The organism is Shewanella bicestrii (assembly GCF_002216875.1).
GTDB lineage: Bacteria > Pseudomonadota > Gammaproteobacteria > Enterobacterales > Shewanellaceae > Shewanella > Shewanella seohaensis.
Window position 1 is genome coordinate 4,150,174 of record NZ_CP022358.1, and the last position, 115,343, is coordinate 4,265,516.

The 115,343-nt window shown below is 49.9% G+C and carries 93 protein-coding genes (2 of these 93 only partly in view); 37 read left to right on the forward strand and 56 right to left on the reverse strand.

Annotation, left to right across the window (positions count from 1 at the left end; genetic code table 11):
- The 4 genes from CF168_RS18200 to CF168_RS18215 all read right to left on the reverse strand — a co-directional run.
- Positions 1-181: the 5' portion of a putative quinol monooxygenase gene (locus CF168_RS18200; RefSeq protein WP_011715727.1), read on the reverse strand. Its footprint begins 146 nt before the window's first position; 181 of the gene's 327 nt are visible here — the first part of the coding sequence; the start codon lies at positions 179-181; the stop codon falls past the left edge of the window.
- 42 nt (positions 182-223) lie between these two features.
- Positions 224-697: a GNAT family N-acetyltransferase gene (locus CF168_RS18205; protein ID WP_089068560.1), complete on the reverse strand. Its 474-nt coding sequence runs from the start codon at positions 695-697 to the stop codon at positions 224-226.
- A gap of 129 nt (positions 698-826) precedes the next feature.
- Positions 827-2,434 (reverse strand): DHA2 family efflux MFS transporter permease subunit, encoded by a 1,608-nt coding sequence (locus CF168_RS18210; protein WP_089068561.1) that lies wholly within the window; start codon positions 2,432-2,434, stop codon positions 827-829.
- Positions 2,435-2,447: 13 nt separating this feature from the next.
- Positions 2,448-3,503 (reverse strand): HlyD family secretion protein, encoded by a 1,056-nt coding sequence (locus CF168_RS18215; protein WP_011627308.1) that lies wholly within the window; start codon positions 3,501-3,503, stop codon positions 2,448-2,450.
- 97 nt (positions 3,504-3,600) lie between these two features.
- Here CF168_RS18215 and CF168_RS18220 point away from each other — a divergent pair, with 97 nt between their 5' ends.
- Positions 3,601-4,554: a LysR family transcriptional regulator gene (locus tag CF168_RS18220; RefSeq protein WP_089068562.1), complete on the forward strand. Its 954-nt coding sequence runs from the start codon at positions 3,601-3,603 to the stop codon at positions 4,552-4,554.
- Positions 4,555-4,738: 184 nt separating this feature from the next.
- On the forward strand, positions 4,739-5,149 hold the full coding sequence (gene mscL, locus CF168_RS18225) for a large-conductance mechanosensitive channel protein MscL (RefSeq protein ID WP_011715722.1): 411 nt from the start codon (positions 4,739-4,741) through the stop codon (positions 5,147-5,149).
- Between the two features lie 81 nt (positions 5,150-5,230).
- On the opposite strand, the gene CF168_RS18230 is transcribed toward mscL, so the two are convergent.
- The 7 genes from CF168_RS18230 to CF168_RS18260 form a co-directional block, all read right to left on the reverse strand.
- Positions 5,231-5,554, reverse strand: a complete 324-nt coding sequence (locus tag CF168_RS18230; RefSeq protein WP_089068563.1) for an antibiotic biosynthesis monooxygenase family protein — start codon at positions 5,552-5,554, stop codon at positions 5,231-5,233.
- Between the two features lie 129 nt (positions 5,555-5,683).
- Positions 5,684-8,896, reverse strand: coding sequence for an efflux RND transporter permease subunit (locus tag CF168_RS18235; protein ID WP_089068564.1), 3,213 nt, complete (start codon positions 8,894-8,896; stop codon positions 5,684-5,686).
- A gap of 77 nt (positions 8,897-8,973) precedes the next feature.
- Positions 8,974-10,257 carry an efflux RND transporter periplasmic adaptor subunit gene (locus CF168_RS18240; RefSeq protein WP_089068565.1) on the reverse strand — a complete coding sequence of 428 codons (1,284 nt, stop codon included), beginning with the start codon at positions 10,255-10,257 and terminating at the stop codon, positions 8,974-8,976.
- A gap of 15 nt (positions 10,258-10,272) precedes the next feature.
- Positions 10,273-11,643, reverse strand: coding sequence for a TolC family protein (locus tag CF168_RS18245; protein ID WP_089068566.1), 1,371 nt, complete (start codon positions 11,641-11,643; stop codon positions 10,273-10,275).
- A gap of 214 nt (positions 11,644-11,857) precedes the next feature.
- A complete protein-coding gene (locus CF168_RS18250) occupies positions 11,858-12,307 on the reverse strand; it encodes a hypothetical protein (RefSeq protein ID WP_167373719.1) in 450 nt (149 codons plus the stop codon).
- A gap of 163 nt (positions 12,308-12,470) precedes the next feature.
- Positions 12,471-12,674: a DUF3012 domain-containing protein gene (locus tag CF168_RS18255; protein ID WP_089068568.1), complete on the reverse strand. Its 204-nt coding sequence runs from the start codon at positions 12,672-12,674 to the stop codon at positions 12,471-12,473.
- Between the two features lie 36 nt (positions 12,675-12,710).
- The gene (locus CF168_RS18260; RefSeq protein WP_011621315.1) at positions 12,711-13,076 is read right to left on the reverse strand and encodes an STAS/SEC14 domain-containing protein; all 366 of its coding nucleotides are present in this window, start codon (positions 13,074-13,076) and stop codon (positions 12,711-12,713) included.
- 148 nt (positions 13,077-13,224) lie between these two features.
- Between CF168_RS18260 and arfB the strand changes: the two genes are divergently transcribed.
- From arfB to CF168_RS18280, 4 genes are all read left to right on the forward strand, one after another.
- Positions 13,225-13,638 (forward strand): alternative ribosome rescue aminoacyl-tRNA hydrolase ArfB, encoded by a 414-nt coding sequence (arfB, locus tag CF168_RS18265; RefSeq protein WP_011621314.1) that lies wholly within the window; start codon positions 13,225-13,227, stop codon positions 13,636-13,638.
- A gap of 101 nt (positions 13,639-13,739) precedes the next feature.
- Positions 13,740-14,174, forward strand: a complete 435-nt coding sequence (gene aroQ, locus CF168_RS18270) for a type II 3-dehydroquinate dehydratase (protein WP_037428701.1) — start codon at positions 13,740-13,742, stop codon at positions 14,172-14,174.
- Between the two features lie 34 nt (positions 14,175-14,208).
- Positions 14,209-14,658: an acetyl-CoA carboxylase biotin carboxyl carrier protein gene (gene accB / locus CF168_RS18275; RefSeq protein ID WP_089068569.1), complete on the forward strand. Its 450-nt coding sequence runs from the start codon at positions 14,209-14,211 to the stop codon at positions 14,656-14,658.
- A gap of 33 nt (positions 14,659-14,691) precedes the next feature.
- Positions 14,692-15,369, forward strand: coding sequence for an SDR family NAD(P)-dependent oxidoreductase (locus CF168_RS18280; protein ID WP_089068570.1), 678 nt, complete (start codon positions 14,692-14,694; stop codon positions 15,367-15,369).
- Between the two features lie 51 nt (positions 15,370-15,420).
- Here CF168_RS18280 and CF168_RS18285 read toward each other — a convergent pair whose 3' ends face one another.
- Positions 15,421-16,632 (reverse strand): MFS transporter, encoded by a 1,212-nt coding sequence (locus CF168_RS18285; RefSeq protein WP_240520042.1) that lies wholly within the window; start codon positions 16,630-16,632, stop codon positions 15,421-15,423.
- Between the two features lie 91 nt (positions 16,633-16,723).
- Entirely contained in the window at positions 16,724-17,494 is a 771-nt protein-coding gene (locus CF168_RS18290) for a hypothetical protein (RefSeq protein WP_089068571.1), read from the reverse strand.
- A 158-nt stretch (positions 17,495-17,652) separates the two neighbouring features.
- Here CF168_RS18290 and ubiD point away from each other — a divergent pair, with 158 nt between their 5' ends.
- The 3 genes from ubiD to CF168_RS18305 all read left to right on the forward strand — a co-directional run bounded on the left by ubiD (position 17,653) and on the right by CF168_RS18305 (position 22,142).
- Positions 17,653-19,134, forward strand: a complete 1,482-nt coding sequence (gene ubiD, locus CF168_RS18295; protein ID WP_011627318.1) for a 4-hydroxy-3-polyprenylbenzoate decarboxylase — start codon at positions 17,653-17,655, stop codon at positions 19,132-19,134.
- A gap of 110 nt (positions 19,135-19,244) precedes the next feature.
- Positions 19,245-19,943 (forward strand): NAD(P)H-flavin reductase, encoded by a 699-nt coding sequence (gene fre, locus CF168_RS18300; RefSeq protein ID WP_089068572.1) that lies wholly within the window; start codon positions 19,245-19,247, stop codon positions 19,941-19,943.
- 288 nt (positions 19,944-20,231) lie between these two features.
- Positions 20,232-22,142 carry a hypothetical protein gene (locus CF168_RS18305; RefSeq protein WP_089068573.1) on the forward strand — a complete coding sequence of 637 codons (1,911 nt, stop codon included), beginning with the start codon at positions 20,232-20,234 and terminating at the stop codon, positions 22,140-22,142.
- 397 nt (positions 22,143-22,539) lie between these two features.
- On the opposite strand, the gene CF168_RS18310 is transcribed toward CF168_RS18305, so the two are convergent.
- The 3 genes from CF168_RS18310 to CF168_RS18320 all read right to left on the reverse strand — a co-directional run bounded on the left by CF168_RS18310 (position 22,540) and on the right by CF168_RS18320 (position 28,883).
- Entirely contained in the window at positions 22,540-23,166 is a 627-nt protein-coding gene (locus CF168_RS18310) for a flavin reductase family protein (protein WP_011621304.1), read from the reverse strand.
- A gap of 165 nt (positions 23,167-23,331) precedes the next feature.
- Positions 23,332-23,769, reverse strand: coding sequence for an IS200/IS605-like element ISShes4 family transposase (gene tnpA, locus CF168_RS18315; RefSeq protein ID WP_089067186.1), 438 nt, complete (start codon positions 23,767-23,769; stop codon positions 23,332-23,334).
- A 167-nt stretch (positions 23,770-23,936) separates the two neighbouring features.
- A complete protein-coding gene (locus tag CF168_RS18320) occupies positions 23,937-28,883 on the reverse strand; it encodes a S8 family serine peptidase (RefSeq protein ID WP_089068574.1) in 4,947 nt (1,648 codons plus the stop codon).
- 260 nt (positions 28,884-29,143) lie between these two features.
- Between CF168_RS18320 and CF168_RS18325 the strand changes: the two genes are divergently transcribed.
- Positions 29,144-31,537, forward strand: a complete 2,394-nt coding sequence (locus tag CF168_RS18325; RefSeq protein ID WP_089068575.1) for a fatty acid cis/trans isomerase — start codon at positions 29,144-29,146, stop codon at positions 31,535-31,537.
- Positions 31,538-31,579: 42 nt separating this feature from the next.
- Here the strand turns inward: CF168_RS18325 and CF168_RS18330 are convergent, their stop codons facing one another.
- The 12 genes from CF168_RS18330 to sirA form a co-directional block, all read right to left on the reverse strand.
- The gene (locus tag CF168_RS18330) at positions 31,580-33,712 is read right to left on the reverse strand and encodes a M13 family metallopeptidase (protein ID WP_089068576.1); all 2,133 of its coding nucleotides are present in this window, start codon (positions 33,710-33,712) and stop codon (positions 31,580-31,582) included.
- A gap of 249 nt (positions 33,713-33,961) precedes the next feature.
- A complete protein-coding gene (locus CF168_RS18335; RefSeq protein ID WP_011715705.1) occupies positions 33,962-35,245 on the reverse strand; it encodes a winged helix-turn-helix domain-containing protein in 1,284 nt (427 codons plus the stop codon).
- Positions 35,246-35,458: 213 nt separating this feature from the next.
- Complete coding sequence (locus CF168_RS18340) at positions 35,459-36,346, reverse strand: ABC transporter permease (protein WP_011715704.1); 888 nt, start codon at positions 36,344-36,346, stop codon at positions 35,459-35,461.
- Positions 36,343-37,389, reverse strand: a complete 1,047-nt coding sequence (locus CF168_RS18345; protein WP_011715703.1) for an ABC transporter ATP-binding protein — start codon at positions 37,387-37,389, stop codon at positions 36,343-36,345. The genes CF168_RS18340 and CF168_RS18345 overlap by 4 nt, the downstream gene beginning before the upstream one ends.
- Positions 37,386-38,660, reverse strand: a complete 1,275-nt coding sequence (nosD, locus tag CF168_RS18350) for a nitrous oxide reductase family maturation protein NosD (protein WP_011715702.1) — start codon at positions 38,658-38,660, stop codon at positions 37,386-37,388. The genes CF168_RS18345 and nosD overlap by 4 nt, the downstream gene beginning before the upstream one ends.
- A gap of 9 nt (positions 38,661-38,669) precedes the next feature.
- Positions 38,670-39,161 carry a nitrous oxide reductase accessory protein NosL gene (locus CF168_RS18355; protein WP_089068577.1) on the reverse strand — a complete coding sequence of 164 codons (492 nt, stop codon included), beginning with the start codon at positions 39,159-39,161 and terminating at the stop codon, positions 38,670-38,672.
- Between the two features lie 119 nt (positions 39,162-39,280).
- On the reverse strand, positions 39,281-40,228 hold the full coding sequence (gene nrfD, locus CF168_RS18360) for an NrfD/PsrC family molybdoenzyme membrane anchor subunit (protein ID WP_011715701.1): 948 nt from the start codon (positions 40,226-40,228) through the stop codon (positions 39,281-39,283).
- A 2-nt stretch (positions 40,229-40,230) separates the two neighbouring features.
- Entirely contained in the window at positions 40,231-40,938 is a 708-nt protein-coding gene (locus CF168_RS18365) for a 4Fe-4S dicluster domain-containing protein (protein WP_089068578.1), read from the reverse strand.
- Positions 40,939-41,024: 86 nt separating this feature from the next.
- On the reverse strand, positions 41,025-41,699 hold the full coding sequence (locus CF168_RS18370) for a tetratricopeptide repeat protein (RefSeq protein WP_089068579.1): 675 nt from the start codon (positions 41,697-41,699) through the stop codon (positions 41,025-41,027).
- 64 nt (positions 41,700-41,763) lie between these two features.
- Complete coding sequence (locus CF168_RS18375; protein ID WP_089068580.1) at positions 41,764-42,543, reverse strand: FKBP-type peptidyl-prolyl cis-trans isomerase; 780 nt, start codon at positions 42,541-42,543, stop codon at positions 41,764-41,766.
- Positions 42,544-42,636: 93 nt separating this feature from the next.
- A complete protein-coding gene (locus tag CF168_RS18380; protein ID WP_089069003.1) occupies positions 42,637-43,077 on the reverse strand; it encodes a rhodanese-like domain-containing protein in 441 nt (146 codons plus the stop codon).
- Between the two features lie 61 nt (positions 43,078-43,138).
- A complete protein-coding gene (gene sirA / locus CF168_RS18385; protein ID WP_089068581.1) occupies positions 43,139-45,268 on the reverse strand; it encodes a dissimilatory sulfite reductase SirA in 2,130 nt (709 codons plus the stop codon).
- Positions 45,269-45,815: 547 nt separating this feature from the next.
- Here sirA and CF168_RS18390 point away from each other — a divergent pair.
- The 4 genes from CF168_RS18390 (at position 45,816) to CF168_RS18405 (ending at position 49,770) form a co-directional block, all read left to right on the forward strand.
- A complete protein-coding gene (locus CF168_RS18390; protein ID WP_089068582.1) occupies positions 45,816-47,855 on the forward strand; it encodes a heme lyase CcmF/NrfE family subunit in 2,040 nt (679 codons plus the stop codon).
- The gene (locus CF168_RS18395) at positions 47,852-48,286 is read left to right on the forward strand and encodes a cytochrome c-type biogenesis protein (protein ID WP_089068583.1); all 435 of its coding nucleotides are present in this window, start codon (positions 47,852-47,854) and stop codon (positions 48,284-48,286) included. Before CF168_RS18390 ends, CF168_RS18395 begins: the two co-directional genes overlap by 4 nt.
- A gap of 56 nt (positions 48,287-48,342) precedes the next feature.
- The gene (locus CF168_RS18400; protein WP_089068584.1) at positions 48,343-48,927 is read left to right on the forward strand and encodes a TlpA family protein disulfide reductase; all 585 of its coding nucleotides are present in this window, start codon (positions 48,343-48,345) and stop codon (positions 48,925-48,927) included.
- 264 nt (positions 48,928-49,191) lie between these two features.
- Positions 49,192-49,770 (forward strand): nucleoside triphosphate pyrophosphohydrolase family protein, encoded by a 579-nt coding sequence (locus CF168_RS18405; protein ID WP_086902998.1) that lies wholly within the window; start codon positions 49,192-49,194, stop codon positions 49,768-49,770.
- 58 nt (positions 49,771-49,828) lie between these two features.
- On the opposite strand, the gene CF168_RS18410 is transcribed toward CF168_RS18405, so the two are convergent.
- Both CF168_RS18410 and CF168_RS18415 read right to left on the reverse strand, forming a co-directional pair.
- The gene (locus CF168_RS18410) at positions 49,829-50,056 is read right to left on the reverse strand and encodes a helix-turn-helix domain-containing protein (RefSeq protein ID WP_086903013.1); all 228 of its coding nucleotides are present in this window, start codon (positions 50,054-50,056) and stop codon (positions 49,829-49,831) included.
- 2 nt (positions 50,057-50,058) lie between these two features.
- Entirely contained in the window at positions 50,059-50,577 is a 519-nt protein-coding gene (locus tag CF168_RS18415) for a DUF2975 domain-containing protein (protein ID WP_089068585.1), read from the reverse strand.
- 157 nt (positions 50,578-50,734) lie between these two features.
- Between CF168_RS18415 and CF168_RS18420 the strand changes: the two genes are divergently transcribed.
- Entirely contained in the window at positions 50,735-52,795 is a 2,061-nt protein-coding gene (locus CF168_RS18420) for a S9 family peptidase (protein WP_089068586.1), read from the forward strand.
- Between the two features lie 45 nt (positions 52,796-52,840).
- Here CF168_RS18420 and CF168_RS18425 read toward each other — a convergent pair whose 3' ends face one another.
- Together CF168_RS18425 and CF168_RS18430 are read right to left on the reverse strand one after the other, a co-directional pair.
- A complete protein-coding gene (locus CF168_RS18425; protein WP_089068587.1) occupies positions 52,841-54,412 on the reverse strand; it encodes an ATP-binding response regulator in 1,572 nt (523 codons plus the stop codon).
- Entirely contained in the window at positions 54,403-59,448 is a 5,046-nt protein-coding gene (locus CF168_RS18430) for a response regulator (RefSeq protein WP_089068588.1), read from the reverse strand. The genes CF168_RS18425 and CF168_RS18430 overlap by 10 nt, the downstream gene beginning before the upstream one ends.
- A 552-nt stretch (positions 59,449-60,000) precedes the next feature.
- Here CF168_RS18430 and CF168_RS18435 point away from each other — a divergent pair.
- Together CF168_RS18435 and CF168_RS18440 are read left to right on the forward strand one after the other, a co-directional pair.
- On the forward strand, positions 60,001-61,050 hold the full coding sequence (locus CF168_RS18435) for an HD-GYP domain-containing protein (protein WP_089068589.1): 1,050 nt from the start codon (positions 60,001-60,003) through the stop codon (positions 61,048-61,050).
- Between the two features lie 68 nt (positions 61,051-61,118).
- The gene (locus tag CF168_RS18440; RefSeq protein WP_086903004.1) at positions 61,119-61,409 is read left to right on the forward strand and encodes a helix-hairpin-helix domain-containing protein; all 291 of its coding nucleotides are present in this window, start codon (positions 61,119-61,121) and stop codon (positions 61,407-61,409) included.
- Here the strand turns inward: CF168_RS18440 and CF168_RS18445 are convergent.
- The 4 genes from CF168_RS18445 to CF168_RS18460 all read right to left on the reverse strand — a co-directional run bounded on the left by CF168_RS18445 (position 61,406) and on the right by CF168_RS18460 (position 66,267).
- A complete protein-coding gene (locus CF168_RS18445; RefSeq protein ID WP_089068590.1) occupies positions 61,406-62,524 on the reverse strand; it encodes an AI-2E family transporter in 1,119 nt (372 codons plus the stop codon). The two genes, CF168_RS18440 and CF168_RS18445, sit on opposite strands and share 4 nt — an antisense overlap.
- 217 nt (positions 62,525-62,741) lie before the next feature.
- Entirely contained in the window at positions 62,742-63,662 is a 921-nt protein-coding gene (locus CF168_RS18450; RefSeq protein WP_089068591.1) for a TlpA family protein disulfide reductase, read from the reverse strand.
- A 242-nt stretch (positions 63,663-63,904) separates the two neighbouring features.
- On the reverse strand, positions 63,905-65,059 hold the full coding sequence (locus CF168_RS18455) for a hypothetical protein (RefSeq protein WP_089068592.1): 1,155 nt from the start codon (positions 65,057-65,059) through the stop codon (positions 63,905-63,907).
- A gap of 146 nt (positions 65,060-65,205) precedes the next feature.
- The gene (locus CF168_RS18460) at positions 65,206-66,267 is read right to left on the reverse strand and encodes an NAD(P)H-dependent flavin oxidoreductase (protein ID WP_089068593.1); all 1,062 of its coding nucleotides are present in this window, start codon (positions 66,265-66,267) and stop codon (positions 65,206-65,208) included.
- A 388-nt stretch (positions 66,268-66,655) separates the two neighbouring features.
- On the opposite strand from CF168_RS18460, the gene CF168_RS18465 reads away from it, so the two are divergent.
- Together CF168_RS18465 and CF168_RS18470 are read left to right on the forward strand one after the other, a co-directional pair.
- Entirely contained in the window at positions 66,656-67,069 is a 414-nt protein-coding gene (locus CF168_RS18465; RefSeq protein WP_089068594.1) for a DUF2541 family protein, read from the forward strand.
- 65 nt (positions 67,070-67,134) lie between these two features.
- Positions 67,135-67,545 carry a DUF4156 domain-containing protein gene (locus CF168_RS18470; protein WP_089068595.1) on the forward strand — a complete coding sequence of 137 codons (411 nt, stop codon included), beginning with the start codon at positions 67,135-67,137 and terminating at the stop codon, positions 67,543-67,545.
- Positions 67,546-67,631: 86 nt separating this feature from the next.
- Here CF168_RS18470 and ubiA read toward each other — a convergent pair whose 3' ends face one another.
- Complete coding sequence (gene ubiA, locus CF168_RS18475) at positions 67,632-68,492, reverse strand: 4-hydroxybenzoate octaprenyltransferase (RefSeq protein ID WP_089068596.1); 861 nt, start codon at positions 68,490-68,492, stop codon at positions 67,632-67,634.
- Between the two features lie 125 nt (positions 68,493-68,617).
- Positions 68,618-70,786 (reverse strand): DNA helicase II, encoded by a 2,169-nt coding sequence (uvrD, locus tag CF168_RS18480; RefSeq protein WP_089068597.1) that lies wholly within the window; start codon positions 70,784-70,786, stop codon positions 68,618-68,620.
- Positions 70,787-70,957: 171 nt separating this feature from the next.
- Between uvrD and CF168_RS18485 the strand changes: the two genes are divergently transcribed.
- From CF168_RS18485 to CF168_RS18495, 3 genes are all read left to right on the forward strand, one after another.
- Positions 70,958-71,878, forward strand: a complete 921-nt coding sequence (locus tag CF168_RS18485) for a response regulator (protein ID WP_089068598.1) — start codon at positions 70,958-70,960, stop codon at positions 71,876-71,878.
- A 243-nt stretch (positions 71,879-72,121) separates the two neighbouring features.
- Complete coding sequence (locus tag CF168_RS18490; RefSeq protein WP_089068599.1) at positions 72,122-74,092, forward strand: hypothetical protein; 1,971 nt, start codon at positions 72,122-72,124, stop codon at positions 74,090-74,092.
- Between the two features lie 527 nt (positions 74,093-74,619).
- Positions 74,620-74,994, forward strand: a complete 375-nt coding sequence (locus tag CF168_RS18495) for a hypothetical protein (RefSeq protein WP_089068600.1) — start codon at positions 74,620-74,622, stop codon at positions 74,992-74,994.
- A gap of 335 nt (positions 74,995-75,329) precedes the next feature.
- On the opposite strand, the gene CF168_RS18500 is transcribed toward CF168_RS18495, so the two are convergent.
- The 4 genes from CF168_RS18500 to CF168_RS18515 are packed head-to-tail and all read right to left on the reverse strand — an operon-like array spanning position 75,330 to position 77,369.
- Positions 75,330-75,737 carry an NUDIX hydrolase gene (locus tag CF168_RS18500; RefSeq protein ID WP_089068601.1) on the reverse strand — a complete coding sequence of 136 codons (408 nt, stop codon included), beginning with the start codon at positions 75,735-75,737 and terminating at the stop codon, positions 75,330-75,332.
- Between the two features lie 34 nt (positions 75,738-75,771).
- On the reverse strand, positions 75,772-76,650 hold the full coding sequence (gene ypfJ, locus CF168_RS18505) for a KPN_02809 family neutral zinc metallopeptidase (RefSeq protein ID WP_089068602.1): 879 nt from the start codon (positions 76,648-76,650) through the stop codon (positions 75,772-75,774).
- A 47-nt stretch (positions 76,651-76,697) separates the two neighbouring features.
- Positions 76,698-77,123, reverse strand: a complete 426-nt coding sequence (locus tag CF168_RS18510; RefSeq protein WP_089068603.1) for a hypothetical protein — start codon at positions 77,121-77,123, stop codon at positions 76,698-76,700.
- Between the two features lie 12 nt (positions 77,124-77,135).
- On the reverse strand, positions 77,136-77,369 hold the full coding sequence (locus CF168_RS18515; RefSeq protein ID WP_011621266.1) for a hypothetical protein: 234 nt from the start codon (positions 77,367-77,369) through the stop codon (positions 77,136-77,138).
- A gap of 193 nt (positions 77,370-77,562) precedes the next feature.
- Here CF168_RS18515 and CF168_RS18520 point away from each other — a divergent pair, with 193 nt between their 5' ends.
- The 5 genes from CF168_RS18520 to CF168_RS18540 all read left to right on the forward strand — a co-directional run bounded on the left by CF168_RS18520 (position 77,563) and on the right by CF168_RS18540 (position 83,515).
- On the forward strand, positions 77,563-79,056 hold the full coding sequence (locus CF168_RS18520) for a helicase HerA-like domain-containing protein (protein WP_089068604.1): 1,494 nt from the start codon (positions 77,563-77,565) through the stop codon (positions 79,054-79,056).
- Between the two features lie 313 nt (positions 79,057-79,369).
- Positions 79,370-79,492: a hypothetical protein gene (locus CF168_RS22675; protein ID WP_039978852.1), complete on the forward strand. Its 123-nt coding sequence runs from the start codon at positions 79,370-79,372 to the stop codon at positions 79,490-79,492.
- A 493-nt stretch (positions 79,493-79,985) separates the two neighbouring features.
- Positions 79,986-80,942, forward strand: coding sequence for a TAXI family TRAP transporter solute-binding subunit (locus CF168_RS18530; RefSeq protein WP_011627359.1), 957 nt, complete (start codon positions 79,986-79,988; stop codon positions 80,940-80,942).
- A gap of 107 nt (positions 80,943-81,049) precedes the next feature.
- The gene (locus tag CF168_RS18535; RefSeq protein ID WP_011627360.1) at positions 81,050-83,083 is read left to right on the forward strand and encodes a TRAP transporter permease; all 2,034 of its coding nucleotides are present in this window, start codon (positions 81,050-81,052) and stop codon (positions 83,081-83,083) included.
- A 33-nt stretch (positions 83,084-83,116) separates the two neighbouring features.
- Entirely contained in the window at positions 83,117-83,515 is a 399-nt protein-coding gene (locus tag CF168_RS18540) for a DUF1850 domain-containing protein (protein WP_089068605.1), read from the forward strand.
- A 59-nt stretch (positions 83,516-83,574) separates the two neighbouring features.
- Here CF168_RS18540 and CF168_RS18545 read toward each other — a convergent pair whose 3' ends face one another.
- Positions 83,575-84,561, reverse strand: coding sequence for a sensor domain-containing diguanylate cyclase (locus tag CF168_RS18545; protein WP_089068606.1), 987 nt, complete (start codon positions 84,559-84,561; stop codon positions 83,575-83,577).
- A 146-nt stretch (positions 84,562-84,707) separates the two neighbouring features.
- Entirely contained in the window at positions 84,708-85,043 is a 336-nt protein-coding gene (locus CF168_RS18550) for an FKBP-type peptidyl-prolyl cis-trans isomerase (RefSeq protein ID WP_011621259.1), read from the reverse strand.
- 189 nt (positions 85,044-85,232) lie between these two features.
- On the opposite strand from CF168_RS18550, the gene trxC reads away from it, so the two are divergent.
- Positions 85,233-85,655: a thioredoxin TrxC gene (gene trxC, locus CF168_RS18555; protein WP_089068607.1), complete on the forward strand. Its 423-nt coding sequence runs from the start codon at positions 85,233-85,235 to the stop codon at positions 85,653-85,655.
- Between the two features lie 68 nt (positions 85,656-85,723).
- Here trxC and CF168_RS18560 read toward each other — a convergent pair whose 3' ends face one another.
- On the reverse strand, positions 85,724-87,124 hold the full coding sequence (locus CF168_RS18560; protein ID WP_089068608.1) for a DASS family sodium-coupled anion symporter: 1,401 nt from the start codon (positions 87,122-87,124) through the stop codon (positions 85,724-85,726).
- 658 nt (positions 87,125-87,782) lie between these two features.
- Between CF168_RS18560 and CF168_RS18570 the strand changes: the two genes are divergently transcribed.
- Entirely contained in the window at positions 87,783-88,826 is a 1,044-nt protein-coding gene (locus CF168_RS18570) for a sensor domain-containing diguanylate cyclase (protein WP_089068609.1), read from the forward strand.
- A gap of 221 nt (positions 88,827-89,047) precedes the next feature.
- Positions 89,048-90,220 carry an MFS transporter gene (locus tag CF168_RS18575; protein WP_089068610.1) on the forward strand — a complete coding sequence of 391 codons (1,173 nt, stop codon included), beginning with the start codon at positions 89,048-89,050 and terminating at the stop codon, positions 90,218-90,220.
- 49 nt (positions 90,221-90,269) lie between these two features.
- On the opposite strand, the gene CF168_RS18580 is transcribed toward CF168_RS18575, so the two are convergent.
- From CF168_RS18580 to CF168_RS18590, 3 genes are read right to left on the reverse strand one after another with little or no spacing between them, the layout of a single operon-like run.
- Positions 90,270-91,892: a PepSY-associated TM helix domain-containing protein gene (locus CF168_RS18580; protein WP_089068611.1), complete on the reverse strand. Its 1,623-nt coding sequence runs from the start codon at positions 91,890-91,892 to the stop codon at positions 90,270-90,272.
- Positions 91,893-91,898: 6 nt separating this feature from the next.
- Complete coding sequence (locus CF168_RS18585; protein WP_089068612.1) at positions 91,899-92,189, reverse strand: hypothetical protein; 291 nt, start codon at positions 92,187-92,189, stop codon at positions 91,899-91,901.
- 3 nt (positions 92,190-92,192) lie between these two features.
- On the reverse strand, positions 92,193-92,447 hold the full coding sequence (locus CF168_RS18590; protein WP_089068613.1) for a hypothetical protein: 255 nt from the start codon (positions 92,445-92,447) through the stop codon (positions 92,193-92,195).
- Positions 92,448-92,786: 339 nt separating this feature from the next.
- Here CF168_RS18590 and CF168_RS18595 point away from each other — a divergent pair, with 339 nt between their 5' ends.
- Positions 92,787-93,674, forward strand: a complete 888-nt coding sequence (locus CF168_RS18595) for a prohibitin family protein (protein ID WP_086903802.1) — start codon at positions 92,787-92,789, stop codon at positions 93,672-93,674.
- A gap of 107 nt (positions 93,675-93,781) precedes the next feature.
- Here the strand turns inward: CF168_RS18595 and CF168_RS18600 are convergent, their stop codons facing one another.
- Positions 93,782-95,272, reverse strand: coding sequence for a permease (locus CF168_RS18600; RefSeq protein ID WP_089068614.1), 1,491 nt, complete (start codon positions 95,270-95,272; stop codon positions 93,782-93,784).
- A 2-nt stretch (positions 95,273-95,274) separates the two neighbouring features.
- Positions 95,275-95,748, reverse strand: a complete 474-nt coding sequence (gene zntR / locus CF168_RS18605; RefSeq protein WP_011621248.1) for a Zn(2+)-responsive transcriptional regulator — start codon at positions 95,746-95,748, stop codon at positions 95,275-95,277.
- A 337-nt stretch (positions 95,749-96,085) separates the two neighbouring features.
- Here zntR and purH point away from each other — a divergent pair, with 337 nt between their 5' ends.
- The 4 genes from purH to CF168_RS18625 all read left to right on the forward strand — a co-directional run bounded on the left by purH (position 96,086) and on the right by CF168_RS18625 (position 102,865).
- Entirely contained in the window at positions 96,086-97,684 is a 1,599-nt protein-coding gene (gene purH, locus CF168_RS18610) for a bifunctional phosphoribosylaminoimidazolecarboxamide formyltransferase/IMP cyclohydrolase (RefSeq protein ID WP_023268923.1), read from the forward strand.
- 105 nt (positions 97,685-97,789) lie between these two features.
- A complete protein-coding gene (gene purD / locus CF168_RS18615) occupies positions 97,790-99,088 on the forward strand; it encodes a phosphoribosylamine--glycine ligase (protein WP_011715652.1) in 1,299 nt (432 codons plus the stop codon).
- Positions 99,089-99,269: 181 nt separating this feature from the next.
- Positions 99,270-102,491 (forward strand): ImpA family metalloprotease, encoded by a 3,222-nt coding sequence (locus tag CF168_RS18620; protein WP_089068615.1) that lies wholly within the window; start codon positions 99,270-99,272, stop codon positions 102,489-102,491.
- Positions 102,492-102,640: 149 nt separating this feature from the next.
- Entirely contained in the window at positions 102,641-102,865 is a 225-nt protein-coding gene (locus tag CF168_RS18625) for a hypothetical protein (RefSeq protein ID WP_088211897.1), read from the forward strand.
- A 3-nt stretch (positions 102,866-102,868) separates the two neighbouring features.
- On the opposite strand, the gene CF168_RS18630 is transcribed toward CF168_RS18625, so the two are convergent.
- The 3 genes from CF168_RS18630 to hemE form a co-directional block, all read right to left on the reverse strand.
- Complete coding sequence (locus CF168_RS18630; protein WP_086903796.1) at positions 102,869-103,672, reverse strand: SDR family oxidoreductase; 804 nt, start codon at positions 103,670-103,672, stop codon at positions 102,869-102,871.
- 75 nt (positions 103,673-103,747) lie between these two features.
- The gene (locus CF168_RS18635; protein ID WP_089068616.1) at positions 103,748-106,318 is read right to left on the reverse strand and encodes a putative bifunctional diguanylate cyclase/phosphodiesterase; all 2,571 of its coding nucleotides are present in this window, start codon (positions 106,316-106,318) and stop codon (positions 103,748-103,750) included.
- Between the two features lie 378 nt (positions 106,319-106,696).
- On the reverse strand, positions 106,697-107,761 hold the full coding sequence (hemE, locus tag CF168_RS18640) for a uroporphyrinogen decarboxylase (RefSeq protein WP_011621241.1): 1,065 nt from the start codon (positions 107,759-107,761) through the stop codon (positions 106,697-106,699).
- A 459-nt stretch (positions 107,762-108,220) separates the two neighbouring features.
- Here hemE and rsd point away from each other — a divergent pair, with 459 nt between their 5' ends.
- Complete coding sequence (gene rsd, locus CF168_RS18650; RefSeq protein ID WP_086017236.1) at positions 108,221-108,706, forward strand: sigma D regulator; 486 nt, start codon at positions 108,221-108,223, stop codon at positions 108,704-108,706.
- A gap of 179 nt (positions 108,707-108,885) precedes the next feature.
- On the opposite strand, the gene acnB is transcribed toward rsd, so the two are convergent.
- Positions 108,886-111,483 (reverse strand): bifunctional aconitate hydratase 2/2-methylisocitrate dehydratase, encoded by a 2,598-nt coding sequence (gene acnB / locus CF168_RS18655; RefSeq protein ID WP_089068617.1) that lies wholly within the window; start codon positions 111,481-111,483, stop codon positions 108,886-108,888.
- Between the two features lie 434 nt (positions 111,484-111,917).
- On the opposite strand from acnB, the gene hxpB reads away from it, so the two are divergent.
- On the forward strand, positions 111,918-112,574 hold the full coding sequence (hxpB, locus tag CF168_RS18660; protein ID WP_089068618.1) for a hexitol phosphatase HxpB: 657 nt from the start codon (positions 111,918-111,920) through the stop codon (positions 112,572-112,574).
- A 69-nt stretch (positions 112,575-112,643) separates the two neighbouring features.
- On the opposite strand, the gene CF168_RS18665 is transcribed toward hxpB, so the two are convergent.
- Both CF168_RS18665 and CF168_RS18670 read right to left on the reverse strand, forming a co-directional pair.
- Complete coding sequence (locus tag CF168_RS18665; RefSeq protein WP_089068619.1) at positions 112,644-114,686, reverse strand: M13 family metallopeptidase; 2,043 nt, start codon at positions 114,684-114,686, stop codon at positions 112,644-112,646.
- Positions 114,687-114,895: 209 nt separating this feature from the next.
- On the reverse strand, positions 114,896-115,343 hold the end of the coding sequence (locus CF168_RS18670; protein WP_167373669.1) for a patatin-like phospholipase family protein. 1,772 nt of this gene lie beyond the right edge of the window; only the last 448 of its 2,220 coding nucleotides appear in the window; the start codon falls outside the window, past its right edge; the stop codon is at positions 114,896-114,898.

A 115,343-nucleotide genomic window follows, 5' to 3' on the forward strand; every position in this document is an offset into this window, starting at 1 on the left:
GGCGCGGTTCATCACGGCTGACGTTGAGTTCATAGCGGATGCAGCCCGCTTCGCGGCGCGTATCGGGGATCAGCGAAGCGAGTGCCGCAATCAAGGCCTCGGTTTTACCTTCTTTCGCTAAAAAGCTCGCGACGCAAACGAGTTGTTGTTGATTGATTTTGTAGTCCGTAACTGTCGTCATTTGATTTCCTTAATAAAGTAAATTCAGCTAGTTAAAACCTGATCACTTAGGCTGGTAGCGCATATCAATATGGGGAATGCCATCTTCCAAATACATGTCGGAACAGGCGTTAAACCCAAGTTTTTGGTAGAAGCTTTTCAGATAATCCTGAGCACCAATTTGGATACCTGCAGCAGGCCAAGAGCTAAGAGCGGCATCAATCGCCCGTTGCATCAAGGGCATAGCCAGCCCTTTACCTCGTCCCGCTGGAGACACAACGACTCGGCCAATACTAGCCTCGGGATAACTCTGCCCAGGAGGTAAGATGCGGGCATAGGTGAGTAACTCACCCGCTGGCGATAGGCCGATTAAATGCTGGGTTTCAGGGTGTCTATCTTTATCGTCAAGCTCTGGATAAGCACAGGCCTGCTCGACCACAAACACATCGACTCTCAGTTTAAGAATCTCATACAAAGTGTTAGCAGTTAATTGATTAAATTTAAGATTTTGCCACTTGACTGAATCTGGTATCGACATAAAAAGGCTCTGCGTACAACCGGAAAAGAGCCCGAGTCTACCACAGCGGTCGCCGCATAAAAAAGCGCCTTAATCCTGGGGGAATTAAGGCGCAAGGGTTACGCATTGCGAAAACGAAATGAGTCAGTCTTATTCGATAGCCGCATCGTGGGCGACTGGCCCTTGAGGTTTACGGATAAGCAGCACAGCCACAACGGCAATTAACAACAGGGCACCCATAATCAAAAACACATCGTTATAGGCTTGAATATAAGCCTGCTGACTCATGGTTTGCCCTAACAGAGCCTTGGCCTGGATGGAGGCGGTATAGGGATCCGAGCCCCCCTGTTGCAACATGCTGGCACTCTGATTCAAATAGTCCTGTGCCTGTGTGCTGACCGCAGGCAAAGACTCCTTAACATGGGCCAAATGGCTGCGGGCTAAGTTATCAGTTAAGGTCGCCACCAGCGCGATACCAAAGGCACCGCCTAAATTACGCATCACGTTCAGTACGGTCGAAGCCGAAGGATTCTCATGGGGCTTTAAATGGGCCGTCGCCAGCATACCAATGGGCACTAAGATAAAGGGCTGGCCTAAGGCGCGCACCACTTGGGAGGCAATCATCTGCGGCCCAGCGTAATCGGCGGTCATTTGGCTATTCATGTAATAACTGAGGGCAAACATAAAAAAGCCGAAGGCGGCTAAGTAACGCCCGTCGAAACGTTGCATTAACCGCGGCACTAATGGCAATACCAACAACTGCGGGAAGCCCATCCACATAATGACTTCGCCGATTTCCAGCGGCGTGTAATCATGCACTTGAGACAAATAAAGTGGGATCAAATAGATAGCACCAAAGAGTGCCATCCCCAGCAAAAAGTAAGCTATGGTTGAAAGCACAAAATCGCGTTTACCGAGCAGGCGCAAATTCACTAAAGGATCTTTACGTTTAAGCTGGATCCACACAAACAGCACTAAATTCACTGCGGCAATGATGGCGAGATTGCGGATTAAATCCGAGCCAAACCAATCCTTGCGGTTACCTTCCTCAAGTACCACTTCGAGGCAGCCCATACCCAGCGCCATAGTGACAATGCCCGCTAAGTCGGCATTTTTCAGCTTGTCCCACACCACGGGGCGCTTTTCGAGACCATAGGCCAACATCGCCATCACCAGCAATCCGGGCGGCACGTTGATATAAAACAGGTAATGCCAACTAAAATGCTCAGTTAACCAACCACCTAAGGTTGGGCCAATCGAGGGAGCAAACGTCGCCGTCACCCCGAATAACGCCATCCCCACGGCACGTTTATTCTCGGGTAAAAATTCTAAGATCAACCGAAAGGCTAGCGGGATCAGCGCGCCACCAAAGAAGCCCTGCAACGCCCGAAAGGCGATCATGGCCTCGAGGTTCCACGAAATCGAACACAGAATAGAGGCAAAGATAAAGGCAGCTGTGGTCCACAGCAGATATCGCCTGACCGACAGTCCTGTGCTTAACCAACCCGAGAGCGGGATCGCAATCATCTCGGCAACAAGATAAGCCGTTGAAATCCAACTGCCTTCCTCCAGCGTCGCGCCGAGACTGCCTTGGATTTCCTTCATCGAGGCATTAGTGATTTGAATATCGAGGATCGCCATAAAGGCGCCAATCAAACCACCGAAAACAGCAATCCACGATCGGCGACTACCACGCTCATATTCGCTCGGTGTAGCCCCCGCGGCGATAGCCTCAGGTGCCGCAGCAATTGTGCTCATGTTAACGACCTACTTAGCGACCGACGTTAGCAGCGATGGCTGTCGTCGGATGCGACGCAGTATCGACCTTGACCACGGCACTTAAACCGGGGACGACACGTGCCTCTTCTTCTGAGAGATCTAAACGGATCCGCACCGGAATTCGTTGCACGATTTTAGTGAAGTTACCCGTGGCATTTTCGGCGGGCAGCAGACTAAATTTGGCTCCGGACGCCGGCGACAGACTATCGATAACACCTGTAAAGGTTTTGTCGGGAAACGCATCGAGACTGACCTGCACCGACTGCCCAGGTTGCATGTGTTGGATTTGGGTTTCTTTAAAGTTCGCCGTGATCCACACAGCCCCATCCGGAACCAAACTGTAGAGTGCCTGGCCGGGCTGTACATACTGCCCCACCATGGCGCCGCGTTTACCAATCACCCCAGAGAAAGGCGCGGTCACGCGGGTATCATTAAGCTGAATTTTAGCCAGCTCCAATGCCGCATTCGACTGCTCTACCACAGAGCCAGCTTGATTAAGCTGGGCATTGAACACGGCAAGCTCACGCTCTTTAGCCACTAACAATGCCTTGGCTTCATCCAGCCCAGCGGCGGCAGAATCAAAACCTGCCTGCAATTGGTCGACATCGTCCTGTGAGCTGTAGTTGCTGACTTTTAACTTTTTAGCACGAGTTAACTGTTGCTCGGCGCGCAGTTTGTCGGCCTGCGCTGCGACCACGCCCGCACTCGCTTGACTGATCAACGCATGTTGTAATTCCACTTTAGCGGCTAAGGTTTGCAGATCGGCCTTAGCACTGGCGAGTGACGCCTCGGCTTGGCTGACTTTGGCGCTAAACTGGTTATCCTCAAGCTGCGCCAATAACTCCCCCTTACGCACATGCTGGTTATCGGTCACATCGGATAACACCACATAACCTGGGACCTTAACGCTCACATGGGAGATATCGGCCTCAACATAGGCGTTGTCAGTGGTTTCGATAAAACGTACTTGCGTCCACCAGTAATAGCCGCCCCCCGCGACAGCGGCGAGTATCAGTGGAACGGCGATGATGAGCTTACTTTTGGACATGAATGACTCCTTGATTAGTGAGTGCTAGTGTACTACTGTCTCATCACGTTTATTAGATAGTTAAAAATCAACCCACTGTTTCACAGGTGTAACAATCATGGATCTCAATCGTGTGCAGATATTTGCCCAAGTGGTCGAGCAAGGTAGCTTTACTGGCGCCGCCAAGGCCCTGGGTTTAACTAAGGCCACCGTCAGTCGCAAGATTGCCGAACTGGAGTCAGATACTGGCACCCAATTGTTATTCCGAACGACCCGCGCCCTCAAACTCACCGAGGCGGGATCGAGTTACTACAATCGGATCAATAAGATCTTGAGCGATCTACAGAGCGCCGAAAATCAGCTCAGCGCCCACCAGCAATTGATTAAAGGCAACCTAAAAATAGTGTGCCCCATCGAGTTAGGCCAATTGTTTCTCGGGCCGATCTTCGCCCAGTTTTTAACCCTTTATCCCGATATCACCATTGAGGCTGAGCTCACTAACCGCAAGGTTGATGTGATAGAAGAAGGCATCGATTTGTTATTCCAAATCGCCGACTCGAGCGATACGCGTCTGCAGAGTTATTCCTTAGTTAACGCCTACAAATCATTGATGGCAAGCCCAAGTTATTTAGCCGAACACGGCACACCCAAAGTGCCGCAGGACTTAGCCAAGCATAAAGCGATTCGCTTACAGTCGGCACATATTGAAGGGGCGTGGAAGCTGTTTGATGGCCAGTCTTGGGTGGTGATAGAACCCGTCACACAACTAACCGTAAACAATGTCACCATTGCCCGCGAAGCCGCCATTGCTGGGCTTGGCATTACGGCCGTGCCGTCGATTATTGCGCAGGAAGCGATAGAGAAAGGCTATTTAGTGTCGCTCCTCGACGATTATCCAATGGTGCAAACCAAAGTGGTGCTCAGCTATCCCAAACGGGCGTATTTACCACGAAAATATCGCGTCTTTATCGAATTTATCTATACCGCCCTGTTCAAACGCTGGGGGTCACAGGTATTAGAAGTGCCAGAATTTATCGGTCAGCAAGAGCAGCCTTCCCCACGCCAAACTTAACAATTGTAACTTTCAGAGGGTGAAATCAGTCGACGAAGGATAAATCCCGAATGTCAGAATTGCCTTAATCCTTAAGCCCCTATAAGCTTGGCAAGGTAACAGGCAGCAAAAGACCCTTAGGTTTTCCTGATACAGATAACACAATAAAATTTAACATTTCATTTTTAATTTCGGAGGAAACCTAATGAGCTTAATAAAAGAGTTCAAGGCTTTTGCGTCCCGTGGCAATGTGATAGATATGGCGGTGGGTATTATCATCGGGGCCGCTTTTGGCAAGATAGTCTCATCCTTTGTAGCCGATATCATTATGCCGCCAATTGGGATCATCTTAGGTGGCGTGAATTTCAGCGATCTGAGCATAGTGTTGCAAGCCGCCCAGGGCGATGCGCCAGCGGTAGTGATTGCTTACGGTAAATTCATTCAAACCATCATCGACTTTACCATTATCGCCTTCGCGATTTTTATGGGTTTAAAAGCCATTAACAGCCTAAAACGCAAACAGGAAGAAGCGCCGAAAGCGCCACCTGCACCGACCAAAGATCAAGAGCTGTTATCAGAGATCCGCGATCTGCTTAAAGCGCAGCAAGAAAAATAAGCTAACGCCAATTTTAACTGATTGATTGCAATAAAAAACCCATCGACTTCGATGGGTTTTGTTTTTGTTCAAGCGCTTAGTTTACTCGGGCACGTCGTGCACTGTTTCGCTATAGTCTTGCACTACTTCGGCAACACGGATGCGATAAGAGTTAAATAAGCAAGGCACAATACCTGTCTGCTGCGCAATGCTGTGGGCCATTTGATTACGCCATTGGGTAATAGAGGCCATATCATCCCAAAACGATAAGCTCAGCACCTTGCCATCGTCGGTTAAGCTCTGAAACCGTTCAATTGAAATCAGCCCCTGACGCCCTTCTAAATATTGGCGCATCTCAGCTGCCACGTGCAGATATTCTTCCTTGCCTTCTTTCGTGGGCACGACTTCAAAAATGACTGCGATCATAATGCTCTCCAGAGATAGTAATCCTTAATACCAGAGCTAAGCCTAGCCTAGATCGCGCACTATAGCTCACTGATTTTTAACTTTAACATTGAGCCTTGCCACAAAATGAGGCCAAGGCTCAACATCCCATTAGGCGGGCGACTTATCGTGGCGATATAACCAACGATACAGGGTCGGTAACACCAATAACGTCAGTGCCGTAGAGCTAAACAGCCCGCCGATAATCACCACCGCCAGCGGCTTTTGGATTTCACTGCCCACACCCGACGACACTAAGATGGGGATCAAGCCCAAGGCAGAGGTCAAGGCCGTCATCAGCACGGGGCGTAAACGGCCAACCGTGCCTTCGTAAACCGAGTCATAGAGCGACTCGCCGCTCTGCCTGCGCTGATTAATCGAGTCCACTAACACCACGCCATTGAGTACCGCCACCCCAAACAGCGTGATAAAACCAATGGAGCTCGGCACCGACAGATAAGTGCCACTGACAAACAGCGCCACGATACCGCCGATCAATGCCAAAGGAACGTTTGCCATGATCAATAAGACCTGCTTTAGCGCACCAAAGGAGAAGTACAACAGCAAGGCAATCAAAGCGATAGAGATAGGCACCACCAACATCAGCTTTTGTTGTGCCCTCTGCTGGTTCTCGTACTGACCACCCACAATCACAGTATATCCTGCGGGCAAATCGGCCTGAGGCACCAGCGCATAGATATCTTTGACCACAGATCCCATGTCCCGCCCCGCCACGTTGGCTTGCACCACCACGCGACGCTGCACATCATCACGGCGAATATTCGGCGGCGCCATTTCCACCTCAACGCTGGCCACCTCACCTAAACGCACTGTGGCACCATTGCTGCCGCTAAGGAGTAAATCCTTAATCACATCTGGGCTGCTGCGATACTCGGCTGCGAGGCGCAAATTGATGTCGTATCTCGCGTTACCGTCGATCACCTGTCCGGCGCTGGCACCGCCTATCCCTTGGCTGACTAGCGACATCACTTGGTCGACACTGATGCCATAACGGGCAAGCTGCGAGCGGTCTGGCCGCACTACCAGCTGCGCCTCACCACTGACCTGCTCGAGGGACACATCCACGGCGCCGGGGATTTTCGCCACCAGATCGGTGAGCACTTGTCCCTTTTCTGATAAGACATCTAAATCGGGGCCAAAAAGCTTAATCGCCAACTGCGCCTTTACTCCAGAGAGCAACTCATCGACCCGCGTCGCAATCGGTTGTGAGAAGGTGAGTAGCAGTCCAGGGAAGACACTGAGCTTTTCCTCCATCAGCCGTTGCAGCTCCAAACGCGAGCTAGCCGATTGCCATTCTTCGATGGGTTTAAGACCGATATAGACTTCGATATTGCTGACAGGCTCAGGATCGCCGCCTAATTCGGGCGCACCGATACGGCTCAAGGCATATTCCACCTCGGGGAATTCCAGCAACATGGCCTCAAGTTTTGGCGCTACATCTAAAGAAGTGCCAAGGCTCGCGGTCGGTGCCAGTGTCACCCTTAGGTTAATCGTGCCTTCCTCTAGCTCGGGCACAAACTCGGTACCCAGCCTTGGCAGCAAGGCCATACTCATGGCAAACATCAGCAACGCGCTGATCATCACCAACTTTGGCCTAGCAAGGGTTGCACTCAGCAGCTTGCGATAGGCTGAGTCCAAAGGTGCTAAGACGACGCTCTCCTTGAGCACGACGCCACGCTTAAACAGATAAACCGCCAGAGCAGGCACGGCAATCAAGGCCACCAGTAAAGCGGAAATCATCGCCAAAATAATGCTGACCGCCATAGGTTGGAACAACTTGCCCTCAACCCCTTCCAGCGCAAATAGCGGCGCAAACACCACAATGATGATGGCGGTCGCGAAGAAGATCGGACTGCAAACCTCCTTCGCCGCCAGCATGATGCGCACGGCCATGCTGTTATCCGCTTCTAAAGCGTGAGCACTGCCATCCTCATCGCCATGATATGGGTCGACTTCGCCATCGGCGCGGCTTCTCGCCTGGGCTAAATGGCGACGGTCTGGCTGAGTTAAATGTTTGAAAATATTCTCAACCATCACCACAGAACCATCGACCAACATACCAATGGCCACCGCTAACCCACCAAGAGACATCAAGTTGGCAGACAGGCCATAGTAAGACATCACCATTAGCGCCAAACCAATGGATACAGGGATAGACAGCAGCACTAGCAAGGTCGCGCGGATATTCACGAGGAACAGCGCCAAGATCACCACGATAAACACAAAGGCCATCAGCAGCGCATCGCGCACTGTGGTAACGGCTTTATCCACTAAATCCGCTTGGTCGTAAAACACCTCAAAGGACACGCCTTTGGGCAGTGCCTGCTCAATCAGATTAATCCGCGCATCGATATCATCAATCGTCGCCTTAGTGTTGGCGCCCATGCGCTTTAGCACGACGCCCGCGACCACTTCACCCAAGGCTTGCGCCTGACCCGCTTCATCGCGGCGCGTCATAGTCACGGCCCCAACACGGATCTCACTGCCAAAATCGACCTTAGCAATGTCGCCCACTCGCACAGGCGTGCCACGGACTTCAGTCAGCGGAATTTGGGCGATCGCGGCAAGCCCTGCTTCACCTGCGGGTAACATGCCATAACCCCGCACCACCAATTGCTCCTGGCCTTGGTCCATAAACCAGCCACCAGCGTTGCGGTTATTGCTCTCAAGCGCCTCACTCACCTGCGCCATCGACAAACCATAGGCTCGCAGCTTGTTAGGGTCGACCTGCACTTGATACTGGCGCACCTCGCCGCCAAAGGATAAAACATCGGTCACGCCGCCAACCGGCATCATGATCAGTTTAACGAGGTAATCGTTAAGGCTACGCAGCTCGGCGGCATTAATGCCAGAGCTAGGATCGGCCCGCAGAATATACTGATAAATCTGCCCCAAGCCTGAAGTGTTAGGGCCAATTTCTGGCACGCCCACTCCGCTTGGGATCATCTCCCGCGCCGCCTGTAACTGCTCAAATACTTGCTGACGGGCAAAGTAAATATCCGTGCCCTCGGCAAATACCACGGTCACAATGGACAAGCCAGTCCGCGATAATGAGCGCACCTCGGTCACCGCCGGCAAGGCATACATGGCCGATTCGACCGGGTAGCTGATGAGCTTTTCCACCTCTTCGGCGGCCAAGCCCTCGGCCGCAGTATTGATGGTCACCTGTACGTTGGTCACATCGGGAAAGGCATCCAGATTCAATTTAGGCAACATGGCGACACTGGCGACCACTACAGCAAGCAGTGCCAGCACTACTAATAGCCGATTTTTAATCGCGGCTTCGATTGCTTTTTGCAACATATAAATTCCTCGTGCATTCGCCCTAAGCCTTTAAAAAGGCGTAAAAATAGGGCTTGATAAGGTTCGACTCATCGGCATTAGTGGGCATGAATATCAAAGCCAGCTTTGGCCTGCTCCGACGCTAAGAAAAATGCGCCTCCCACTACCACTTTTAGTTGTGCCTGTCTTGCCTTATCCAACTTGTCGCCGCGCACTAGGCTTAAGCCACGCTGACGCTGCACCAGCTCCACCTCAATGGCTTCAAACCCATCCTCGTCTTGAATAAAGATCTGCCAATCGCCATCCCCGCTGCGGGTAAGCGCCGCATCGGGCAAGACGATTCCTGAAGAAAAGCCTGATGATAAGTCGCTGCCCTTAGGCGCATCGGCAAAATACAGCTCGGCAAATTGCCCCGCGTGCAACACATGCTCAGGGTTGGGCATGCTGACTAAAATCTGCTCGGTGCGGGTCACGCTATCCAGCTCATGGGAACGGCCAATAATCTTGCCCGCCAGCGTTTTATCCCCCACTTGCACCAACGCCGGGCCGCCGACATTCACATTAGCCGCCTGTGCAGGAGTTAATTGCGCTTCCACCCACAGGTGCGACTCATCGGTTAACTGCATTAATGGTGTGCCAGCGGTGAACACTTGGCCTAGCATGGCAATATCCTGCTGCACACGGCCATCGATAGGCGCTAAAAGTTGATAGCTGCCGATAGCTTCTGGAGTCAACTCTAAGGTACGGATCTGTGCATCCGTCATCTTGATCGCCTCCAGAATCGCTCGCTTAAGTTCGGCATCGACCTGCGCCTGCATTCTGCGGCTCACGCTTACTGCGCCCTCGCTCATCCGACGCACTCGACTCCACTCGGCGGCGGCATTGATATATTCCGCCTGCGCCTTGGCGACTTCTGCGCCGCCTAAGGTCAGTAAGGGCTCACCTTTTTTCACCTCTTGGCCGGGCACCACATGGCGCGCCTGCACCCGCACATCCAGCTGTGGCGCTAAGGTCGCGGTTCTATCACGGTCAACCACTAAGGTCGCCGTCGCCCGAATATCGAGATTAAGATTGCTAAGACTTAAGCTGTCGCTGCTCAGGGGCAACAGGCGCACGCCAGCGAGTTCCAGCTGCGCAGGTGTAAAAGTAAGTGCCTGCTCACCATGGTCATCTTCTGTCGCGGAAGCGCTCTTTTCCGCCTGATTGGTGACCTTTTCAGCGTCGTGATCATGGCCTTCGCCCGCGAAGGTTGGCGCCGTCAGGGTTAAGGAGGCAAGCATCAAGGCCAAAGCTAAACGAGAAGGAGTAAATAACGACCTTAAGCCTTCAGCAGACACTGTGCCCAAAGTATGGAAAGACAATTTTTGAGTAAATGAATTCATAGTGTTACCTCACGATTACTTTGCTGGCACGGCATTTGTGGAAGAAGTGGAACTTGATTTGTCGGCGAATGTGTCAACCACGGGCAGCAGCTGACCGCTGTCCCCCATCCAAGTTAACCAACTCTGATAAATTGCCGTTTCGAGGTTTAAACCGACCAAATAACTGGCCGCGAGCTGACGTCGACTCTGCAAATACTCGCTAGTACTCACATCACCCGAACGCCACTGCTCACTTAAGGATTTAGCGGCTTTACTCCCCGAGGCTGCGACTCGCTCGCGCCAATCTTGGTAGCGCGCCAGTAAACGGGGTAACGCATTGGCAAATTGTGCCTGTTTGGCCGTAAGTACGCGCTCACGGGCTAAGTAGTTCTGCTCTGCGATAGCGATGCCTTTATCGGCAACCGACTGTAACTCGCTGTAGTTATTCCGCACCTGCAAAGGGATCGCCACGCCGACGCCAAACTTGTTGTCATCGCCTTCCTTTTCAACACCGAGGTTGATGGTGGGATCGGCCGCCGTGTCCGCCTTAACCTTCATGGCATTGGCCTTCGCCAGCAACACCTGTTGATGGGCACTGGTCAATGCGGGTAAATCCACTTTCGGGGTCATCTTAGACACCCATTGGCCGATCTCGGGGATAAACTCCCTAAATCCCAGCTTATCGACTCCAAGTAATTCGATGACTTTGCCATCGGCCACTAACGCCGCTTGTTCAGCCAGCGCATAGTCGGCGGTGTTACTCGCCAATTCGAGCTTTAGCAGTTGCAATTCAACATCGGATAAATCCCCAGCCGCAAAGCGCTGCTCGGCAATATTGAGCTGTGCCTGCGTAAACCTTAATTGCTGCTCGGCGAAGGTCAGCGCCTTATTACTCTGCGCCTGCTCAGCCAGTGCCAATAGCCGCTCGGCCAACATCTGACTGCGCTCTAGCTGTATATCCGCTAACAGAATTTGCGCCTCGAGCTGGGCAAGGCGAGTCGCCACGCCGCGCTTATCGCCCCAATCTAGGGTTTGGCTCAGCCCTAGGCTGTAGGTATCAGTGTCGGCGTTTTGATAATTGAGTCCAAGCTCAGGGTTATAGATGGCGCGATCCGCAGCCGCAATGGCAAGCTCTGCCTGTTGCTGCCGAGCAATTTGCGCCTGCACTTCGGGTAACTGATTAATTTGCTTGAGTAACTCAGGCAACCACTGATTGAGTGAGGCTTGAGTCTCAGTGGCTAATAAGTTGTCTGGTGCCAATTCAACCGATGAGGCGATTGAATCGTCCTTAAGCACTTTGGATTCGAGGGCTGAAGTTGCTGCAACGGCAGAGTTAACCTGTCCGCCGACGAGCACTAAGCTACTCATGAGGGCAAACAAGGTCTGGGCGATAATGGTTTTATTCATCGCAATTCCTAACAATATCTAATATTGATTGGCCCCACGCCATAGGCATACGGATACCAATCGAACACTCCCCAGAGGCGTTAAATATCGAATAAGCTCAAAGCGCTAGCGCGAGCCATGGGCGTTTTAGACCCATCATCGATGCTGTGGGGATAAATAAAGGGCTTATGGCAGCGCAAAAACGCTGCGATACGCGATAAGCAGATATTGAAGGTTAAGCGATGGGAGGGCGGTACTTAGGTAATTGATCTGCCGAGAAATAAGCTAAATCAGCCGGCACATAGGCCATATCAAACGCGACTGTCGTTTGGCTCTCAGTATGGGATAACAACGCCACATGACCGCCGTGACATTGGCAATCGAGGCAGAGGTCAAAATCTTGAATTTCAGTGGTTTGCACTAAGTGTGAATGGCCACTCACGCTCGCCGTTGCTATGCCCGACTTGAGTGCAGTTTCGCCAAACGCCTCGGCACTGAATCCGAGTGTCTGCTCATTGGGGCATGCACAATCCACACATTGGGCCAAGGTGGTCACGGGAGCACTAAATTGGAGATGGGGATGATTCTCGGCTTCTTCGGCACCATTACCCGCATGTAACTGATGCGCACCCAAATTCGCGCCCGCAAATTGCAGCACGATAATGGCTATCAGTAGGGTGACCATTCGGCTAAAGAATGGCTTGGCGGTCGAAATCAAATATCACCTTTGGACAATTCAGTAGGTTGTTAAGCAATAGCTTGTGCAACTTCAGACAGGGATTCTAAGCATAAGTTCACAGCTTGCAACTAAAAAGAAGCCAAGCTGTGACGCTACTAGCTTGAAAAGCTTATTTAAACACGCAATGTTTTGCGTAATCGGCGGCTTCGTTCGCCGTCCAATCGCCAGAAGGTTTATCCTTCATTTGCTTACACCAAGCTTCACTGCCCACCTCTGGCGCACAGGCACTTAAGCCTGCGGTAAAGGCCAACACTAAGGCGATAGCGCCTAATTTAGCGGTCGGTTTGGCAGTCATAGTTTTCAACAAAGGCATAGTTAATTCCTTATAAGTAATACCCACCATGGGCCGTTAAAAAGTTGAACGTTTCGCAATCCAGTCGATAGCTTTGGCTTTTTGTTCTAAGGGGAACCAAGCCACTTCGCCCTGCATAAAGGGGCCGAGTAAGCGCACAGCATTACCCACCCAATCTGGGCCACCAACAAATACTAAGGCTTCAAAATTAGGGAGTTGGACTTCGCCGCTGCCCGTTAGCGATTCAAATTCCCAGCCTTCGAGTAAAACATCCGCCTCGATATATAGGCAAACTTGTCCCCAATCCTTGCGGTAACTCTTAATGGCCGGCTGTAAACGGGTACGATAATCGGTTGATGAGAGTCGACCACTGGCGAAAAGACTGATAACACCCTTAGCAATATCGGGGATTTGGCATAACATAAAGGCACTCCGAAACGAGAACACTATTTTGCAAACGGGCAAACACGCCTGCCCAGCAAGAATGCGCCGATGATAACAAATCTATTGAAAAGCCATAAGCAGTTATTGCTCGCTTCTCAAAGCAATTGGACAAAACCCTAAGTCTGCCATGATAAAAATCTCAAACCGTGTGGAACTTCCGGAAAATGAAATCGAGTGGCAATTTATCCGCTCAAGCGGCGCTGGCGGGCAGAATGTCAATAAAGTCTCCACCGCCGCCCAATTGATTTTTGATATCAGAAACTCCTCATTACCCGAGTTTTATCAGCAGCGCCTACTGCAAAAAGCCGATCATCGGATTACCGCCAGTGGCAAAATCATTATCAAATGTCAGGCGAGTCGCAGCCAAGAGGCGAATCGGCAAACTGCGTTGGAGCAATTTATCGCTCTAGTTGCCAGCGTGGCCGAAGTGCCCAAAAAACGCATTCCAACCCGCGCGACCAAAAGCAGCCAAACCAAACGCTTAGATGCGAAAAAACAACGTGGCGCCACTAAAGCCATGCGACAGATTAAGTTTGATTAACCCTGCCGACAACGCGGTGACATTCATAATGCAAAATCCGCCCGAACAGGTTAAGTTAATGGCATTCAACCCGTTAAGGTATGTCGTAAAAGGAAAGCGTAATGAATCATAAAGTTCTGCTCATCAATGGCCCCAATTTAAACCTCCTTGGCCGCCGTGAGCCCAGTGTTTACGGTCATCAAACCTTAGCCGATATCGTTGCCATTTTGAGTGAGCAAGCTCAAGCAGCAGGTGTTGAACTTGAACATATTCAATCGAATGCCGAATTTGAGCTGATCAACGCTATCCATGCCACCGATGCGCAGATGATCATTATCAACCCCGCAGCCTTTACCCACACCAGTGTGGCCCTGCGTGACGCACTGCTCGGGGTAGATATTCCCTTCTTTGAAGTGCATTTATCCAATGTCCATGCCCGCGAGCCCTTCCGCCACCACTCCTATTTGTCCGATAAGGCCATTGGGGTGATTTGTGGTTTCGGCGCCCAAGGCTATGAGTTTGCCCTCGCGGCGGCGATTAAGAGATTGAAGGCATAAACGCGATTAGCGTGAGTACAGGGAGCCACAAGCCATGGCGGTTGACCTTCGAAAGATCAAAAAACTGATTGAATTAGTGCAGGAATCTGGGATTGCAGAACTGGCGATTACCGAAGGGGAAGAGTCCATTCGTATCACTCGCTACGGCCCGCACACCGCAAGCGCACCTGAAGGCGCGCATCATCTTGCGCCCTCTTCTGCACTGACGCCAAAGCCTACCAATGCCCGTGACGCCCTGCCTGTGATTGAAGGTTTTGTGCAGCTATCGCCCATGGTCGGCACCTTCCATGCTTCGCAAGGCCAAACCGAAGCGCCCTTGGTGTGCATAGGTCAAAGGGTGGCGCGCGGCGACACGCTTTGCATCATCGAAGCCATGCGGATGCAAAATCCCATCGAGGCCGAGCGTGACGGCATAGTCGGCGCTATTTGGGTGAAAAATGGGGACGATGTCGCCTTCGATCAGCCGCTATTTACCTTAATCTAAGCCTAAACATCCAGAGAACACCAAGAGGTAAAGATGATACTGATTACTGGCGCAAGCAGTGGCTTAGGCGCGGCGTTAGCCGCCCTGTATGCCAAGGATAACCAAGCACTTACACTGACGGGGCGCGATGCCAATCGCCTGCATACCGTGGCCAATGCCCTCAGCCCATTTTCGACCCAAAGCATCAGCGCCATCAGTGCCGATTTAGCGGACGAAGCGAGTGTCGAAGCGCTATTCGATGGCCTCACCGATACCCCCAACACGGTTATCCACTGCGCTGGCAGTGGTTACTTCGGCGCACTGGAAACCCAAGGCGCGAGTGAGATCCAAGCGCTGCTGAATAACAATGTTACTTCGACGATTCTGCTGGTACGTGAATTGGTGAAACGCTATAAACAGCAAGCAGTTCAGGTTGTGATCGTTATGTCTACCGCCGCCCTCGCCGCCAAAGCGGGTGAGTCGACCTACTGCGCCGCCAAATGGGCGGTGCGAGGCTTTATCGAATCGGTACGTTTGGAGCTCAAACAGAGTCCGATGAAGTTGATTGCGGTTTATCCCGGCGGTATGGATACCGGCTTTTGGCCTAGTAGTGGTAAGAGTCTAGATACCTCAAGCTTTATGTCCGCCGATGAGGCCGCAGGCATGCTAAAACAAGCACTGCTCGCCACTGAACATGGTTATATCGCCGATATCACCATACAAAGAGGTTAAGAAGTTTACTTAAAGGCGGCGCAGATATAGATCTGCGCCGTCATGGTCAGCTTAATCAATGCAGTTTGCAGTACAAAGATTATCAGCGCGGCGACTCTCCCTATGGGTTAACCACCACATGACTAAACCACCGAGGGATAACAGCGCTGCGGCATAGCCAGTCGCGGCGATGCCTTGGCCTGATAAGATCACTAAGCTGCCAACCCAAGGGCCAATCGCATTGGCAAGGTTAAAGGCACATTGTACTAAGGCGCCCGTCATGGCCTGCCCATCGGGGGCCACATCCATTAATCGCGCCTGTACTATGGTTGCTAGACCAATCCCCGAACCCACAAAGAATACGATCGGCATTAATGCCCAATAAGAGCCCGTCAAACTCGGATACAGCGCCAACACTAAGGTGCTTAATACTAGCGACCAAAATGCCGCCGCCAGCGCCGACTTATCCGCCGCCCAGCCACAGACTAAGGTGCCTAAGGTGGCGCCAATTCCAAAGACCGCCATCATCACCGGGATTTTAAAGGGCTCGACCTGGGTGACTTGGATCAGCGTCTCGGCCAGATAGGTATACACACAGAAAATCCCGCCAAAACCGATAGCCGCAATGCCGAGCGTGAGCCAAACTTCACGGTTCTTCAGGGTTTGCAGCTCTTTTTTCGGGCTGGCATTTTGCGGTACGGCGACATTCGGCGCGAGAAAATACAACATCACAGCAGTCACGGCGGCAATAATCGCCACTATGCCGATACCAGAGCGCCAACCGACGGTTTGCCCCATCCAAGTCGCGAAGGGCACGCCAACGATAGTGGCTAAGGTTAAGCCGATAATCACCCGAGAAACCGCTCGAGCCTTCATCTCGGGAGGCACTAAGGACGCCGCCAGTAACATAGCCACCCCAAAATATGCACCATGGGGCAAGCCGCTTAAAAAGCGGAAAAAGACTAACCAATTCAAGCTAGGTGCCAGGGCGCTTAAGCCATTGGCAACCGCCATCATGGCGGCCAAGGCGATTAACAGCGTGCGCCGCTTAATCCTCACCCCCAGCACCATGATAATGGGCGAGCCCACCACCACCCCAAGGGCATAGGCGCTGATGGCATAACTCACATGAGCGACATCAACACTTAAATCACTGGCGATATAAGGCACTAAGGTCATGGCGGCAAATTCTGTGGTGCCTAGGGCAAAGGTGCCTAATGCCAAGGCGAGTAACACCCAAAGCGCGCTGCTTTGAGCCTGAGTCTGGGGTTGAACTGCTTGCAAACGATTTCTCCGCGATTCTATAAAACGACAACTGGCTAAGAAAAAAATAGGAGCCCACTCGGGGCTCCCGTCGATAAGGCCTAAAACAAGATTACTTCACTAACTGTTCTTGATAGGTTTGGCTATTCCAATCGAAGGCGTAAAGCGTACCTTGCCACTCATATAAGGTACGGCCATCCTGTTGCACTATTCTGGCATTGCTCGGCAGGCTCGACACACTGCGCGCCGCCCGTGCCCGGGGCACATTGGCAATTTGCTCCGCCGAGGCTGTGGATGCCCTAGCCGTCGATGCACCTGTCTGTGATATCACAGTCGCGCTATTCGTTGGCATATTCGACACCATACGGCCTTCACTCGGCGAATATTGCATACTCGTTGTGACTCGCACTGGGGGCGAAACTGCCACTGGCGTATCATCATAGGCCATAGGAATAGACAAGCCTATGCCCGAATAGGGTGAATTCCAATAACGCGAGCTATTCCAGCCCCAATCGTTCCAACCGTTATTGTTCCAACCGTAGCCGAGATTCCAACCCGTGCCCCAGCCCGTCGCTAAGCCGACACCTAGGCCCAATCCCCATGGATAATAAGGACGATAATAGGGACGATAGTGGCGGTGGCTATCCCCATGTTTATGGTGATTATTGTAGTGATTGTCGTACCGATCATGACTCTCGCTATGGCGATCATTACCACGATCGCGCGCCGCCGCCAGATTCGGCACGGCTAAACTGCAAATCAGTAAGGCACCCAGTAAAGACAAGCTAAAGCCTGTTTTATGCCAAGGCTCAGCCGACTTAGGTAAGCAAACTGATTGAAGTTGAAGATATTTATCTTTAACAAGGCATGGAAAGAGTGTCATATAAACCTCGAAATACCGGGCACTGGTCAAATAAACATCGACCTAGGACAAGCATTTTACGCTTCCAAAGCTGGAAGATCACTGAATAGGTTAACCCTAAAACAGAAAAATGCTATAGTGCGCGCCACACGGATTTCCACTGCAGAGGCTATTTCCACATGAGTTTTAAGGATTTACGCAGCTTTATTGATCATCTGGAAGCCAATGGCGAACTCAAACGCATTAGCTACCCCGTTGATCCTCATTTAGAAATGACAGAGATCGCCGATCGCGTTCTACGCGCCAAAGGCCCTGCACTCCTATTCGAAAATCCAACGAATCATTCAATGCCAGTGCTGGCCAACCTCTTTGGTACCCCAAAACGCGTCGCCATGGCGCTGGGCAAAGAAGACCCGCTCGCGCTGCGCGATGTAGGTGAGCTGCTGGCGTTTTTAAAAGAACCCGAGCCACCACGCGGCTTTAAAGACGCGATTTCAAAAATCCCCATGTTCAAGCAAGCCTTGAATATGCCGCCTAAGACGGTGCGTAATCCCGCCTGTCAGCAAGTGGTAAAAACGGGCGATGAAGTCGATTTAACCCAGTTGCCGATTCAGCATTGCTGGCCGGGCGATGTCGCACCTTTGGTCACTTGGGGCTTAACTATCACAAAAGGTCCGCGTAAGAGTCGTCAAAACCTTGGGATCTACCGTCAACAGTTGCTCGGCAAGAATAAACTCATTATGCGCTGGCTGTCCCACCGTGGTGGCGCCCTCGACTTTGCCGATTTTAAAGAACAATTCCCCGGCGAGCGTTACCCTGTGGTGGTTGCCTTAGGCTCTGATCCTGTGACCATTTTAGGTGCAGTAACGCCAGTGCCCGATGCCATGAGCGAATACGCCTTCGCAGGATTGCTGCGCGGCGAGCGTACCGAAGTCTGCAAGGCATTAAGCTGTGATTTAGAAGTGCCCGCCAGCAGCGAGATCATCCTCGAAGGCTATATCGATCCCGACGAAATGGCCGAAGAAGGCCCCTACGGCGACCACACGGGTTACTACAACGAGACGGATAAATTCCCAGTCTTTACCGTGACCCATATTACCCACCGTAAGGATCCGATTTACCACAGCACCTACACAGGCCGTCCACCGGATGAACCCGCCATGTTAGGTGTGGCACTCAATGAAGTGTTTGTGCCGATTTTGCGTAAGCAATATCCTGAAATTATTGATTTTTACCTGCCGCCCGAAGGTTGCTCCTATCGGATGGCGGTGATCTCGATTCGCAAACAATACCCTGGCCATGCGAAGCGGGTAATGATGGGCGCTTGGTCCTTCCTGCGACAATTTATGTATACCAAATTTATTGTGGTGGTCGACGACGATGTGAATTGCCGCGACTGGAACGATGTGATTTGGGCCATTACCACCCGTATGGATCCTAAGCGCGATACCGTGATGATCGATAACACGCCTATCGATTACCTCGACTTTGCCTCCCCCGTGGCGGGCCTCGGCTCCAAAATGGGCCTCGATGCCACCAATAAGTGGGAAGGCGAAACCAACCGCGAATGGGGCACGCCGATTGTGATGGATCCTAAGGTTAAGCAAAAGATCGACTCAATCTGGGATGAGTTAGGCATAGACGACAGCCCAACCCTATAATTCAGCTTAAGCACGACTCTCGTACCCACTTAAGCCAAGAGAATAGGCCGCCAGCGGCCTTAATGTGACACCTAACGACAACAAATGATGAAAGGTGCAAAGGAAGTTTGATGAAAACCATACGTTGTAAGATAGAGAAAGTAACCCCCTTTAACGACGCCGTATATCAGGTGTGGTTAAAGCCCGACACCCCCTTGGAGTTTCAAGCGGGACAATACCTGTGTGTTGTGATGGGTGAAAAAGATAAACGTCCCTTCTCTATCGCGTCCGCCCCCAATGCCGAAGTGATTGAGCTTCATATTGGCGCGGCCGTCAGCGAAAGCTATCCAATGCAAGTGGTTGAAAAATTGCGTAATAGCACGCATATCGACATCGAAGCTCCCGGCGGCGAAGCCCACTTACGCCACGACAGCCAGCGCCCACGTTTATTGATCGCCGGTGGCACTGGCTTCTCTTACATTAAGAGTATTGTCGAGCAACAAATCGCCCTCGGCCAACAGGTCGAAACCACCCTCTACTGGGGTTGCCGCACCCAAGATGCAATGTACTACGAAAGCATCGCCCGCCAATGGCACGACGCTCACCCTTGGTTACACTTTGTGCCCGTTGTGGAAGAAGCTCCAGCTAACTGGCAGGGTAAAACCGCTAACCTGCTCGTGCAAATCAAGCAAGATTATATCAGCCTCAATGGCTATGACATTTATATCGCAGGTCGTTTCGATATGGTCGGCGCCGCCCGCGAAATCTTCCGTGAAATGGGTGTCGATGAAGCCCATCTCTACGGCGATGCCTTCGCGTTTATCAAATAACGCGTTGATTTGTGAGTTTGGCTGAGTAACCTTTGCCAACATAGGCTCAAACAATAAACCCCAGTTTTTACTGGGGTTTTGTTTTTAGCGCAACTTGATTAACTGTAAGGATTAAGCACTGTTATTCCATCCCTTACGAAATCTTAATTCTATTTTTTACAACCACACATCAAATGATGTTAACCATCGTTGACTAAATAAAATGTCATATTATGACGAACTCCAATGATATTATCCCCTTATAAAACATCATTATAATTCTATGCTCGTTTTAAGGATTGAAACAAAATGAAGAAGTACCTTGTCGCTTTACTCGCCTGTATTGCCGCGCTATTTTGGTTTACCCAAAAAAACTCTAACAGCTCATCGCATTCCAATGACAAGATAAAAACAGCCCAGCCCTCAACTTCGTCATCATCCGTAGCACTTGGGAAAGAAGTCGCCCACAAAAAACTGAAGGCTCCTAACAACTACTATAGTTGTCAGCAACTTATTACATCGGAAAAAGAAACACGTTGGAATTGGGCTAAAAAACAAGAATGGGATCAATGGTTAGACAAGGGGTATTCTATCGATGAGATTACATTGGCTATAGATCACTTTTTAAATTCTAATTTCGCGGCTAATTGGCGGGCAAAGCAACTCAAAAAAGACTCAAAACTTAATCAACAGAATCAAATTTTAGTCGAACAAGTAAAGGCTTTAGTACCTGATCTCCCCTCGTTTGTACGAATCGAGAGAAGCATACCTCAATCTCAAATAGAAAATATTGCCACACTCAGTCCAGCTGACGCACTAGCACTCATTAAAGAAACGAAGCTCAGCATCGATGATGTTGATTGGTTGCTTAAACAAGATTCACTTAGCCAGCAATTATTGTCACAAGCCATTGAAAAAATTGATAACACTGATGAGATTATAGGATTCGGAATCCAAGAGAATGAAACTCTACATCTTATCGATACCGCAGCCTACTATGGCAGGGATCAGATCGTAACCACTCTGCTAGAAAAGAACAGTGTTCTCAGTGATGATGCATACCTAGGCACAACCATGGATTATGCCCTTGCTCGTCTGGATTACTATTTCCAAATGAATATTCCATTAGAAGATGACTTAATTGTACGACAAGTCAAAATAATTAAAGCGCTTCACGGACTAAATAGCACTGCCAACTTTAGCATTCAGTCAGATCAAAAAGCCGTGGGTTTCTTTCCTCGCCATATTTATAGCTTCGATGCACAACAAATAACAAATTTACAGCAAATGTATGGCCTCACACTCACAGATATACTCCCTAAAAAAGTATTAACTTTTAATCCTAGCTCCCCTTTATTAAAAGAACTTAACGCCAATTTTGCACAACTAGATGCAAACAGTGCTACACCTGAAGCAGTTGCTGATTGCCAGTCATTCGTTCACAAAATAGATTCTCAATGGCAGCCACGTAGTCTTTCTTACTTTATCGATAAACTAACCAAAGAGGGCAAGGAAGTCACAGCCACCCATCTCCATCAAATTGATCCAGCATTAGCTGATTGCTTTAACTATCAACAATGGCAACCTCTTTCTAGACGGCAAAGTGGCGATCACAACTTAGACAGCGCTATATACAGGCTTGCGGCTCAGAATAACATTAATGAAGCCATTAAAATGGTTGAGGACGCGCAGTTAGAAGAGGATGTAAATCGTGAATTTTTCTATCAACTATTAGGTTATAACCCCGAGTATTTCACTGAGTTACAACTCAGCAAATTACGTCAAGAAACATTCGACTACGATGCCTTGTATCGCATGGCAAATTCCAAAACGATTTCCCTTATGACCGAAGGTTTGGATATCGACAAGCTAGATTATACGGGTAAAAGTTGGCTCGACATTGCGATAGTGAATCGCGATCTTCCACTGCTCAATTATTTGGTTAATCAGCATATTAGCTATCCATATAGGGAAAGCGGACGAGATCCACTGTATCTGTTATTGGAGACTAGCCATTACGAATTTAACCCTGAGCATCTATTGGAGTACTTATCCTTACTAATGGTACTTGAACCCAAGGTCTACCCTCATCATCAACGTTTAATGTCATTGATACGTTTGAAGTTCCCTGAGTCATACACTCAAATCATCAACCAATTCCCAACGTTAATCGCAAAAGAGGGCACCCCACTGCCACCTGCTGTGTGCCTCAATTATTAAGGTTGTACAACAGATAAAAGTAAGAATGGAGACGCCCGCAATTCTTCTGACTTTTCGGGCTAACTAACAACACCAAAAATAATGGAGTTAGCCTCCGCTGCGAAGTTGTCGAAATACACAGATAGCACTTAGTTGTTTGAGCTGAGCCGTGGCGACATCATAGATAATGGCGCAGGCTCGGGGAGACATGGATGTCCCATCTGAGCCGTTAGGCAATTTTTATTGGAGTATGAGACCACTAACCAATGCATGTAACTTCGCTAGGGACGCCGAGGGATTTCCAAAAGGGGAACAGGCGCTTTTCCCCTTTTGGTCGGCTCTTTATAAAAAATAGGGGGTGAAGCCCCACGACGTTGATTTTGCTTTAAAAACTCAAACGAAGTTTGAGTACCACCACCTACACTTGTGGTCTATGTAGATCGAAACGCAGATCTTCGGAGATCCCATAGTAGGCGGATGGGCCGCCGGCGCGCAGCACGGGTTCGGCGAGGGCGGTTTGATACACACCTTCACTATTGAGCAAATGCTTGGCGATATGCACGGCAACGACTTCACCTAAGACGAGCCAAGTATCAATCTTGTCCCCATTGGCGGCAGTTAATTGAATACATTGAGACAGCTTACATTCAAAGTTTACCGGGCTTTCGGCCACCAACTCGGCTTGGACGATAGTGCCCGCCTTGGGGGTGAGTCCGGCAAAGGCAAACTCATCCTCCCCGCGGGGTAACATGGCGGAAGTTTGATTCATTTTCTCAGCAAGGCTGCGGGTGGTGAGGTTCCAGACGAACTCGCCGGTGTCGACGATATTGGCGACACTGTCCTTCCAGCCCGTGCTGGCAAAGCCAATGATCGGTGGTTTGTAGTTGAAACAATTGAAAAAACTATAGGGCGCGAGATTGCGTTGCCCCTGGGCACTGCGCGAGGAGATCCAGCCTATAGGTCTGGGGGCGACAATCGCATTTAAGGGGTCGTGCGATAGTCCATGTCCCTTGCTCGGCTCGTAAAAATAGCGTTCTGTAGTCATCTTCTTCCCTTATCGATTTGTGCCCAATAAACCTTAGCATTCACGCATGTCATTCATCTTAACCCGTGAACAGGTCGAATAACAGGAAGATATTAACCCAGTAAAGAATCCGCCTTCTTAGAAGGCGGCTTTGATTTGCCCCTGGAAGGGGCTATTTCCTTACACCTACTTCATCTGTAGCGACAATTGAGCATCATGCTCTAGATCTTGCTTATCTTGATGGCGAACATAGCGTCTTATGATTTCCTCATTTACGCCTACCGTATCAACAAAATAACCCCTCGCCCAAAAGCTATTTCCCCATAACTTCTTGCGAACATGAGGGAATTTGTTAAAAAGCCTTATTGCGCTCCTACCCTTCAATATCCCCATTAATGTGGATACTGACAACTTTGGGGGAATTATCACGACTAGATGCACATGATCTATCTGGACATTTAATTCTAAGACCTCACAACTTTTCATATTGCATAGAATATAAATCGACCTGTAGGGCTCTTTACCAAGGTTACCTTTTAGAATTTTGAATCTGTACTTAGGCGTCCAAACGATATGATATTTACAACGCCAGTAAACATGTGATGAACTTCTGTAATCGCCCATGTTTCTCGTTTCCTCTTACTTGTGGTGAATAAGAAGGTCTCTTTTAACATGGGCGTTATTCAGGCTATAGCCTTAAGGGACAATCACCACCGCCAGAGGCGGTGGTTTTGGGATGACAATAAAAAGAGGGACATGCGTCCCTCTTTTTGACTGGAGAATGAAGCTAATTAAGCACGAGTGGCTTTTTTAGCGCGGCGAATAAATGCCATAGAAAGCAAGCTGAGTAAGCTCCATCCTAAGGCACCGCCTGAGCTAGATTCTGGCTCAGGAGTCTCAGGAGTCACTGGGGTGACTGGCGTAGGTTCAACACCATCAGACTCTACCGTCAGCATAAAGCTAGTGCTGGCGGCATCGGAGCTGATTTCGTTATCACGCACAGTCACTGTGACTAAGGTGTCACCGTGGAAGTTTGCTTCTGGGATCAGGGTAAACTGACTACCTTTGATCTCGGCACTAATGTGCTCGCCCGTGACTTCAACCGTGTTCGGAACCTTGTTCGCATCCACATAGGAGACACTCAGTCCTTCGAGACGGGTGTTTTCGGCAACGACTTGGTTAGCAATTGGCGCTAACTTGATATTGCCATTCACATTCACTGTATGCACTAACGTGGTAGGTGCTGCGCCTTCTAGGTCATAGTTCAGCTCAACATTCAGCGTCTTGCCCGTAGCTTCCGGTTGAACGGCTACTTTAAAGCTGACTTCCATACGGCTCTGCTCAGGACCCACATAGTCATAACAGACCACCAGATCGTTTTGCAGTTTTTCGTCTAAGTCATCGAAACCTAAGACTTCGTAGAGGTTGCCATTTTTTGGACCTACGGTTCGTGACCATGGAGAGTCAAACCCTTCCACAAATACCGCGCCTTTCGCCACATTTGCACCTAAGTTGCTATAGGCGTAAATGATTTCGTATTGGCCAGGACGATCGTCGATACCGCTGCGTAAAATGGTTTCAAAGTCAAACTCTTCACCTGTTTTACTGTCGGTAACATTGTCGAACTCGAGGAACAGTAGATCACCCAAATCTGGACGGTCTTCAGCATACTGAGTTGCAATGGTTAAACCCCATGGCTCAGAAGGATCGCGACGATACTTGCTGGTGAAAGTGCCACGCCAGAATGGTGCCAAGGCTTCGTTCAAGAATCCTGGACCACGGTGTTGTGACATGTACCAATAACCTGTGTTGAACTGCAACGCCCCCACGGTATGCATACGCATGTACCCCGCGTTAGGTTGGTTGTAGACTTCAAACTTGGCGTTTTGTTTGTAGAACAGCCAATTGATAGGCACATCGAATGCGTTGTTAAAGTCACCGACAAACCAGTCTGCGTTAGGCTGGATGCGGAACTCGCCCCACAGGTCGATATAGCCGCCTTTCGAATATTCATCGATCAGCGGTGTATGGCACATCTTATCGGTTAAGCTGGTGCTGACCTTGTACTCACGTCCAACGTTGCGTGTCGACAACTGTAAACCACTCAGGGTTAGGTTGTGCTCATCGGCAACGATCGCTTTGGTCACATCATCGTTATTGGTTTTGATCGTTCCCGTCGCGAGACGCATACCTTCCGGCAGCTTCATCTCGAACTTGTAGTTACGATCCTGTGTCTCTAAGTTAGGCGCAATGTTGAGCTTAACGTCGATGACATCCATGCTACGGGCCTTGTCTTGGCTCACAGACCAAGTTACCGCATCGTCGGCACGACGAATATCCAGCGCGGTAAAGCCTAATGTGCCTTCGGCACCTGGCATATTGCCAAGGTCGAAACCACCGTAGTAAACATCGCCAGCTTTGGTTTCAGGAATGTTCCAGTGAAGACCAATCTCATAGTTACCATTACCGTCGTGGGATGCCGGGCCTGACATGTTCAGGTAGCCCTTGTCATCGTTTTCCATCACTAGGGCATAGCCAGTTTCAACAGCAACATCGCCTTGACCCGCACCATAGGCCATGGCGGTGGCTACCCAGTAAGTACCTGGGGTTGGATTCTCAAAGCTACAGTAGTTATGCTCAGACTGACTGCTCGAAATACACATTAACTCATCGATATATTCCGCGCGAATCGCAGAACTCGTTGGGTTATCGCCCTCTGGTACGAAGGTATTGCTGCCGTTCTTATCTAGACCCACCATGATAAAGGGGTGCATCTCGGTATAGCGTGGGTTCAAGTTTTCCAGCGTCGAGACAAACTCTGCCTTTTGAACTTCTACCACGAAGCGTTTAGTGCCTTCAGGCACCACCACAGGGCGAATATCCCAGCCCTTGTCGATGTTCGCTTTGCTTAAGATCGCGCTCACTGCGGTTAATTTGTTTGAGCTGATCTCTGGCTTCACTGGGCCATAGAAACGTGGAGTCAGTTGGCTGTAAGAGTCAGTGTTCACCACCAAAGACTCAGTGCCTTGATCGCGAGTGATTTCAAAACGGTGCGCTACAGGTAACTGGTCCGCAACGCTAGCCACCACCACTGGCATATGCACATCCGGTGAGCTGCCATTGATTTCTTTCAGTAACACTTGGCCATTGAAGAAAGCATTCTTATTGAGCACTTCGCTCCAAGGCGCCGAAGCATCTGTTGGCTCCACCTTATGTTCGATAAGATTTGGCGTTTTCGCAGTGATAATAATGCTTTGCGATTCACCCGCCTTCAGGCTGAAGGACGCTGGCGATACAGATACCTCAAAACCTTCTTCCTTGCCGACACCTTCAACCGTCCAAGTGCCATCACGGGTCGCCTTAACGGTACGCATCCAGCTACAGGTTTTCTCGCATTCCATTTCCACCATAGAAGGCAAGTTCAACCAGTTCACTACACCGCCGTTGGTCGGATCGGCATTACGGTAGTTGTCGATGGTTTCATCCATCACTAATCCCGTATCCGCTGCGCGCGCCACGTTGATCGCCCCCGCACCCGCCATGAAGTTGTAGTAAGGTTCAACCAACTCATAACCGGTATTCAATACCACAGGACCAGCGGTCAGCATGAGTGCAGATTGGATTTCAGCTGGAGTCCAATCTGGGTGTAACTGGGTCAATAGCGTCATAGCCCCAGTAACGTGCGGCGCGGCCATTGAGGTACCGCTCATAAAGGTCCAGTCAGACGCAGATGGGTTATTGGTAAATGGCTGATCGTCGGCGTTGGCCGCATAAATATCCACACCCGGCGCCGTTAAATCTGGCACTAAGGTGTTGTTAGTTTTACTTGGACCTAGGGAGCTAAATGTCGCTAGGTTATTGCCCGCTGCCGCGTCGAAGCTGTACTCGTTAGTAAAGTCGGTAATGGTCGCGCGCGCAGTACCTGGGTTTTTCAGTACCCAGTTACGGATCTTAAGGCGATCGGCATACTTCACTTGGATACCCGGGATCACGTACATATCCGCTTCGAGGTTATCCACTGAAGAGCTCATATTTTGCAGGATCACGCCACCGGCGCCGCCTGCAGCCACGTTTTTCGCTTTTTCGATACGGGCAATATCACCACGCTCACAAACGACGATTTGATCCGATGTAAAGGTGCCCGCAGGGAAAGGCACGTTACAGCTTGCCGCTGTGTAGCTATCTTTGGTGTTAGGATCGGCATATTTCTCCGCCAACACCACTTCACCGGTAATCGCGCCAGAGAAGCTAGTCCCTTGAATCGCCGTCGTTGGTTTCCCCGTGCCTTCGAAGCCTGTGAGGCTCTTAATACCCGCCTTCAGCTTACGGTCATGGGTGGTTGCACCGACTGTGGTAACCCAAGGTGATGAGTGGTCAGCCGTCCAATAGGCACCGCTGTTACCCGCCGCAGCTGCCACTGAAATACCCGCTTCACGGGCCGATAAGAAGGCCAGCTCCATTGGGTCACCCCAAGGCATGTTCTCAGCGCCGCCGATAGAGAAGTTAATTGCATCGACACCATCGGCAATCGCATCTTCAAAAGCCGATAAGATGGCCGACTCAGGACAACCCGCATAAGGGTCGCCACTGCTGCCTGGCCAGCACACTTGGTAGGCAATAATGTGCGCGCGTGGGGCGACACCACTGGTCTGAGGGAAGGTGAAAGGTACATCCACACCATCACTGACCTTATCACCGGTAAAACCTTGCAGTGGTGTATCTTTTAAAGTGTTACCCGCAACGGTACTGGCCGTGTGAGAGCCGTGGCCAGCGTAGTCCTCTGCGTTGGCAGGGCGAATACGCTTTTTCGCGCCACTAGAGGTTTGGAACTCAGGGGCGGCATACACATCGGTGATTTCAGGGTAAGAATGCAGGCCCACTAACTTGTTGTTACATAGCTCAGGGAAGGCGCCACAATCGCCTATCGCCTGACCTTTGTATGGGTTTAAGCGTGCATATTCTTCATCATCGGCAAAGGCGACATGGTCGGTGTTAATACCCGTATCGATAATACCGACAACCATGCCTTCGCCCTTCACGGGCAAACCGCCTTGCGTCGCGGTGCCTTGCCACATTTGGTCGGCACCAATGAACTCTGGGCCGCGGTCGGTGCGCAGTTCAAAAATACGGTTAGGAGAAATACGCTTCACCCCAGCCTGATGCGACATGCGAATCGCATCTTCCTGCGTCATCTCAACGACTAAAGCGTTGCTGGCAATAGTGAATTGCTTGTTGATTTTCAGGTTAACGCCCGCTTGACGTACACTCGAAACAAACTTGTCCTGTTTGCCTAACAAGAAACTCTTATAGGACTGAGCCGCCGCCGTGTTTACGCTGACACGACCCTTAGCGATGATAGAACGGTTAACCGGCGCCTTAGTCGCGGCGAACCCAGGGATATCACCCTCGTAGGTCGCCAGAGGTTCGGCCTCTAACTGCACTATGTAGGTCTGCACGCCCTGTGAATTGGCTTCAGGCTGGAAAATCTCTTGTGGGGAACGGGCTTTTTTAACGCGGTTGAGCTGTCCGGGCGTGCCGACATAAATGTCACCACTTAACTCAGCCTTGCGCTCATTGGTCACTTTTAAGACATCTTCGGCGGTGAAAGTAGGAGTATAAAAACTGCTCCCTGCAACCTTCTCCATTCCAGGGTCGGCCAATGCAAACGTACAAGCACCACTAACATAGAGCGCAGTCAGGCTCGCGATAGCGGTACGTTTGAACTGCTGATTGTTCATAGCATTTCCTTCAGAATTATATAGTTATTTTTTTGCGCACAGAGGTGCGCTACTAGATATAACAAAACTCCGCAAAAAAATGCGTACCATTATGTAACCTGCGCAAAACACAAATTAAACATTTAGTATTTTGTTGGCGACGGCGATAATTCTAGAAAAAACATAAAAATACGCCGTAAATTCAACTTGTTCAGACTATTCTGCTAGAGTGTTGCAGATTAGGCATGGATAAAGCTCATCAGTCGGGCAAAGGAGTGGATATGAATCCAATAAATGCAGTCTGGAAACGTTGGCTATTGGCCCTAGTGTTAGCGGTCACAGGTTGTGCCAGCGTCGCCCAAGTGGATTTTGATAGTCTTTACGGTAAAAGCTCGCCGCAGATGCGGGCCGATAATCAGCCAATCCAGAGTGAACTCACAGCACAAACAAAGACTTATCATTCGGCTGTTGAACCTATCATCAACAGTCGCTGCGTGGTTTGCCATGCCTGTTACGATGCGCCATGTCAGCTTAAAATGACTTCCAGTGAGGGCATTGAACGGGGCGCGAACAAGGAAAAAGTCTATCAGGGCACCCGTTTGATGGCGGCAACGCCGAATCGGTTATTTGTCGATGCCCACACGCCTGAAGCTTGGCGCGAACGCGGTTTTTATCCCGTGCTCAATGAGCGCGCCCAGACCCCACAGGCCAATACCCAGGCCTCAGTGCTGGCGCGGATGCTAACGCTAAAACAGGCCCATCCCCTGCCTGACACTAAACTGCTCGATAAAAGTTTCGACTTTAGCCTCGATCGGGTTCAGCAATGCGCCAGCATTGAAGAAATGGACAAATACGAGCAATACCAACCGCTTGCGGGCATGCCCTACGGCTTGCCTGCGCTCAATCAGCAGGAACATAAGGTATTGATGCAATGGCTCGAACAGGGTGCAGTGTTGCCGACGCCACCCGCGCTCAGCGCCGAGTTTAATCAAGAAATTGCCCGCTGGGAGCAGTTCTTAAATGCCGACAGCCTCAAGGCGCAACTGAGCGCCCGTTATATTTACGAGCACTTATTTGCCTTTCACCTGTATTTTGAGTCATTAACCGCAGCCGATGCTCCCGCGGCTTACTTCGAGTTAGTGCGCTCACGCACGCCGCCGGGCAAACCGATTGATCTGATTGCCAGCCGTCGCCCCTTCGACGATCCGCAAGTGTCGCGGGTGTATTACCGCTTTAAGCCCTATCACGCCACGATCGTCGATAAGACCCATATTCCCTACGCCTTAAATAACACTGTGCTGCAAAACTGGCAGCAGTGGTTTATCGATGCCAAGTACCAAGTCAGCTCGCTGCCAAGCTATGCACCGAGCGTGGCGGCCAATCCCTTCGAGGCCTTTATTCAACTGCCCGCAGGCTCGCGTTATCGCTTTATGCTTACCCGCGCCCAAGACACTATTATGGGCTTTATCAAGGGGCCGGTGTGCCGTGGTCAGGTCGCCCTCAATGTGATCAACGATAGATTCTGGGTTTACTTTGTCACCCCTGAATATATGGACGATAGCGACTTTACCGACTTCTATCAGGGCCAAATCGAGAACCTACGCATGCCCGCCGAGGAAGAAAGCACCGCCCTTGCCGTGACCTGGGTGAAATACGCCGCCAAACAGGGCGAGTATATGCGGGCGCGAAATCAGTTTTTAAATCATAAATTTAAAAATGGTCGCCACCTTACTATCGACGGCCTATGGGATGGCGACGGCAATAATGATAATGCTAGCCTGACGGTATTTAGGCATTTCGATAATGCCACTGTGGTCAAAGGGTTAGTGGGAGAATCTCCCAAGACGGCTTGGGTGATCGATTATGCCCTGCTGGAGCGGATTCACTACCTCTTAGTCGCGGGTTTCGATGTGTATGGCAACTATGGCCACCAGCTACTCACCCGCCTGTATATGGATTTTTTACGGATGGAGGGCGAGTCTAACTTCTTGACCTTATTACCCCAAGAGGAGCGCCGTAAGCAGTTTAAAGATTGGTATCAGGATGCGGGCACCCAGCTGACCGCCTTTATCGCGGGGGATATTAATACCTTCAATCAACCCACGGGCGTACTCTACTACACGGACGATCTTAAGGCCGAACTCTACCAAAAATTGGCCGCTAAGGTCGGTGAGGTTCAGCCCCAACGCTATCAAATCGCACTCAGTCAGTTGCAACCTAACAGCAAGGCATTGTTGCAGGCGCTAGGCAGAGTCAAAGGCACGCAAGCGACCCTTTTGCCCGAGCTGACGATGATCATGATTGAGCCTGAAAAAACGGGCAAAGCGGAAATTTTTACCTTAGTACGTAACAGTGCCCATCGAAATATTTCGAGCCTATTCAATGAGGAAAGCAACCGCGATCCTGCCAAGGATGATGTCACGCTAGTGCGCGGACTTTTGGGCAGTTACCCCGAAGCCTTCTGGCATATTAAGGAGCAAGATTTAGCCAAAGTCGTGGCTAAGGTCGAAAGCATGCAAACCGAAAAAGACTACGAAGCGTTATTGGATTTGGCGGCGGTGCGCCGTACCGATCCGCGTTTCTGGGCCTTTAGCGATAAATTGAACCAAGCCTTTTTCGACAGTCATCCGATTGAGAGCGGTTGGCTGGACTACAATCGACTGCAAAATCGCTAACAAAAAAGGGAACCCTAGGGTTCCCTTTTTATCAACTTAACCTTACCAGATCTTCACGCGATCCTCTGGAGCTAAGTACAGCTTATCGCCGGGCTTCACATCAAAGGCTGTGTACCAAGCGTCTAAGTTACGCACGGTCAGCGCACGGTACATGCCAGGGGCATGACCATCGGTCGCCACGCGGGCACGCAAAGCTTCGTCACGCATCTTAGTCGCCCACGTTTGCGCGAAGCCGATAAAGAAGCGTTGATCGCCACTAAAGCCATCGATAACTGGCGCAGGTTTGCCGTTAAGCGAAGCATGGTAGGCATCGAGCGCGGCCGCTAAGCCCGCCACGTCGGCAATGTTTTCCCCTAAGGTCAGCTTGCCGTTTACATGCAGATCCGGGAATGGTGCATAGCTATCAAACTGTTTTGCCAATGCCTCACCCTGCTTAGCAAACTGAGCAAAGTCCGCTGGCGTCCACCAGTTACGCATAGCGCCAGTCGAGTCGAACGCCGCACCATTGTTATCAAAGCTATGGCTGATCTCATGGCCAATCACAGCGCCAATCGCGCCATAGTTATAGGCGGCATCGGCCTTAGCATCGAAGAATGGTGGCTGCAAAATCCCCGCTGGGAAATTAAGCGCATTTTGCACCGGCAGATTAACCGCGTTAACCACTTGCGGCGTCATCCACCACTCACCCTTGTCCATTGGCTTACCAATTTTGGCGAGTTGATGGGCGTATTCCACCTTTTCACCATTGATAGCATTGGCATAAGCATTAGTTGGCGATACCGCATAGGCATCGTAATTGCGCCATTTATCGGGATAACCCACGCCCACGGCGATGGTCGCAACCTTAGCTAAGGCTTCCTGCTTGGTTGAAGGGTCCATCCACTCGAGTTTTTCGACACGCTTACCAAAGGCACTGACGATGTTATCCACCATAGTGCTGACTTCGGCCTTGGCCGAGGCAGGGAAATAATGCTCGGCATAGGCGCGGCCCACGGCATCACCCAGGTATTCATCCAAGGCACTCAAGGCGCGTTTATCACGGCTGCGCTGCTCAGGGGTGCCCGATAGCTTAGTGCCGTTAAAGGCAAAAGAAGCGTTATCGATAGCCGAAGGCAATACATCGGCGTGGCTGTTGATATGGTGGAACACCAACCAGTCTTTCCACGCATCTAGCGGCTCAGAGGCCACTAACGCCGACAGCCCAGTAATAGCACTGGCGTGATAGGCGGCAAATCTGTCTTGCTTGCCAAGCTGGGCGGCATCTAAAAAGGCTGTCCAGTCGATGCCAGGGGCTTTAGCATCAAAGTCGGCGCGGCTCCACACACCCGATGCCTTAGTGAAATCCTCACTGTCTTCACGGCTGGCGTGGGCGCTAGCAATCTTGTGTTCGAGGGCAAAAATGCGCTCGGCACGGGCAGCGGCATCGCTGATGCCCGCATCGGTCAGCAGGGTCTCGATATAGGCACGGTAAGCGGTGCGGATCTCGACCATTTTAGGGTCGTCCGACAGATAATATTCGCGCTCGGGTAAGCCTAAACCGCCTTGCAGTAAGTAAGGCAGCACTTCACCCGGCGTCGCCAGACCTTGAGTCACGAAAATACCGAAGAGGTTTTCGGTGAAAAAGTCGGTGGCATTGAGAGGGTCCACATCGGCACGCAGGTTAGCACCGAGCGCCGCAGATAGGGCGTGTTTATCCGCAATGGCTTGATAGCGGGCTAAATCGGCTTCCATTGGCTTCATGCCCGCCGCATCGATTGCCGCGGTGTTAGTGTACGCCTTGTAGAAATCGGCAATGCGCGCATCATCGCTGCCAGCGGCGTGTTCGGCCTTGACTAAGTCGGCGATCAGGCTGGTTTTATGCTTTTCCGTCTCTTGGAAAGCCACTAGAAATGCACCCGTGCTTGAGCGATCGGCGGGGATCTCTGTGGTTTTCATCCACTCGCCATTGGCGTAGGTATAAAAATCATCGCCGGGTTTAACCTTAGGCGACATGGCCGCGAGGTTAATGCCGATTGGCGTGGCGGCTTGGCTAGCAGCAGGCGCTGCGCTGGTTTGTACTTTTGCTGCATTGTCGCTGGCGGCAGCGGCGGTTTCCTTGGTGTTATCACCACAGGCAGTTAACCCTGTCAGTACTGTCGTCGACAGTAATATGGCGGGGATCAGGCGGTCCGACATGAGAGACTCCTTCCGTTGTTATTCTTGTATTTTTGGTATTTTGGCTATTCGAATGCTTTCCAGCATGGCGAGGCAGTGTAACTGGCGATATGGTGGGATGTAAAAGAAACTCACGCTTTATGATAGAAAGTTAATGCAAAGTCTTTAATACACTCTATATATCTGCAAAGAGACATTTCTGGCAAACAGATGCTGCTAGCTAAAAGCCAAACAGCCGATGGCTATCGGCTGTTTGCATAACACACTAGGTTAGAGTTTGACTTGAGTGTACTGGGTCCAGGCCAGCAATTGCCCCATCTGTGGAACTATCCACACCGCAGTGCCCTTATTTTGATAAACCCGATAGTAAAACAGATCTTCATCGCGAATATCGTGCTTACGGATCGCGCGGTAAAACTGCATGGCAGAGCCACTCACCTCATCGGGTTTGGTGAGCTCCTTTTGCGACACTTTGACATGGAATACATCCACATTCAGATCATCAATTTGCGTTTGATACTGCTCAAACTCCCCACGGATAGTGTACTTAATCGGCGTGGTTAAACAGTCCTGATCGGTAATGCAGGAGGTGGAGTAAAACTTACCCCGATTCTCCCCTTCGTACACCAGCGACATGCTGAGATCCGTGCGCACCAGCAGCTCGCCCGCCACTGGAAAATAGATATCCGCGTGGTAGTTATGCTCCAGCAGCTCCCCCGCCCCCTTATCATCAATCGGCAGCACGATGCGGTTGTAGCGAATACGCTCCTCCATCGTCTTACTCAGCGGGATAAACTCGGCCATGTTAAGGCCCGCCGGCGTTGCATCAATCGAGGTGATATTGATGATGCCCTTGCCGTTACAATCCTTGGCATCGAGCGAGGGGCAAATAGCCATCGAATAGTTTTTACCATCCGTTGCGGCGAAGGCGCTGAAATAAGGCAAGCCGCTGATATGGTTACCTTCTGGCGCTAGATGCTTTTGCCACCACGAGGGATGTAAATGTTCTTCATCGTCGATATACAGCACCTGTGCCGTGCCCAAGGTGCCGCCAATATTGAGGCTGATATATTTATCGGCGTTCCATTTTGCGACCTGTTTGACCACGGCATGGTGATCGCTCCAGTACCACACAGAGATAAGGATTAACCCCAGCATGACGATGCCTGCCAGTTTCGTCCACGCCGAGACACCGACAATGGCATCGCGGATCGCATCGGCGTCGTTAATCGCCAACATCTTCACATGGGACTGTTCGGACACATGCAACTGATAACCGCGGCGCGCCACCGTTTTGAGCTGCACTTCGGTATAAGGCTCTAACTTTTTACGTAAGGTACTGATGCACTGGGTTAATGAGGTAGGCGCGACCACACGTTCTGGCCAGCCGACTTGCAGCAATTCTTCCTTGGTAAAAATGGCGTTCGGGGCAGATAACAGCAATACAAGTACGGCGGTTTCTGAAAAAGTCAGGCCGATCTGGGTTCCATGAACATGGTCAACAAGCTCTTTGGCCTGTTCATCTAACATTAGGTATGAAGTGATTTTATGCATGTTAAGCGCCCAAACTAAGCCAACACAATAGACTATGATTGCGCTAACAACGGGCAAACACAGTGAAACTCAGTCTCACCCGAGAGCAACCGTGATTCCTAGCTACTAAATCAAGAGGGTTTATTTTACTTCTTAACAACATAAAATACTGTGACCCTATACTCAGTTTACCCATTGTTTATAAAGCATAAATTTAAACTAATGCAGAAAAAACTAAACCTCTTGCCTCGCAAAAATCCAGCAGGCTAGTAATCCTAACAGCCCTATCCAAGCCGCCAGCATTGCGTACATCAGCACAGGCCCCATCCCCGTTTGGGCAATCAGGGCGAGACTACTCTTAGCCGACAGGGTATCGGCGGGATTGGCCAGCAGGTTCAAGGCACGGAAAAGATCGGTAGGATTAATTAAAATCAATAGGTTAAATAGCTGGCGATTGAACACTTCCGCCAGACTCACCAGCGCCGTGAGTAGCACTAAGTCATAGACTAAGACCAGCACAAACCACAGCAGCAGTAATATGCCTAGGGCTTTGGCCTTTTCGCGAACACACAGACTCACGCAATAACCCAAAAGCACAAACACCAGCGACAGCAAAATACCGCTGCTAATCAAGTGGATAAAACCGATAATTAAGGCGTGTCTAGATTGATTTTCAACAAAGGTAAGCAGTAACAATGCTGTCGCGCCAAACCCCATCATACAGGCTGCAATCATCACATAGGCATGGCCAAGTAACTTGCCACATACCAAGTGCCAACGGGCCAAGGGATAAGTGAGTAGCAGCAATAGCGTGCCCGACTCGCGCTCACCAACAAAGCTGTCGTAGCTGAGTAAAATCGCGCCCAAGGGCAAGATAAACACCGCGAGCGTGACTAAGCCCGAGAAGATTTGTGCGCTCTCGAGCAGCACTACAGTGCCCGACACGGCGCTGCCCATAAAGCTCACGCACAGGGACAAAATCAACAAGATACCCGCCATCAAACCTAGCCAACGGTTGCGTAAATTGTCCTTAAACTCTTTCACAGCAACGGCTTGAATCAGTGTTAGCGCCCGTGGAGGGCAATATTGGGCATTTCCTTGCTCGATACTTATCTGACTCATGCCACTAACTCCCTTTGATCTTGCTCGTCTTCAACCGCCGAGCGCACGGTTGACGCATTAGGGCGATTCAGCCCTGCCATAAAGTGATGGAAAATATCCTGCAAGCTCGGTGGCGCAATGGAAAACTCATGGATTTTAAGGAGATGTAATTGCTCGATAACCTTGGGCTTAAGCGCATCGGGCACACTAAAGCACACTCTGTTTGCGCTTGAGTGATTCCGCAGTGAGGCGAACAGTGGCAGAGCCATTAGCTGCTGATATTGCCAAGGCGAAACGCGGTGCAACTCAAGCTGACTTGGCAGCGCGCTGATTGCCCTAAGCTGCGATAAATCACCTGCGGCGAGCAGCCGACCTTGGCCTAAGATCAGCGCACTATCCATTTGATCTTGCACTAATCCTAACTCGTGGGTACTGATAATGATGGCGCAACCCTGCGCCTTCAGTTGCGCCATTTTCTGATATAAAAATGCCGATGCGAGCGGGTCTAAGCCCACAGTCGGTTCATCCAATAGCAGCACCTTAGGATCGGCCAATACCGCCTGAGCTAATCCCAAACGTTGACGCATGCCCTTGGAAAAGGTGCTTAGGCGTTTATCCTTAGCGGCCATCAGGCCAAATTCTTCCAGCAAAATGGATACGCGCTTGGGGGCTACCCCCTTAAGTTTGGCAAAATAGCTTAAGATTTCCTGCGCCGTCATATTGTCATAAAAGCTTACATTTTCAGGTAAATAGCCTAATGACAGATTGGCGTTGGCTCGCTTGGTATGCAGAGGTTGTCCCTGCACAAATAGCTCGCCCTGGCTTGGGGAGACAAGCCCTAAGATCATTTTAATCAGGGTCGATTTACCCGCGCCATTGTGGCCGAGTAGCGCTAAAGTTTGGCCGGCGTGCAGTTCAAAATGAAGATCCGTGAGCGCCTCAAACGTCGCATAACGCTTGCAAAGCCCAATGGCCTTAATCGCCACTTGTCCTTGGGATGAAGCCTCGTTTTTCATCAAGGTAAGCGCCTGTTTATGCCTTGCATCATTGCTAAAATGGCTCATTGCCCATCTCCCTCGGTTTTCCATCCCATTAAGGGAAAGCTGTCACTCACACCACTTGCAGCCGTTGGCTGAAACTGCCGCTCCACCCAACGCAGCAGTAAGACCACAGGGCTTTCCATCAGGAGTTTTGCCTCGGGATAGAGCCAAAAGAGTTTGTCTAAGCTGTCGTTGGGCCGATGGACTATATCCCCGACGCCATCGCCATTCGTGTCCCAACCCTGATATTCGGACCAGTAATTGCCCTGCCCCTGATAACTCCACTCGAGTTGCGCCTCGCCAACGTATTTGACTTGGGTTTGGTTGGCGACAATGCGGTTATGCCAGAGGCGGTTTGCTTCGCCGCCCATGGCCATGCTGATCCCTGTATCGCTATGGCTAAACTCATTCGCCTCGATGCGATTATTCTGCGCGGCGTAGATAAAAATGCCCTTGCCCTCATTGCCAAGCTCCACTGAACCTTGGGGATTGACCACCTCTGTCGCGACATTTGCCTGAACATGGGCATCGTTTGTGATATTGAGCAGAATGCCAAAGTCCCGTGCTTGGCTGACCTTGTTGTGGTGTAGAAAGATGTGCTGCGAGTTCATCAAGGCATAACCGCCATCGACGCTAATGGCTTGATTGTTTGAGGCTTCATCGCCTCGGGTGTACATGTAATGGATGCCGTATTGCAGCTTAGCGAATTGATTATGGTGGATTTGGCTGTCTGTCACCGACTCGAGATACACACCATCGCGGACAAAAATAAAATGGTTATCTTGCACTTGCGGCGCGCTCACATGCTTGAGGAAGACGCCATCGCCCCTATCCAAAACATAAATGGCGCCATTACCGCTGATACTGTTTTCCCTAATGCGGGGTGCACTCAGCTGCTCGCCATAGATACCAAAGCCATCACCCACCAGCCGATTGCCCTTAATGAGCACTTCGTCAGCCCCGGGTTGCAGCAAGATCCCCGCATTCTGGTAATAAAGATCCCGCCCCCAGTGACGGATATTCAGCCCTTCGACTATCACCTTGGGCGCAGCAATGGTTAAGGCGCTACCTTGACGCAAGGCATCTAGGGTTGCACCCGCTTCGCCCTTAAGATGAATCGTGCGGCTGACACTAAAATTACCTTCGTAAACGGCGGTGGCGAGCACAACAGTGTCGCCATCCTGCGCCCGCGCGAGGGCTTGGGTCAAAGCCGCAGTATCTGTGACCCTAAACTCCTGCGCCAACCCAACAAGGGATAAGCTACAGAGCCAACCGAGCAGCAAGCTGCGCCACATAGCAATCGCCTATTTATCGCCGGCCAGTAATTCGAGGGTGATCTCATCGAAACGAAGCACGCGGCCACCGTATTCTTGAGCAAAGGCCTCGGCGGCGGCTTTGGTGCTAAAAGGCGCTACAGCAGGCCCCATCACGGCTTTTTTACTGGTGCCGTAGACATAAAACGCGCTGGCGGCATCGATAAAGGCGCCATCGTCTGGTTGCTCCCAGTCGGTCGATGCGGCGTCATGCACCATCATGTACTCAATTTGTCTTTTGTTTTCAGGCTGTAGGGCAAAGTTAAACATATCGCGGCTGGAGCAAAACTTAGGCACCATCTTCTCTGCCTTCAAATGCACTTGTCCCTTAGGCCCAGGGTATTTAGTGATCACCATGCCGCAGAGATGGCAACGGTCATGCTCGTGGATCATCTCGGCTTTATGTTGATGATCAGTGGCTTCACTCTTATTGCAGCCCAATAACAAAGGAGCGAGTAGTAGCAAACTTAAGTACTTTTTCATCCTGTTATTCCTTAAAAAATATCAACGCCTCGCCAAGGCACCTTGCAGGGACAGACCTCTTGCGACGAGGGTTGATACAAAAATGGTTCTTAGCTCAGGCTCTTGGCCTTAGCTCTGGATTAAATCGCGTAGTTTTGCCCCGCCAACAGGATGAAGAGTCGCAGGCACATCATGCCCACTACCGCACACATGCCCGACATATAAAACGCTTTGGCCGAATGGCTAAAATGCTTACCCGTGGCGAAGTTAAGGAGCAGCGGCGCACCAAAACCGATACCGACCACACCAATCCAGAATACGCTTGCCCAGATCCCTTCTTGGAAGGCGGCAAAGGCAAACTGGCCCCCGGCATTACCGGTTAACAGCGCGGTGGCGATCATAAAAATAAACAGGGCTTCGGCGAACATAATCGGCCACTCGGCGCCGTGTAGGATCTTCATCTCACCGCTGTGTAAAGGCTCTTTAAACAACCACACCGCCAGCATTTTGGCCGAGGCGCCGCCCGCTGAAAGCCCTGAGGCAATAAACAGTGCAGGCAATACCGAGGTGTTGATCAGCGGGAAGCGGATCAAGGCGGAGATTAAGAAGCCGGTGTAAGCACAGACGGATAACGCCAGTAATAACACCAGTGCTTCCATCGGGCGTCTAAAGCCCTTCAACTTAGTGATGATGGGGCCGAGGAACTGCAATTGCGGGATGGCCATCAGCTCTTTTTCGAGGGCCAATAGCGCGACCACAGCCACTAACGGGATATACACCGACAGGGCAATCACACCAATCGACATCACAGAATTTAAGTTGTAGAACACCAAAATTCGCCAGAAGAATAAGGGGTTAGTCAGGTCGAGCACCAGACACAACATCCCTAAACTGATAGTGACAAACGACAGCAGGGTCGCCGCTTTTAAGAAGGCGGTATTTTCAACCTGACCTAAGTAAAACCGCAGCGCCAGCGCAATGGTTAACGCCCCGCCCGAGATGCCCGCGAAGAACAAATACACCGCAATCGGCCAAGGCCAAGCGACGCCTTGGGAGAGGCCTAAGGTAAATTCCATACTGGTATCCATATTTACACTCCCAGTTTGACGATTGGTATGTAACGTAAGCTCGGCTCGGTGCCAAACTGCGGCTTAATGCGCACTGAGTCTTTTACCGCTAAGAGTTTGCTTACGTAGGATTGAGGATCGTTGGCATCACCGAAGATCAGCGCATCGTATTTACAGCTCTGCACACAGGCGGGCAATTCGCCCTTAGCTAACTTGCTGTTCAAACAGAAATCGCAGTTATCGGCCACATCCGTATCGCTGTTGATGTAGCGGGCGTTGTAAGGACAAGCCCCAATGCAGTATTTACAGCCGGCGCATTTGCTCGCGTCCATAGTCACAATGCCGGTTTTCGCGTCGCGGTGCGCCGCGCCCGTCGGACAAACAGTGACACAGGGGGCGTTCTTGCACTGCTGGCAGGAAACCCGCACAAACTTACGTTCACAGTCGCAACTCATCTTGCCGCAGTGCGGACAAGGCTGACCTTCGACACGACCACTCTGCTGCTCGAGCAACACCCGTGACTTGCCTTCGGGTAACAGGTTGGCTTGATTACAGGCGGTTTTACAGTCGCCACAGCCGACACACTTGTTTTGGTCAAAGACCATGACGTAATGGGGCTTATGGGCGCCGTCGGACTCTTCTTTGACCGAACACCCGGCTAAAGGCGTTAACATCAAAGAGCACATGCCAGCGCTTTTAAGGAACCTCCGTCTCTCTATATTTTCACTCACAACATCCTCCATCTATCGGTTTTATACCGACGTTTTTATTTATATCGTTATCGTTCCAACATGCCTGAAAATGGCTAGCGACTTGATTAATATCCACTTTCATTCAATTTGCTTTGGGCCTTGCCGATGGCGTTTAACAGGGCCTCACGATTAATCTCTGCCCTTGGCTGCGCCAGTAATGTTTGCCAATGGTCTATCGACTCTTGGTAGCGCCCATGGAGATAGGCATCGTTGGCCTGTAGCATCCGCGTCTGCGGCTCAAAGGGCGCGAGCGCAAGCGTCTGTGCAATCAGTGCTTGGGTCTCTGCGGTCATTTGGCGGCCATCGCGGTAATAGAGGGCATTGGCCTTAGCGCCGAGCACCTCTGCATCCTCCCCCACTAACGCAAGCAGTTTGTCTAGGGTCTGCACCGCATCGGCATATAAGCCACCGGCGCTGTAAGCCTCGGCAAGCGCCCGTAATGCCAACGGGTTTTGCGGTTGTTCATCCACGAGGCGCAGGGCTTTGGTGATGTCGGCAGCCACTAAATAGTCAATGTTTTCATCGAGCTTGCCTGTGTTCCAATCCTGATAACGCCCCGTTTGGCTATAGATGGCGAGCGTGAGCAATAGCAGAAGCGCACTGCACAACACAGGCACACCATGGGAGACTTGAGACTCTCCCCCCAGCGTTTGCCGCTGGTTTAAACGTGCGTGCTGCCAGAAAATCCAAGCCACAAACCCGCTTAATAGGAGTGCTATGGTGAATCCTAAACTTGCCATGCCTTACCTCGACGCTCGCCTATCCAAGTTCATCACTCACTGAACTTAAGCCAATGCTTAGCCCTTAGTGGGCTGGCATCATGCCCATCATGCGGGCTTCTTTTTTCTCGCTGGGCTTTTCGATATTTTTCAGTTCGATTTCAAAAATTAAGGTGGATTGCGGCGGGATTTCACCGACAAATTCATTGCCATAGGCCAGCTCTGCCGGGATAACAAAACGGTATTTCGAGCCCATAGGCATGAGTTTTAAGCCCTCTTCCCAACCCGGAATCACTGTCATCAGGGCGAAACGTGTGGGTTCCTCACGGCCGACGGTATTTTCAAACTCGGTGCCATCGATAAGCTTGCCGACGTACTCGACAGTGACCACATCCTCTGGGTTGGGCTTATTGCCTGTACCTTGAGTTAACACTTCGTATTGCAGGCCTGACTCTGTAACGATTACGCCTGATTTCTTCTTATTTTCAGCAAGATAGGTAGCTCCCGCTGTGGCATTTTCAGCGGCGAGTTTCTCGGCGTTAGCCTTACGTACCTCGTTTAACTCTTCGGCGCGTTGGTTAAGATAGGTCAGCACTTCGTCATCGGTTAATTGCTGCTGCTTTTTCAGCGCATCGACAAAGCCCTGTACCACTAAGTCCACATTCACTTCGGCGCCCAGTTCGACTTGGTTATAAATCTGGCCAGAAATGTAGTTACCCACAGAGGCGCCGATGCTGTAAGACGCTTTATCCGCATCGGTTTTAAGCGTTGGGGCAGCAAAGCTCGCCATAGAGACAAACAATGCAGCGCAGGTCGCCACTGTGAGGGTTTTTGGGATAAAAGAAGTTGGCATAGATATTTTCATTTTATGTTCTCTACAATTTAGCCCTTGGGCTTTAGTGCTTTAGCCGAAAACGTATGGGCAACCCCATAACCGATTAAAATATTTATTTGATTACTATGGTTTTTCTGTTGTTCTGCCTGACATACGCCAGCCGAAGATGCCATCGGCCATATGGCGCACACCTGTGTAACCTAGCTTCATGGTTTCCCGTGCAGCCATGTTGCTGGCGGTGCAAAGACGGTTAGCACAATAGAACACCATCACAGCGTCTTTATTCTTTGGCAGTAGCTCTCGCCAATTCTGCACATTGAAAAACACCGCTCCGGGGATAAAACCGTCCGCCCAGATTTCCAGCGTGTTTACATCGAAAAAATACACCCCTGGTTTGCCGACTAAGGTTTCGGCTTCCCGCATGGAAATCGGATTCAACTGAATTTCGTTATAGGGCGCCTCGGAGATCTCAGAGCCACCACCAGCCACGACGGGTAAACTCATGCCACCCAAGCCCAGTGCCAGTAAGCCGCCTAATAGGCTGTGTCGAATCACTTTATTCATCATTTGGCCTCGTATAGCCCCCGACACTCGCGTGCCGGGGACAAGTTAGACTCGAGTCGAACTACATTTTCTGTGCGCTCAGGCCGTTACCATCGATAATGGCTTGGGCTTGAGTAACATAGGTCAAGGCAGCGTCGAGACGTTTCAGTGAGTAACGTGGACCATGGACACCCCATGAGCCGTCAGCCTTGATCAGGCGAACAACGTCTTGGGCTTTGTCGGTCAACATCAACACTTGAGTCTTGTCTTCTACCGACAGCTTGGTGACTTCTAACAGCTTGTCGATACGGGCAAGGGCTTGTTCTACTTGAGCAAAAGTATCCTTAACGGGTTTTTGCCACTTCTGAACTTCGCCGTAGATTTCCAGCTGATCTTCGAAGTGCAGGCCGACTTCTAGCTCAGATTGGAACTGGCTATGACAGCCTTTGTTATCCACCACATCATGGTCTGAGGCCGATGTACGGGCACAGGTCCACATCAGGTCGAGGTAGTTGTAGCCGTTCTCGTCTTTCGCCACAGTCCAGCCCTTAGTGGTCGCATCGCGAGACTTGCCTTCAGGTGGGTTGAGGGTCTTACGCAGTGGGTCGACATCAATCTTCCACATGTGTGACTTACGCACGTTGTCGAAGCCCGCCATATCAGGGAATTGGATCGCCGTGAAGTTTTCACAACTTCCCATGTTTGGCATGTGACAGCTTTGACAGGTTTGGTTGCTGTGGGTGTTAGTGTTCTTGGCGATCTCGGCTTGGGCCGTGTGACAGTCAGTACACTCTTTGATGATTTTTGGCTTAGTCATACCCGTAGTCCAATCACCGTCGGTGACTTCGTGCGGATCGTGACAGGTTGAACAACGCATGCCTTTGTCATAGTGAGCTGAGGCAAACATTTGCGAACCTTCAGTACCACAGGATGGGCAAGAAGACTTCATCTTCACGTTGAAGGCGTATTCCAGCTTCTCTTTACCCTGTGGCGTGTCGGCTAACTCTTCAACAAAGTTAAAGCGTTGGTGGCAACGTTCACAGTTAGATGGCATGCCACCACCGATACCACCGTCTAAGTGGCCGCCCGCACCGTGACACTCTTCACAGGTAATCCCTTTGGCGATAGTGTGCTTTTGCAGCTCTTTCGGGTTACCTAAAGCCGCGAAAAATTCATCTTTGGTTTGGAAGTCAAACTTAAAGGTGTGGCACATTTCGCAATAGGAGCTAGCCGGTTGGAACAGGAATTCCTTCTCGTACTTAGCGCCGTATGAACTCATGCCCCATTGGTGTGAACCGCTAGTACCGAAGTCTTCCATTTTGACGGGGAAGCTTGGGATGGCTTTGTTGATTTTGGCTGCCATTTCAGGGGTTAACCACTCAGCCCAACCACGGGAGAACTGGTTACCACCGGCGACCATAGTACCAGTGCCATCCTTCAACAGACCGTCTTTCACGTGGTAAGTACCGCGCACTAGGTAGGCGTCGATAAAGCCATATTTAGTCCGTGGCGTACCCACAGTCGCGTAGATGGCATCGGCGGTAATACCCGATGGCAGAATCGAGGTATCCTTAGTGCCATACATGGTTTTCTTCAGGTCGTTATCGACCTCAGGATGCTCGCCAGGGAAGCGAATCGTCTTAGAGTGGCGTGAACGTCTCCACTTCTCGTATTGCGGACCATGACACTCACCGCATTTTTCTGGGCCGACAAACTTGTTCGGGAAATCTAAAATCGATTTCGCCCCTAAACGGTATTGCAGTGCCTTAGGACGCTGGCCATCGTTATAGGAGCTGTAACGCACTGCGGTGCCATCAGTGGGGTTCACTTCTTTACTGTGTTTGCTGTAAGCAACACTGTCACCACCGTGTAAATATTCTTCACCACGGTCACTGACTTTATAAGTGCCCTTTAATCGACCTTCAGCGTCGTATTTAAAAACTGGGTGATTTTCAAATAGAAAATCAAACAATTCTTGCTCTTGAACAATATAATCCTGCAGTGTTTTCACACCGCGGGATTTCTCCATTAAATTTTCATTTAAATTGGGGTTAGCCAGAATATCTTGAGTATAGTGGGATTGTTGTTTATTACCCACTCCAGGTACCACCTTCCCCTCCGACTTAGCATCGGCAGCGACTGTGGTAGCACTTACGGCAGAACCTAAACAAAATAGCACGCTTAATGCTACTTTGGATTTCCATCGCTTCATCATTCACTCCTAATTTATCATTAGTTTTATATTTTCCACTGAACCTAACTGTTCACTGAACGACATAAACAATTGACCAGTGGCGGCATGATGAAGCAGCTAAACGCCTAAAAACCTGAGCTAGAGCACATTAAATTTTGATTCAAAAATCAATAGAAATAAAAATAATCAAACACAATAAAATTAATAACTTAATACCAATTCAGGAAAAATATTTTAGAAATAAATCGTGGTTTTTGAGATCTAAATAGACCTAAAAAATGGTTTTATTTTTCAAAAATCACCAAAGGGAAAAGTGACGATTTTAATGCCGAGACAGATCACATTCCTGCCCGAAAAACTCCGCTACCCTGCCTGTCAATCCTAAACGGTGAAATGCTCGAGATATTTAAAAGCACTCAAAAATTAAAAATAAGATGCATCAAAAATAATCCAGCGAGAATTGACATAAAGCTTAAATTAAAATGCTCGAACATTATCAACGTTAAATTTCACCATTAATGAATAGCCAATAAATCAGATTAACCATGCAACACAGGAAATCACTATGATAAGTATGATCCCAGAAATAGGTCACCTATTGCTCATCATAAGTACTGTGTTGGCATTATTCTCCACAATCATTCACTTTATTGGCATTCATCAACCACAGTTTTATTTAATCGAGTTCGGCAATAAATTATTTAATGCCATGTTTATAAGCTTATTGAGCGCACTCTTATGCCTTATTTATGGCTTTATTAGCGATGACTTTTCGGTTGCCTATGTGGCGAATCATTCCAATAGCCAACTCGCCCTCGGTTATAAAATTGCCGCAGTGTGGGGCAGCCATGAAGGTTCTATGCTGTTTTGGGTGTTCGCCATCGCGTTATGGGGTGCCATCATCAGTTGCCGCCAAGCGGGTAAATTCGTCGACTTAGATAACGCCGATGTGCAGACGGATAAAGCCTACTTTGCCCGGCTACTGGCGATTCTCGCGCTCGTTATCCTCGGTTTTAATCTGTTTTTACTCTTTACCTCCAATCCCTTTGCCCGATTACTGCCTAACATTCCGATTGAAGGGCGCGACCTCAATCCCATATTGCAGGACATTGGCCTCATACTGCACCCACCTATGCTGTTTTTAGGCTATGTCGGGCTGACGGTATGTTTTGCCGCGGCGCTGTCATCCCTACTGGATGGCGCATTAGTGCATCGTCACCTCGAATACTTGCGGCCTTGGGTATTATTGGCGTGGATTTTCCTCACGGGAGGCAATGCCTTTGGTTCTTGGTGGGCCTATAACGAATTGGGTTGGGGCGGTTGGTGGTTTTGGGATCCCGTTGAAAATGCTTCTTTTATTCCTTGGCTAGTCGCCACAGCGCTGGTGCATTCTTTAGTGCTGACCAGAAAGACCCAAGGCTTTGCCCTCACCACGCTATTTTTGTGCATCTTGGCATTTTCGCTGAGCTTATTAGGCAGTTTTTTGGTGCGTTCCGGCATAGTGCAATCGGTGCATGCCTTCGCGGCGGATCCCACTAGAGGCATGTCAATCCTATGTTTATTGGTGCTGTTTGTCGGCGCAGCGCTGCTGATTTTTGCACTCAAAGCCCAAGCCTTGAAACATGAGGTAAGCCCTAGCCTATTGAGCAAAGAGACACTGTTACTGCTTGGCATCATAGTATTAGTGGTTGCAGCCTTTTCCGTTCTGCTGGGTACCTTTTATCCCCTGATCTACGAGTTGTTAGGCTTAGGCACTCTGTCAGTCGGCGCGCCTTACTTTAATGCGATTTTTGTCCCACTGACCTTTATCGCGGTGATGCTAATGGGCATAGCACCGTTAATTGCTTGGGGACGATCGCGCGGCAAGCCACTCAAGGTATTAGCCTTGCCTTCTATCGCCATTGTGATTATCGCGGCACTGATGAGTTATCAAACCCAAACCGATGGTGCTCTCTTCCTATTCCTTGGCTGCGCCAGCGCGTTGTTTTTGCTCTGCTGTCTAGGGGTGAGTGTAACAGTGAAATCCCAAGCATTGACCACACCTAAGCCCGCCATATCGACAACATCAAAGCGCGCCAGATTAGCCATGCTAGTCGGCCATTTTGGTGTGGCAGTCAGCATTATCGGCGCGACCTCGGTATCGTTTTTCGAGCAGGAAGCCTTGCTGCGTATGGGGCCTGGCCAAGGTAAACCACTTGCCGATTATGTGCTGGTGTACGAAAGCACAGAACCTGTTGAAACCCCAAGTTTTAGCGCGATTCAAGCCAATATCAGCATCCGCGATGCTAAGCAGGATGATGTAGTGCTGGGTTACCTCCATCCACAGCGACAAACCTTTAATAGTAATGGCATGGAAGTGTCCCATGCGGGTATAGACCATGGTTTTTGGCGGGATCTCTATGTCTCTATGGGGCTACAACTGAGCGACACCGAATACCTGATCCGCATTAGCTATAAGCCCTTGGCGACCTGGATTTGGCTGGGCGCTTTATTGATGATTCTTGCGGGCGCGATTGCCGCTTGGCCAATCAAACAAGGCCACAGAGTCGCACAAACAAAGGCGCAGAATGTAAGTCGCTCACCACGGGAGACAATGACCTTATGAACCCACTGTTTCGCTCGCCCTATTTGAGCCTCTTATTTTGGTTGCTGTCGCTAAGCCTGTGCTTTGGCGGCGCGACGTTTCTCGCCACGGCGCAGGAGGCTCCCAACCTTGGCGCCTCCTATCAACTGCAAGCCATAGAGATCAGTAAAGTGCTGCGCTGCCCTATGGCAACTAATCAAACCTTATTTGAATCGCAAGCACCGATTGCCCATGAGCTTAAAGGACAAATCTTTTCACTTTTGGAACAAGGCTATAAGCGGGATGAGATCCTCGATTTTATGGTGCAGCGCTATGGCGAAAAAATCCGTTATCAGCCCGAATTTAAGCCCGCCACACTGGCACTCTGGCTCGGCCCGCTAGTGCTGTTAGCCGCAGGATTTGGCTTAGGGTTTGCGCTGTTAAAGCGCAGGCCACAAGTCCCAAACGCATAGCCCTAGAAGATAGCCCCTTTTACCCTATTGCTAAGTTTGAATAGAAGGATAATTCCATGAAATCTTACACCTCCAAGCTCGCTCTCCTTTGCACCGCATGGCTGCTGAGCTGCGCCGTTCAGGCCCATTCACTGCAAAACAAACTCTACGACACGGGTGAGCCCATTCCTAAACCCAGAGTCATGACTGGTTTTATCGAGATGCAGCATGCCCGCGGCGTGCCCGAAGTGCCTTTTATCGATGAAGCTGGGCAGACACACAGCTTAAAACAACACCAAGGCAAACTGACCTTAGTGAATCTGTGGGCGACTTGGTGCGTGCCCTGCTTACGGGAAATCCCTGAGCTGCAAAAACTCCAGCAACAATATATCGATAAGAACATCGCCATAGTGCCCATCTCGATTGATGAAGAAGTAAAAGATGTACGACCATTTTTGGATCAGCATGGCTTTAGCAACTACCGCACTTGGCTCGCCCCAGACAAAAACATCGAGCAGATCATCCCTGCCAACGTTGTCCCTGCGACCTATGTGTTTGATGCTAAAGGCAACCTAGTCGGTTTTGTCCGTGGCTATCTCGATTGGACCGATAAAGAGGTTGCGCCCTATTTGGATAAGCTTATCGCCAAATATGCCCAGTAATTTCGCTCGGCACTCATTAGCACAGCACTGAAGGGCTAAGTGAGTTTTGACTTAGCCAATCCATGAAATCAAATCTCCGTTCGGTACCCCACCCTAAATCTTTGCCGAAGCCCGCTGCTCCCCGATTTGGCAGCGGGTATTTTTACCCCAAGGCGGACTCGCTTTGTATTCTGCGCCACCTTTCTTTAGAATTGCCGCTGTTATCCATGAATCGATTTTGCAAATCCATTCGTAAAACCCATTGATAAAATCTAAGGCTTCCCGATGAAACTCACTTGTTTAACTCAACCTATTTATGACCACTTGTACCGTGATATCAGTGAGTTTCGCAGCACCTTCGACCTCGCCGTCAACGATGCTAGCTCCTTGGATGAAAAGGCCGACACGCTACATACTTCACTGATTATTGAAGAATTAACTGAACTTGCCGAAGCCGATAGCCGTATCGAGCAGGCCGATGCCATTGTCGATTCTGTGTATGTATTAATGGGGCGTTTAGTGCATTTAGGCGCGGCCCAAATGAGTGACCGCCTAGAGATCAGCTACCTTATCGACTTGCTGCTGTGTGTGGCTAAAAACCGTGAAATCGACTTTATCGCCTGCTGGGATGAAGTGCATTCGAGCAACATGAGCAAAGTGTGCCGCAATGAGCAGGAACTGACAGAGACTATCGCCTTCTATGCCGAGCAAGGCGTTGAAATCGTTGGCAGCAAAAAAGGCGAGTTTATCATCGCCAAATGCGCTAAGGATGTGGAAATGGCCGGTAAAGTCGTGCGCCAAGGCAAGGTATTAAAGTCGGTGTACTATCGCCCTGCGGATTTAACTCAATTAGTTAAAGCGTAAAACCGCAAACCTAGGCTGCACAGCATGTAGAAACAGCATGCAGCCTAGGCCGCTTCCCTTAGTCCGACGCGTCTTGTTCGGCATCCTTGCGGTATTCCAAAATATCCCCCGGCTGACAGGCCAAGTATTCACAGATACTCGCCAAGGTATCGAAACGCACCCCTTTGACTTTGCCCCGTTTTAACAGTGACAAGTTAGCCTCGGTAATGCCCACCGCTTTGGCCAGCTCCTTAGAGCTCACCTTTCGTACCGCCATCATGACGTCTAAATTAACGATAATATTCAAAATCAAACAAACTCTTGGTTTTCCGCCTCATAATCGCGGGCGGCTTTAAGCAAATACACGATCAGCAACATCAGTAAAATCGTCGATATATTGCCAAAATCGAGCACCAGTTCGATACGACCTTCTTCAAAAAACGACTGATGATAGATACCTATCCCTAAGGTTTGCAGCATCTCGAACACTAAGGCCGCCACCTTTAACCACACTAGCCATAGGTAACATTTCATACTCTCATCACTGAAAAACAGGCCGCGCTGATAGCAGGATAAGAGCCGTTGCAGCCAATAGACTCCTAATAAAAATGTGATAAATAATGGGGTTAGCATTGCAAGCAACAACATTCTGTTGGCGCTTGCGAGGTGCCATAACTCGAGCAACAGGGTGTTACTGCTATTGAAGCGAATATCGTCGTAGGCCCAATAGCAATAAAACAGGTAGCCGACAATGGCCACCGCAGAAAAGAGCACCAGCCAGCGGCAAAACTCACTGATTTTTATTAATTTTTTAAAATTTTGATTCATCAACTCACCCAAACATCACCCTAGATAATTCTTAGCGAACGAGCACCAGTATAATCCTTCGACAAAAAATATTACAAAGAAATATAAATTTATTGTTTTACGATAATTAATTTTCGTATTAGCATGTTTTCAATTTCAACACACTCAGGTGACGACAATGCAAAAATTTCCATTCACGAGTCAGTTATGCAGTGCTGCCATTGCCGCCGCACTGCTACTGACGGGTTGCAGCGCCGCTGATACCCAAAATGCACAACCTCAAGTTGCCGCGACGCAGCAAACCGAAGCGCCGTTAATTCCTATCGAAAACTTCTTTAACGAGCAGAGCATTCGCCATTTAAAAATGTCCGACGATGGCAAGTGGCTCGCCTTTGTGAAGGAGTATCAAGGGGCCAGTAATATCTTCCTGATGGCCGATAAGGCCGACCTTGCCAGTGCTACGCCACTGACCACCTCCGCCGAACCTATTCGCGACTTCGAATGGTCCGCCAAGGGCAATGACCTGTTCTTTATGAAGGACAAAGGCGGTAATGAGAACACCCAGATTTACAAGCTGAGCTTTGAAGAACACGCGGGCAAGATCACCGCCAAAGAGCAACGCTTAACCCATAAAGACAATGTGCAATACAGCGTGCTCGAGCAGGTAAAAGACAATCCTGATTTGCTGGTTGTTCAAGCCAACCACGACGATTCGAGCCGTATGGATATTTATCTGCTCAACATCCACGATGGCAAGTTAACCCCAATCCTGAAGAACGAACTGAGCTTTACTCAAGTGAAGTTTAACAAGCAGGGTAACCCTGTGATTGCCAGCAGCAGTAATCTCGATAACACCAATGCCTTGTATGTGTTGATCGACGGCAACTGGCGCAAGATCATCCAAAGCGCCAAGGGCGAGAGCATCGATATTCTTAAAGTGAACGATGACAAAAAACTCGCCTATATCAGCGCCAATATCGGTGATCGCGATAAGCAGGAATTGCTGAAAGTCGATCTGATGACGGGTAAATATGAGACGCTGCACAAGGATCCTGATAACGAGGCCGATGTCTATTCGGTGCAATTTAACGATGCGGGCGAGCCATTAGCCGTGGCTTACTACGGTGGTCGCTTACGGGTTTATCCCTTAGATGCCGAGTTTGCCCGCCATTGGGATGTGATTAATCGTCATTTTAATCAAGATGTTGAAATCACGATTGGCGAGATGAACGAGAAAACCCATCTGTGGCAAATCCATGTCGCCAGCGACAGAGCAGCTGGAGCTGACTATCAATACAATGCCGCCACAGGGGATATCCATCTGTTAGTGGACATTCCGGCTAGTATTCCAGCAGATCAACTCTCGCCACGCCAATCGATTGTGTATACCGCGCGGGACGGGGTGAAAATCCAAGCCTATTTAACGCTGCCTAAGGGTAAACAGACGCAGCTGCCGACCATTATCCTGCCCCACGGCGGCCCTTGGGCACGGGATTTTTGGACGCTCGACTCGGGTTATTTCCACGCCATTGCCCAGTTTTATGCCAACCGTGGCTATGCGGTATTGCAACCTAACTTCCGTGCATCGACGGGGTTCGGTAAGAAATTCTTAAACTTAGGTAACAATAATTGGGGGATTGGCAGCATGCAGCACGATCTCACCGATGGAGCCAACTACTTAGTGGCGCAGGGCATTGCCGATAAACAACGTTTAGGGATCTTCGGTGCCTCCTACGGCGGCTATGCGGCGCTGTCTGGCGCGACCTTTACGCCTGACTTGTACCAAGCGGTGATCGCCTATGTGGGACCATCGAGCCTAGTGACGCTGATGAATTCCTTCCCCGACTACTGGCGCCCCTATTTAGGCCAATGGTTTGAGTCGGTGGGTGACCCACAAATTGCCGAGCAGAAGCAAGATATGGAAAAACGCTCGCCAATTAACTATGTCGATAACATCAAGGCGCCATTGATGCTGATCCAAGGGGCAAATGACCCACGCGTCACCCAAATAGAATCGGACAACATCGCTAAGAAGATGTATCAAAAGTCTTTACCAGTTAAGTACATACTGGCAAAAGATGAAGGACATGGATTCAGTAAGCGAGCCAATAAACTGGCCTCGATTGTCGCCACCGAGCAGTTTTTTGCAGAGCACTTAGGTGGGCGTGTCGACACCAATGTGAATCCTGAAATCCTAAAACACTTGGACGGTTTAAACGTCGATATCAGTAAACTCTAACGCGCTAAGGGCAAGCTAAGGCTTGCCCTTTTTGTTGTGTCTTTATCACTCGGCGACCACGGCATCGACGGCGGCGGGTAAACGGAGCTCAACTCGAGTCAGTAACTTAGTATCATCCACTACGAGATTAGCCTCGCCCTTTTGCGCCCGAGCAAACAAACGCGCCGCATAGGTGCCTATGCCTAGCCCCTCTGCCTTGCCTTGAGTGACATATTTTTCCCAAAACTGTTCACGGATATCGACGGGCACGGCGCCTGTGTTTTCGATAGCGATCAGTACATCACCTTCCTGGCGCGATAGCGAAATCGCCACCTTAGTCTTAGGGCGCGCCGCCTCGAAGGCATTTTTTAGCAGATTGAACAGCATAGGATGGCAGAGCTTAGGATCGCCCATCACATCGAAGCTGCTGCAGGGGTCTTCGTCGGGTAACAAATACGCCACTAACTGTTTGCTGTGAAAGGTTAGCTGCGCCGCCTGCAGCAGCTGCTTAAGCATCTCATGCACCGAAAACCATTCGGCATCCAAGGCATATTGCCCCGCCTCGATACGCAGAATATCCGAGGTCAAATTCACGGTATTGATCGACTGTAATGCCAGTTCATCGACCAAATTAATCTTGGGCAACCACTCCTTAGGACAGCTTTTATCCTGCGCGAGCTTTTGCGCCAGCGCGCTGATGGTCGCCAGCGGATTTTTAAGATCGTGGCTCATGATGCCATCGGCATTGTCTTTGAGTTGTGCCAGACGCTGCATCTCGTCGCACTCTTGCTGTAATGCCCGCTGGCGCTGCATTTGTGCTAGCACATTCGCCAGTTTGAGCTTTAAGATCTCTGGCTGTACCGGCTTAGTGAGGTAATCTATCGCGCCACCTCTAAGCCCCTGTAGATGATGCTCAACCTCGCCGAGGGCGCTGACAAAGATCACTGGGATCTGCGCCGATTTAGGCTCAGATCTCAAGGCTTGCAGCACTTGATGCCCGTCCATCTCGGGCATCATCACATCTAACAACACCGCATCGGGCGGCGTCGCCGATTGGCAAATTTTTAGCGCTGCCTTACCGTCCTTGGCAAACAGCACCTTATATTCGTCATTTAAGAGCCCCGCCATAAAGGCCAAATTATCCGGCATATCATCGACCACCAGCACCACATTTAAGGCAGGCGTCGTTTCAGCTGTCGCCGTTGTTTCTACTTTAGCCGCCATCGCTGAAGATAGCGCAACTTGAGGGCGTTTATGCCGACGCGTGAGCGCCTGTAACACTCTGCCCTGCAAGGTTTTAGAGTTAAAAGGCTTAGCGATAATGTCTGCGACATGGTATTTCATTGCCACGTCCACTAAACCTCGATGGGCATTGGCCGTCACGAGGATAATGGGTAAGTCCCGCCATTTTTCCTGCTGGCGCAGACTCTCGAGTAACTCTTGGCCATCACCATCGGGCATGCTCCAATCCAGCAGCAACAACTCGACCTGATGACGCTGTAAGACATCCAAGGCTTGGCGACCGCAATCGGCCTGTAATACTTGACCAAAACCGAGTTGCCGCAGCTGCTCAGCCATAATTTTACGCAGGGCATCCATATCCTCGACGATCAAACACTGCATCTGACCTAACTGCATACTTCCTCCTGCGCCAATTTAAGTGTGTGCAGTCGCGTTAATGCCTGTTCAAAATCAAACAGTTCAACATCCATTTTTAACTGTTTAAGCACACTCGCCTGGGACTGAAACTGCGGCGCATGGATAAGCTTATTCACCCATTCCAAGGCATTGGTGTTGTATTCCAGCAGGCTGTTTTCTAATTGCTCCATCAGTCCACTTAAGGCGTCATCATCCAGACAGCTTTCATCCTTAGTGCTGAGCTGTTGATGCCAAAGCTCCAAGCCATTGACCAAACACTGTAATTCGGTTTGTAGCGCCAACAGTTGATCGTGTAACTCCACGGTAAAACTCTGCTGCGCCGTGTGGCATTGCTGCTCGAGTTCACCGGCTTGGCGGCTGATCTCCACCGCTCCGACATTGGCGGCAACGCCCTTTAAGGTGTGCAAGCTTAAGCGCAGCTCATCGGCATTTTCGTCCTGCCAGGCGCGCTGTTGCTGCCCGAGCAGTGTCTTGCTGGTGTTGATAAATAACCCCAACAAATGACTGTAGAGCGACTCGTTATGATCGCAAAGCGCGAGACCATTGTGAGTCTGTAAGCCATCGAGCTGCGGCAGGCCATGGCCTGTGCTCGCTCGCTTTAATACCAAGGGCACAGGTTTACGCTGCTTTGGCGTTATCCAGCGCGCCATCACAGTGTAGAGATCCTTCACATGCACAGGTTTAGTGATTTGGTCATTCATCCCCACCGCCAGCGCTTTTTCAATGTCACCGGACATGGCATTGGCCGTCATGGCCAAAATCGGCAGATTGGCAAATTCAGGCAATTCGCGGATCCGGCGAGTCGCCTCGTAACCATCGAGCACTGGCATCTGGCAATCCATAAGCACACAGTCGAAGTACTGCTGCTCGATGCGCTCAATGGCCTCAAGCCCATGATTCGCCACTGTGACATTCACGCCCGCTTGGCGTAATAGCTCTACCGCCAGCTCCTGATTGAGCTGATTATCCTCAACCAGTAACACCTCAGCCCCCGCTAACTGAGTTTTCAGGGCGTGCAGAGAATGGTCCTGCTGCACCTGTCTGCCATGCTCATTGTTGTGTCCCAGCAGGGATAACAGGGCATTACCTATGGCAATAGGCGTCAGTGGTTTCGTTTGTGACAGCACCCTTGGGTTATTTTCAATCAGCGGCCTTAGGGTATCTTGGTCGCTAAGGTTACCAATCAACAGCATCCGCGAATCGGGATTGGCCATTAGCGCAGCCAGTAACGCTGGGCTAAATGCACTGTAATCACAGAGCACAAGCTGGCGTGAGTCTGAGTGGTTAAGCGATTCAATCACGCTATCAGGGTCGGCCACTGAGACCTGCATTTGGGCCGATATCCCATGTTCTGTGAGTAACGTTTCTAATCTAGGGTGCAGCCCGACTAACTTAGCGGTTTCGCCCACTAAGGCATCGAATAGCGACTTAGGCTCATAGGTATCTGCACAGTTGAGTGTGATCCTGAGGTAGAAGCGACTGCCCACGCCAAACTCACTCTCACACCACACCTCGCCGCCCATCAAATGGGCGAGACGCTTACAAATGGCCAAGCCAAGCCCGGTGCCGCCATATTCCCGAGAGGTCGAGGCATCAACTTGTTCGAATGAGCCAAATAGCATCCCTTGTTTTTGCTCGGGAATACCAATGCCAAAATCTTCCACGCAGAAGGTCAGCTCTACCTCATCCCCCTGTTGCGTACTCTGACAACTTAACACCACACTGCTGTCATCATGGGAAAACTTGACCGCGTTATTGCAGTAGTTGATCAGGATCTGCCCCAAGCGCAGGCCATCACCATGGTAATAACGGGGCAGCTCGGGCGGCAGATCGAAGATAAATGCCATGTTTTTCTCTTCGACCTTGTAACTCACCACATTGGCCAAGTTAGACAGCACATCGTCGAGATCGAATACCGTGCATTCGATATCCATCTTCTCGGCCTCTATCTTGGAAAAATCCAAAATATCGTTGAGTATGCCCAGCAGCGAACCTGCGGCTTGATGCACCTTGCCCACATAATCCCGCTGCTTGCTGTTCAGCTCTGTCTGTAGCACGAGATATGACATCCCCAGAATCGCATTCATCGGCGTGCGGATCTCATGGGACATATTCGCTAAAAAGTCCGACTTGGCGTGGTTCGCCGCCTCGGCCGCCTCTTTGGCAATGGCCAGTTCATCCTGAATCGACTTAGTGTCGGTAATGTCTAAGGCCCAACAGAGGTTAGCATTTTGGCCATCCTGCACTGTGTGATAGGAGGTCAGCAGCACATCGCGGCGCTGGCCATGGGCATCAAACAGTTGCGTCTCAAATACGGTACTGTCTTGGCTTAAATCCAATTCGCGGATATGGCAACGGTAGTCATCGGGCTGCACAAAAATCCGATAAACCGATTGCCCCACCTCTAGCCCCGTCATCTCGGTAATTTGCTCATTCACGTAACGGCAAACCCCTTCGATACAGATCCAGACCCCGATCGGGCTTCTGCCTAACACGTGTTTCAGTAAATCCCGCTCACGCTCGAGCAGGGCATTCATTAACTTTCGCTCCGACAAATCGTGGTACGACCCCAGCACAAATAGCTCGCCATTGAGCTCGATGCGCTTGAGTGTCACGTCTACGTGAATAACCTCGGCGGCCGTGTTAATAAAGTCGGCCTCAAACTTAAGCTGCCCTTGGTCTAACACGGTTTGCAGACGTTGCTCAAACACGCTCTGTTTAGCGGCATCATCGTCCTGCTCGGGGTAATAGACTAAGGTGCGTTGCCCAATTAGTTGGTGTTTACTCTGATACTTGAGCAATGACAGCAGTGCACTGTTGCACTCGATGATCACCCCCTGACTATCGGTTATCACACAGGCATCGACCGCCGAATCAAACAGCGCTTGAAACTTATGCATGCTCAGGCTTAGCTGCTGCTCGGTGTGGATCCGCTGCACGATATCTTTGTTTAACCGTCTGTTGCGCAAGCTAAAAAGAAACAGTACCAGCAAAACCGCCACGGCAATCCGCACCGCCCAGTCGAATACTTTCTGCTTCTTTATCCCTAGGTCATATTGCACATTCACCCAGCGGTGCTGAATTTCGCGCGCCTTATCCTGCGGGATTTGTGCAAAGGCTTTATCTAAAATGCTTTGCAGTTCGGGCCAGTCCTTACGTACCCCCATCGAAATCCCAAAGCGGTAGTCGCTGGCCGCCGCAATTTGCAGGTGATTAAAGGGAGGCGACTGAAGTAAGTGCGCAGTGCTTGGGAAATTAACGAATGCCGCATCGACCTGACGCTTATCCACCGCCGTTAAGGCCTGCTCCAAGTTACTGACGGGGATCAGCACTATGTCGGGATAGTCTTCGAGTAGCTGTGTGTGAGTAATATCACCAGCTACTACGCTGACCGATTTGCCCTTAAGGCTCTCTAGGCTGTTGGGATGCTCGCCTTCGACGTGGGTCACTATCACCGGCGGATACTGATTTAAGGCATCGGTAAATAACATCCACTGCTCACGCCCTGAACCCGCCGAGGCCAGAGATAACATATCCACTTTATGCTGCTTAAATTCCTCAAGCGCTTGTTGCCAGGAGCCTTCGTTATAGGTCTGGAAAATTAGCGGTACCACACGGCTGATTTCGGCAAGATAGTCCGCCATCATGCCGCGGTGAATGCCGTTTTCATCAATAAAATCAATCGGCGCTGAATGGGGATCCACGCCCACCCTGACGATGGGATTGTTGTTGATAAAGGCCCTTTCCTCTACGGTGAGCATGCTCATAAAGCGGTGTACATCCATATTGGGGATCAGCGCGCCTAAGCGAAAATCGACCAGAAATAGATTTTTATTGAGCGCCAACGAGACTCGGGCGAAATCGGGCTGCAGTGAGTCAAAGTCGAGTAACTCATAGTAATCGTTATAGTTATTAGGGCTGATGATCAAAGGTGTGATTAAAAACTCCGCCCCCTTGGAACGAATATCCACCCCATTTAAATAATCGAACAGCAGCACCAGACCAAATGCGCCCTGAAACTCCATCCCACCGACAGCGGCGGCAATAGCCCCCTTTTGGATCCCTTGGGCGAGCTGATGATCCCAGCTTAACGAAGCAATATGGGGAATGGGCCGCTGCGGATTGGCTTCGGCCTCATGGCTTACCGCCAATGCCATAGTGGTATTCATGGCTATCACGGTATTGATACTAGGATCCTGCTGTATGGCTTTAAGATAAGCCTCACGCGCCGCAGGCGCCGTCCAGTCGGTGTTCACTACTTTGAGTTTGGCATTGGCAAATTGCTTTTTCACTGCAGTTTTCAGCTCAGCTGTACGCTTTTGCACATCGTGATTATCTTTATTCCCCGCGAGTAACAGCACATTCATGCGCTCGGCAGCGCTTTCCTGCTCAAACATTTTTTCGAGTAGGTTTTGCCCAAGGTTGTTGTTATTCATCGCCACTCGGCCAATCCAGTTGGCATTTTGTGTGCGCAGAGACAATGAGCTTTGGCTAAATTCAGAATTGATGGTCACCACAGGGATATGCTGCTTATTTGCCTCGGCTAAGAGCGCCTGCCCCTTGCCTGCAACGGGGACAAAAATAATCCCAGAAACATCGTTAGCTATCGCCTCACGGCCTAGCTTGAGCAAAGTGTCGGGCGTGCCATCGCCGTAAGCCACATCCAATTGGATATTGAGATCCATCGCCGCAATTCTGGCGAACTTAGCAATTTGGTGCCAAAAGGGTCTATCGGATTCCAAGATCAGACTCACCCTATGGCTGTGGGCGAGTTTTTGCGCCGGCGTTAACTGGGCCAGCGCCTGACGATGTTGCAGCGTCGATGATTCATTGGCCAGCGCAGCATTGGGCCATACAGACAGTAGCGCAGCTGATAACAGCAAGAGACCCGCAAAATAACCCAATGAAGCGAGTGGCTTACAAGGATGCGCTTGGTGGTGACCCCTGCCGATGGCGGCCAAGCCTTGTCGAATAGTCCTGTGTATACGACCCGATGAAATGCCAAAAACGGCCATAACTTTTCCTCTTAGGTTAAGTTTCTTACCGTCCCGTTGGTATGAATGGTGTATTAAGAATCAGAAGACGAAATGCGAACAGCTAAAACACGGAGGATCTTATGGGATCCGAGATCATGGATGGAGCACAGTTAGCCCGCTTATCCACTGGGCCAAAGGCGCTTTCGCTCATAAAACAGGCAACAATTGTAAAAAAAACCGCAAAGACTAAAAAGTATCAATCCCTAAAAGTGTGAACAAAACAGGCCAAAAGATACAACATGATACATTTTTTTGGGGTATTATCCTGTTAGCACAAGATTTAACCAGTCGTTAAATCCGCAATATTTTTTCCGTCAAGCTTACAGCTACCGCCATCATATAACCTGAAAAATGAAAATGTAGACTTCATATTTTTATGATGATTTTCATATTGTTATATTGATTCTTCATGGAATTAAGCAGCATTAACCGCCTAGTTTGGCACTGGCATTAACGGGGACGAATTGAGGCTCTCTCAGCATCGTCGCCGGATTAATACGGGAAACCAACCGACACAGTTGAGGCGAAACCATGACTCCATTTGTAACAAAGCCCACCCTATTAGTAGTGGATGATACTCCTGACAATATTCAGATCATTCATGGGATCCTGTCGGCGCACTATACGATCCGCGCCGCAACATCGGGTGAGAAAGCGTTAAAACTGGCCAGCACCCATCCATTACCAGAGTTAATCCTACTCGATGTGATGATGCCTGAGATGGACGGCTTCGAAACCTGCCGCAGGCTCAAACGCGATCCTGTGACCAGCAAGATCCCCGTGGTGTTTGTGACCGCCAAGACTGATACCATAGACGAGCAAACCGGATTTGAACTCGGCGCCGTGGACTATATTTCCAAACCCATCAGCCCTGCGGTACTCAAGGTTCGGACTCAAACCCATTTAGCCTTGAGCAATCAAGCAAGGCAGCTCGAAGCACTGGTTCAGCAACGAACCCAAGAGCTTGAATCGACTCGCCATAAGATTATTCAAAAGCTTGGGCTGGCGGCAGAATATCGGGATAACGAAACGGGATTACATATCTCCCGCATGAGCCATTATGGGCGCATTCTGGCCGAGCAAGTCTGCGACTCCCAAGCTTGGTGTGAGATGTATTTTACGGCGCTACCGATGCACGACATCGGCAAAATTGGTATACCAGATTCGATCCTATCGAAACCGGGCAAGTTAACCGATGATGAGCGCCAGCAAATGCAGCAACATACCAGTTTTGGCGCGCAGATCCTCGATGACGAAAACGATCCCTTGCTATCCCTTGCGCAGGAAATCGCCCTCCATCACCATGAACGATGGGACGGAACTGGTTATCCCCATGGGCTGGCAGGCGAGCACATTCCATTGAGCGCCCGTATTGCTGCGGTTGCCGATGTGTTCGATGCACTCACCTCAGACCGCCCCTATAAAGTGGCGTGGAGTACTGAGCAGGCCTTTGATTACATCCAAGAACACTCAGGGACTCAGTTTGACCCTCAGTTGGCGCAGGCCTTTATCGCCTGCAAGGAGCAAATACTGCAAGTGCAGCGACGTTTTGCCGAGCCAGCGACCACTGTCACCCATTGAAAGTCTGACCAAGTGCTTCAGAACGAGGTAGACTCCTAAAACATGGGTGCAACGGATAGGGATAACAAATGAATCCTGCAAAAGTGGTACGCGCTAAGGTTATGCAATTAACGGATTTACCGAATATTGGTAAAGCGAGCGCGGCGGATTTACGCCTGCTCGGCATAGAGACACCGGCGCAATTGCTGGGGCAAAATCCCTACCAAATGTATCGCACTCTGTGCGACAAAACCGGCCAAAGACACGACCCCTGCGTACTGGATGTGTTTCTGTCTATCACCCGCTTTATGGCGGGTGATGACCCTAAACCTTGGTGGTATTACACCGAAGAGCGCAAACAGACATACGGCCAGCTTTAATCTGCATGCTTTGGCAGTATCTCTTGGGATGTTGATGTCAGAACCTCTGGTGAGTCAGGCTCGGTACTGGGATCGTCCCTTAACCATTCGCGCCAAATGGCAATCAGCAACGCCATCAACACAGGGCCGACAAACAGACCAACGAACCCCATGGTTTTCACCCCGCCAATCAAACCGAAAAAGGTCGGCAGGAAGGGTAATTTGATTGGCCCGCCAACCAAATTAGGTCGCAGCGTTTTATCAACAATAAACAGCTCGATACTGCCCCAGAGGAATAAGCCCACCCCCGCTGTCATATCGCCGGTGCCGACTAAGTACAGTGAGATCAAGGTGAACATGGTTGGCGCGCCGCCGGGCACTAAGGCCATAAACGCGGTCAACACCCCAAAGGCTACGGCCGAAGGCACACCCGCAATCCAGTAAGCAATCCCCAGCACTATACCCTCACCGATAGCGATAAGTGTCATGCCGATAACGGTTGAACTCACAGTCGCAGGCACCACGCGGGAGAACCTATGCCAGCGGGCAGGAAGAATGCGCTCGCCAACAATATCCAGCTGTTTAGCCACCGACTCGCCATCTTTATATAAGAAAAACAAGGTGATCAGCATAAACAGCAAGGTCAGCAACAGGCCCAAGGTATTCCAGCCCAATTGCAGTACCCAGCGGGAAATACCACTCAGATTCTGGCCACTGATCGCACTGACTATCTTGCCCAGCTCATGGGGTTCACCGATAAACTGCTGCCATTGCAGGGTGAGCCACTCGCCAATCCAAGGTAAATCCTTAATCCACAACGGTACGGGAGCGCCATGCTGGTTGGCATACACCAGCCACTCCACCCAGGCTCTAATTTCTTGTAAAGCATAGGAAAATACAAAAATCAGCGGCGTGATAAGCCCAAGAATAATCAAGACTAAAGCTATGGTGGCAGACAATGCCGAGCGACCACCGCATTTAACCATTAATTTTTGATACAACGGCCAACTGGAGAAGCAGACAATCAGGGCGGCCAAGGCGGGAACTAAAAAATCGATAAAAAAGAAAACACCAGCACACAGCAATAAAATCAATAGGGTACGACCCACCGCAGCATTACTGATAATCTGTGCCATCCACATACTCCCACAATAGAATCCAACAACAAGGCGGAAAACTTGGCAGAGTGCCAAGCAACAACCAGCCTTTGGGTGTTCCCCATTCTGTGAGCCAGTTTATTGCGCAGTGCTTTCCATGGGCAACGACATTTAACTAAAGCGTGAGTAGTGTATCAGTGCTGCTGGCATCGCCAAAGGCCTTCGAATGTCTCGAAGGCCAAATGATTGAAAATCCCTATGGCGCGGCCTTGAGCTTAGCGACAATTTGCTCTGGCTGGCTAAAATCGGTAATACGCTCAATGACTTTACCGTCTTTCACCCAAAGCAATGTCGGGATGTTGCGGATACTAAAGTGATTAAATAGCACACCTAATTCATCGATACTAAAATCGACGCGTGAAGGATAGAGCTGTTTAAAATCGGCGAGGGCTTTATCGTCCGTCCACAGATGATTCACCACCCCATGCCAGGCTTTATTCGGCAGCTCTTGCGCTAGCTTGTCTAAATCTTTTTGGGCGGCAACACAGGCCTGAGACATTTCAGGGCGACTCTCTGCCAAATACCAATCACACCAAGTAGCAGTAAAAAACAGTAAGTGCTCACCTTGTTCCCAAGGTTTCAGCAGCTTAGCCGTTTGTTCTGGGCTTGGTGCATCTGTAGTTTGCGCGCTGAGCTCTTGGCCATTGGCCAACATATCGATAAATTTATCGAGGTTCGCATCCGACTCATGGCTAGTGTAAACCACCTCGCCTGCGCGATTGATTAATACGCTATAGGGCGTCCCGACTAAGCCAAGGGCCACACCCAATTCGCCCTCGTTATCTAGCCAGACAGGCATAGTCAGACCGAAGCGGGAGATGACTTCGGCTATCTTAGGCTGTTCTTCGTTGATATTAATATTCAGGGCGAGGATATTGACCTTATCCTGATACTTTTTCTGCAATTCCTCAAAATGCGGCATCTGCTCCATACAGGGCTGACACCAGGTTGCCCAAAACTTAAGGTAAATCGGCTTATCGCCAGCGATGTTTTTTAAGGAGGTTTGCTGTTGATCTGGATAGGTTTTTAGCACTATATCTTGATAGCTTTTATCGGCAGCAAAAGTAGAAAAACAGATAAGGGCGAGACAGGTAACTATGATTCGACGTAACAACATTAGCGTTATCCTTTCAGGTGGAGATCGCTCGCAACCACAAGGGTTGGTCGTGATATTCAGCCAGTGACATAAGCAATTACTGAGAACAAATACCAAGTGAAACAGAGCGGCATTGCAGGACTGAGCCGCTCAGCCGCAAGTATAAATGAATAGGCTTATATTTTAGCCATGTAAAATATAAGCCTATTTGAGCAGAAGCGACGCGCCGATTGCACCAAGGCCGCGAACTCTTTTTCTTCTCGCTACGATACCTTATCTAGCACAACACATGGGGTTAAAGTATCGGCTAACGCTTGAGGGTCCTCGACGACTAAGTTAACCACAGTCAATGACTCAGGTAATTGCCCCATAGCGCCGTAATAAACTTGTGGCCGTTTAAATATCAGCTGCGCATTCGCCTCACCACGACCTAGGGTTAAGATTTCGGGTGCGTCACTAGGCGTGGGGTCCCCCTGTGAGGTCTGCGACACAGGACTGCTAAAGTACCCTAATTTCAGTTCACTAATCTGCGTGAAATCAACGGCAATAAAGCCCCACATACCGTTATTAATAATGAGCTTATCCGCCCTTTGGTAGAGCGAGTAATAACGGCTGATCCGATAATTTGCCGCCATTAATAGGATGGAATACAAAAGCAAACCCGAAACAAATAGTGCCGCAATATGGCTTATTCCATCGAGTAAGCTGTAGCTCACCACTGAGGCGGCCATTAACCCTACGATGATAACCAAGGCATGCCAAGGCTTAGCGCTGAGCAAGTTGAGTGAGCCAATAGCCTCAGGGTGACAACGGGAAAAGTAAGGAATAGCGTAATACCAACTGGCGGGCTCAGTGGCGAGGATCAAACCCAATGTTAACCTCTTCTCGTCGGCACTTGGCTGCAAACCAGCCCCTGACGGCTTGCCGGGATGAATTGACTCTATTTTTTCCGCTTCAGCACTCGGCTCAGGCTGCGCCATTGCGGCATACTGGTCAGCGATAGTTAATCTTGGATCCCCAGATGCCTTTCTCGCCTGCCATAAGCCCTTAATAATGCTCACCATCAAGTACAGCTCAATAATGAGTAATACCGCAATAATGGGGTAACGTAGCCAAGCGACAAACTCGAAATACTCAGCAACTTCATGTGGATAGCTAAGCCTAGCCATCAGGCTACTCAAACTTAACACAACCAACATCTTCCACGGCTTTTGCGCACCTATTTTGATAATCCAATACCAATAAAGCACTGGCAACAACACAAAATAGAGGGCCGTCACTACGGCTAAGGATAAGGCTTCGCGCGTGCTTGTAAGCTGCTCCGGCAGCAAATGAAAGCCTAGGACATATACCGCAATCATTAGCACCAGAAAGGCAATGCGGTATTTAGCTTGGCGTCTAAGTCGGATTTTTAGCATTTAACATCCCTATCAACGAGCATATTCAATTTTGGGATGTGGTTCGATACACCTCATCCCCATGATAATGAACACCAAACTCCTCACTTGGCTTAGTAGTGATATGGGGAGTGACGGTCATGGAGACAAGGTTGAGTGAGAAATAATCAGCTAGATAATAAACCCATCACCCCTAAAGCCAGCTGGCGCGTCAGCTCGGCTGCGGGAATGTTTCGGCAACCACTGGCATTTTGGCCGCACCATAGCGGGCTAAAATCGCCAAATCCCTGCCGCTCCGCCGCCGTTCTTAAGCCCGCAACGGCTGAGGATGCCAAGGGGAAATCTGGCACAGCCTCATTCATCGGCCCCATTTCGGCCATAAAGCGGTTCACTATGCCGCGAGCGGGTCGACCGGAAAATAAATTAGTCAGTGCCGTATGCTGAGCGGCGTCGCTTTGCAGCGCCTCACGATGAATGCTGCTGGTATTGCACTCGGGGCAGAGTAAATAGGCTGTTCCCACTTGCACCGCCGAAGCGCCCATCGCCATGGCAGCGCGCACTGTGGTGGCATCGACAATGCCGCCGGCGGCAATAACAGGAATATCCACCGCCGCAATCACCTGCGGTAATAGACTAAAAGTCCCCAACTGCTCGGTTAAATCCTCGGATAAAAAGTGTCCTCTGTGTCCACCCGCCTCAAGGCCCTGGGCAATAATCGCATCGGCGCCGCGAGCCTCGAGCCAAAGTGCCTCCTCGACTGTGGTCGCCGTGGAGATAACTTTTGAGCCCCAGGATTTGATTTCCAGCAGCAATTCTTCATCGGGCAGCCCAAAATGAAAACTCACCACCTCGGGCTTAAATTTGGCTAACACCTCGGCCTGCGCCTTGCTGTAGGGAGTGCGCTGGGCGCCAGCAGGCTGCGCATTCGGGTCGAGATTAAATTCAGTGAAATAGGGCGAGAGCTGTTCGAGCCAAGCCGCTTGCTTGTCCGCCTGCGGTAAAGGCTCACTATGGCAAAAGAAATTCACATTGATAGGTTTAGTGGTATTGCTGCGGATTTCGGTTAACTCAGCCTCAAGCGCCTCGAGGGATAACATGGCGCAGGGCAAGGAGCCCAATCCACCTGCCTGCGATACTTCAATCGCCAGTGCACTACCCTGCACGCCCGCCATCGGGGCTTGAATAATCGGAAACTGGATCCCAAACAATTGTGTTAGTCGGCACGGCATACTTCACCTCCATTGAATAAATCCTGTAGCGACTCGCGCCTGTCTTGCTTACCGCGCATACTGCGATAAGCGAGCGAGCCGAGTACGAGTTGTCACAATCTACCAGAAAAATGCATACGACATACAGCATTTGGCCGACAGTGAAAAATCGGCACTTTGAATCTGCCCTTTAAATAGGATGATAAAATGTCATCATTTAATGGATATTTCAGTCTAATTAAAAACAAAAATAATATAACCAAAATAACAATGACATTTGTATCAAAGTAAAAAACACTTATCGAAACTTCCTAAAAAATCACGTGATATTCGCCGCATTCACCAATTAAAAAACTATTTAGGGATAGTTAAATCCCTTATGATTCGCCCCCATTTTTTGGAGGCCATAATGTTATTAAAATCCAGTCTATTTTCGACGACCATCATCCATCGACTCATTCTTTGTTTACTACTCGCGCTCACCACATCCGTTGCCCACGCAAAAGATGATAAGGACGATGAAATCACCCTAGGCCGAACCCTGTTACTCGGCATAGGTGATCATCCTGCCACCATCCCGCTTATCATTTGTAGACAAGCAAAGTACATTAAAATCAAGGCAGAAAGAGATGTCAGCGTGGATCGCGTCGTAGTGACCTATGGGGATGATAAAACCCGCACCGTCCGCTTTGATACCGATATCGAAAAGGATAAACACTCGGAGTGGAAATCACTCGGTGCGCGCCGCTGTGTGAAAAAAATTGAGGTATATGGAAATTCAGACCGCAGTAAAGCCGGAATTAAAGTCATCGGCAAAAAGTAGTGATGAATTAATAGTTCCCCCATTAACTTCGATTTGATGAAATAGTGAATGCGAGCACTCAATAAATGATCTTTCGTGCAATATTGCTGTTATTAATCGGTTTAAATTTAACGGCGTGTGTCACCTTTCCCACGCCAGAATCGGCACAGGTTAAAATATTATGGGAAAACTCTGTCGCCATCGAAAACTGTACCTATAAAGGCACTGTCATTGGTTCACAGGGACATTTCTATGACTATTGGTTACACAGTGATAGGGATATGGTGTGGGGCACACTCAACGAGCTGCGTATCAAAAGCCATGCACTCGGCGCAGATACGGTTTACCTCTATCAACCGCTTAAGTTTTTAGGCTCAGTGACTATGATGGGGAATGCTTACCAATGTGCAGAGACTCAATCTTCAGAGACCAAAGCTTCTGACGCTCTAGATTCAACAAGTCTGCCGACGCAGATAAATAGCGTATCGAGTCAATGAGTTGAACGTTGAGCAGGCTTTTAATGAGTTTTGAGCGGCTATCAGGCGACACGCCTGATAGCACTCATATAAGCGGAGAGGAAAACTTAAAACAGGTAATCGGCGCCTAAACCAACAAACAGTGCTAATCCCGCCCAGTTATTGTTGAGGAAGGCTTTAAAGCAAGGAGCTCTTTCGCGGCCAAAAATCAACATCTGTTGGTAAGTGCTAAAACCAACAAAGGTCAGTAATCCTAGACCATAGAGTAGGCCACGGTCGGCACTCCAACCCGCAGCGATAAAACACAGCAGCGCGGCAAATTGAAATAACCCTATGATTTGGCGGTCGTATTGGCCAAACAGAATGGCGGTCGATTTGATACCGACTTTTAAGTCATCATCCCTATCGACCATGGCATACATAGTGTCGTAGGCCACAGTCCAGAACCAATTGGCGGCAAATAACCACCAAGCTTCGATGGGCACTTCACCAGTTTGCGCCGCATAGGCCATGGGAATCGACCAACTCCACACCACGCCCAAAAACATCTGTGGCATGTTCGTTACCCGCTTAGTAAAGGGGTAGATAACGGTGAGGATAATGCCGACAACAGAGAGCTTAACCACTAACCCATTGAGCAGTAAGACTAAACCAAAAGCGGCCAGACCTAAGATCACAAACAGCAATAGCGCTTCTTTGGTGCTGATTTCGCCACTGGCGAGGGGACGGGATTTAGTGCGTTCAACGTGGGAGTCGAGGTCGCGGTCGGCATAGTCGTTAATAATGCAGCCACATGCGCGCATGATCACCACACCGATAATAAAGATAATCAACACTTTAATATCGGGCATTCCACCCGCCGCTAACACCAGCGCCATTAAACAGGGCCAGAGCAATAACAAGGTGCCGATAGGACGGTCGAGTCGAGTCAGGCGGGAATACACGTCCCACTTCTGCTTTAGATTCATTAACTAGCTACTCCCAAACCTAATTTTTTATCTCGGTTGCTAGGCTAAGCATCATATACCCTAGCCACCTTTTAAGCGAATTTGTGCAGACTCAAGCTGTCACAAAATCATGACATTGGCGTCAATCAACGCGCCTCTAAACGCGCGTAGGCGACCACCAGCCACTTACTGCCAAAATCACTAAAATTCACCTGCACTCGCGCCTGTGCGCCACTGCCTTCGAAGTTAGTCACTTTACCGTCACCAAATTTTGGATGATGCACCCTTTGGCCGACGCTAAAGCCAGTATCGTTGGCGACCGCAGACTTTTGCGCACTGAAGCGATTATTCGCCATCGGCGTTGACACCTGCGCTTTTAAGCGAATTTCGTCCACATATTGCGGCGGAATTTCCTTAATAAAACGCGATGGACGGGCATAATCCTCGCGACCATAAATACGGCGGGATTCGGCATAGGTGATATAGAGTTTTTCCATCGCGCGGGTCATGCCCACGTAACAGAGGCGGCGTTCCTCATCGAGTCTGTCGCCCTCTTCGAGCGCCATCTTACTCGGGAAAATCCCCTCCTCGACGCCCGCCATAAACACCATAGTAAACTCAAGCCCCTTGGCCGAGTGCAGTGTCATCAACTGTACGGCATCGGTAAAGGCATCGGCCTGACCTTCGCCCGCCTCTAAGGCAGCGTGGGATAGGAAGGCGTTAAGCTCGCCCATATCCTCAAGCTCCTCTGGCATTTCGAAGGTGCGCGCTGCGGTAACGAGTTCCTCTAAGTTTTCGATACGGGCGTGGGCCTTTTCGCCTTTTTCCGCCTCGTACATGGCCTTAAGCCCAGAGGCTTGGATCACTGTGTCCGTCATCCGGTACAGCGCCATATCCTGAGTTTCTTCCTGCAGGGTGACGATAAGATCCATAAAGCCACGTACCGCAGAGGCTGCGCGGCCAGCGAGCACCTTTTCATCCAGCAAACGTAAACAAGCCTGCCACAGGGTGAGTTCCTGCTGACGGGCGGTCGAACGCAGAATATCTAAGGTGCGATCGCCAATGCCACGGGGCGGCGTATTAACCACGCGCTCGAAGGCGGCATCGTCATTTTTATTGCTGATTAGACGCATATAACCCATAGCATCTTTAATCTCTTGGCGTTCGAAGAAGCGCAGGCCACCGTAAATACGATAGGCTAAGCCTTTGTGTAATAAGGCTTCTTCGAGCACACGCGACTGGGCATTCGAGCGATATAAAATCGCGCAGTCACTTAAATTACCGCCTTTTTCGTACCAATCATTGATACGGCCGACAATAAAGCGCGCCTCGTCCATTTCGTTAAAGGCGCAGTAGAGGGAAATCGGCTCACCATCGGCTTCGTCGGTCCACAACTCTTTGCCTAAACGTTCGGGGTTATTGGCGATAAGGGCGTTTGATGCCTTCAAAATATTGCCCTTGGAGCGATAATTTTGCTCGAGGCGAATCGTAGTCGCCGTCGGGAAATCCCGCAGGAAACGGTGCAGGTTTTCAACCTGAGCGCCGCGCCAACCATAAATGGATTGGTCGTCGTCACCCACTATCATCACGTTGGCAGTTTGGCCGGCCAACACACGGATCCACGCATATTGGATGGCGTTGGTATCCTGGAACTCGTCCACCAGAATATGCTTAAAACGCTCCTGATAATGCGCCAGCAGATGCGGTTTATTGAGCCACAGCTCGTGGGCACGCAGCAGGATTTCGGCAAAGTCGACTAAACCTGCCCGGTCGCAAGACTCTTGATAAACCTGATAAATCTTCAGCAGGTTTTGCTCAATCGGAAAACCACCCGCATCGATATGCTTGGGCCGCAAACCTTGGTCTTTCTTGCCATTGATATAGGCCTGCGCCTGACGGGGAGGATATTGTTTTTCATCCAGATTCAAACTTTTAAGGATGCGTTTCAGCAAGCGCACCTGATCGTCCGAATCGAGAATTTGGAAGCTTTGCGGTAATCCCGCATCTTGGAAGTGAGTGCGTAACAGACGATGCGCTAACCCGTGGAAGGTACCAATCCACATCCGCCCCATATTGGTGCCAGCGACCTTCTCCACCCGCTCACGCATCTCGGCTGCGGCTTTATTGGTAAACGTCACGGCTAAAATTGAGTAAGGGCTCTGCTGTTCGACCTGCATTAACCACGCGATACGGTGGGTTAATACTCGCGTTTTGCCACTGCCTGCGCCCGCAAGCACTAACATGCTGGATTGCGGTGCCGCGACAGCCTCGCGCTGTTTATCATTCAGGCCGTCTAGTAAAGAAAATACGTCCATTCTCGCCTCCAAAAAATCGAGGGGGCAGTATAACAGAAGAAGCGCCCAAGGCATGCCACGAGTTTGAGCTCAATCACAGACAATTCATTTGACTCAAAGGCCAAGTTTGGCTTGAATTGATTTATACAATTTATTAACAACTAAAGTATGACTCGATGCCAAGGGACCTGAATGCATTATTGTTTTAACGCTTTTGTGTTGGATACCCAGAACCGAACCTTGTTCTGCAACAACCAAAGGCTCCACTGCGACGAGCGCGTTATCCTGTTACTCGCAAAGCTAATCGACGCCTATCCCACCCATTGCGATCAGGCCTGCTTGCTCGAACATATTTGGCCCAATACCGTGGTGAGCAGTTGGTCCGTCGCAAGATTAATCTCAGATACCCGCAAATTATTCGAGGCAGCGGGCCTTAAGGTACCCATAATTCAAACCTTGCATGGCCGAGGGTATCGGCTCTCCCCCGATATCGCCGCCATTATTCGCTCCGATGCCGTCGCTAATAGTTTTGCCGCTCAAGACCACTCACTCGTAATAACAGATTACGCCACCAGCGCAGCCAACTCGAATACACTTCAACCCGCTCAAAAAAAGCCCTATTTCACCCTGCCGGGATTAGTCTTGATTGGTATCTTGTCGAGCGCAGTGCTTGCCCTGCTCTATCACAATCAAGCCGAACGCAACGGCCAATTAGTGTTGGCCGAGCCGCAAAACGTAAAAGCACGTATATTGTGGGTCGATGATCACCCAGAAAATAATCAGGCCGAGCGCCAGTTTTTAGAGCAAAAAAAGATTGGAGTTTACACCACCAAAACCAGCAGCGATGCACTCACACTGCTGAGTTTGTATAGCTACGATGCCATTATTACCGACATGGGCCGGGGCACGGATCCCCTCGCCGGCCTGAAACTGATGCAGGCAATCCGCGAGCGCGGCATTAACACGCCCATTTACCTCTACACCATCATGCCCTCCGAGGCGCTGCGGCAAAAAGCCCAAGAACATGGCGCGCAGGACATCGCCGTCGAAGCCGAAGACTTATATCAACACTTGATGCCACTCATCCGTTATGCCGACGAAGGCGTGGAGTAAAGCCACGCTCAACCTCAGCAAATTTTACTTCAATCTATTGATATTATTCACTTTCAAAAACATTCAATAAGTTTCAAAGACAAAATCCCTCCCGAGGATTTATATCTTGTTCAGGGTTCAGCACCTGAACCCTTCTGCCGATCGCTATCGCCCGAGCCCCAATGATGACTAACGACCATCCCGCTATGTGGGATAGCGAGTTGTTGCTGATATTTGCTCAGTAGCCTAAAAGGAATTTACATAATGAAGCCAATCTATCGACTTACGGTTCCCATTCTCTTAGGTCTCATGCTCGGCGCCTGTGGCGGCAGTGATGATGACGATGAAGATCCTAACCCCATTGAATCCCAGCAGTTTGCCATTAAAGGGACAGTAAAAGGACTGACCAACACCCTAAAACTCACCCTACAAACCAATGGCCAGACAGTAGAAACGCTTTCTGTTCAAAGTGATGGCACAGATAAGGCCTTTGCATTTTCGAATATGCAGAATGAAGGCGTTAGCTTTGCCATTACCGTTAATACGCAGCCAACGGCACAAACCTGTACCGTCACCAATGGCAGCGGCACCTTAAGCCAAAGCAATGCCGAAACAGCCCTCGTCACCTGTGAAACCAATGCTAATGCCGAATTAACCGGGATCTTTAGGGACAGCCCAGTAGCCGGGATCCATTATCAAACCGACAGCCAAACCGATGGCACCACCAGCGATATTGGTGAGTTTCAATACTTACAGGGGGAACAAGTCACCTTTTCGGTCGGCGCGATTCAGTTTCCCAGCACAGCTGCCAGCGCACTCGTCACTCCCACCGAAATTGCAGCGGGCAATGAGGTCACAAAGGTAAATATCCTGCAATTGCTGCAAACCCTAGATCAGGATTGCGATGTCGAAAATGGCATTCAGATCAAAAGCTCACACCATGATCTGCTCGCCAATACCGTACTGGATATCAGCAGTGCCGATTTTGACTCCCAACTCAACACCGCCTTTGCCAGCCTCGGCTCGGGCTTGAGTCTTATCGGTGAAGCCCAGGCCCTCAGCCATTTCGATAATTCGAATCGTAATCTGTTGCTGGGTAGCTGGCTGCTGTCGGAGGGAGAAGGCCAAAGTAATATTCTGACCTTTATCGACCATAACCGTTACCTATTGATCCACGAAGGTTCTGGCGATGGTGGCCAAGCGGCGGCCTCGGTCGAATACGGTAATTACACTTGGGACAGTGTGACAGGCAGCTTCAGTGTCAGCCTTATCGGCCAATCTGACGGCTCCGGCGGCCTGTACGATGGCAGCAGTGTCGTCAATAAGGCTGAGGTCAGTTTAACGACCCTCAAGCTGACCCTCACGGATAATGGCGCCAGCAATATCACACTCACTCGTATCGAAGATGCTAGCGATGCGTTAATCGGCACTTGGCATGTGTACGACCCCGAAACCGAGAACGACAGCTTTGTGACTTTCCTGCCCAATCAAGCCTATGCCATTGTGCATACCGCCAACTCCGACAGCTATGAGGGACAATCCCCCCAAGCGCAATCGGGAGAATTTGGTCATTACGTCAAAGATGCCAGTGGCTATAAGTTTACCGCCAGTGTCGAGTCCGACGGCCCGAATGGTCTCTATGATGCCCAGTCAGCCGACGCCCATCAGTTTTCATCCATCAGCACCAGCCAATGGGGCGAGATGATGGCGACTGAAAATGGCCCAGACGGCGGTACTTTCACCTTAGATAAGGTCGGCAGTTTTGTGACTGAGTTGGTCGATAAGCCTTCATCCGCCGCAGGTACCAGCCTTGGACGCATCACCTCAGTGCGGGACATCGAAGGCTTTAGCTACGACGCCACCGTCAATCGCCTGCTGCAATTCGACTTAATCTTTGCCACGGACACACAAAACCGCTGCACCACTGAGTTCGCCAATGGCCAATGCGGCGCACGTTACAACATGCTGGTGCAGAATGTGTCCGAGAATGATATGGGGGATGTGATTGGTGAAATCAGCCTGAACGAAGTCACCAGCAATGCCCAAGTGAACAGCGATTTTTATATGACGACCGCTGGCACACTGCACTTTGCCTTTAGTGGCAGTCAGACGATGACCATCAGCCCCTTGTTAGGCAAATCTTGCCAAGGCAATCAACGCGCCTTAGTGAGTTTAACCGATACCAGCAATAACCAATCGCTTTGGTTAGTCGAGTTAACCCCTGCCGCCCTATAGCTAAAGCTATCTTCCCTTTGTCGGGCTATGTTCTTCCGTAGTCCGGCATTTTTTTATGCTAAAAACCATGAACCCGTGAACACAGCTATTGCCTATCGAACCGTTTGAAATCGAGCCATATATAACCAGATTTATTTCAAAGCATGTTCAATAAGGATTAAGCACTTTCATTCCAGTGACACGCAGCAAGCACATCCCTGTGTGCTCGACCGTGACATCCATGTCACGGACGGTCACTTTCATGACAGTGCTTAATCCTATTAACCTTTGCGTATATCTGAAGCCAGTAAATCATCAAGGCAAAAAACTATTTTCGACACTATGTAACTAAATCCTGAATTATTGGAATACCAAAGAAAAGGTTGGAATTTTTATAGTGAATATCATGTCAGAACATTATTTTGGCCATTCATAGCTAGCTTTTTTAGAGACTAAGTGACTTTTAGCTACTTGCATGCAAAAAGAAAGCACATTATGTTCTTGTTTTATCTTGGTTGACTGATTTATTGGCTGAAAAAGGTGAGACAGTGGAAAAAGATCCATGGAAAAATAATACAGTAACTAATAAAAACAAACTTTGGTTTTACGTACTTTTAGGAATTTTAGTTTTATATGTTATTTCTGGTAATAAAACTCCTGACCAATCTAAAACTAACAGTACTCAAATCCAAAAAAAGGAAGTTATCAATAGCGAACCTTCTCAATACTTAATTACTCAATGTAGGGATAATATTAGTTCAGCGACCCTATATAAAAAAGAAAGGCTTAACTATATAGGCTCTGATGCAGGTAACGTTGTAATTGTGTACCTAAATGATTTTGGCAAAGCATTCAAGTTTCGGTGCATTGGTAATAATATTCAACTTTATGCTGAAGGCAGTGGTTCTTGGGTAACAATGTAGTTTCCAAAGGGTTAAATCTTTAATGCTTTTAGTGACCAACAGACAGCTCAACAATCAAAGGAATACACCATCCCCTCGGAGTTGCCGCAGGGCATTTGCGGTCGTTGCGTGAGCGAGGCATGGATGCCGAGATAGCGTCAGTCGAATCAGGGACGAGCGTCTGACGCGATAGCATAAGGGCGCTTAATGCCCAAGGGGCTTTCAACTCCGTTAGGGGCGGCAAGGGAGATCCAAGAGGGAATTGCTGTTGATCCCCTCTTGGTCGGGTGTGGGGTGAAGCCCCACGACTTTGACTTTGCTTTTAAAAGCAACCACCCATGCTTACTGACAAAGCCTTAAAACTTTGCACTCACGACAACACCGTTGAAATTAAGACAATCTTTAACTCTTTGCTGCTGGACCGAGCTAAGCGTGTCGATATCATGGAAGGCAAACTCTGAGTGTTCATGGCTTAAGCGAATCACCGCATCGGCAGATGCAAACTCACAACGAAAGATAAAGGCTTGGGATTGATAGGCGCTGTGATAATACACACCGCTCAGGTAGTGGACGTTCACCGCCAGCCCCAGTTCCTCTTGGCATTCACGCAGCAGGGCTTCGTGAATCGTTTCGCCGGGCTCTAAGGCGCCGCCGGGTAAGCCCCAGGCACAATTGCCGTAATTTGCCTTAAGGAGCAACACTTGGCCCGCATCGTTAGTGATCACCCCATGGCTACTGAGCCGAAATCTATCTTCAAATGCCATCGACCCATCCTACGTTGGCGCGATTACTGGTTCGCTATTTGCCATTAAAGGTATTGCAGCTGGCAAGCTTGCCTGAGGCAAAACCCGTCTTAAACCATTTTACCCTGTCAGCCGAACTGCCATGGGTAAAAGCTTCGGGTTGAACGGCTCGGCCAGCCATTTTTTGCAAGCGATCGTCCCCCACGGCACTCGCAGCAGCGATGCCCTCTTCTACATCTCCGGCTTCGAGCAGATTGAGCTGCCTGTCGACATAATGCCCCCACACGCCAGCGTAACAGTCGGCTTGCAATTCGAGGGCAACACTCAGTTGATTGGCCTGCGCCTTGCCCGCGGCTTGCTGCGCCTGACGCACTTTAGTGCTGGTCCCGAGTAGGTTCTGCACATGGTGACCCACCTCGTGGGCAATCACATAGGCGAAGGCAAAATCCCCCGGTGCCCCAAGTTTTTTCAGCTCCTCAAGAAAACTCAAGTCGATATAAACTTTGCTATCAGCGGGGCAATAGAAAGGCCCAGATTGCGCCTGTCCCATACCGCATCCCGTTGAGGTCATATTGCGATAGAGCACCAGTTTGGGCTCGACATATCGCCCCTGCAGCAATTGATTCCAGACGGTTTCGGTGGTGCCGAGGATCGCCGCCACAAACTGGGCATTTTCATCTTGAGCGGCCGTATTGCTGGCCGATTGTGATTGGCTGAACCCCGCTTGATGGCTCGGGTCTAGGGACAATCCACCGGTAAAATATTGAAACGCAAAATACAATCCGCCTAGCAGCAATATCACTCGGCCGATTTTGGTGCGAAGTAAAAAAGGCAGCAAGCGCAGCAGGAGCGCGCTGGGCACGCCCGCGGACGCCATCTGTTGGTCACGTCTGTCTTCGATATTGGAGCTGCGGTCACTGTCACGCCAACGCATTGGATTTCCTAGGCTATGGGTATGGGAGCTAGATTTCAGTGTAGCCGTTATTTGGGATCATTCTGCTCGGCGGGCGCCGCTTTTAACGAGCGTAAAAACAGCCCTAGCCCACCAAAGGCTAACACTAAAATCACGATCAAATCGAAGGCCGACATGGCCCTAAAGTGAAACTGAATCGAGCTTATCACGCCGACAATTAAAGCGACTAAGGAGCCTAAGGTCAGCAGCCAACCGAGCTTGGTCTTGGCATCAAAAAACACCATCACAATCCCGAGGATAAACGGCAGCATCACCATACCTGTGGTGATCGAGAATCCCTGCCCAAAGGCATTCATGCGGTAGAGTCCATAACCCAGTCCAAAACTGGAGCTTACCTGTATCGCATTGAATAACAGATAAAATCCTGCACACATCATGGCAAGCCCAATAAAAAATTGGCCAATACCGCCCTGTGTTCCTCCCGCTCCCTTCATACCAATCCTTTTCTATTGACGTTGTTGAATCGCTTTGTCGACAGCTTCTTTAAGCTGTTGGTCCTCTGCAGCCTTTTTGGCTTTCTCGTGGGCTGCTAACTGTTTATCCGCCTCGGCCACGCAGCGCTGTTTATCTAGCATGGGTTCATAGGGGTCGACATCCGTCCGGGCAGAACAGGCTAACTCGGCACAGGCAGAGGTCAACAGTGATGCGGACAAGACTAACATAATCAAAGGGGTTTTCATCTTCGGCTCCTCAACAAAATAGCTACACTTAACCAAGCTAACATTGGCAAGCTTTACTTGAGCTGTATCGATTATGTGCTCAACGATATTGACACAGATCCACGAAAGGCAAACACTGAGTGATGTTTTTTTATCCACCCATGACCGACGCCCCATTGGTTCATCACGGGGCTAATTAAGACAAGGACTGCGCTTGAATACTCTACTCTTAGGTAAAGGTGAGCAACAGGTTCACTTAAATCTTAAATATGCCAACCGCCACGGACTGATCGCAGGCGCTACTGGGACGGGGAAAACCGTTTCGCTGATGACCCTCGCCGAAGGCTTCTCCCGCCAAGGTGTGCCGGTATTTATCACCGACATTAAAGGTGATATCTCTGGGCTTGGCGTCGCGGGCACACCAAACGACAAACTCTTCCAGCGGGCCGCCGAAATCGGGATTGAGGAATATCAAACCGAGGCCAATCCGGTGGTTTTCTGGGATTTGGCAGGAGAGCAAGGACACCCCTTACGCACAACCGTGAGCGAGATGGGGCCGACCCTGCTCGGGCGCATTCTCGAACTCAATGACACCCAAAGCAGTATTTTAGACATAGTGTTTCAACTGGCTGACGACCAAGGTTTATTGTTACTCGATCTCGACGATCTTCGCGCTATGCTCAACTTAGTCGCCGATGAGCGCAAAGATATCTCCGCCAAGTATGGGCTTATCAGCGCCCAGTCCCTCGCCGCCATTCAACGTTCGGTCCTCGGCTTAGAGCGCGATGGCGGCAAAGACTTTTTCGGCGAGCCAGCGCTTCAACTCGAAGACTTGATGCGCACTAACTTGCAAGGGCGCGGCATTATCAATCTGTTAGCCGCTAATAAGTTAATCCTGACCCCTAACCTCTATTCCAGTTTCTTACTCTGGCTGCTATCAGAACTCTTTGAAAACCTGCCCGAAGTCGGCGATCTCGATAAACCCAAGTTAGTCTTCTTTATCGATGAGGCACACTTATTGTTTGAAGGCTGCCCAGCAAGTTTGCTTAAACGCATAGAGCAGATTATGCGGCTTATCCGCTCCAAGGGCGTCGGGGTGTATTTTTGCTCGCAGTTTCCTGACGATATTCCCAACGAGATCTTAGGTCAGCTCGGTAATCGGATTCAGCATGCCCTCAGGGCGTATACCCCAAGGGATCAAAAAGCCGTTAAAACCGCGGCGGAGACCTTTGTGCCCAACCCTAAATTGGTGGTCAGCGAGGTGATTTCACAACTTGCCGTGGGCGAAGCTTTAGTCTCGACACTCGCCGAGAAAGGTGTGCCTACTATGGTGGAACGCGCCCTGATTGCACCGCCCCGCTGTCGCATGGGGCCCGCAAGTGCGGAGGAGTTAAACGCCATTCGTGCCAAGAGTCCCATTGGCGGCAAGTACGACACTTTAATCAACCGAGAGTCCGCCTACGAGCGGCTCAATCAACGGCACGCCGAAGCGGCCAATGGCGCCACTAACACCAAAACCGCAAATACGCCCGCCGCCCAAGAAGCGGAGCAAGGCTGGTTTAGCGAACTGATCTTTGGCAATAAACGCCGCCAAGGATTGGCCGAAACCCTCTCCAAACAAGCGGCGCGAACCGTGGGTAATCAACTCGGCAAACAAATATTGCGCGGACTACTCGGCGGCATACTCGGCAAGTCGACCCGCAGGTAATGGCGCAAGGCTAAAATCGTGCGCTAAACCGCATATTTTATATACACATTGGCACTACCATTAGCGTGAATTATTCTAAGTAGTGAGTGGATCTTAGTTAGGATTTAGGTGATAAGATTATTTTGCGAGTACCGCTCAGAGAGGCAAATAAATTCAAGTAATTTACCAATAGTTTTAAATAGTTGTGATTTAAAAATGGTGTAATTCGAGTTTAATCGTTTCGCTTTAATCAGGACATCATGGAACGGGTTTTACGCAAATGGCTTACATGATTAGCCTGATGAACAACCACTGAAAGTACATGGAGTTAACTATGAGTAAAGAGCAAAAAAATCGCAAAGAGGCCAAGAAAAAGCCATTAATGACGATGAAGGAAAAACGTGCCGCAAAACACGCCAAAAACGCGTCTAAAGGTCTCCTCGATAACGTTAAATAATATTGTGGCACTTTAGGGTGCGCCTCCAATATCGACAATTAAGGGTTAACTGCGGTTAGCCCTTTTTATTGGCTCGATCTCGGTTTTTGGTTATTTATCCCGCAAACAACACAGATTAAGTTATCAATAAGGTAATGATTTAATTAGCCTAAGCCCTTAACTGAAAATGTCACCTAGACTAAAGCAACATGCACATTGCTTGAGTCTTTTGCTAAGGTTTTATTTACCTAGATCACCCAGAACCACAATCGCAGCTAAGTTACCGATTTATCAGCTTATTCCATTTTAGCAATCACAGCACCCGACGCTCGCTAGCCCTATTGGAATATTGGCTATACGCCTAATAAATCACGATTTAGACTGCATATAAACTCGTGACAAAGCCTGTATTTTGAGCAGATTTGGGTATATAAGTAGTGATACTAAAGTAGCAATCAAACAGTCCGATTTACCTTACCCTATATAACACAATAAAAAATAAGGATATTTCAGCATGAAAATCAACAAACGTTTTATCGCCGTTGGCGCAGCATTAACGCTCTCACTCAGCGCAGCCTCAATGGCGGCCGCACCTGCCTTTATCAATATCTTAACTGGCGGCACCAGTGGCGTGTATTACCCCATTGGTGTGGCACTGTCGCAGCTCTATGGCTCAGGCATTGAAGGCGCCAAAACCTCAGTGCAAGCCACTAAAGCCTCGGTTGAGAACCTTAACTTGCTGCAAGCGGGCCGTGGTGAGTTGGCCTTAGCCTTAGGCGATTCAGTGGCTGCTGCCTATCAAGGCGATGCCGATGCAGGCTTTAAAAAGCCATTAGATAAGGTGCGCGTGCTCGCAGCCGCTTACCCTAACTACATTCAAATTGTGGCCAATAAGGAATCTGGCATCAAAACCTTAGCCGATTTGAAAGGTAAACGTATTTCTGTCGGTGCGCCTAAGTCAGGCACCGAACTCAACGCGCGCGCCATTTTTAAAGCCGCGGGTTTAAGCTACGAAGACATGGGCAAAGTGGAATTTTTACCCTATGCCGAATCGGTCGAGCTGATTAAAAACCGTCAGTTAGATGCGACCTTACAATCTTCGGGCTTAGGTATGGCAGCTATCCGCGATTTAGCCGCGACTATGCCAATCAACTTTGTGGAAATTCCCGAAGATGTGATCGGCAAAATCAATAACCCAGCCTATCAACATGGGGTGATCCCAGCAGCCACCTACGAAGGCCAAACCGCCGATGTCTCTACGGTTGCGATTCAAAACCTCTTTGTGACTCAAGCCGGTGTGTCTGACGATTTAGCCTATCAGATGACTAAACTGATGTTTGAGCATTTAGACCGTCTCGGCAACGCCCACTCAGCGGCGAAAGCCATTCAATTAGACAAGGCAACCAAAAATCTGCCTGCGCCACTGCACCCAGGTGCTGAGCGTTATTTCAAAGAAGTTGGCGCACTCTAAGGGTGTAACCTCAATCTGTGCGACCCATTTTTCACCTAAGCACTTGAGTGATAGCGTCACTCAAGTGCTGCGTCGCCCTCTGTAGTCTAATGCTGTGAGGCATAAATATGAGCGATTCCGAACAAGGACTAGGCGCTAAGACCAGTGACTGGCCCAAGGCGCTGTTTTACACCGCGCTACTTTTCTCTATTTTTCAAATCATTACCGCCGCCTTTCATCCCGTATCGACCCAAGTTTTGCGGGCAACCCATGTAGGCTTTTTACTGTTAATCGTATTTTTAAGTTATCCGGCGGTGGGCAAGTCTCGCCCTTGGCAACCCTTAGCCTGGGTGCTTGGCCTTGCGGGCATGGCAACGGCCGCCTATCAATGGTTTTTTGAGGCCGATTTGATCCAGCGTTCCGGTGAACTCACCGATGCCGATATGGTAATTGGCGTGGTGTTGATTGTCTTAGTGTTTGAAGCTGCGCGACGGGTGATGGGCTGGGCACTGCCGATTATCTGCTGTATTTTCTTGGCCTACGGCTTATTCGGCCAATATCTCCCCGGTGACTTAATGCACCGTGGCTACGGCGTTGACCAAATTATCAACCAGTTATCTTTCGGTACCGAAGGGCTCTACGGCACACCAACCTATGTGTCGGCTACCTATATCTTCCTGTTTATTCTCTTTGGTGCCTTTTTAGAACAAGCGGGGATGATCCGTCTGTTTACCGATTTTGCCATGGGATTATTCGGCCATAAACTCGGCGGCCCGGCGAAAGTGGCCGTGGTTTCTTCGGCGATGATGGGCACAATTACGGGCTCGGGCGTTGCCAACGTGGTGACCACGGGGCAATTTACCATTCCCTTGATGAAACGCTTCGGCTACCGCCCCGCCTTTGCCGGCGGTGTAGAAGCCACTTCCAGTATGGGCAGCCAAATTATGCCGCCCATCATGGGCGCGGTGGCCTTTATCATGGCCGAAACCATTAACGTGCCGTTTATTGAAATCGCCAAAGCGGCGTTAATCCCCGCGTTATTGTATTTCAGCTCAGTGTTCTGGATGGTGCATCTGGAAGCCAAACGCGCCAATCTCTGTGGTTTGCCTAAGGATCAATGTCCCGATCCCTGGGCGGCAGTGAAGGAGCGCTGGTATCTGCTGATCCCACTGTTTATTTTGATTTACTTGCTGTTTTCAGGACGCACGCCACTGTTCTCCGGCATGGTCGGTTTAGCACTGACTTCGATTGTGATCTTAGGCTCTGCGATTGTGCTGCGCCTACCTTCTAATGCGATGCGCTTCGCCTTTTGGATTGCCCTTGGGGTGTTGTGTGCCGGCTTCTTCCAGATGGGAATCGCCGTCGTCTTTGGGGTCATCGCCTTACTCGTCGCTGTCTGCTGGTTTATCAAAGGGGGCAAAGATACCCTGACCATCTGCCTGCACGCCTTAGTCGATGGCGCTCGCCATGCGGTGCCCGTGGGGATTGCCTGCGCCCTAGTTGGGGTGATTATCGGTATCGTCTCGCTGACGGGGATAGCCTCAACCTTCGCCAGTTACATCCTCGCCGTGGGTCAAGATAACCTCTTCCTCTCGCTGGTGTTAACTATGCTCACCTGCATGGTGTTGGGCATGGGCATCCCGAGTATCCCTAACTACATTATTACTAGCTCGATTGCCGCACCCGCCCTGCTGGACTTAGGTGTGCCGCTGATCGTCTCCCATATGTTTGTGTTTTACTTCGGGATTATGGCCGACCTCACGCCTCCCGTCGCCTTGGCCTGCTTTGCCGCCGCGCCAATCGCAAAAGAATCGGGGCTGAAGATCAGTCTATGGGCGATTCGCATCGCTATCGCTGGCTTTGTGATCCCCTTTATGGCGGTTTACGATCCGGCGCTTATGCTACAAAGCGATAGCTGGCTTGCCATCGGCTTTGTGATGTTAAAAGCCACCGTGGGCATTGGTATCTGGGGCGTGATCTTCACCGGTTTCTTACTGCAAAAACTCTATTGGTGGGAACGGGTTATCGGCTTCCTCGCCGGTGCCAGTTTAATCCTTGCGACACCGCTCAGTGATGAAATCGGCTTTGGTCTGGCGCTACTCTTTATCGTGCAGCACAGCCTTAGAGCGCGCAAACTGAAACGTCTTGCCGAGCAGGGGTAAGGTTTTGAGTGTATGCAAAGGTAAGGCAATAAGATGCTAGGTCTATGTTTAGGCCTAGCCGGCACTCTGTGGGCGCAAGTGCCCACAGAGCAGTTCACCCTCGCGTGGAACCACAGCATAGAAAAAATCCGCTGGGAAGAAGACTATCAAGTCACCACTCAAGGATTACGCCTCACTGAGGCCAGAGTCAAAGGCACGGGGGCGGGAATGGAAATCCCCGATGATGCGGTGTTTAGCAATGGCAGTTGGCATTATCAACCTAAGTTGCCCGTGCTGCCGAGATTACGCCTAGGGCGCACACCCGAGGCGGGGGATTTTGAGCTGTGCTTCACTCAAGCTTCGGGGGAGACGCAGTGCCAAGCCATGAGTCATTGGATTGGCCCGCCGAACACACACGATGCTGCCGTAGAGGTGTGGGGCTGTAAGCTGTGAAATGTCGCTTTATAAAGACGCACAAATAAGGCGCGCAAATAAGGCGCGTCTGCCGTCGATTAACGGTCAATAGCGCTCTCATTCCGAGAGAAACTGTAGCCGTTTTTCCCTTGGTGTTTAATACGATACATAGCGGCATCGGCGCGATCGCAGCTTTGAGCAAAACGATCACCGTACTCAAAAATATCGATACCAATACTCAGGCTAATCGCCACCTCGCAACCATCGAGTAAGAAACGTTGTCGATAAACATCCAATAAGGATTGTGCGAGCATACTTAAGGCTTCGATATCCGAAGTGGGCAGGACAATCACAAACTCGTCCCCGCCGAGCCGCGCGATCTTCGCCTGCACGCCCGAATGCTCCACTAAGGAATGCGCCACATGCACCAATAAGTTATCGCCAAACTTGTGACCATGGTGATCATTTAAGGCTTTAAAACCATCAAGATCGATAAAGAATAACGCCCCGCGCTGGCCAGGTTGCAATAACTCATCGAAGGCCTTAGTGATGGCTTGGCGGTTCATCAGGTTGGTGAGAGGATCGCTATGGGCTAACCGAGCTAAATCCAGCTCATAGCGCTTTTCTTGAGTGATATCGATATGGCTGCCCATCATCCGCAGCGGCGTGCCATCGGGTAGACGCTCAACAATGCGGCCACGATCCGAGACCCAAGTGATGCTGCCATCTTTGTGCAGCATGCGATGTACGACCTGATAATAATCGGCCTTGCCATTCACATGGTCTTCAAAGGCTTTGATTACCCAGTCTTTATCCTCTGGATGAAGTTTACTTTTCCAGCTGTCGACATGGGCACGAAGCTCCTCGCGGCTAAAGCCGAGCAGTTCGCCCCACTTCACATTGAACAGGGTGAGATTGCCACTGGGAACATGCTGCTCCCACAAGCACAAGCCATTGCCATCGAGGGCGGCAAACAGTTTTTCTTCGGCGCGATTATTGAGCGCCGTTAACCGCGCATTTTCACGTTTAAGCTCGGCGATTTCGGCCTGAAGTTGCTTTATTTGTGCTGCAGAATCCGCTACCACGAAAAGTCTCTGTTGTTAGGTTGGGGGATTTTCGTCCAGTGTAAAACAGTTAAAGCCGAAGGGACATAGTAAAAAGGATAAAGCCAAAGGGAGCTGGCAAGCCGCACAAAGGAGTCAGCCAGATGCTGACTCCACCAAGCTGACGCTTAATCGCGGGTGAGCACTTCAAGCAATTCAATCTCAAAGGTGAGGTCAGAATTTGGCTTGATATGGGCACCAATTTGACGCTCGCCGTAGGCTAAATGCGCAGGGACGAATAACTTACGTTTACCGCCAACCTTCATGCCCATCAGTCCTTGATCCCAACCTTTAATCACTCGGCCAGTGCCAATCACGCATTGAAATGCCTGACCACGGTCATAGGAGGAATCAAACTGAGTGCCATCCTGCAAAAAACCGCGGTATTGAGTGGTGATCAACGCGCCTTTTACGGCCTCTTTTCCTTCGCCGATTACCAGATCGACAACTTCTAATTCAGTCATTAAATTAATCTCTTCGTCTTCACTTACATACAAGTGATCCATCAAAGTGTCTATTCTAACATCGCCAACCGAGCTTGTCGGTGCAGCTCACCCATTTTGTGGTGCAGGTTTCGATACGCCTTTACCTCCCTTTAAATTTGCCACGGCGTCCCCATATCTACAGCATGCATTGAGCTAAGGAGCCATTCCATGATTATCGCCTGCCCCCACTGTGACACCTTGAACCGCGTGCCCCAAGAGCGGTTAACCGAGCAGCCTACCTGCGGCAAATGTAAACAGAATCTTTTTACGGCGGCGCCCATTGAGCTCACGAGCGCCAATTTTATCAATCATGCTCACAAGTCAGAGTTGCCACTCGTTGTTGATTTTTGGGCGAGCTGGTGCGGCCCCTGCAAAAGCTTTGCCCCCACCTTTTCGGCGGCAGCCAAAGCATGGGAACCACAATTTCGCTTCGGAAAGATTAATACCGAGGAGCAACAGGCGTTGGCGGCGCAATTTGGGATCCGCTCTATCCCTACGCTGATGATATTCAAACAGGGGCATGTTATCGCCCAGCAAGCGGGCGCCTTACCCAAGTCGGCGCTCGACCAATGGCTGCAGAGTTATTGCTAGAATCTATAGTTTCGCCCATAAAAATACCCAGCCTAGCTGGGTATTTTATTTGAATGAATCAGGCGCGTTTACACTTCCCAGAAGGTGTGGGCAATAATGCCCAGCACTATCATGCTGAGGAAGTTAACTATCATGCCCACTCGCACCATTTCCGACTGCTTAATATGGCCAGAGCCGTAAACAATGGCGTTAGGCGGCGTCGCCACAGGCAACATAAAGGCGCAGGAAGCCGCAATACCAATCAGCACTGAGAGCATCACTGGCGATACCCCTAATGCTTCGGCAATCGCCGCAAATACAGGCACTAACAGCGCGGCACTCGCGGTATTACTGGCAAACTCGGTCAGCATCACCACGAAAGCGATTACCGCGAACACGAACAGCGACATATGGGTGCTACCAAAAATATCCGTCATCCAGTGCGCGAGGAACACGCTGGTACCGGTACTTTTGAGCACGGCACTCAAGGTTAAACCGCCACCGAACAGGATCAATACGCCCCAGTCAGTGGTCGATTCGATCTTCTTCCAACCCACGAGCCCGAGTCCTGCCAGCAACACTACAGTGCCAAGGGCGACGACGGTATCAAATTGCGAGATCCCACCGAGCGCTTTTGCCAGCGGCACACTGAAAATCCAGCAACAAACCGTCGCGAGGAAGATAACTAAGGTCAGTTTGCCTTGGAAAGTCAGTTTTTGTTCTTCAACATCCAACTTACATTGCGCTGATAGATCCGGCTTAAAGTACCAGTAGAGTGCCAAAAGCATCATAGGTAACATCAAGATCACCGTTGGAATACCAAACTTCAGCCAGTCGCTAAAGCTCAGGCCGACCTGCGCTGCGGCAATCGCGTTTGGCGGGCTGCCGACTAAGGTACCAATGCCACCAATGTTGGCGGAATAGGCAATCCCAAGCAGTAAGAACACATAAGTGCTGTGGTACATCTTGCGATCGAGCTGCTGCAAAATCCCCAGCGCGAGTGGCAACATCATCGCCGTGGTTGCTGTGTTACTGATCCACATAGATAGCAGCGCCGTCACGCCAAACAGCATTAAACAGGCAATACTGAGTTTACCCTTGGAAGCCAGCAATAATTTTTGCGCGATTAAAGTATCGATCTTTTGATGGTGCAGCGCCGCAGCTAATACAAAACCACCGAAAAACAGATAGATAATGGGATTGGCAAAGTTACTCATGGCTTCTTTGGTTTCAAACACCCCAAAGAATACCGCCAAAATCGGCACTAAAATCGCCGTGATACTGATGTGAATCGCTTCGCTTAACCACAAGATGGCGGCAAACACTAAGATAGCCAGCCCTGTATTGACCCCTTGGTCAAAGGGTAAACCGTAATACAGCGCGAATAGCAGCAGAATATCCGCCACTAAGATCAGCATTTTTTTCTTTTCAAGCCCGGCATTCGCGGGCGAATGATTGGGGGGAACCGACGTTGATTGCTCTAAGGACATGGTGACAACCTTTATACCATTATTTTTTTAGGCAAATTTAGGGCATAGGTCACACTTGGCAAAGCAGTTTATTTTGTGCTTTTGCCACCAAGCAACCACAAACACTGCAGACAAAAGGCGCAAAAATGCCATTTTCGAGATAAAAATCACCTGTTTTTGATCTGAACTTATGTACAAAATTTTCAAACGCACAAAAATACCGCAAAAGTTTGCCAAAGCTGTAATTGAACAAATGTTTAAAACTGTGACGCGCATCAAACTTTAGTTTTCAGCCAGGTGATAAAGGCTGAATTTAATCTTAAAAGCAGCAGTTAAAACTAAAATATCTAAATCATTTACACTTTTACAACCAAAGATCCCACCAAAGACAATCACTGCATATTTTCCAATTTATTCACATTTAAACAACCACTCAATTTAACGGCTCGCCGAACAACAACCGTCAGAGCCCCGAGATGACGCCGATTTTCAAGCTATCTCCCCCTTCGAATGGCGCTACCCAGTTGTGTCAGCTTGAATGCAAACAAGAGATTCTTTAACCTAAAACCAACAAAGATTGCAGAGCGTGCAAACTCACTCTATATTGCAGCTAGAACCTTATTTAGGCATTTAAAATGTTGCTTTAAATGACCAAAGGCGTTTAAGGGAGGGGATAGCGATGGACAGATATTTTAACCCCTTGAGTTTATCTGATAGTGCCAAGGAACATCAGATTAGCTTCCCCGTGGACTTTGTGCAGGCGCTTACCGTGGCGACCTCACTCCAAGAAGTGCTCGATACGGTTTCCCAATGGATCTATCAACTCTTTGATGCACAACGAGCCAGCATCACATTGAAGGACGATGCCGAATTTTTAAAGGTCTATTCAATCAGTGGCGATAAGGCTATTCCACTCGATTTTAGAGTCCCGATTGCTAACACCTTTGTAGGGCGCGTCTTCACTGAAAAGACGGTACTGATTTGCGATGACCTGACAAACTCCACCACCTTGGATGGCATCATGCTGGCGCAACACGGCATGAATACCTGCATGAACGCGCCATTACTCTATGGGGATATTTGTTTAGGCACCCTAAATGTCGCCCACCACCAATCCAGCTACTATAACGATGTACACGCTTTAGAATTACAGTGCTTAGCCAATTGGATTGGCCTGAACATCAGCCTGCGTCTACAGCTGAAAGAACTCGAATACCTTGCCTCAACGGATCATTTAACAGGCGCGGCCAATCGACGGGTGTTTACCCAAAAAATCCAGCAAGCCATAGTGGCGTACCATGAACAAGGGCAAGCCTTTTACTTTGGTTTGATGGACATAGATCATTTTAAGATGCTCAATGACCAATTTGGCCATACCGCAGGGGACTATGTGCTTCAGCGGATTGTCGCAATTGCAGAAACGCTGATGACAAGTCCGGGAAAATTCTTTCGGATCGGCGGTGAGGAATTTGCGATAATCTTCCTCGAGCAAACTGGGTATGATGCCCTGCAGTTTTTTAACGATATCAGGGAAGCCATTGCCAAGGCCGCCATGGAGTATGATGATGTACAACTCAGCGTCAGTGTCAGTATCGGCTTTACCGCGATGAGCGCATTAGATGAGGCGCCAGAATCCCTGCTGCGCCGCGCGGATAAGGCGCTGTATCAGGCAAAACTGGCGGGGAGAAATCGTGTAGTGATGTTTAACAGCACTCAAGTATAATTGCCCGATATGTTTAAGAATCATTCATTCAACGCCGAAAAAACGCACAACAAAATCGCAAGTCTGTAACATTTGAAGCTCATTATCTCTATGAATAATAAACACAAATATTATTCACCATCTCAGTCAATCTAACTCACTTTACCCTGCACAAAATTCGGCCTAAAGTCGCGCCCGTAATCTCACCTCCCGCTAATAATTTGTCCATTTTGGTACCGCTTGTGGAAAATAGTGCATTAACTCAATCGACTCAAAAGCCAGGGCTGTTTGTGCCTGTTGCTGGCTTAAGCCTATTTGCCCTCGCCTCGGGCTATTTGATGAGTTTGATCCCGCTGTCTCTCAGTTACTTTGAACTCAGCCCCGATCTCGCACCATGGCTCGCGAGTATTTTCTACCTAGGCTTATTGCTGGGAGCACCTTGCATCGCGCCAATCGTGGCACGTATTGGCCACAGCAAAGCCTTTATTTTATTTCTCAATATCTTATTGTGCAGCGTTGTGGTCATGGTACTGCTGCCACAGGGCGGTATCTGGCTCGCTTCGCGACTCGTTGCTGGTGTCGCGGTGGCAGGGATTTTCGTGGTCGTCGAATCTTGGTTGCTGATGGCCGACACCCAAAAACAACGGGCCAAACGCTTAGGCCTGTACATGACCGCCCTCTACGGCGGCACGGCAATCGGACAACTCGCGGTCGATTACTTAGGTACCACGGGCAACCTTCCCTATTTAGTGGTGATAGGTTTACTGGCCGCCGCCAGTTTACCCGCGCTCTTAGTTAAACGCGGTCAGCCGCAATCGAGCGAGCAACACTCGATTGCCCTCTCGGATCTTAAAAACCTGAGTAAACCCGCCGTGGTCGGTTGTTTAGTCTCGGGATTATTGCTCGGCCCTATTTACGGCCTATTGCCTGTTTATGTGTCGCAGGACATGGGATTTGCCCAGCAGACGGGGCAATTTATGGCGCTGATCATAATGGGCGGCATGATAGTCCAGCCCTTAGTGAGCTATTTATCTCCACGCTTCCAGAAGAGTGCATTAATGGCCGCCTTCAGCTTAATTGGTGCAGCGGCACTCTTTTTACTGACACAGAAATCCCTCGTTGGACTCTGGTTAGGCTTTGTGTTGCTGGGCGCCTGCGCCTTTGCCCTCTACCCTATCGCCATCAGTCTGGCCTGCGATCATTTGCCCAGCAGCCAAATTGTGTCTGCAACTCAGATTATGTTGCTCAGTTATTCCGTAGGTTCGGTTATCGGCCCGGTTGCAGCGAGTCGCTTTAATCATATCGAGCATGGCTTGTTACTCTACTTAGCCGCCAGTTTTGTGCTGACCTCTTGTTACCTTGGCGCGCACTTACTGGTGCGAAGCAAACCTCGCTTGCCGACGGCAAAAGCTTAAGGCCTATTACTAAGTAACAAAAAGGGCGCCGATAAGGGCGCCCATTTTTTTAGACTGTTTTTAACCTGGCTTCTTCGGCCACAGGCTCCTTGCAGGGAATAGCCCAGACACTGTCCTGCGGGCCATTGAATACGCGATGGCGCGTGAGTCGGTATCCATAGTAGAACAGCCCGCTAAAGCCGAGCGCCACCAGCTCGACCCCAAGCGTTGCCGCCGAATGGGGCGCCCATAAACCCAGACTCGGCACTAACAGCCCAATCACAGAGGTAATAGGCATGGCCAGAGTCGCCAAGGCGCACAGAGGTAAAATCAGCAGTGCCGCCCTCGCCGCGCCGCGCCAAAAGGCATAGGCCACTAAGGCGGCGAAGACGACATAGTACAACCACAGATAGAGATGATTAATATTGCTCACCTGTGAGTAGAACCATTTGCCCAGCAACATGCTCACCGCCAGAGCGGCAACCGAACCTAAGCAAATCCCCACGGTGGCGCTCGCCATTAATCGGCAAGCACGCGTCTGCTCACTCGCCTGTTTTTTACGTCGCTTTTCCAGCCAAAGCAAGTTGCCGCTGTAAAATAAAAAAGCGCCACTCAAGCCTAAAAAGAAATACACCCAACGCCCAAGATCGCCCCCGTAACTGCCAAAGTGCAGCCCAAAGAATACCGCCACCGTTCTGGCCCAAATGCCCTTGTCACTTTGGTCAATGGTGCTGTTGGTTATCTTGAGGCTATAGGGATGCAAATATAAGTAATCGGTAACTGGCCCGCGCATAAAGCCGTTAGGGTTGTACAGGCCTAAACGCAAGGTCGCACGGGGATTATTCAAGTTCATAAAGGTCATTTCATGCACTTGATACTCGGGGGCGAGCTCCTGCACCTTAGTCAGAACCGTGCTGACCTTAGGCAAATCGGCGAGTGTATAGGGCGTTCTATCGGGGGCGGGTTGGGCAAACAGCGGTTTTTCACCGTAAACCACCTGCTTAAGCCCATCGTAAAGCTGATCATGGAAGGCAAACACTATCACGGTCAAACTGATCACCAGATGAAATGGCAAACTAGTGATGCCGACTAAGTTGTGGGCATCGAGCCAGAAACGACTCTCGCCCTTATCTTTACGTAGGGCGAAAAAGCTTTTAGTTAAGGTAGGCAGTAAGAAAATCACTCCAGAAACCAGCGCCAAGAAGTATAAGAAGGCGGCGACGCCGAGCACATAGACGCCCGCTTGATCGTGACCCACTTCACCGGCAATCCCCGCAGTGCGGTGTAATTGGTCAATCAGCTCGGCCAGCTCGCTTGGGGTACTCAGTTGAGTCACTAATTGCCCCTGCTCGTCGAGGCTAGCATGCCAAAGCTGGTTGCTCATGCTGAGTTCACGCTCCGAGCCCTGCTCAAACCAAGTCATCGGCGACTGATGTTCATCATTCAAGTGCAAACTAAAGCCATTTTTCGCCTTATCGTCCCGCGCTAACACCTGCGACACTAACTCATCGAGCCTATCAGCAGAGACTTGCGGCAAAGTCACAGAGGGCGGCATTGACCAAGCGTCAATCGCACCTTTAAACATAGTGAGCGATCCGGCATAGAAACCGATAAACAACACTATTCCGGCGATGATCCCAGTCCAAATATGGATAGACTGATACACCCGTAACACATCACTGCGAACTTTCATCCCTTATCACCTAAAGGTATATAAAACTATATAAGTCAAAATGTTAAGCAGGCCTAAATAGCCAATGGCCCTGAGTCCTGTTTTAAAGAGAAAACTCAAACTTAAGACAGATAACCAAATGGGCGCGATCAACCACATATTGACCTGCACCTTAGTATCGGCATCTATTCCGCCCGGACCAAACCAGGCAAATAATCCCACTAGCCCTAGGGCTAAGGTAAAACCTAACACTAACCCTGCCAGTGACTTAGTCCACCAGTCGGGTTGTAACTTGTCCTGTTCAGCTATACGCGCCATGGCTTATTTCCGACCGATAAGAGAGATAAAAGGCACTAAGCCCGAGAGCAACATCAACAGGGCTATCCAGAGAAACATTGCGGCACTGAAGGTGAACAGACTCAGCCAACCAATCAAGCTGGCGAGGGCAAGCCCATAGGCGAGTAACCGCCAAGGCCGCTTAGGCAAAGGGCGAGCTAATCGTTTTTGCTGCTTATTGGCCAGATAACACAACAGGCAAGCCGTCAGCGTCGACAACAAAAAGATAAGTTGCAACACGGGATTTATCCTCTCACGACAAAGTGTTAGCACAATTAAACTCACTGAAATCTATCGCCTTTTCGCCTGATACCCACAAAGCACTAACGGGCGAAATGATAGAAAATTGAGTTAATTTCGGGACTCTAACTTTAGTGAGAATAGTTCGCAATAACATTTACACTGTAAGGATAAGCAATGACATCTGGGTCACACATCGACAAGTCCAATGCAGTCTTGTTGCCTCATGTTAACCATTAAGATACATTTTGCTGCAAAATGTAACGCCAAGTGATTAAAACTAAACCGTATTCCGCCCCAATAAATTCGCCATCGCAACATATCAGCAAAGGAAGCGACATGATAAAAACTGAACTTAACCTGCCAAGCTCTATTGGCCTCTCTAAAATCATCCCCCTAGTGATTTTACTGATCCTCTTTATTTCACTCTTTGGCAGTTGGTACACGGTCGACCAAGGTGAGCGCGGAGTGATTCTGCGTAACGGTAAGATCATCGGCACCGCCGAGCCAGGGCTTGGATTTAAAATGCCACTGTTCGATACAGTAGTGAAAATCTCAACCCAAACCCACACCACCAGCTACAGCTCATTACAAGCCTATAGCCGCGATCAGCAACCCGCGACCCTCAACGCTTCAGTCACCTTCAACGTGCCGCCGGATCGTGTCGAAGAAGTGTATGCCAACTTTAAGAGTATTGATGCCATGGTGGCTCGCCTACTCGACCGCCAAGTGCCAACGCAAGTTGAGAACATTTTTGGTAAATACACTGCGATTTCGGTCGTGCAGGAGCGGATCAAATTCGGTATAGATGTCACCAGCGCCATCACTAACTCGGTCAAAGGCCCCATCGAAATCACCTCAGTGCAGATTGAAAATATCGACTTTTCCAACGCCTATGAAAAGTCTGTAGAAGACAGAATGCGCGCCGAAGTTGAGGTACAAACCCAGCTGCAAAACCTCGAGAAAGAAAGAGTCAGCGCACAAATCGCCGTGACCCAAGCGCAAGCAGAAGCCGACTCACAACTCGCCCGCGCTAAGGCTGAGGCCGAAAGTATTAGGATTAAAGGGGATGCAGAGGCGTCTGCCATTAAGAGCCGCGCCGAGGCTCTGGCACAAAATCAAAACCTTGTCGAACTGACCAAAGCCGAGAAGTGGGATGGCAAGCTGCCCACCACAGTGCTGCCAACGGGCACTCTGCCGTTTATCGATGCTAAAAAGTCGAACTAATAAACGACTGAGCGTCACGCGTCACCCTGCCGCGTGAGCGGTACAATTGAAGTGTCACAATAAAAAAATCCCCAGTCATTGCTGGGGATTTTTAGTTAGCGTTAGCACTATGAGCAGCAGTCGCTGCGGCGCAGCCAGCTTCTTGGGATTTTCTCGAATACCACTTTCGCCATCAGCAATGCGAGCACTATGCCTGAGGTCGCGACTAGCCACTCTGGCAACATTTGATGTTGCTCACCAATCTGTGGCATCACCTCAAAACCAAAGTTAGCAACCAGGTAATTCACTAAAGCACCAGCGACTAAGGCAACACCCAAGACGCCGCCAAGATAACCATAGAGCGCGCGCTTACCCAGCTCCTTAGTCACCACGCCTAAGGTGGCGATATTGGTTGCAGGACCTGCCATCATAAACACCAGCACGGCGCCGGGGGAGACACCCGCCAGTAGCAAGCCGGCGGCAATCGGCGTTGAAGCTGTAGCGCAGATATACATAGGCACAGACACTAGCACCATCACCAACATAGCAAGCAATCCATCGCCCCACTTAGCTAAAAAGTCATCAGGAACATAGGTTTGTACTATGGCAGCGAAGAATAAACCCACCAGCAACCATAGTGTGGTGTCACGCACCAGATCCGTCGCCGCATATTTAAGACCTATGCCTACACGTGCAATCACAGATTCCGACTTAAGCTCGGTCGCCATATCCTGTGTAGATGCGCAGCAGCTCTCGCCTTCGGTTTGATGGCTATCAGCCGTTTTCGCGCTTGAGCTACTACAACATGCGCCCTTCTTCACTACGACTATTTTTTCAGGCGCGGCAGTTTGAGTGCCACAGCATGAACCAGCATTTTCAATCTTAACCGCACTAACTTTAGCCACATTAACCATACCGACAGCGCCCATGCTTGAGCCGCCAGTTGCCATTAGACTTGGCGCCGCCATCGGCGTCATTTTGATTTTTGGCTCGGCTGCTGGCGCTTTCGCGTTATCACTGCCGCAGCAGGAAGACTTAACTGGCGTGATTGCTGGCGCGTTTGTCGATGCACAGCAGCTTTTTACCGCTTCGGCTTTGACCACTTTCTCCGCCGACGGGGATTTTGAAGCACAGCATGAAGCGACAGGAGTAGCGCTAGCGAATGCCTTGTCTGACTGAGCCTTGTCTAACTGAGCCTCGGCCTTAGCAGCAGGTTTGCCATCGTCATCATCTCGCCCGACTAAAAGGCCCGCAACAATAGCACTGGTGATCGCCGCAATCGGCCGTACTATCGCCATAAAAGGGCCGAGCAAAACGTAGGAAACCGTTACAGAGTCGACCCCAGTTTCTGGAGTCGAGACTAAAAAGGAAGTCGTTGCCGCTTTCGATGCCCCAGAGCGGCGCAGCCCAACGGCCGCGGGGATCACCCCGCAGGAACACAGAGGTAATGGCGCGCCCAATAACGCCGCCTTCACCACGGTTTTAAAGCCATGCCCGCCGAGCTGTTTTTGCATCCAAGCCATGGGCACAAACACTTTGAGTAGGCCCGCCAGAATCAAGCCGAGCAGCAGCCAAGGGGCGGAATCTAAAAACAGATCGATAAAATTCTTCAATAACATAGTTAATTCCCTGACTTATCTAGGGTTGTCGCATCTGGAGTTTGGCCATGGTCGTGCTCCACACGCACTCGCTCTGTGCTCGACTCCAGCGCCTCTAAAATCGAGCAATGTTCGGCGCTGCGCGGCCCGCCGCAGCAGGCATCCGACAGTTTTTGCAAACTGGTTTGAAAATGCAGTAACTCGGCAATCTTAGTCTGCACCTGAGCCAACTTAACGTCGACCATGCCCTTCACATCGGCACAGGCCCAATTGGATTTATCCAACTCGATAGAAAGCAGCTCGCTAATTTCACTCAAGCTAAAACCTACCGCCTTCGCCCGTAGAATAAAACGCAGCCGTGCGGCATCGGCATCGGTATAGACCCGATAGCCAGAGTCGGTGCGGCTCGAAGGCGAAAGCAGGCCGTGTTTCTCATAAAATCTGAGGGTATCGGCTTTCACTTCGCATAAATCGGCTAACTCACCAATGCGGTACATAGTTCTATCCTTTGCAGCTTAGCTTGCCTCATGCCAACCTTCGCTGACAATCAACATCATGGTGCGAGTATAAACCTTAGAGCCTACTCCAAGGTCAAGGGCTATTTTTAAATTTATACCTCAGTCAAAAAACACGGCACTTTGTTCTGATATCAATATTGTGAAATCGCGCAGAAAAAACACCCGTAAATCCAGTTTTACGGTAGAATACGCGCGCCTGACGCTGGGACAAAAAATATAAGTAGGACCAAGGGGCTTTTGGAAAGCAGAATCCGATGGAAGTTGTTCTGTTTTCCGAAAGATCCTTGAAACTAAAATAACTGGACCCTGTACCCAAATGACTGTTGCAAATAATGCCAGACCCATTCGTCGCGCGCTGTTAAGCGTTTCAGATAAAACCGGAATTCTCGAATTCGCCAAAGCATTACACGCCCAAGGCGTTGAACTGCTGTCAACGGGCGGCACCGCTCGCTTGTTAGCGGATAACGGCGTGCCTGTTATCGAAGTATCTGACTATACAGGACACCCTGAGATCATGGATGGTCGCGTTAAAACCCTGCACCCTAAAGTGCATGGCGGCATTTTGGCGCGTCGCGGTCTTGATGAAAATGTCATGGCTGCCAACAACATCAATGCAATCGATCTGGTTGCGGTTAACCTCTACCCCTTTGCCGATACCGTTGCTAAAGCCGGTTGCACCTTAGAAGATGCGATTGAAAACATCGACATCGGTGGCCCGACTATGGTGCGCGCTGCGGCGAAAAACCATAAAGACGTGACTATCGTGGTAAATGCGGCCGACTATAACCGCGTATTAGCCGAAATGGCCGCCAACAATGGCAGCACGACTCACGCGACCCGTTTCGATTTAGCGATTGCAGCCTTCGAACACACTGCCGGTTACGATGGCATGATCGCCAACTATTTCGGCACTATGGTTCCTGCACATAGCACTGATGAGTGCTTCGAAGATTCTAAGTTCCCACGCACCTTCAACACTCAATTAGTGAAGAAGCAAGATCTGCGTTACGGTGAAAACAGCCACCAAACTGCAGCCTTCTATGTTGACACTAAGATCGACGAAGCCTCAGTCGCAACGGCAGTTCAACTGCAAGGTAAAGCACTGTCTTACAACAACATCGCCGATACCGATGCCGCCCTTGAGTGCGTGAAAGAGTTCAGCGAACCCGCTTGCGTTATCGTTAAACACGCTAACCCATGTGGTGTTGCACTGGGTAAAGACTTACTCGATGCCTATAACCGCGCCTATCAAACTGACCCAACGTCAGCCTTTGGCGGCATCATCGCCTTCAACGGCGAGTTAGATGCAGCAACCGCTAGCGCTATCGTTGAGCGTCAATTCGTTGAAGTGATTATTGCGCCAGTCGTGAGCCAAGGTGCCCGCGATGTAGTGGCCAAGAAAACCAACGTGCGTCTGTTAGAGTGCGGTCAATGGGATACTAAGACCAAGACCTTAGACTATAAGCGCGTAAACGGTGGTCTGCTGGTGCAAGACCGCGACCAAGGCATGGTTGGCTTAGATGACATTAAAGTCGTGACTAAACGTCAACCGACCGAGAGCGAGCTGAAGGACTTAATGTTCTGCTGGAAAGTGGCTAAGTTCGTTAAATCTAACGCCATTGTTTACGCTAAAGACGGTATGACCATCGGTGTCGGCGCCGGCCAAATGAGCCGCGTCTACAGCGCTAAGATTGCTGGTATCAAGGCTGCCGATGAAGGCTTAGAAGTGGTTAACTCTGTGATGGCGTCCGATGCCTTCTTCCCATTCCGCGACGGTATCGATGCCGCAGCGGCGGCGGGCATCAGCTGCATCATCCAGCCAGGTGGCTCAATGCGCGATGCTGAAATCATCGCCGCGGCCGACGAGCACGGCATGGCCATGGTAATGACGGGCATGCGCCACTTCCGTCACTAATGCCACCTACAGCCAGCAAGCCATGTGCTGGCTGTTTCATTTATCGCACTCTGTAGCGCTAAAAATCTAACCACAAGAATTTAAAACTCAAAGGGATGACTTAACATGAAAGTATTAGTTATTGGTGGCGGCGGCCGCGAACATGCCCTAGCTTGGAAAGCGGCACAATCCCCACAGGTAGAGCTGGTTTATGTTGCACCGGGTAACGCGGGCACGGCCCTCGAGCCGAAGTTAGAAAACCTCAACATCAGCGCGACGGACATTCCTGCCCTGCTCGATTTTGCTCAAACCAATCAGATCGAACTCACCATCGTTGGCCCAGAAGCGCCGCTGGTATTGGGTGTGGTCGATGCCTTTAATGCTGCGGGTCTACCCATTTTCGGCCCAACCAAAGCGGCAGCACAGTTAGAAGGCTCTAAGGCGTTCACTAAGGACTTCTTAGCACGCCACAATATCCCAACGGCGGGTTATAAAAACTGTACCGAAATCCAAGACGCTAAAGCCTTCGTGCGTGAACTGACGGGCAAGACGGGTTACCCAGTGGTAATCAAGGCCGACGGTTTAGCCGCAGGTAAAGGCGTAATCATCGCCCAAGATCAAGCTGAAGCCGATGCCGCCATCGAAGATATGCTCGCAGGCAACAAGTTTGGCGATGCTGGTTCTCGCGTGGTTATCGAAGAATTCTTAAAAGGCGAAGAAGCCAGCTTTATCGTTATGGTCGATGGTAAAAATATCCTCGCCATGGCGACCAGCCAAGACCATAAAGCCCGTGATAATGCCGACCACGGTCCAAACACTGGCGGCATGGGCGCTTACTCACCAGCGCCTGTGGTCACCCAAAGCGTGCACGATTGGACCATCGCTAACGTTATCCGCCCAACGGTTGATGGCATGGCGGCTGAAGGCAATGTTTACACAGGCTTCCTGTATGCGGGCCTGATGATCGCACCAGACGGCAGCGCCAAAGTACTGGAATACAACTGCCGCTTTGGCGACCCAGAAACCCAACCTATTATGATGCGCCTCAAGTCAGATCTGGTTGAGCTGTGTTTAGCCGCAACCCGTGGCGAGCTGGATAAAGTTACCGCCGAGTACGATTCTCGCGCCGCAGTCGGTGTTGTATTAGCCGCAGGCGGTTACCCAGATGACTACCGCAAGGGCGATGTGATCCAAGGTTTAAGCCTAGGTAATCACGATGCCAAAGTCTTCCACGCAGGTACTGAGATGAAAGACGGTCATGTAGTTACTAACGGCGGCCGCGTTCTATGCGCTACAGCCCTAGGACACACTGTGACCGAAGCACAAAAAGCTGCTTATCTGCTGGTTGATGAAATCCACTGGGATGACGTGTATTTCCGCACCGATATCGGCTATCGCGCCATTGCCCGCGAACAACAGGGCTAAGCTTTAATTCATTTAAAAAAACCGGCTATGCGCCGGTTTTTTTATGCCTTAAATTTGACGAACGTCAATTTTAAGTTAATGATTTATATCAATTTTAAGAAATCAAAACCTACTTTCACCCGCATTATTCCTATACAATGCTACGCAAATGTTAACTACCTACAAATGCTAAGGACTCTCCATGGAGATTAGACTCATTTCTGCCGCCATCGCCTTGATACTCGCGGGTTGTGGCGGAGGCTCAGAGGACTCGGGTAGCACAACCCCTCCGCCGGAGCCGCCAGTCCAACCTCCTGCGGTGACTCAATATACAGCGAGTACTAGTCCAGTCTTGGGTGGTAAGCTCATCCCTAGCAGCCAAAAGGTAGATGCGGGTAAAAGTGCCAGCTTTAGCATTCAAGCCGACAACGGTTTCGTGCTGGATAGCATTAGCGGCTGTGGCGGTGCGCTGACCGAACAGACCTATATCACTGCGACGATAAGCGCAGATTGCACTATCACCCCAAGTTTTATCAGCAATGCTGAAAATGCCATTCGCCATCAAGACCATACCCTTGCTAGCGCCGACGAACTGATTGATTTCAGCACCACCGAACTGGCGAGCATAGAGACCGCCCGCAAAGCGAAAATCACCGAACTCTATCAAGGTGTGGGTAACAGCATCACTTGGCATCCGACCCACGATTCCATCACCTTTTCGAGCTTTATGCCGGAAAATACTTTTACCTTACTGCCATCCAATGTTGATGGCAGCGGTGACAGTGCCATACGCGGCTTAGTGATGGCGGGCGAACAACAAGGCCAGCGTTATGCCGCCATGGGTGGCAACCTGTTTGCGGTTACTAATTCGGATCAGAGTGATAAGCTGCTGAAAAACCTTATCGGATGGCTGACCAAAGGCGGCGATCAGCAGAATGGCCTGAGCATAGTCACGGCACAGATGCCAAGTCGCGCCGACAGTTGGTATTTCCCCCATAACGAAGGGATCCGCACTTGGCTAAGCAAGTACTACCCCGATGCCCACAGCATCAACGACGCCAATAGCTGTGATTACACCGCCCTTGCCAGCTGTATCGATACCTTAAAACCCGATTTAATCGTTATCAGCGATATTGACCGCGACAACCTAGGTTACGCGGGCATTCAAGCGGCCATCACTAAAGCCAAGGCGGCAGGGATCCCGCTGCTGCTCTCGAATTATCGACGCGAACAAAGCGCTATGCTCTCGCCACTCTATCTTGAGATGGGGCTCTCTACTGCTGGAAACTATTGGTCGAAACTCAATGCCAATAACCTGAGTATCGACACTATCCTAGCGCAAGATAAGGCGCTCGCGGATGTCGACACCCTGCTGGCAAATTTGCGCGAACAACGCTTCGATACTCAAGTGCTCAATGACTGCAGCGGCAACTATTTAAGCTGTAACAGCAGCACCTTTGTTGAGACCTTTAAGGCGGGTGCGGATTGGTATCGCAGCAATGCAGAAACTTTAGATAACAATGATATCGATGCTTTTAACAGCCCTAATTTTAGCTTGATGAAAGCAGGATTACTCCTCGCCGACAAGTATCGCAGTGAAATCGATTATCCCATCGCCTACAGCGAATCCGCCCAGTGGCAGCAAGCCCTGTTTGCCGATTGGAGTGTTAGCTATGCCCGCGCCCACAACCTCGCCCAAGCTGACTTAGGTGAGTATGTCACCGACAGGACCAATCTGAGTAAGGGCAGCAACGCCCATTACACCTACCCTGCAACGGTGTCGGAACGTAAAAGCATCACAGTGCCTTACTCCGGCCAGTGGACAACAACGGGCTGGTACGCCTTACCCGGGCAGACCATCACCCTCAACCGCTTAGATAATACTGATGCTAATGTTGAAATTAAGCTGAATTATCATAGACGTAATACTAACCGCGCCTATGAGCAAAAGGTTTACCGCGCGCCACTGGAACTCGCCCAGCAACGCCTCAAGCTCGCCAAAGGGCAAAGTCTTGAATTCTCAACCCCCTATGGCGGCCCTATTTATCTCTATATCAGTGGTGGCGAAGGTGCGCTCAGTGTCGATGTGCAAGCCAAGAATGTGGCCAAGCACCCCAGCATCATGGATTTCTCTAATCCCGCTGAAATCACGGCCTTTAACGATAAGATCCAAAATACTGAGTTACCCCATGTGGATCTTCGTACCGATGGCGCCGAGCAGCATTTGCGCCGTGACCGTTTTATGAATGCGATTGGCGGTAAGATCCCGGATGTCAATGCGTTGCTCAAGAGCATTGTCGAGGATCATATCAACAGCGTGTATACCCTCGCGGGGCTGAAAATCCAAGGCAAGAGCTTAAGTGAATCTCTCCCCTCGGATGTGCTTTCAAGCTGTCAGGCACTCTTTGGCGCAGACTGCACCGATGCTAGCCTGCATACCCGCAGCATCATCCAACACGCTAACTATGACCAAAACGCCCACTGTGGCTCGGGTTGTAGCGGTAATCCATGGGATGCGGCTTGGAATATTTCGCCAACGGGTTGGGGAGATAACCACGAACTCGGCCACAATCTGCAAACCAACCGCCTAAACGTGCAATACGCTACTGCCGCCAATCGCGATAATTGGACTGGTTATGGTAGCCGCGCGGGGGAAAACTCCAACAATATTTTCCCCTATGTGGTGTTGTGGAAGACCCATTATCTGCGCGACGGCAACACGAGCAGCATCACCGATGGTCATATGAATCACAAAGATCTCTTCTATGTGTTTATGTCCGATGCGGCAGGCACCACTGATACCAGTGGCAAACGCGTGGTCTTTGGTGCCAACTGTAAAGTGCTCGATGTGGGTGAAGACAGATACACAGCCCCTTGGGCCAGCAATGCCTACGCGATACACAACGGCTATCGCATGGCGTTTTACATCCAAATGGCGCTAAAAGCTCATGGCATGACGCTTAACGACGGTACCAGCCTAAGCAATGGTTTCAATATCTTCACCCTGCTATATCAGCACAGCCGCATCTTTGGCAAATATGCCAATAATGCCAGCGACTGGGAGGCTAACCGCAGCAAACTCGGCTTTGAACTCTTCCCATACGAGGGGCATAGCGTTTACGGCGGCAAAACAGTGAGGGATATTCCGGGCAATGACTTTATGCTGGTATCCCTGAGTAAGCTCACAGGCAAAGATTGGCGCAGCCATTTTGATATGTTGGGCCTGCGTTACTCAAGCCTCGCCGCGGCGCAGGTAGCGGCAAACGCCAGCCAAGGTGCGGTTCCTATGGGTATGTATGAGCTTGAAACCGATTTGCCACCAGCAAACATGAGCCAAAGCTTAAGCTTTATCCCTCTGTCAGTTAGCGATGGCAGCACTCTGTGGAAAGGCACTGGCTCACCTAGCCAATGCGCTAAACCTTAATGGGTCATAGATGTCGATAGCCTCAACCTAATCCCAATAAACCTCGCTTATGCGGGGTTTATTTTTGCCCTAAAGCGTGAGCTGACGCACACAAGTCCCCCTTTGGCGGGCGCACTATCTAGACCCAACAAAAATATCAGGGGTTATTTATGGGATATTCAATCAAAGACATTATTTATCAAGGAGAAAAGTCTGGCGTGCACAATTGGCAGACGCTATCGGGACAGAATTTTTACTGGCATCCAGACTGGTTACATATCGCAGAGGATCTCACTGGCCACAAGGCCACCGCCCATATTCAGGCCGATGGCGATAAGGCGACCCAAAGCGAGGCAGAGCAAGCCATTGTGAAACACCTTAATCGCGGCAAATAAGCATTAATGGCCCGACGCAATCGCCTTGCGGGCAATTTTATCGATTAATCCCGGTGCAATCAGCTTTAGCCAGCGCCCGAGTCGGCCACGTAGCGACGTAATAAGCTGCCGACCTCGGGTCGCTATCACAGGGAGCATCATGTTCGCACATTGCTCGGCGGTGATAATTTTGGCTTCTTGCATTGGAGATTTACCAAGCGGCTTACCCTCGCCATCGAGGGCACGCTTATGAATCTGTGATACGACAAAATCGGGACAAATCACAGTCACGGCAACGTTATCATCCGCCAGTTCAATCCGCAGCGAATCAAAAAAGCCGATAACTGCATGTTTAGAAGCGGCATAGCCACTGCGCGTCGGCACGCCCGTTAACCCAGCTACCGAGGCCACAACCACCACCTGACCTTGGCTCGATTTTAAATAGGGTAAGGCGGCATGAGTTAAATACGCTGGCCCTAAATAGTTGACTCGCATAATATCTTCGAGCACTGACAGCTGATTAAGCTCATCGAAACGCGACCACATGGTCATACCCGCGTTATTCACTAGAATATCGAGGCGACCATAATGGGCAATCGTGGCTTGAATTAAGGCTTCGCATTGGGAGGCGCTACTGACATCGGCGGCAAATACAAAGGGAGTCGGACCATAGTTAGCGATTTCGAGGGCAAGGGAGGCTAAACGTGTTTCATTGCGGGCACTGAGCACCAGTTGGCAACCCACCCGTGCCATGGCGATGGCCAGCGCACGGCCTATTCCCTCCGAAGCGCCCGTAATAATGACCACTTTACCCGTCAGTCCATCCATAACTATTCCCTTGTTACCAATGTGTTAATTATGCTCCGAAGTAAATTGGCATAATCATCTTAAAAGCGCAATCCCCTATGCGCGTTGTGCGTGCGGCACGCCAAGCGGCTCGCAATAACTGCTCAGGGGTTGCGGTCGTCCTATCGCATAACCTTGCGCGTAATTAATCCCAATCGCCTGTAATCTATCGATAATCTCTTGGTTTTCGACAAACTCGGCCACAGTCTCAATCCCCATAACTCGGCATACGTCCTGAATGGATTTGACGATAGCGTAATCCTTGGCGTTGACCGCAAGGTTCTTCACGAAGCAGCCGTCAATTTTGACATAGTCCACCGGCAGTTCACGCAGATAACCATAGGACGCAAAGCCACTACCAAAATCATCCAACGCAAAAGAAAACCCGAGTTTACGCAGCTGCCTGAGCATTTCCATGCCGCGGTGACGATTTTGAATCGCCGTGGTTTCGGTGATTTCAAAGCACACACATTGGCTTGGGATATCAAAAATCTGTTGCTGCAAAGCGATATATTCCACCATGCCTTCGGCACCTAAGCTATTGCCTGAAAGGTTGATTGAAATACAGTGATCCGGCCACAACTGTGGATTTAAGGATAGCCATAAGAAGGCCTTACGTATCACTTCTTTGTCGATTTCAGGCATGAGCTTAAAACGCTCCGCCGCTGCGATAAACTGTGCTGGCGCTAAAATACGGCCGCAGGGTTCTTGGATCCTGAGCAGGATTTCCATCCGTTGCCGTTTAGAACTCGCCCCTAAACCGCGGATCGGTTGGTAGTAGAGCAGCAGTTCATTTTCCTCAATCGCTTGCGCGATACGCACCGCCCACTTGGGCGCGTTGCGCTGGTAGGTCAACTCTTTATCTTTATCATCGTAAAAATGGATTTGGTTTGTTCCCTTGGCCTTAGCGGCAATACAGGCAATATCCGCATCCTTAAGTAGCTCCAAGGCATTGATATAGGGCGCACGGCCAAAGGCGACGCCAATACTCAAGCCGACTTTATAGCTACTGTTTTTATCGTGCAGTACCTGCAGCGAAACCTGAGCGATAATTTGTTTTAACTGCTGGGCCACGGCCAAAGCCGTACTATCGCAAATAACTAAGCCAAATTCATCGCCACCTAAGCGAGCCAATAATGCCTGCGGCCCAAGGCAAGATTGAATCGTCCGCGCCACTATAGCCAACATGCGATCACCGGCGGCATGACCACAACTGTCGTTAATCAGCTTAAACTGCTCTAAATCCAGATAACATACCGCGAGGCGCTTAGCCTGACTGGCAAACTGCGGCAACCGCTCCTCGAAGGCTTGCCGATTGAGCAAACCTGTCACGCTATCGAAGTTGGCGCGTTTTTGCAGCTGGTGCTTAAGTAGCTCTTCCTGGGTAATATCCCGCAGCACCACCACAGTGCCGGTAATTTCTTTATCATGATTCAACACGTTACTGATGCTGCGCTCAATAATCCGCGGCGTGGCGGTTAATAGCTTGATTTTGGCGACTTGCGGTGTGGTCTCCCCCAAACGCATACAATGGAATACCGCTTGATTTAACTGCTCCCCCGCTTTTAATAACGACGCTAGGCTCTGGCCAACGGCGTAACAACTGGCAACATCGAGCAAAGATTCGGCCTTGGGATTCATATAGATCACTTTGGCATCGATATCGGTCAGGATCACCGCTTCGGCAATCGACTCTAGGGTAGTCTTACCGCGTTCTTTCTGCTGATATATGCGGGCAAGTAAACTGTTAACTCGACTGGCTAACACTTCTAACTCGACGTTACCTTCACCGCTCACTGGGCGATACACGCTGGCCGCCGGGTCGACTAATGCCAGCTGCTTCATCATGCTTTTAAAGGGTTTTAACAGGCCAGCGCGCAGCCAAATGTACCCCAGCGCCACAATTAACACGCCGAGTAGAATAATCCCCACAGAAACCCAATCGAGGTCGAGCTTTACTTCTTGGAAAGGTTCAGAAGAGAACTGTACCTGCAGATACAATGGCGAGTTTTCCAGCAAACTCGGGACTGGCACAAAGCTAACGCGATCTTTCGCGGCCGCGGTGTTGCTGCGACTCATCTGCACCTGAGTGACTAATGGCGCTTGGGCATATTCTAATAAATCCTGCGTCGATAACTGGCGCACCAAGAGCACGTATTCTTCGGGGGCGACGGCTGCTGCGGTGACAACAAGCCCAACATCCCCCGCAAGATACACCCCAGCCACTTTAGGTTTACCACCAGCTAGTACCGCATCGGCAATTTGCTGTTGTGTCGCTAAGGCAATACTGGAGGTATTGGCGAGGACACTTTGCAGCTGCCCGCCCTGCAGAATAAACCAGTGTAAATTGGCGGACATGGCGCTCTCAAGCCATGATGATTCGATGGATTGCAGTAATTCGCCATCGACCCGAGACAGCGGGGAGGCATAGATATTAGTGAGAAAACTTAAACGGTCGATATCGATGAGAAATTGTTGCTGGATATTAGTCAGCTCATGCTGCACATTATCTTGGCGCAGCAATTCGACCCGATGGTCGAACCAATAGCCGAGGCAATAGGACACGAGCACAACCGCTGGTAAACAGAATCCTGCAATAAATACCAATATTTTGTTGCCAATGCGCATCTCTTACCACGGCTTTTGTCATTGAATAGATAAACGGCTTTACATAGTCCCTTATAGCGTCATGCAACATATCTCATTTGCAAATAGTATTAAATATCACTTTGCTTTATCCGTTGCTAAAGTAAGCAATAGCATGCATTTAATTGTGTTAAACGCCTTTGATTTAGCGCAGCTATTCGCTAAATAAGTTTTAAAAAGTTAGATGTTAATCAATATCCTATGTTCTAAAGCCGCTTGTAAACACCTTGTAATGCCTCGGCTTTAGGTTTGGGGAGAAAGACATAACTCGAGCCGAGTTGACATTAAGCCGGTACTGTTTAGCACAGAGTAACAGCATAAAAAAACGGACCTTAAGGTCCGTTTTTTCTTCAGTATCGCTTACTTATGATACTGCTTAGATTGAGCATGAACCGCCTTGATAAAGGCACCCGCATGCTCTGGGTCAACGTGCTGGTGAATACCATGACCTAAGTTAAACACATGGCCTGTACCTTCACCGTAGCCCGCCAGAATTTGGGCTACTTCTTCTTCGATACGTGGAATTGGCGCGTACAGCATAGAAGGATCCATGTTGCCTTGAAGCGCCACTTTGTGACCGACACGGCGACGGGCATCGGCAATATCGACAGTCCAGTCTAAACCTAAAGCATCACAGCCAGTTTCAGCCATGGCTTCTAACCATAAGCCACCGCCCTTTGTGAATAAGGTCACTGGGACTTGGCGGCCATCGGCAAAGCGAGTCAGGCCATCGACAATCTTCTGCATATAACGCAGTGAGAATTCACGATAAGCCGTGTGCGATAACGCGCCACCCCATGAGTCGAAGATCATCAGCGATTGAGCGCCGTTAGCAACCTGCGCATTCAGGTACAAAGTCACAGAATCGGCTAACTTGTCGAGTAACATATGCAGCGCCGCAGGCTCTGCGTAGGCCATCTTCTTAATTTTTTCGAAGGTTTTGCTCGAACCACCTTCAACCATGTAAGTCGCGAGTGTCCAAGGAGAGCCAGAGAAACCAATCAATGGCACTTGGCCATTCAGTTCACGGCGAATAGTGCTAACCGCTTTCATCACATAACCCAGATCATCCTCTGGATCGGGAACGGCTAATTTTTTGATGGCATCGATAGTGTCTGTTGGGCGCTCAAAACGTGGGCCTTCGCCCGCCTCAAAATACAGACCTAATCCCATCGCATCGGGAACAGTCAGAATATCGGAAAACAGAATCGCCGCATCCAGCTCGTAACGACGCAGCGGTTGTAGCGTTACTTCACAGGCCAATTCATGGTTTTTACATAAAGACATGAAGTCACCCGCTTGAGCGCGAGTCGCTTTGTATTCAGGGAGATAACGGCCAGCTTGACGCATCATCCACACTGGGGTCATATCAACAGGCTGTTTTAGTAGGGCGCGTAAATAACGATCATTCTTTAATTCTGCCATTTGGCTTGATTCCTAGACTTATTGAGATCCGCTGGGTCGGTAGTTTAGCATTTACGCGGATAATGTAACCTTTAAGTGCAAATTTATGTGAGCTATTCCCCATCATTGCTGTCCATTTAAGCACTTATCGTCAAAATGCTAGCCAGATAACATACTGTTTAGTAATCGAACCCAAAGTCACACTAAGACAGAAAAAAGTTGCGCTGGTTTCCTGCCTTTGGTATAAAAAGTTTGCGCTAGCAAGAACAATCAAGAAGCTCGTCGCATCGAGCCTGCTATATACATTACTCGCCCAACGATAGATTTCTATCGTTGGGCTTTTTATTTCCGCATTTTTTTATACAAAACAGCTGGTTTGTCCATCTGCCAATTCTCGCAAATCCCGATAAAAAGGGTTGATCCAAGAGCTATTTCTCCCCTACATTAGAGTCATGTCCTGGCACTTAAATGGAATGCATCATGCTGAGAGAACTCGAAAAAGCAGAACAAAAGTGGGGCGGTTCAAATAAGCTTATAGATCAATGGCTAGAAAATCGTCGTAAACTCTTGGTGCATTACTGCCAGATAGCAGGCCTTCCACCCTATGGGAAAGCCGAAAAATCCCTTCCCTCCTTCGATCATGTGAAATCCTTTTGTGATTTATTAGTCGATTACGTCTCCGAAGGCCATTTCGAAGTCTATGACCAAGTGGTCAATGCCTGTGAAAAGTTTGGCGCCTCGAGCAAAACCTTAGCCCAGCAAGTACTGCCAAAGATCACCCCAACGACCAACGCGGCGTTAGACTTTAATGATAAGTACGCCGAAGCGCAGGATGACCAAGTGTTATACCAGCTCGATAAGGATCTTTCCGAACTGGCCCATACCATGGAAACCCGTTTCGAGTTAGAAGATAAATTGCTCGAAGTGCTACATAACCAGTATTCAGAGCACGCCCAGCAAGCCTAATTAGCGCTAACCGTTATGCACCGTGAGTCGCATGATTGCGCGTCAATGGAGGCAAGTCGCCACCCTTGAGCAATGAGTTTGAGATTGGCAGTCACTTCTTAATCAACAGCTTATTAGCGATAGAATTTACAAACAAAAAAGCCAGCTTTCGCTGGCTTTTTCATTATCATATCAATCGATTATACAGCTGATTGAAAGATCACTTGTGATGCTTTCTGAGTGTAAGAATCGATTTGATCGAAGTTCAAGTAACGGTAAGTGTCAGCTGCAGTTGCATCTAACTCTTTCGCGTATTCTTGGTATTCTTCAACCGATGGCAGACGACCTAACAGGGCTGCTACTGCCGCTAATTCCGCAGAGGCTAAATAAACGTTAGCGCCTGTACCTAAACGGTTCGGGAAGTTACGGGTAGAAGTCGATACCACAGTAGAACCTTCAGCCACACGTGCTTGGTTACCCATACACAGTGAACAGCCTGGGATCTCGATACGTGCACCAACGCGACCGAAAATACCGTAGTAACCTTCTTCGGTCAGCTGGTCTTTGTCCATCTTAGTCGGTGGAGCAATCCACAGACGTGTTGGCAGCGTCTTAGCGAACTTGTCTAACATCTTACCGGTCGCACGGAAGTGACCAATGTTAGTCATACAAGAACCTACGAACACTTCGTCAATCTTAGTTTGTGCAACAGATGACAATAATACTGCATCGTCTGGATCGTTTGGCGCACACAGGATTGGCTCTTTGATCTCGTTCAGATCGATTTCGATCACCGCTGCATACTCAGCATCGGCGTCTGCACTCATCAGCTCAGGATTCGCTAACCACTCTTCCATGCCTTTGATACGACGCTCTATCGTGCGACGGTCACCGTAACCTTCGGCGATCATCCACTTCAGCATAGTGATGTTCGAGTTCAGGTACTCGATGATTGGCTCTTTGTCTAACTTGATAGTACAACCCGCTGCAGAGCGTTCTGCAGAAGCGTCAGACAGTTCGAATGCCTGTTCTACTTTCAGGGTTTCTAAGCCTTCAATTTCCAGTACGCGACCAGAGAAGATGTTCACTTTGCCTTTCTTCTCAACGGTCAGCAGACCCATTTCAATCGCTTTTAATGGAATCGCGTGTACTAAGTCACGTAGAGTGATGCCAGGTTGCATCTTGCCCTTGAAGCGCACTAGAACTGATTCTGGCATGTCCAGAGGCATCACACCGGTCGCGGCAGCGAATGCCACTAGACCTGAACCTGCTGGGAATGAAATACCGATTGGGAAACGCGTATGTGAGTCACCACCAGTTCCTACTGTGTCTGGTAATAACATACGGTTTAACCAAGAGTGGATAACACCGTCACCTGGACGCAGAGACACACCGCCACGGTTCATGATGAAGTCTGGCAGAGTGTGGTGAGTGTTAACGTCTACTGGTTTTGGATAAGCGGCAGTGTGGCAGAATGACTGCATAGTCAAATCGGCACTGAAACCTAAACAGGCTAAGTCTTTCAGCTCGTCACGGGTCATAGGACCGGTCGTGTCCTGAGAACCCACAGAAGTCATCTTAGGCTCACAGTATTGACCAGGACGTACGCCAGCAACACCACAGGCTTTACCGACCATCTTCTGTGCAAGCGTATAACCTTTGCCATTATCAGCGACGTCTTGAGGACGTACGAATACGTCAGAAGCGGGTAAACCTAATACCGCGCGAGCTTTGTCAGTTAAACCACGACCGATGATCAATGGAATACGACCACCAGCACGCACTTCGTCTAACAGTACGTCAGTTTTGAGGCTGAACTCAGAAATCACTTCGTCTGAGCCGTGACGCTTCACTTGGCCAGCGTATGGATAAATGTCGATCACATCGCCCATTTCCATTTTGCTGACGTCAAGTTCGATTGGCAGTGCGCCCGCATCTTCCATAGTGTTGAAGAAAATCGGCGCAATCTTGCCACCTAAGCAGAAACCACCAGCACGTTTGTTAGGTACGAATGGGATATCATCGCCCATGAACCACAGTACTGAGTTAGTCGCAGACTTACGTGATGAACCTGTACCTACAACGTCACCCACGTAAACTAATGGGAAACCTTTGGTTTTCAGCTCTTCTAATTTCTTGATTGGACCTACGCTGCCAGGTACATCTGGCTCGATACCATCACGCGCGTTTTTCAGCATAGCTAAAGCGTGCAATGGGATATCTGGACGTGACCAAGCATCAGGTGCTGGTGACAGGTCGTCGGTGTTGGTTTCACCTGAGACTTTGAATACGGTCAGGGTCACTTTGTCCGCTAATTTTGGACGGCTTAAGTACCAGTCTGCGTTTGCCCAAGCTTCAACGACTTGTTTAGCATAGGCATTACCCGCTTCCATTTTCTCAACCACATCGTGGAAAGAATCAAACATCAGCAGCGTGTGAGATAAGGCTTTAGCGGCTAAAGGCGCCAGAGCTGGGTTATCTAGCTGAGCGATCAGCGGCTCGATGTTATAGCCACCTTGCATAGTGCCTAATAACTCAGTCGCACGTTCGGCAGACAGGATAGGTGAAGTTGCAGTGCCTTTGGCAACCGCATCTAAGAAAGCGGCTTTTACGTAAGCGGCTTCGTCAACACCGGGGGGAATTCGATTTTCTAGCAGGTCAAGAATAACGGCTTCTTCACCAGCGGGGGGATTTTGAACCAATTTAACCAGTTCAGCCACTTGATGTGCATCTAATGGCTTAGGGACTACGCCCTCTGCAGCACGTTCTGCGACGTGTTTACGATATGCTTCTAGCACGGCAACATTCCTCTTTGTTTGGCGCTCTAACAACGAAACTGCACGTCTTCTCAATTGAAGCTGACAGTCCGACATGATCGACCCGTATTTCCGGCCAGCAGTATACTACAGCTTTGCAAAAGTATGAATCAGGTCACACTCGGCGAAAGACGAAATAAGGGCTAAATCCGGAGGTGCAGCTCAACTTACGGCAAGAATAAAACAAGGGAAATTAGACAATAGTTTGAAAACAGACAAAAAACCATAAGTGACAAATAGTTAACATAAGTTAATCAATTTAAAATCGAACGAATATTTTTTTGCTCACAACCTCAGGTTAAGCGTAAATATTTTTAAACTTTGTGCTTTTAGACTTTGAAGATGCCGAGCTTAACCATACACTCAAGTTCCCAGAGCATAGCGCTTAGTAATCCTTCCCATCCCTTGGAGTAGTAATGACATCCCTTAGTATTCAAGCTGTTATTTTTGATATGGATGGTGTGTTAATCGATTCAGAACCCCTTTGGCAACGGGTTGAGTATGAAGTCTTATCGGCACTTGGCGTGCCCGTCACTATCGAAACGATTCAACAAACCACAGGTTTACGTATCGACCAATGTGTCGACTATTGGTATCACAAAGCACCTTGGACCGATTACGACAATGCCAAGGTCAGCACCGCCATCGTCGATAAAGTCGCAGAGGAAATCCTGCGAACGGGCGAAGCCATGCAAGGCGTTCAACAAGCCATTGATTACTGCCAAGCTAAAGGCTTGAAGATAGGCTTAGCCACCTCTTCACCAACTGCTTTGATTAATGCAGTATTATCAAGGCTTAAGCTTGAAGGGCAATTTATGGCAGTCGAATCGGCAGAGGCTCTCACCTATGGCAAACCCCATCCCGAGGTTTACTTAAATTGCGCCGCCGCCTTAGGAGTCGACCCGCGTTATTGCCTCGCGATTGAAGACTCCTTCAATGGCCTTATCGCCGCCCGCGCTGCCAATATGCAGACCGTCGCCATTCCCGCACCGGAGCAACGTGGCGAGACCAAATGGATTATCGCCCATCACCAAGCCGACAGCCTGTTAGATTTACCGGCTATCTTGGGCTAATCACAGCAACAATTGACGCAAATAAAAAAGCCAGACATCCGTCTGGCTTTTTCGTTTTCATCCTATGGATTACCAGATTTTAACGCGCTCATCTGGTTTTAAGTACATCTTGTCGCCCTCTTTCATCTCGAAGGCTTTGTAGAAGGCTTCGATATTGCGAGGCGTACCCATAGCGCGATAGTGGCTAGGTGAATGCGGGTCAGTCAGCAGACGACGACCTAACTCTTCATCACGGTAATTGCGGCGCCATACCTGTGACCAACCGACGAAGAAACGCTGCTCGCCCGTTAAACCATCCAGCACAGGGGCAGGCTTACCATTTAAGCTCATCGCGTAGGCACGCGCCGCTACAGTTAAACCGCCTAAGTCACCGATGTTTTCGCCTAAGGTTAAATCACCGTTTACAAACTTACCTGGCAGGGCTTCATAGCCAGAATACTGCGCAGACAGTTGCTTACCACGTTTTTGGAACTCTTCACGGTCTTTATCCGACCACCAGTCACGCAGGTTGCCATCGCCATCGTACTTAGCGCCTTGGTCGTCGAAACCATGGCTGATTTCGTGGCCAATCACCGCACCGATACCACCGTAGTTCACCGCATCATCGGCATCCATATTGAAGAATGGTGGTTGCAGAATCGCGGCAGGGAACACGATTTCATTACTTACAGGGCTGTAATAGGCGTTCACTGTTTGTGGCGTCATATGCCACTCGGTACGATCGATTGGCTTACCAAGCTTGTTGATCATGTCTTGATATTCAAACTGGGCGTAACGCATATAGTTGCCCACCAGCTCATCAGGCTTGATCTCTAGCGCAGTGTAGTCTTTCCATTTGTCTGGATAGCCGATTTTATAGGTAAATTTAGACAGTTTTTCCTGTGCCGCGACCTTAGTCTCAGGCGTCATCCACTCGAGTTCATTGATGCTGACTTCAAAGCCCTTGATCAGGTTTTTGATCATGGTTTCCATACGGGCCTTCGCTTCAGGCTTGAAGTATTGCTTCACATACTCTTCACCCACTAACTCGCCAATCACTTGGTCGGCGCCATCCACAGCCTTTTTCCAGCGTGGTTGTTGCTCTTCAATACCCATCAAGGTTTTGCTCTTGAAGGCAAAGTTTAGGTCAACAAAGTTTTTGCTGAGTAGCTCAGCATAGCTATCTACTAAGTGGAACGTTAAGTAATCCTGCCAAGCAGAAACGGGGAAGGCATCAAAGTTAGCGCCTAATTTTTCGAAATAAGATGGCTGACGCACGATGATGTCAGTCACTTTATCGCCAAGGCCCGCACTGGTCGCAAAGGCATCGATATCAAACTTGCCGGTCAGCTTTTGCAGCTCAGCACGGCTCAGCTTGTTGTAAGCTTTGTTCGCATCGCGAGATTCAACACGGCTCCACTGGCTCTTAGCGATCATCATCTCGATGTCGGCCACGTTTTTCGCCGCGCGCTTGGCATTCTTGTAGCCCGCTTCGGTCAGAATATCGGTCACATATTTCGCCATTGCTTGGCGGTTAGCGACAAACTTAGCGTCATCTTTTAAGTAGTAATCACGGTCTGGCAGGGTTAAGCCAGACTGGCTTAAATACACCGCATATTGGGTAGAGTTTTTAGCGTCGTTGTTCACGTAAAAACCAAAGGGGATGCCTGAACCGTTGGTGAGTAATTTGCCCATTACTGCAGGTAATTCGCCATGGGTTTTCACCGCTGCGATATCCGCCAATAGTGGATTAAGCGGGGTCACACCTAAGGTTTCGAGCAAATCGGTGTTCATAAAGCTGGCGTTAAAGTCACCGATTTTTTGATTATTCGAGCCAGGGGCGGCATCTTTTTGCGCAGCGGCGGCATCGATGATTTTCTTCAATGCATCTTGGCTTTGATCGTACAGCACAGAGAATGCGCCATAGTTAGATTTGTCGGCTGGAATGGGCGTATTCGCTAACCATTTGCCGTTTACGCTGTAGTAGAAATCGTCTTGATGGCGAACTGAGGCATCAAAGTTTTGTAATTCAATGCCAGAAACCGCGGCGACTTCAGTTTTAGGCTCGCTGCTGCAAGCGGCTAAACCTAGGCTCAGGGCAATCCCCAGCGCCAGTGTGCTAATCTTCTTCATTGTTTTCCCCAGCTTCCGTTTAAAGTTGTTATTTTTTCCCGCAAAACCTTAGCATTTTGCCCTGTCTGGCTGTAGCAAGATTTTGTAAAAGGTTATGACACTTAGTGATATTTGCGCAAACCAGTATAAACGCGATTTTTAGATTATGCGGGAATAGTGTTCAGCAGGAAAAACGAAGGGCATAACCTTAGTTATGCCCTTCGATCGATTTAGAAGGCTTTACCGACAAATAAATACAAGGATTTATCACCCATATCTGTAATACCAAAGCCCAGTGCTGCCGGCCCCATAGAAGTATCTGTACCTATGTAAAGGCTAGAAGCATAGATAAGGTCTGAGAGGGATACCTCTGAGCGTTCATACCATACATTTCCCGCCTCTAAACTTAGCCCTAAATAGAGTGGGTAATCTCTCATACCTAATAAGGCATCTCGGCCCAGATCATACTGATAGACAAAGGCGCCAAAGAGCTTATGCGCCCCTGTGAGCGAGTCCTTGTGATAACCAGAAAGGTTTAAGAAACCGCCCAAATCGGACAAGTGTAACGTATTAAGTCCGTCATTATTATTTGTCGCAAGCGACGCTTTACCCACAAAGGCATGATTGCCAACGCTGAGCGCGCCTTTCCAATCGGCTTCAACCTGAACACTAAATTCG

Excerpts from the sequence above, each read along its gene's own strand:
- CF168_RS18205 (WP_089068560.1), bottom strand. The coding sequence starts at position 697 with ATGTCGATACCAGATTCAGTCAAGTGGCAAAATCTTAAATTTAATCAA.
- CF168_RS18210 (WP_089068561.1), bottom strand. The coding sequence starts at position 2,434 with ATGAGCACAATTGCTGCGGCACCTGAGGCTATCGCCGCGGGGGCTACA.
- CF168_RS18215 (WP_011627308.1), bottom strand. The coding sequence starts at position 3,503 with ATGTCCAAAAGTAAGCTCATCATCGCCGTTCCACTGATACTCGCCGCT.
- CF168_RS18220 (WP_089068562.1), top strand. The coding sequence starts at position 3,601 with ATGGATCTCAATCGTGTGCAGATATTTGCCCAAGTGGTCGAGCAAGGT.
- mscL (WP_011715722.1), top strand. The coding sequence starts at position 4,739 with ATGAGCTTAATAAAAGAGTTCAAGGCTTTTGCGTCCCGTGGCAATGTG.
- CF168_RS18230 (WP_089068563.1), bottom strand. The coding sequence starts at position 5,554 with ATGATCGCAGTCATTTTTGAAGTCGTGCCCACGAAAGAAGGCAAGGAA.
- CF168_RS18235 (WP_089068564.1), bottom strand. The coding sequence starts at position 8,896 with ATGTTGCAAAAAGCAATCGAAGCCGCGATTAAAAATCGGCTATTAGTA.
- CF168_RS18240 (WP_089068565.1), bottom strand. The coding sequence starts at position 10,257 with ATGAATTCATTTACTCAAAAATTGTCTTTCCATACTTTGGGCACAGTG.
- CF168_RS18245 (WP_089068566.1), bottom strand. The coding sequence starts at position 11,643 with ATGAATAAAACCATTATCGCCCAGACCTTGTTTGCCCTCATGAGTAGC.
- CF168_RS18250 (WP_167373719.1), bottom strand. The coding sequence starts at position 12,307 with ATGGTCACCCTACTGATAGCCATTATCGTGCTGCAATTTGCGGGCGCG.
- CF168_RS18255 (WP_089068568.1), bottom strand. The coding sequence starts at position 12,674 with ATGCCTTTGTTGAAAACTATGACTGCCAAACCGACCGCTAAATTAGGC.
- CF168_RS18260 (WP_011621315.1), bottom strand. The coding sequence starts at position 13,076 with ATGTTATGCCAAATCCCCGATATTGCTAAGGGTGTTATCAGTCTTTTC.
- arfB (WP_011621314.1), top strand. The coding sequence starts at position 13,225 with ATGATAAAAATCTCAAACCGTGTGGAACTTCCGGAAAATGAAATCGAG.
- aroQ (WP_037428701.1), top strand. The coding sequence starts at position 13,740 with ATGAATCATAAAGTTCTGCTCATCAATGGCCCCAATTTAAACCTCCTT.
- accB (WP_089068569.1), top strand. The coding sequence starts at position 14,209 with ATGGCGGTTGACCTTCGAAAGATCAAAAAACTGATTGAATTAGTGCAG.
- CF168_RS18280 (WP_089068570.1), top strand. The coding sequence starts at position 14,692 with ATGATACTGATTACTGGCGCAAGCAGTGGCTTAGGCGCGGCGTTAGCC.
- CF168_RS18290 (WP_089068571.1), bottom strand. The coding sequence starts at position 17,494 with ATGACACTCTTTCCATGCCTTGTTAAAGATAAATATCTTCAACTTCAA.
- ubiD (WP_011627318.1), top strand. The coding sequence starts at position 17,653 with ATGAGTTTTAAGGATTTACGCAGCTTTATTGATCATCTGGAAGCCAAT.
- fre (WP_089068572.1), top strand. The coding sequence starts at position 19,245 with ATGAAAACCATACGTTGTAAGATAGAGAAAGTAACCCCCTTTAACGAC.
- CF168_RS18305 (WP_089068573.1), top strand. The coding sequence starts at position 20,232 with ATGAAGAAGTACCTTGTCGCTTTACTCGCCTGTATTGCCGCGCTATTT.
- CF168_RS18310 (WP_011621304.1), bottom strand. The coding sequence starts at position 23,166 with ATGACTACAGAACGCTATTTTTACGAGCCGAGCAAGGGACATGGACTA.
- tnpA (WP_089067186.1), bottom strand. The coding sequence starts at position 23,769 with ATGGGCGATTACAGAAGTTCATCACATGTTTACTGGCGTTGTAAATAT.
- CF168_RS18320 (WP_089068574.1), bottom strand. The coding sequence starts at position 28,883 with ATGAACAATCAGCAGTTCAAACGTACCGCTATCGCGAGCCTGACTGCG.
- CF168_RS18325 (WP_089068575.1), top strand. The coding sequence starts at position 29,144 with ATGAATCCAATAAATGCAGTCTGGAAACGTTGGCTATTGGCCCTAGTG.
- CF168_RS18330 (WP_089068576.1), bottom strand. The coding sequence starts at position 33,712 with ATGTCGGACCGCCTGATCCCCGCCATATTACTGTCGACGACAGTACTG.
- CF168_RS18335 (WP_011715705.1), bottom strand. The coding sequence starts at position 35,245 with ATGCATAAAATCACTTCATACCTAATGTTAGATGAACAGGCCAAAGAG.
- CF168_RS18340 (WP_011715704.1), bottom strand. The coding sequence starts at position 36,346 with ATGAGTCAGATAAGTATCGAGCAAGGAAATGCCCAATATTGCCCTCCA.
- CF168_RS18345 (WP_011715703.1), bottom strand. The coding sequence starts at position 37,389 with ATGAGCCATTTTAGCAATGATGCAAGGCATAAACAGGCGCTTACCTTG.
- nosD (WP_011715702.1), bottom strand. The coding sequence starts at position 38,660 with ATGTGGCGCAGCTTGCTGCTCGGTTGGCTCTGTAGCTTATCCCTTGTT.
- CF168_RS18355 (WP_089068577.1), bottom strand. The coding sequence starts at position 39,161 with ATGAAAAAGTACTTAAGTTTGCTACTACTCGCTCCTTTGTTATTGGGC.
- nrfD (WP_011715701.1), bottom strand. The coding sequence starts at position 40,228 with ATGGATACCAGTATGGAATTTACCTTAGGCCTCTCCCAAGGCGTCGCT.
- CF168_RS18370 (WP_089068579.1), bottom strand. The coding sequence starts at position 41,699 with ATGGCAAGTTTAGGATTCACCATAGCACTCCTATTAAGCGGGTTTGTG.
- CF168_RS18375 (WP_089068580.1), bottom strand. The coding sequence starts at position 42,543 with ATGAAAATATCTATGCCAACTTCTTTTATCCCAAAAACCCTCACAGTG.
- CF168_RS18380 (WP_089069003.1), bottom strand. The coding sequence starts at position 43,077 with ATGAATAAAGTGATTCGACACAGCCTATTAGGCGGCTTACTGGCACTG.
- sirA (WP_089068581.1), bottom strand. The coding sequence starts at position 45,268 with ATGAAGCGATGGAAATCCAAAGTAGCATTAAGCGTGCTATTTTGTTTA.
- CF168_RS18390 (WP_089068582.1), top strand. The coding sequence starts at position 45,816 with ATGATAAGTATGATCCCAGAAATAGGTCACCTATTGCTCATCATAAGT.
- CF168_RS18395 (WP_089068583.1), top strand. The coding sequence starts at position 47,852 with ATGAACCCACTGTTTCGCTCGCCCTATTTGAGCCTCTTATTTTGGTTG.
- CF168_RS18400 (WP_089068584.1), top strand. The coding sequence starts at position 48,343 with ATGAAATCTTACACCTCCAAGCTCGCTCTCCTTTGCACCGCATGGCTG.
- CF168_RS18405 (WP_086902998.1), top strand. The coding sequence starts at position 49,192 with ATGAAACTCACTTGTTTAACTCAACCTATTTATGACCACTTGTACCGT.
- CF168_RS18415 (WP_089068585.1), bottom strand. The coding sequence starts at position 50,577 with ATGAATCAAAATTTTAAAAAATTAATAAAAATCAGTGAGTTTTGCCGC.
- CF168_RS18420 (WP_089068586.1), top strand. The coding sequence starts at position 50,735 with ATGCAAAAATTTCCATTCACGAGTCAGTTATGCAGTGCTGCCATTGCC.
- CF168_RS18425 (WP_089068587.1), bottom strand. The coding sequence starts at position 54,412 with ATGCAGTTAGGTCAGATGCAGTGTTTGATCGTCGAGGATATGGATGCC.
- CF168_RS18430 (WP_089068588.1), bottom strand. The coding sequence starts at position 59,448 with ATGGCCGTTTTTGGCATTTCATCGGGTCGTATACACAGGACTATTCGA.
- CF168_RS18435 (WP_089068589.1), top strand. The coding sequence starts at position 60,001 with ATGACTCCATTTGTAACAAAGCCCACCCTATTAGTAGTGGATGATACT.
- CF168_RS18440 (WP_086903004.1), top strand. The coding sequence starts at position 61,119 with ATGAATCCTGCAAAAGTGGTACGCGCTAAGGTTATGCAATTAACGGAT.
- CF168_RS18445 (WP_089068590.1), bottom strand. The coding sequence starts at position 62,524 with ATGGCACAGATTATCAGTAATGCTGCGGTGGGTCGTACCCTATTGATT.
- CF168_RS18450 (WP_089068591.1), bottom strand. The coding sequence starts at position 63,662 with ATGTTGTTACGTCGAATCATAGTTACCTGTCTCGCCCTTATCTGTTTT.
- CF168_RS18455 (WP_089068592.1), bottom strand. The coding sequence starts at position 65,059 with ATGCTAAAAATCCGACTTAGACGCCAAGCTAAATACCGCATTGCCTTT.
- CF168_RS18460 (WP_089068593.1), bottom strand. The coding sequence starts at position 66,267 with ATGCCGTGCCGACTAACACAATTGTTTGGGATCCAGTTTCCGATTATT.
- CF168_RS18465 (WP_089068594.1), top strand. The coding sequence starts at position 66,656 with ATGTTATTAAAATCCAGTCTATTTTCGACGACCATCATCCATCGACTC.
- CF168_RS18470 (WP_089068595.1), top strand. The coding sequence starts at position 67,135 with ATGATCTTTCGTGCAATATTGCTGTTATTAATCGGTTTAAATTTAACG.
- ubiA (WP_089068596.1), bottom strand. The coding sequence starts at position 68,492 with ATGAATCTAAAGCAGAAGTGGGACGTGTATTCCCGCCTGACTCGACTC.
- uvrD (WP_089068597.1), bottom strand. The coding sequence starts at position 70,786 with ATGGACGTATTTTCTTTACTAGACGGCCTGAATGATAAACAGCGCGAG.
- CF168_RS18485 (WP_089068598.1), top strand. The coding sequence starts at position 70,958 with ATGCATTATTGTTTTAACGCTTTTGTGTTGGATACCCAGAACCGAACC.
- CF168_RS18490 (WP_089068599.1), top strand. The coding sequence starts at position 72,122 with ATGAAGCCAATCTATCGACTTACGGTTCCCATTCTCTTAGGTCTCATG.
- CF168_RS18500 (WP_089068601.1), bottom strand. The coding sequence starts at position 75,737 with ATGGCATTTGAAGATAGATTTCGGCTCAGTAGCCATGGGGTGATCACT.
- ypfJ (WP_089068602.1), bottom strand. The coding sequence starts at position 76,650 with ATGCGTTGGCGTGACAGTGACCGCAGCTCCAATATCGAAGACAGACGT.
- CF168_RS18510 (WP_089068603.1), bottom strand. The coding sequence starts at position 77,123 with ATGAAGGGAGCGGGAGGAACACAGGGCGGTATTGGCCAATTTTTTATT.
- CF168_RS18515 (WP_011621266.1), bottom strand. The coding sequence starts at position 77,369 with ATGAAAACCCCTTTGATTATGTTAGTCTTGTCCGCATCACTGTTGACC.
- CF168_RS22675 (WP_039978852.1), top strand. The coding sequence starts at position 79,370 with ATGAGTAAAGAGCAAAAAAATCGCAAAGAGGCCAAGAAAAAGCCATTA.
- CF168_RS18530 (WP_011627359.1), top strand. The coding sequence starts at position 79,986 with ATGAAAATCAACAAACGTTTTATCGCCGTTGGCGCAGCATTAACGCTC.
- CF168_RS18535 (WP_011627360.1), top strand. The coding sequence starts at position 81,050 with ATGAGCGATTCCGAACAAGGACTAGGCGCTAAGACCAGTGACTGGCCC.
- CF168_RS18540 (WP_089068605.1), top strand. The coding sequence starts at position 83,117 with ATGCTAGGTCTATGTTTAGGCCTAGCCGGCACTCTGTGGGCGCAAGTG.
- CF168_RS18550 (WP_011621259.1), bottom strand. The coding sequence starts at position 85,043 with ATGACTGAATTAGAAGTTGTCGATCTGGTAATCGGCGAAGGAAAAGAG.
- trxC (WP_089068607.1), top strand. The coding sequence starts at position 85,233 with ATGATTATCGCCTGCCCCCACTGTGACACCTTGAACCGCGTGCCCCAA.
- CF168_RS18560 (WP_089068608.1), bottom strand. The coding sequence starts at position 87,124 with ATGTCCTTAGAGCAATCAACGTCGGTTCCCCCCAATCATTCGCCCGCG.
- CF168_RS18570 (WP_089068609.1), top strand. The coding sequence starts at position 87,783 with ATGGACAGATATTTTAACCCCTTGAGTTTATCTGATAGTGCCAAGGAA.
- CF168_RS18580 (WP_089068611.1), bottom strand. The coding sequence starts at position 91,892 with ATGAAAGTTCGCAGTGATGTGTTACGGGTGTATCAGTCTATCCATATT.
- CF168_RS18585 (WP_089068612.1), bottom strand. The coding sequence starts at position 92,189 with ATGGCGCGTATAGCTGAACAGGACAAGTTACAACCCGACTGGTGGACT.
- CF168_RS18595 (WP_086903802.1), top strand. The coding sequence starts at position 92,787 with ATGATAAAAACTGAACTTAACCTGCCAAGCTCTATTGGCCTCTCTAAA.
- CF168_RS18600 (WP_089068614.1), bottom strand. The coding sequence starts at position 95,272 with ATGTTATTGAAGAATTTTATCGATCTGTTTTTAGATTCCGCCCCTTGG.
- zntR (WP_011621248.1), bottom strand. The coding sequence starts at position 95,748 with ATGTACCGCATTGGTGAGTTAGCCGATTTATGCGAAGTGAAAGCCGAT.
- purH (WP_023268923.1), top strand. The coding sequence starts at position 96,086 with ATGACTGTTGCAAATAATGCCAGACCCATTCGTCGCGCGCTGTTAAGC.
- purD (WP_011715652.1), top strand. The coding sequence starts at position 97,790 with ATGAAAGTATTAGTTATTGGTGGCGGCGGCCGCGAACATGCCCTAGCT.
- CF168_RS18620 (WP_089068615.1), top strand. The coding sequence starts at position 99,270 with ATGGAGATTAGACTCATTTCTGCCGCCATCGCCTTGATACTCGCGGGT.
- CF168_RS18625 (WP_088211897.1), top strand. The coding sequence starts at position 102,641 with ATGGGATATTCAATCAAAGACATTATTTATCAAGGAGAAAAGTCTGGC.
- CF168_RS18630 (WP_086903796.1), bottom strand. The coding sequence starts at position 103,672 with ATGGATGGACTGACGGGTAAAGTGGTCATTATTACGGGCGCTTCGGAG.
- CF168_RS18635 (WP_089068616.1), bottom strand. The coding sequence starts at position 106,318 with ATGCGCATTGGCAACAAAATATTGGTATTTATTGCAGGATTCTGTTTA.
- hemE (WP_011621241.1), bottom strand. The coding sequence starts at position 107,761 with ATGGCAGAATTAAAGAATGATCGTTATTTACGCGCCCTACTAAAACAG.
- rsd (WP_086017236.1), top strand. The coding sequence starts at position 108,221 with ATGCTGAGAGAACTCGAAAAAGCAGAACAAAAGTGGGGCGGTTCAAAT.
- hxpB (WP_089068618.1), top strand. The coding sequence starts at position 111,918 with ATGACATCCCTTAGTATTCAAGCTGTTATTTTTGATATGGATGGTGTG.
- CF168_RS18665 (WP_089068619.1), bottom strand. The coding sequence starts at position 114,686 with ATGAAGAAGATTAGCACACTGGCGCTGGGGATTGCCCTGAGCCTAGGT.